This is a genomic window from Pseudoxanthomonas fibrivorans, from assembly GCF_041464125.1.
In the GTDB taxonomy this organism is placed as follows: Bacteria; Pseudomonadota; Gammaproteobacteria; order Xanthomonadales; family Xanthomonadaceae; genus Pseudoxanthomonas.
Window position 1 is genome coordinate 109,414 of the sequence record NZ_JBGNUG010000001.1, and the last position, 113,409, is coordinate 222,822.

Consider the following 113,409-nt stretch of genomic DNA (forward strand, 5'->3'; position numbering starts at 1 on the left):
GGCCCCGACCGGCAACGGCCGCCGCGAATCGTTCGCGCACCTGGTGATGCCGCGCATGACCAATACCTACATGCTGGCCGGTATGCACGACCCGCAGGAGATGATCCGCTCGGTGAAGAAGGGCCTGTACGCGGTCAACTTCGGCGGCGGCCAGGTCGACATCACCAGCGGCAAGTACGTGTTCTCGGCCACCGAGGCCTACCTGATCGAGGACGGCAGGGTCACCGCGCCGGTGAAGGGCGCCACGCTCATCGGCAACGGCCCGGAGACGATGCAGAAGGTGCGCATGGTCGGCCACGACCTGGCCCTGGACGAGGGCGTGGGCGTGTGCGGCAAGGACGGGCAGAGCGTGCCGGTGGGCGTGGGCCAGCCGTCGCTGCTGATCGACGGGCTGACCGTGGGCGGGACGAGGGCGTGAGGCGCGGCGCGTGAGCCGCGCAGGCTCAGTCCTCGCGCGCGTCGGCCTCGTCGTCGTCGGCGTCCACCGCGTCGTCGCCGGCGTCGGCATCGCTGCCGGCGAGCAGCAGCGTGCGCAGTTCGCGGAACAGTTCGCGGTAGGCGCGCGGCGGCTTGTTGCGCAGTTTCTCCTCGTGCGCGTTGCGCACCAGCTGGCGCAGGTGCTGGCGGTCGGCGGCCGGATGCTCCTCGAGCAGTTCGGCCAGCGCCGCGTCCCCCTCGGCGACCAGGCGCTCGCGCCAGTCCTCGACCCGGTGCATCGCGGCCACTTCGCGGCGCGCGGCCTTGCCGTCCTCGTCCAGCGCGTCGCGGATCGCCTCCAGCGCCTCGTCGTCCTCCCGCCGCATCTGCTTGGCCAGGAACGCCAGCTGGCGCTTGCGGGCGATGTGCGCGGTGATCTTGCGGGTGTGCTCCAGGTGCGGCAGCAGGTCCCCGGGGATCGGCAGCTTCGCCAGCTGCGTCGGCGTCAGGCTGGCGAGCTTCTCGGCCAGCTCCAGCACTTCCAGCGCCTCGCGGCGCTGCTGGCTGCGGCTGGGGGAAAGGAACTCGCCGGTGTCTTCGTCGCGTCCGCGCATGGGGCTGGGGCTCTGTCGGGTCGCGCGGATTCTACCCGGGGCGGGCTGAATCGCCTTGTCCGGCCGTGGCCGGCGTCCGGCCGCCCGGGGCGACGCCGCCGCACGCCCGGGCCGTATCAACCGTTATCGCAGAGGTGCAAGCCGTGAACGACATCGCCCCGACCGACGACAGCCACGTCCGCCTGGACCGGCTGGCCGACATCTCGCAACGGCTGCTGGCCCGTGCCCGCGCGCTCGGCGCCAGCCAGGCCGAGGTGAGCTGCAGCGAGGAGCACGGGTTGAACGTGTCCGTGCGCATGGGCGAGGTGGAGACGGTCGAGTCCACCCGCGACCGGGGCGTGGCGGTGACCGTGTACTTCGGCCAGCGCAAGGGCAGCGCCAGCACCGCCGACCTGCACGAGCGCAGCCTCGAGGCCACGGTCGAGCAGGCCTGCGCGATCGCGCGGTACACCGAGGACGATCCCGCCGCCGGCCTGGCCGATGCGGCGCTGATGGCCGATGGCACGTTCCACGACCTGGAGACCTGGCATCCGTGGCGGCTGGACGCGGACGAGGCGATCGACATGGCCCTGGCCTGCGAGGCGGCCGGGCGCGAGGCCGACGCGCGGGTGAGCAATTCCGACGGCGCCTCCTTCGGCAGCGGCGGCAGCCTGTCGGTATACGCCAACAGCCACGGCTTCGTCGGCCGCGAGCGCGAGACCCAGCATTCGCTCGGGGTGGCGCTGATCGCCGGGCAGGGCGAGGGCATGCAGCGCGACGGCTGGTACAGCATCGGCCTGGCCCGCGGCGACCTCGAGGCGCCCGCGGCGATCGGACGCCGTGCCGCCGAGCGCACCGCCGCACGACTGGATCCGCGCACCGCGCCGACCGGCCAGTACCCGGTGCTGTTCGCCGCCGAGGTCGCCCGTTCGCTGGTCGGGCACCTGCTCAACGCGGTCTCCGGCGGCGCCCTGTACCGGCGCGCCAGCTTCCTGCTCGACAGCGCCGGCACCCGGCTGTTCCCGGACTGGTTCGGGATCGACGAGCGGCCGCTGCTGCGGCGCGGCCTGCGCTCGACCGCGTTCGACGCCGACGGCGTGGCCACCCGCGACAGCGCGCTGGTCGCCGGCGGCGTCCTGCAACGCTACGTGCTCGGCAGCTACTCGGCGCGCAAGCTGGGGCTGCAGACCACCGCCAATGCCGGCGGCGTGCACAACCTGCAGCTGTCCTCCAACGCCGGGTCGCTGGACGACCTGGTGCGCGGCATGGGCACCGGCCTGCTGGTGACCGAGCTGATGGGGCAGGGCGTCAACGGCGTCACCGGCGACTACTCGCGCGGCGCGGCCGGGTTCTGGATCGAAGGCGGCGCGGTCGCCTACCCGGTCGACGAACTGACCATCGCCGGCAACCTGCGCGACATGTTCGCCGCGATCGAGGCGGTCGGCGCCGAGTACGACCCGCGTTCGCACATCCGCACCGGTCCGATCCTGGTCGGGCGCATGACCGTTGCCGGGGGCGAATGACGTATCCTCGGGGGTGTGCGCCGCCGCGGGGACGCGGCGCCGTCTTCCGGACACCACCACCAGCAAGGGGACCATGATGAGCGAGTTCGAAACCTACACCGCACCGCCGCCGCCGCCGTCGTCGACCGGCCCGGTCAGCGCCGAAGAGAAGCAGTGGGCGATGTTCGGCCACCTGTCCACTTTGCTGGGGCTGTTCACCGGCGGCATCGGCAACATCGTCGGGCCGCTGGTCATCTGGCTGGTCAAGAAGGACACCATGCCCTTCGCCGGCGACCAGGCCAAGGAGGCGCTCAACTTCAACATCACCCTGCTGCTCATCGGCGTGGTGCTGCTGGTGCTGACCCTGGTCACCTTCGGCATCGGTGCGATCGTGACCATGCCGCTCGGCCTGCTGCTGTGCGTGGCCTGGCTGGTGCTGACCATCATCGCCGCGATGAAGGCGAACGAAGGCGTGGCCTACCGCTACCCGTTCACGCTGCGGCTGGTCAAGTAAACCGGCGCGCGGCGCGTATGAGGAAAAGGCCCGGTTGCCCGGGCCTTTTTTTTTGGGGGCCGGGGCCGGCGCGCTCAGTGGGTCCGGCGGACCGCCATGTCGCCCAGCGCGGCGAGCGCGGCCGCGCCGGCGCCGAGCGGACCCAGCGCGGTGCGCATGTCGTCCGCCAGTTCCTCCAGCTTCGTGCGCGCCCCGGCGATGCCCAGCAGCGCCGGATAGGTCGACTTGGCCTGGGCCACGTCCTTGCCCGCGGTCTTGCCGAGCTGCTCGGAACTGGCCTCGATGTCGAGCAGGTCGTCGCGCACCTGGAAGGCCAGGCCCAGCGACGTGGCGAAGGCGTCCAGCTGCGCCAGCGTGGCGGCATCGGCGCCACCGCCGAGGGCGCCCATGCGCACCGCGGCGCGGATCAGGGCGCCGGTCTTGAGCGCGTGCATGCGCTGCAGCTGCGCCAGCGACTGGGCCCGGCCGGTGGCGTCGATGTCCAGCGCCTGCCCGCCGCACATGCCGGCCACGCCGGAGGCATCGGCCAGCGTGCGCACCCAGTCGATGCGCAGGGCGGCCGGTGCATCGGCCGCGGCCAGGGTCGAGAACGCCAGGGTCTGCAACGCGTCGCCGGCGAGGATCGCGGTGGCTTCGTCGAAGGCCACGTGCACGGTCGGCTGGCCGCGGCGCAGGTCGTCGTCGTCCATCGCCGGCAGGTCGTCGTGGACCAGCGAATAGGCGTGGACCAGTTCCACCGCCGCGGCCGGCGCGTCGAGCGCCTGTTCGCCGGCGCCCAGCGCGGTGCCGGCCGCGTAGACCAGCAGCGGGCGCATGCGCTTGCCGCCGCCCAGGGTGGCGTGGCGCATGGCCGCGTGCAGGCGCGAGGGCGCGTCGGCCGGGTCGGGCAGCAGGCGTTCGAGCGTGGCTTCCGTGCGCGCCGCCCAGCGCGCGAACCGCTCACTCGCCATCGTGGCCGGCGAAGGGCTGCGCGTCGTCGGGGCGCTCGGGATCGGTGAGCAGGCGCACGCGCAGTTCGGCCTGTTCCAGCGCCGACTGGCAGCGCCGGTAGAGGCCGACGCCGCGCTCGTAGGCGGCCAGCGAATCCTCCAGGCTCATCTCGCCGTGTTCCATCTTCTCGACCAGCTGCTCCAGTTCGTCCAGCGACTGTTCGAACTGGGCGACCGGCGAGGCGTCGGGGGTGGCTTTCTTGGGCATGCGGGAAGTGTGCGCGGAGCGGTCGGGAGGGTCAACGCGCGCCGGGCTTCACGCAGGCGGTTGCCAGGCCAGGTGCCAGCCGCGGGCATGCAGCCAGCGGGCCAGGCCGTCGGCCCACGCGATGTCGCCGGCGGCGAGCAGCCGGCCATCGGCGCCGGAAAGCAGCGGCAGCTGCGCGCGCCGCCACGGGGGCACGCCGCGCGCCTGCAGTACGTGCTTGAGCAGGTGCGAATGCGCGCGGCCTGGCAGGACGATGCGCTCGCCACCCCGGCGCGCATGGACGCGCACGGGCGCATCGAAGCCGCACGCGGAGCGGCCGTCGTCCGCGCGCAGGCGCAGCGTGCCGCCGTCGGGCAGGGCGAGCGGGGCGCTGCCGTCCCAGTCGACCTGCCAGTCCGGCGGCAGGGGCGCGCGCAGGGTGTCGGCGTGGAGGAAATCGCGCCAGCGCAGGACCCGCGCGCCGGCCCAGGCGAAGCGGGCTTCGGCATCGGCCCGCGCGTGCAGGAGGGCCTCCTCGATCCGCTCCACGCCCCGTGCCGGCAGCGGTGGCAGGTCGAGCGTGCGGATCCAGTGCCGCAGCACGCGCGCGCGCCGCGCGGCCGGCAGCGCGAGCAGGGCCGGCACCCGCAGGGTGCGCGGGTCGTCGCCGGCGTGCGTGCGCAGCAGCGACGCGTCCTCCTCGGCCAGCAACGCACCGGTCTGCGCGCACAGTGCGGCGCTGCGCGCCAGCGAGGTGGCGGCGTGCGGCCAGCGCTGGCGCAGCAGCGGCAGCAGCTGGAGGCGCAGGAAGTTGCGGTCGGCATCGCTGCGGGCGTTGCTCGGGTCCTCGATCCAGTCCAGCCCGTGGGCCTGCGCATAGCCCTGCAGCGCCTCGCGCGGCATCTGCAGCAGCGGGCGCCACTGCCAGGCCCCGCCCAGGCGCCGCAGCGGCCGCATCGCCCCGAGTCCGTCGAGTCCGGAGGCACGCAGCGCGCGCAGCAGGAAGGTCTCGGCCTGGTCGTCGAGGTGGTGCGCGGTGGCCAGCAGGTCGCCTGTCGCCAGCGTCGACGACAGCGCCGCATAGCGGGCCGCGCGCGCGGCGGCTTCCGGCCCCTCGCCGCTGGCGCGCGGCACCTGTACGCGCAGCACCTGCAGCGGGACGTGCAGCACGGCCGCCTGCCGCTGGCAGTGCGTGGCCCACGCGTCCGCGTCCTGCTGCAGTCCGTGGTGCACGTGGACCGCGCGCAGGCCGCGCGCGCGCAGCGCGGGCTCGGTGGCCAGGCGATGCAGCAGCACGGTCGAGTCCAGGCCGCCGCTGTAACCGACCACGAGCGCACCGGTCGCCGCTCCGGGGATCTCCGGCAGGGCGAGGTCGTGCATGGACGATGGCGGGTGCGCGGCCATGCGCCTATCGTAGCTGGCCGTGGCGGCGGGCCGCGGCGGCGATGCGCCGGGTCGGCTCAGCGCACCTGGCGCAGGATCACGACCAGGGCGAAGACCCAGCAGACGGTGACGAACCAAGCCAGCACCCAGATCGAGGCGATGCCGCTGCGCTTGTGGAACAGGCGGTTGACCACCAGCGCCACCAGCAGCGGGACCAGGAACAGCGCCAGCGGCAGGACCCAGCCGGGCAGCGCGTCCATCGTCACGCGCCGTGCCGGGTGGAGGCGCCGCGGCGGGGCGCCGGCCGGTCCTGCGCGGACCGGCCGGCGACACGGTGGCCGGGCCTATGCGGCCTCGTAGGCGCCATAGCCGTGCAGGCGCGCGTAGCGCCGCTGGACCAGTTCGTCGTGCGGGATCTTCTCCAGCGCGTCGAGTTCGTTGAGCAGCACCGCCTTGAGCCGCCTGGCCATCTGCCGCGGGTTGCGGTGGGCGCCGCCGGTCGGCTCGCGCACGACCTTGTCGACCAGGCCCAGGCCGTGCAGGCGCTTGGCGGTCAGGCCCAGCTGCTCGGCCGCGTCCTTGGCCTTGCCCGCGTCCTTCCACAGGATCGAGGCGCAGCCTTCGGGCGAGATCACCGAGTAGGTGCTGTACTCCAGCATCAGCGTGCAGTCGCCGACACCTATGGCCAGCGCGCCGCCGGAGCCGCCTTCGCCGATGACGGTGCAGATGATCGGCACCTTCAGCTCGGCCATCTCCAGCAGGTTGCGGGCGATGGCCTCGGACTGGCCGCGTTCCTCTGCGTCGATGCCGGGCCACGCGCCGGGGGTGTCGATGAAGGTCAGGATCGGCAGGCCGAAGCGCTCGGCCAGCTTCATCAGGCGCAGCGCCTTGCGGTAGCCCTCGGGCTTGGGCATGCCGAAGTTGCGGCGGATCTTTTCCTTGGTGTCGCGGCCCTTCTGGTGGCCGATCACCACGACCGGGCGGCCGTCGATGCGGGCCAGGCCGCCGACGATGGCCTTGTCGTCGGCGAAGGCGCGGTCGCCGGCCAGCTCCTGGAACTCGTCGCAGAGCACGCGCACGTAGTCCAGGGTGTAGGGGCGGGCCGGATGGCGGGCCATCTGCGACACCTGCCAGGGGCTGAGGTCGCGGAAGATCTGTGCGGTGCGCTTGCGCAGCTTGTCCTGCAGCGCGTGCACCTCGGCGTCGACGTTGACGGCCGGGCCGGTGCTGGCGCTGCGCAGTTCCTGGATCTTGGCTTCCAGGTCGGCGATGGGCTGCTCGAAATCGAGGTAGTTCGGGTTCATCCGTAAGCCGGCGGGGCCGGAAGGTGCATGAGGCGGGCAGTGTAGCCGAAGGTCCGTGGAGCGACCGGACCGTACGGTACGGAGGGTGGTGGGTGAAGCCACTCGGGGCGTGGGCTTCGGATGGGACCGCCGTGCCCCGGGCAGAGGGCGCATCCCCCGGGACGGCGTCCTGCCTTTACCCGGGACCTCTGCACATCCATCCATGTGCCGCTTGCGCCCTCTGCCGAACGCGGGGGCCACGGCGGCTCTTGGGGCGTGGCTTTGGAGAAGCGAGCGGGGGAAGACGAAGCAGAGCAAGGTCACCCCTTCCTGACCTTCTCCTTGCGACCGTGGTCGAAGGTGCGGGGAGGGGCGCGAGGCGCGCTTCAGTGCACCCAGGGGCGGCCGATGGCGACCTTCACCGCACGGACTCCGGGCTGCGCGCGCAGCGCATCGAGCAGGGGCGGCGCCACCCGGACCGCGTTGGCGCCATTGAGGTCGAGCACGCCGCTGGCGCCGTCGTGGCCCGCGCGGCCCACCTGCAGGTGCAGGCGCAGCGGCGTCGGGCCGGGGCGATGGCGGGCCAGCACCGCGTCGATCCGCGGCCACAGGCCGGGGTCGCGCAGGTCCACCCGCAGCGACAGCCGCTGCGCGTGCTGCGCGCACAGCTGTTCGTAGTCCCAGGCGGCCTTCAGGCGCAGGCTGTAGCCGCCGTTGAATTCGTCCTCGCGCAGGCCGCCCTGCACGACCAGCACGCGGTCGCGCACCAGCAGGCTGGACAGGTCGGCGGCGGCCTCGGCGAACACGCCGCATTCCAGCCGGCCGCGGCCGTCCTCCAGCTGCACGAACACCTGGCTGTCGCCCTTGCGGCGCAGGCCCACGACCAGGCCGGCGACGACCACCTGCACCTCCGGCCGCCAGCCGCGCTTCTCGCCGCCGGTGCCGGCGGCCCACAGCTTGTCCAGTTCGCCCAGGTCGTTGCCGACCAGGCCGCGGACTTCCTCGCGGAAGGGATCGAACGGATGGCCGCTGAGGTAGTGGCCGAGGGTGTCGCGTTCGCCGTCGAGCAGCTGCCGCAGCGGCCATTCGCCGGCCTCCGGCAGGTCCAGCGCCAGCGCCGGTCCGGTGTCGGCCGAGGGCATGCCGAACAGCGACACCTGGCCGGCCGCCGCTTCCCTGGCCATCTGGTCGGTGGCCTTGAGCACCTCGGGCAGCTGCAGCATCAGGGTGGCGCGGTTGCGGCCGAGCGCGTCCAGCGCGCCGGCATTGACCATCGCCTCCAGCGCGCGCCGGTTGAGCTTGGTCGAATCCACCCGACGGCAGAAATCGAGCAGGTCGCGGTAGTCGCCGCCGCGCTCGCGCTCGGCCACGATCGCCTCGCACAGGCCGCGGCCGACGCCCTTGATCGCCCCCAGCCCGTAGCGGATGGTGTCGGCGGCGACCGCCTCGAACATGTACGGCGAATCGTTCACCCGCGGCGGCAGCACGGTCAGGCCCAGCCCGCGCGCCTCGTTGAGGAAGCCGACCACCTTGTCGGTGTTGTCCATGTCCGAGGACAGGGTGGCGGCCATGAACTCGGCCGGGTAGTGCTTCTTCAGCCACGCGGTCTGGTAGGCCACCAGCGAGTAGGCGGCGGCGTGCGACTTGTTGAAGCCGTAGCCGGCGAACTTCTCCATCAGGTCGAAGATCTCGTCGGCCTTGCGTTCGTCGACGCCGCCTTTCGCCGCGCCCTCGCGGAAGATCTCGCGGTGCTTGGCCATCTCGGCCGGCACCTTCTTGCCCATCGCGCGGCGCAGCAGGTCGGCGCCGCCGAGCGAGTAGCCGCCGACGATCTGCGCCATCTGCATGACCTGCTCCTGGTAGACCATGATCCCGTAGGTCTCCTCGAGCATCGGCTGCGTGCGCGGGTCCGGATAGGAGAATTCCTCCTGCCCGTGCTTGCGCGCGACGAACGACGGGATCATCTCCATCGGGCCGGGACGGTACAGCGCGTTCAGCGCGATCAGGTCCTCGAAGCGGTCCGGCCGCGCGTCCTTCAGCGCGCGGCGCATGCCGGAGGATTCGAACTGGAACACCGAGCCGGTGTTGCCGTTGGCGAAGATGTCGCGGTACACGCTGGCGTCGTCCAGCGGCAGGGTGGCGATGTCCAGCGGCGGGATGCCGGCGCGCTCGTGCCGGACATTGATCGCCTTCACCGCCCAGTCGATGATCGTCAGCGTGCGCAGGCCGAGGAAGTCGAACTTGACCAGGCCGATCGCCTCGACGTCGTCCTTGTCGAACTGGGTGACCGGATTGCGGCCCAGGCCGTCCTGGTCGTGTTCGGCGAACAGCGGGCAGAAGGTGTGCAGCGGTTCGGGCGCGATCACCACGCCGCCGGCGTGCTTGCCGGCGTTGCGGGTCAGGTCCTCGAGCTGGCGGGCCAGGTCGATCAGGTCGCGGACGTCGTCCTCGCTGCCGTAGCGCTGGATCAGCTCGGCCGAGGCCATCTCGCTGTCCTTGCCTTCGCCCATCGCGTCCTTGAGCGAGATGCCCAGGATGTTGGGGATCAGCTTGGCCACGCCGTCGACGAAGCCGTAGGGGAAGCCGAGCACGCGGCCGGAGTCGCGCACCACCGCCTTGGCGGCCATGGTGCCGTAGGTGATGATCTGGCTGACCCGCTCGCGCCCGTACTTGCGGGCGACGTAGTCGATCACCTCGTCGCGCCGGTCCATGCAGAAGTCGATGTCGAAGTCGGGCATCGACACGCGTTCCGGGTTGAGGAAGCGCTCGAACAGCAGGTTGTAGGGGATCGGGTCCAGGTCGGTGATCTGCAGCGCCCAGGCCACCAGCGAGCCGGCGCCGGAGCCGCGGCCCGGGCCGATCGGGATGCCGTGGTTCTTTCCCCACTGGATGAAGTCGGCCACGATCAGGAAGTAGCCGGGGAAACCCATCTTGATGATGGTGTCCAGCTCGAAGTCCAGGCGCTCGACGTAGTCCTGGCGGGTCTTGCCCTCGGCCAGCGGGTTCTTCGCCAGGCGCGCCTCGAGGCCGTCGTGCGACTGCTTGCGGATCCAGCTGTCCAGGGTCTCGTCCGACGGCACCGGATAGGCCGGCAGCGCGTACTTGCCCAGGGTCAGCTCGAGGTTGCAGCGGCGCGCCAGCTCGACCGTGTTGGCGATCGCGTCGGGGGCGTCGGCGAACAGCGCGGCCATCTCGTCGGCCGACTTCAGGTACTGCTCGGCGCTGTAGTCGCGCGGGCGCTTGGGGTCGTCGAGCACCCGGCCGGACGCGATGCACACGCGCGCCTCGTGCGCCTCGAAGCCGTCGGCGCCGAGGAAGCGCACGTCATTGGAGGCGACCACCGGGATCCCGCGCGCGGCCGAGGCGTGCAGGGCGAAGGCGTTGAACGCCTCCTCGCCCTCGCGCCCGGTGCGGACCAGTTCCAGGCACAGGTTGCCGCCGAACGCGCGCTGCCAGTCGGCCAGCTGCTGCTCGGCCAGGTCGTGGCGGTGCTCGGCGGCCAGGCGCCCGGCCAGGCTTTCGCGCCCGGCCAGCAGGATCAGGCCGTCGCCGCATTCGCGCACCCAGTCCGGGGCGACGGCGACGCCGCCTTCGGCGCGGTGGCCTTCCATCCAGGCGCGCGTGAGCAGGTGCGACAGGTTGAGGTAGCCGCGGTGGTCGCGGCACAGCGCGGTCAGCCGCCACGGCGCCTCGCCGGGGCCGGCGGCCACGGCCAGGTCGGCGCCGGCGATGGGCTTGATGCCGACCGCCTCGGCCGCCTTGTAGAACTTGATCAGGGCGAACAGGTTGTTGAGGTCGGTGACCGCCAGCGCCGGCAGGCCCAGTTCCACCGCGCGGCTGAGCAGGTTGGCCTGCTTGGCCTTGGCCGGGTCGGCCTGCTCCGGTTTTTCGGGCACGCGGATGGTCGAGTCCGCAAGCGAAAACTCGGTATGGACGTGGAGGTGGACGAAGCCGGACATGCCCCGGGGAGGGTACCGGCCGGGGTAGGGGGGAACAAGGCTTGACGGATCGCCCGGCGCGGCCGCGGCGCGGCCGGTGGCGGCACCGCGGCGGCATTTCGTTCATCATCGCCCGACCCTGCCGATGGAGATCCCGGTGAGCCCCCCGCACTTCGAACCCGTCGCCAGCGGCGAGCGCATCGCCTCCCTCGACGTGCTGCGCGGCTTCGCGCTGGCCGGCATCCTGCTGATGAACATGGAGGCCTTCGTCGGCCCGGTGATGGGCTCCTACACCGGCCTCGACCGCGGGCTTTCCGGCGCGGACCTGTTCGCCGACGGCCTGGTCTATTTCTTCGTGCAGGGCAAGTTCTTCACCCTGTTCTCGCTGCTGTTCGGCATGGGCTTCGCGATGATGGTCCAGCGCGCCGACGCGGCGCGGCGGCCGTTCGCTGGCTTGTACTGGCGCCGCAGCCTGGGCCTGCTCGGCATCGGCCTGGCCCATGCGCTGCTGCTGTGGTCCGGCGACGTGCTGGTGACCTACGCGCTGCTGTCCTTCCTGTTGCTGGCCTTCCGTGACGTACCTGCCACCGTGCTGGCCTGGCTGGGCGTGGCCTGCTACCTGGCCGCGCCGGCGCTGGTGATGGGGCTGGGGCTGCTCTCGGGCTGGATGCCCGGCTGGGACGAGGTCATGGCCGCGCAGGGCAGGGAGATGGACGCGATGCTGGAATCGCAGCGCCAGGCCTACGGCGCCGGCAGCTACGCGATGACCGTGGCGCAGCGGGTCCGCGATTTCGGCATGACCCTCTCCAACCTGATGGTGATGGGGGCGATGGTGTTCGGCATGTTCCTGCTCGGCGCCGCGTTCCTGCGCAGCGGGGCGATCCAGCAGCCGCAGCTGCATCCCCGGCTGTACGCATGGCTGCGCCGGGCGGTATTGCCGCTGGGCCTGCTGGTGATGCTGGCCTCGTTCCTGCTCGAGCCGAGCATGTCGTTCAGCGTGTTCGACCTGCGGCTGGCGCTGGCGCAGTCGCTGGCGCTGGTGGCGGGGGCGATGATGTGCCTGGGCTACCTGGCCTGGGTGATGCGCGGGCTGGAGGTTCCCGGCATCGCGCGCTGGCTGGAGCTGCTGGCCCCGGCCGGGCGCATGGCCCTGACCAACTACCTGGTCCAGTCGATCGCCTGCACGCTGCTGTTCTACGGCTACGGACTGGGCTTCTTCGAGCAGTTGCCGCGGTTCTGGCAGGTGCCGTTCGCGCTGGGCCTGTTCTCGGTCCAGGTGCTCTACAGCCGCTGGTGGCTGGAGCGCTTCCGCTTCGGCCCGGCGGAGTGGCTGTGGCGTTCGCTCACCTACTGGCAGCTGCAGCCGATGCGGCGCGCCGGAGCGGGCGTCGCGCCGGCCTGACAGGCGCGTCGCCGGCCGCCGCCGACGGCCCGGCCGGCCGCGTCGGCCGCCGCGGATGACGCCGCGGCCCCGGCGGAGTATGGTCGGCCCATCCGGTCAGACGGTGGATGGACATGGACGTTGCCGCTTCCCTGTTCAGGCATTTCCGGTTCCGCTCCGCGCCCTCGCGCCCCAGGCGCCGGCCGGGCCGGTCCGGCTGCGCATGGCTGCTGGCGGTGCTGCTGGCCCTGCCATCCGCGGGCATGGCCGCCGACGCCGACGCCGACGCCGACGAGCTGGCCAGGCAGTTGTCCAATCCGGTCGCCAGCCTGGTCAGCGTGCCGCTGCAGTTCAACTATGACGAACTGGACAGCGGGGGCAGCCGCGCCTGGGTCAACGTGCAGCCGGTGGTGCCGGTGTCGATCGGCGAGCACTGGAACATGATCTCGCGCACCATCCTGCCGATCACCTACCAGGAAGACCTCTTCCCGGGCGCCGGCAGCCAGTTCGGCACCGGCGACATCACCCAGAGCCTGTTCTTTTCGCCCAAGCAACCTACCGCGGGCGGCTGGATCGTCGGATTCGGGCCGGCCGTGCTGGTGCCGACCGCCAGCGACGACCTGCTCGGGACCGGCAAGTGGGGCGCCGGGCCGACCGCGGTCGTGCTCAGGCAGACCCAAGCGGGCTGGACCTATGGCGCGCTGGTGAACCACCTGTGGTCGTTCGCCGGCGACAGCGACCGCAACGACGTGAGCTCCACCTTCCTGCAGCCGTTCCTCACCAGGGGAATGGGGCAGGGCCGGACGTTATCGCTCAACCTGGAGTCCTCCTACAACTGGGAGACCCGGCAATGGACCGTGCCGGTCAACATCGGCTACAGCAAGGTGTCCAGGATCGGCGCGCAGATGGTCAGTTACCAGGGCGGAGTGCGCTATTACGCCGAGTCGCCCGCCGGCGGACCCGACTGGGGCCTGCGCTTCGCCTTCACCCTGCTGTTCCCGGAAAGCTGACGCCACCGGCGTGGTGCGCCGGCTCCCGGCGCGGATGAGCGGTTCCTTTCCTGGAGCAGGGCGGCACGCGGACCGCGGCAGGCCTCCGCGGCCGTCCCACGCGGGGATGTCGACCGATGACCCGCCATGGCGAACTGCCTGACGCGGCGCCGGCCATCGTGTATCCGCACCCGCACCCGCACCCGCACCCGCACCCGCACCCGCACCCGCACCCGCATCGTCCCGACTGATGTCCTGACTTCCAGCCCACCCGCCCTCAGGAGCCATCGATGAACACCCAGCCCGGCAAGGCGAAGACCCTGTTTTCCGACGTGTCCTCCGAACTCGCCTCGCGGCGCACCGGCATGGCGTTCCAGCGCACCCGGCTGGCCGCCGACCGCACGCTGATGGCGGTGATCCGGACCTCGCTGTCGCTGATCAGCTTCGGCTTCACGATCCACAAGGTGTTCGAGGGCCTGAAGGAGAGCGGGGCGATCATCCACGCCGCATCGGGGCGCAATTTCGGCGTGTCGCTGGTGCTGCTGGGCGTGGTCATGCTGGTGATCGGCATCGGCTACCACGCCTGGTTCATGCTCGCCCTGCGCCGGCAGCGCACCGGCATGGCCGGGGACCGGCTGGTCCATGCCGAGAGCCCGTTCCCGCCTTCGATGACCCTGATCACCGCGGTCCTGCTGCTGGTGCTGGGCGTGGTGGCCATGGCCAGCATGGTCCTGCACACCGGGCCGTTCGAATGAGCCGTGGTGCCGGCGACCGCGGCCCCGGTCCTCCCGTCCGGATGGGCCGGGCCTGGGCGGCACGCCGGGCGGCCCGGATGGCCCTTCGGGCCAATGTCGCCGCCGCGGCATCCGCGGCAGCATGGGCGCGGGGATCCGTCCGGCCACCGGTGACGCGTCCACCGGACTCCTTGGAGGCAGCCATGCATCGATCCACCCGCTCCAACGCCGCCCGCCTGGGGGCGCTGCTCGGCGGCCTGTCCGCCGCCGCGACCGCGTCCGCCCAGCCCTCGTCCGACTGGGAATGGATGGTCGAACCCTACATCTGGGCGGCGAGCATCGGCACCGACATGCGCACGATCAGCCCGCCGACCGAGGCCGACAGCGATTCCTCGTTCTCCGACGTGATCGACAAGCTCGACGGCGTGTTCATGGGCCGGGTCGAAGGCCGCACCGACCGCTACGGCATGTTCGCCGACTTCATCTACCTCGGCCTGGCCGACGGCACCCAGCGCCGCGTCCTGCGCACCGAGACCGACCTGGACGCGCGCCTGCTCGACCTGGCCTTCTCGGTGCGCATCGGCGGCGCGCGCGACAGCGGGCTGGACCTGTACGGCGGCGCCCGCTACATCGACGTGGACCTGACCACCCGGTTCGTGCCCGACAACCCGGCCTTCGCGCCGCGCTCCCTCGACGCCGGACAGAGCTACCTCGATTTCCTCGCCGGTGCCCGCTACACCTGGCCGCTGGCCGAGCGCTGGAGCCTGGCCCTGCGCGGCGACGCCTCGTTCGGCGAGACCGACGGCACCTGGTCGGCCTCGGCGATGGGCGGCTACCGCACCGGCAACGGCGCGTGGCTGTTCGGCTACCGCTACATGCAGGCCGAGTTCGGCAACGGCAACGCCGACGTCACCCTCGACCTGAGCGGACCGGTGGTCGGCTACGGCTTCCGCTTCTGACGTGCGCCGCGGCCCAGGCCGCGGACGCCATCCCGCTGACCCCTCGATCCGCCACCCAGGAGATTCCGATGCGACCTTCCTTCCTTCCGCTGCGCCGCATGGCGTGGATGCGGGCGACCACGCTGCTGCTCGCCCTGCTGGCGGCCTCGACCGCCCTGGCTTCGCCGTCGAACAAGTGGCGCGTGCAGCTGGGCGGCAGCGCCAAGGTCGACGGCGAGGTCGAACTGTCGTTCACGCCCAAGGGCGGCACCGCACGCAGCGTGGTCGTGGCCATCCCCAAGGGCACGCATGAGAACACCGCCGCCCGGCTGGTGCGCGACGCGGTGAAGGCCACGTTCGGCAAGGACGTCTACAAGGTCGAGACCGACGACGGCGAGGACGTACTGGTCAAGAAGCGCGGCAGCACGCCGGACTTCGAGATCATCGTGGTGCGCAACACCGCCGACGGCCTGCGGATCAGCCTCGACAGGGAATAGGCGGGCGCCGGGCGGGACGCGCCGCGACCCGCCACGGCCTGGTTGCGGCGAAGGATGCAGCTGCAACGGTTCGTGCCGCGATGCGTCCGGCCGGCGACGTCCAGCGCGTGCGGCGCCGCGGTTAAACTCGCCGGGTGAATCCATCCCGCGACGACGTCCTCATCCTCGGTGGCGGTGCCATCGGCCTGGCCACCGCCCTGTCCCTGCTCGACGCCGGCCGCGGCGTGCGCCTCCTGGAGGCGGCCACCGTCGGCGGCGCCACCTCGCACGGCAACTGCGGCACGATCACCCCGAGCCACGCACCGCCGCTGGCCGCGCCCGGCGTGCCGCTGCGCGCATTGAAGTGGATGTTCACCCCGGACGCGCCGCTGTACCTCAAGCCGCGGGTCGATCCTGCGCTGTGGCAGTGGCTGGCGCGCTTCACCGCGCGCTGCAACCCGCGCGACTGGATGTCCAGCGCCCGCGCCCGCGCCGCGCTGCTGGACGATTCTCGCGCGCGGCTGGTGCAGTGGATCGGCCGCTACGGGCTGGACTGCGAGTTCGGCGAGACCGGGCTGGACTACGTGTTCCGCGACCCGCGCAACTTCGCCCACTACGTCGCCGAGTGCGCGCCGCTCAACGCCATGGGCATCCGCACCGACGTCATCGACGGCGCCGACTACCTGCGCCAGGAGCCGTCGCTGCGGGACGGCATCGTCGGCGCGGTGCGCTTCCCCGACGACGCCCACCTGCGCCCCGACCGCTACGTCGCCGAGCTGGCGCGCGCGGTGCGCGAACGCGGCGGGGTGATCGAGGAAGGCTGCCGGGTCGAGGCGATCGAGCCCGAGGCCGACGGCGTGCGCGTGCGGATCGCCGGTGGTGGCGAGCGCCGCGGACGCGATGTCGTCGTGGCGATGGCGGCCTGGACGCCGGAGATCATCCGCCCGCTCGGCCTGCGCCTGCCGATCCAGCCGGGCAAGGGCTACTCGATCACCTATTCGAAGCTGGCGCTGGCGCCGCGCCGGCCGATCGTGCTCAAGGACCGCTCGGTCTGCATCACCGCCTGGGGCAGCGGCTTCCGCCTCGGCAGCACGATGGAATTCTCCGGCCACGACAGCACGCTCAACGAAGTGCGGCTGTCGGCGCTGGAGCGGGCCGCACGCGAATACCTGAAGCAGCCGCCGGATGCGTCCATGATCCAGGAGAAGTGGTACGGCTGGCGGCCGATGACCTGGGACGACCTGCCGGCGCTGGGCCGTTCGCCGGCCCATCCTCACGTCTGGTTGGCGGCCGGCCACGGCATGCTCGGCATCAGCATGAGCACCGCCAGCGGCCAGCTGGTGGCCGACCTGATGACCGGGCGCGCCCCGGCCATCGACCCGGCGCCGTACCGCGTCGAACGCTTCCAGTAGCCCGCACCACAGGAGATCCCGCATGGCCCGCAACGACGCGACCCCGCAGGTGGAATACGACCTGGTCGTGCTCGGCGGCGGTTCGGGCGGGCTGGCCGGTGCGTTGCGCGCGGCCGCGCACGGCGCGCGGGTGGCGCTGCTGGAGCCGCACGAGTTCGGCGGCACCTGCGTCAACCGCGGCTGCGTGCCGAAGAAGGCGATGTGGCTGGCCGCCGGCCTGGCCTCGAAGATCGCGCTGGCGGCGGACCTGGGGTTCGACACCCGCCCGCCGTCATTGGACTGGAAGGAGCTGGTCGCCCAGCGCCAGCGCTACATCGGCAACATCCACGGCATCTACCGCGGCCTGCTGGAAAAGGCCGGCGTGGCCTGGATGCCGTGCCGCGGCCGCCTCGTCGCCGCCGACACGGTCGAGACCGACACCGGCGTGCGGATCAAGGCCGGCCACGTGCTGGTCGCCACCGGCGGGCGCCCGCTGCGCCCGGACATCCCCGGCGCGGAACTGGGCGGCCTGTCGGACGACTTCTTCCGGCTGTGCGGCGCGCCGGCGCGGGTGGCGATCGTCGGCGGCGGCTACGTCGCGGTGGAGCTGGCCGGCGTGCTGCAGGCGCTGGGCAGCCGGGTCGAAGTGTTCGCGCGCGGGCCGCGCCTGCTCGGCGACATGGACGGCGAGGTCGTGCAGCAGCTGCAGGAGGACATCCGCCAGCACGGCGTACACCTGCACCTGCAGGCGCCGGTGCATGCCCTGGAAGAAGAAGGCGAACGCGTGCGCGTGCTGCACAAGGGGCCGGGCGAGGACGCGTCCGCGCCGGAGGCCTTCGACCGCGTGCTGTTCGCCACCGGACGCCGCCCCAACAGCGACGGCATCGGCCTGGAAGCCCTCGGCGTGGAACTGGGCGAGGACGGCGCGATCGTGGTCGACGACCATGAGGACACCTCCGTGCCCGGCATCCACGCCGTCGGCGACGTCACCGCGAAGCTGCAGCTCACCCCCGTGGCGATCGCCGCCGCGCGCCGGCTGATGGACCGCCTGTTCGGCGGCCGAACCGATGCCAAGCTCGACTACCGCAACGTGCCGACGGTGGTGTTCTCGCATCCGCCGCTGGGCACGGTCGGCCTGAGCGAGGAGCGCGCCCGCGAAGAACACGGCGATGCGGTCAGGGTCTACACCTCGCGCTTCCGGCCGATGCTCACCGCGCTGGTCGACTCGCCGCAGCGCAGCCTGTTCAAGCTGGTCTGCGTGGGCGAGGAGGAGCGGGTGGTCGGCATCCACCTGCTCGGCGAGAGCGCCGACGAGATCCTGCAGGGCTTCGCCGTCGCGTTGAAGCTGGGCGTGACCAAGCGCCAGCTCGACGACACCGTCGCCATCCATCCGACCTCGGCCGAGGAAGTGGTGCTGATGCGATGAGCGGCCGCGCCGGCGCCGGCGCGACCGCGGCACGTGTCCCGGCTACTGCCGGGTCAGGGCGAAGCGGAACCGCTCTTCCGCGCCGACGAGGTGGTCGGCATCGGCGGCGGCCGCGTCGATGTCGATCTGGACCCAGTTGACCTGGCCGTCGAACGCGTTGTCGCGCGCGCCGTAGTCGTCCGAGACCGGCTCGCCGAGGTCGCAGCCGACCTCCAGGGTCTCGTCCAGGGCGAAGGCGAACGAGTGGGTGCGCTCGACCCGCCCGGTGCCGATGGGCTGGCCATCGCAGTAGAGCGTGATGCCCGCGCCCTTGCCCAGCCCGCCGCCGTCGTAGGCGAACTCCATGCGCAGCTGGTGCGCGCCGGCGGGCAGGACCGCGTCCGATTCGACCGTGGCCCGCTTCACCCCGAGCAGGTTGTAGTGGTAGCGCAGGCGGCCGGCGTGCGCGTACAGCGCCCAGCCGCCCTGCGCGCCGCCCTGGGCCACGATCACCCCGCGCGCGCCGGCCCCCGGCACGACCACGTCGGCGGTGACCGCGTGGTTCTTGTTCTTGGTGTTGATCACGGTGTTCTCCTGCACGCGGCGCATGCCCGGGAAGAACAACTGGGTCGAGCCGTGTACCACGGTCGGGCGGCCGGCCAGGTCCGGGTTGGCGCGCTCGGCCTTGCGGTCGTCGAGCGGGAACACGTTGTACTTGCCGGCTTCCAGTTCGAACAGGCGCTGCAGGTCGCGCAGCCGCTGCGGTTCCTGCGCGGCGAGGTCGTGCGCCTGGCTCCAGTCGGTGCGGGTGTCGTACAGCTCCCAGACGTCGTCCCCGATCGGCGGCTGCGGCCCGGTCATCTGCCAGGGCACGCTGCCGTGGCGTGTCACCGCGGTCCAGCCGTCGTGGTAGATGCCGCGGTTGCAGAACATCTCGAAGTACTGGGTCGGGCGCCGCTCCGGCGCGTCGGCGCCGTCGAAGGAGTAGGCCATGCTGACCCCGTGCAGCGGCTCCTGCAGCACGCCGTTGACCATCGTCGGCTCGGGCAGGCCGGCGGCCTCGAGCACGGTGGCGGCCACGTCGATGACGTGGTGGAACTGGTGGCGCAGTTCGTTGCGCGCGGCGAAGCCGCGCGGCCAGTGCACGATGGTGCCGTTGCGGGTGCCGCCCCAGTGCGAGGCGATCTGCTTGGTCCACTGGTACGGGGTGTTCATCGCGTGCGCCCAGCCCACCGCGTAGTGGTTGTAGGCCGTGGGGCCGCCGAGTTCGTCCATGCGTTCGATCAGCAGCTCGGGGGTGTTGAGGTCCGGGCCCTCGTTGACCATCCATTCGCTGAAGCAGCCGGTCGGCGTGCCTTCGGCCGACGCGCCGTTGTCGCCAATGATGTAGTAGACCAGCGTGTCTTCGAGCACGCCCAGGTCGGCGAGCGCGTCGACCAGCCGGCCGGCGTGGTGGTCGGCGTGCTCGAGGAAGGCCGCGTAGATTTCCATCTGCCGCGCCAGCACCGGGTGCAGGCGGGGCTCCATCGCGTCCCATGCGGGGATCTCGTCCGGGCGCCGGGTCAGCTCGCAGTCGGACGGGATCACCCCCAGTGCCTTCTGCCGGGCGAAGGTCTCCTCGCGCACGCGGTCCCAGCCCTGGTCGAAGCGGCCCCGGTAGCGTTCGATCCATTCCTTCGGCACGTGGTGCGGCGCATGCGTGGCGCCGGGCGCGAAGTAGACGAAGAACGGCTTGTCCGGCGCGACCGCCTTCTGCTGGCGCACGTATTCGATCGCCCTGTCGGCCAGGTCCTCGGTCAGGTGGTAGCCCTCCTCGGCGGTTTTCGGCGCCTGTACCGGGGTGGTGCCGTCGTACAGCGGCGGCGCGTACTGGCTGGTCTCGCCGCCGATGAAGCCGTAGAAGCGCTCGAAGCCGGAGCCGGTCGGCCAGCGGTCGAACGGGCCCACCGGCGTGGCCTCGAACACCGGCACCTCGTGGCACTTGCCGAACTGCGCGGTCGAGTAGCCGTTGAGCCGCAGCGTCTCGGTCAACGGCGCGCAGGTGTTCGGGCGCAGCGAGTTGTAGCCGGGGGCGGAGGTCGCGATCTCGGTGATCCCGCCCATGCCCACCGCGTGGTGGTTGCGCCCGGACAGCAGCGCCGCGCGGGTGGGCGAGCACAGCGCGGTGGTGTGGAAACGGGTGTAGCGCAGGCCTTCGCCGGCCAGGCGCTCGGCGGTGGGCGTGCGGCAGGGCCCGCCGAAGGCACTGGACGCCCCGAAGCCGGCATCGTCGATCAGGATCACCAGCACGTTCGGCGCGCCGGCCGGCGGGCGCAGCTGGCGGATCGGCGGGAAGCGGGTATCCGGGTCCTGCGTGGTGTAGGTGGTGAGGGTGACCGGCTTGCGGTCGGGGATCGGCAGGATCGTGCGCGACAGGTCGGGGGACGGGCGGTGCTCGGAGGCCATCGGAAGCTCCTGGAGGCAACGGAACGCGGGGATTTCGACCGGACTTCGGCGGGATGTCGACGGACTGCGCGGACCGGGACGCCGGCGCAGGTGGAGCGCAGCGGGGACTTCAGCGGACCGGGCGTACGCGCCGGCCACGGCGCAGGCCGGGCACGATCGAGACTCGTCGGCGCTGTCGCGCACGGCCGTGGCGTGGCGCGCCGGCGCACATCGGGGGATCGGGGATCGTCCATGAAGCCATCGCATCACCTTCGGGCGGACCGGAACGGGGACGGCGGATCGAACGCAAGCACGGAGCCGCGCAGGCCGGTGCATGCGCACCCGGCCGCGACCGCGGGTTCGGGCACCCGCGGAACCGCAGTCTCCGCCCGCCGTCGCGTGAAATACAAGTGACCACCGCGGTGGCGGTGGTCGCGCGGCGCTGCGCGGACGGACGCGCTGGCGGCCTCGACTACAATGCCGCGATGGACATCTACACCCTGCACCAGGGCACCGCGCCGCTGCTGGTCAGCCTGCCGCACGACGGCACCGCGGTGCCGGACGCCATCGCCGCGCGCCTGACCGACAGCGCCCGCCGCGTGCCCGATACCGACTGGCATGTCAGCCGCCTGTACGAGGTCGCCCGCGAGCTCGGTGCGTCGATCCTGGTGCCGCACCATTCGCGCTATGTGGTCGACCTCAACCGGCCGCCGGACGACACCTCGCTGTACCCGGGCCAGAACACCACCGGGCTGTGCCCGGTGGTGCAGTTCAGCGGCGAGCCGGTGTACATGGCCGGTGCCGAACCGGACGCGGCCGAGATCGCCGCGCGCGTGGACACCTGGTGGCGCCCGTACCACGACACCCTCGACGCCGAGCTGCAGCGCATCCGCGGCGAGCACGGCCGCGCGGTGCTGTGGGAGGGCCACTCGATCCGCGGCACGCTGCCGTTCCTGTTCGACGGCGCGCTGCCGGAGCTCAACCTGGGCACCGCCGCCGGCGCCAGCTGCACCCCGGCGCTGCAGCAGCGGCTGGCCGCCGTGCTCGAGGCGCAGGGCGATTACAGCCACGTGGTCAACGGCCGCTTCAAGGGCGGCTACATCACCCGCCACTACGGCGACCCGCAGATCGGGGTGGAGGCGGTGCAGCTGGAGATCGCCCAGCACGCCTACATGGACGAGGACCGCTTCGAATACCTGCCGGCGAAGGCCGAACGGCTGCAGCGGGTGATCCGCGCGCTGCTGGTCGCCGCGCTGGCGTGAGCACGGGCGGTCGCGAGGTGCCGGCGGGCCGGCCGGCCGGCGAGGGCACGGTGACCCACGGCGACGCCGCCACCGAAATGGCGGCCGCCGCGCTGGACCCGGAAGCGGCGGCGCTCGACGACAGCGATGGCCGGCACGCACCGGCGTCGGCGGTCGCGCCGGCGCCAGTGCTGGCCGATCACGGCGAAGCGGGCCTCGCGCCGGCCACCGGACCGACGACCTCCGTCGCCGCACCGGTCGCCGACGCCGCCCGCGACGCCGCGCTGGCCCGCCGTCGCCTCACCGGCATCGCCTTCGCCGCCGTCGGCGCGATCCTGTTCTCCGGCAAGGCGATCATCGTCAAGCTCGGCTACCGCTACGGCGCCGACGCGGTCACGCTGCTGGCGCTGCGCATGCTGGTCGCGTTCCCGCTGTTCCTGCTGATGGGATGGTGGGCGGCGCGGCGCGCCCCGCGGCCGCTCACGCGCGGGGAGCGCTGGCGCATCGTCGGGCTCGGGGTGCTCGGCTACTACCTGGCCAGCTTCCTCGACTTCGCCGGGCTGGCGTACATCAGCGCCACGCTCGAGCGGCTGATCCTGTACCTGACCCCGACCCTGGTCCTGCTGATCGGCTGGGCCGCGTTCGGGCGCCGCCCGCGTCGCGCGCAGTGGCTCGCGCTGGGCGTCAGCTACTTCGGCGTGGCGCTCGCCTTCGGCCACGACCTGCAGGCCGGCGGCGACGGCATCCTGGTCGGCGCGGCGCTGGTGTTCGGCAGCGCGCTGTCCTACGCGCTGTACCTGGTTGGCAGCGGCGAGCTGGTGGCCCGGGTCGGGGCGGTGCGGCTGACCGCCTACGCCAGCAGCGTGGCCAGCGTGCTGTGCATCGGCCAGTTCCTGCTGTTGCGGCCGCTGTCGGCGCTGGCCTTGCCGCGCGAGGTGTACTGGCTGTCGCTGGTGAACGGCACCCTGTGCACGGTGGCGCCGGTGCTGCTGGTGATGCTCGGCATCGCCCGCCTGGGCTCGGGCCCGGCCTCGCAGATCGGCATGCTCGGTCCGGTCTCCACCATTGTCCTGAGCATGCTGGTGCTGGACGAGCCGATGGGGCCGTGGCAGGTGGCCGGCACGCTGCTGGTGCTGGGCGGGGTGCTGCTGGTCAGCCGCGCGCCGGCGAAGGCGGCCTGACCGGCCGCACGCGGCGGGCGCGCCGGCAGGCAGGGGCCTGCGGAATGCAGGAGCCGGGCAGCGCCCGGCTCCACGTCGGCGCATGAAGCCGGGCAGGGCCCCGGCTCGCGCTCAGTCCTCCTCGTGTTTCGGCTTGTACGCCTCGACCAGCTTCTGCTGCACCGGCGGCGGCACCGGTTCGTAGTGGCTGAAGTCCAGCGCGTAGCGGCCCTTGCCGGCGGTCAGCGATTTCAGTTCGGCAGCGAAGCCCTCGAGCTCCGACATCGGCACCTGCGCCTTGACCACGATCTCGCCGCGCGCGCTGTCGGTCCCGGTGATCCGCGCGCGCCGTGCTGCCAGGCTGCCGGTGACATCGCCCAGCTGCGCCTCCGGCGCGCCGACCTCCAGGTCGACGATCGGTTCGAGCACCTGCGGCCGCGCCTTGCCGATCGCGTCGAGGAAGGCCTTGCGCCCGGCGGTGACGAACGCGATCTCCTTGCTGTCCACCGGATGGTGCTTGCCGTCGTAGACGATCACGCGCACGTCCTGCAGCGGATGCCCGGAGACCGCGCCGCCCTGCAGCACCTGGCGCACGCCTTTCTCCACCGCCGGCAGGAACTGCCCCGGGATCGTCCCGCCCTTGACCTCGTCGACGAACTCGAAGCCGGTCCCGCGCGGCAGCGGCTCGATCCGCAGGCTGACCTCGCCGAACTGGCCGGCGCCGCCGGTCTGCTTCTTGTGCCGGTGGTGGCCATCGGCCCTGGTCGACACGGTCTCGCGGTAGGCAATGCGCGGCGGCCGGGTGGCCACGTCCACGCTGAAGCGGTCCTTGAGCCGGTCCAGCATCACCCGCAGGTGCAGGTCCGACAGGCCGCGGATCACGGTCTCGTTGAGCTCGACGTTGTGCTCGACCAGGAACGCCGGGTCCTCCTCGGTCAGCTTCTGCAACGCCTGCGACAGCTTCTGCTCCTGGCCGCGGCTGGCCGCCTGCACCGCCAGGCCGAACATCGGCCTGGGGAACATGGTCGGCGCCAGGCGCACGCCGTCCTCGTCGTGGCTGTCGTGCAGCATCGCGTCGAAGTGCAGGTCGTCGATCTTGGCCACCGCGGCGATGTCGCCGGGGATGGCCTCGTCGATCTCCGCGTGCTCGCGCCCGCGCAGCTTGAACAGGTGGCCGACCTTGAACGGCTTGCGGCCGTCGTCGACGAACAGCTGGGTGTCGCGCCGTACCGTGCCCTGGTAGACGCGGAACACGCCGAGCTTGCCGACGAAGGGATCGTTGACGATCTTGAACACGTCGGCGATCACGTGGCCGCCGGCACTGCCTTCCACCGCGAGCGGCTCGTCGCCGTGGCCGTTGCGCCTGAACAGCGGCGGCGGGTTGGCCTCGGTCGGGTCGGGGAACAGCCGCTCGGCCACCTGCAGCAGCTCCGGCACGCCGACGCCGCTGCGCGCGGAGACGAAGCACACCGGCACCAGGTGGTCCTCGCGCAGCGCCTTCTCGAAGGCGTCGTGCAATTCCTGCGGCGGGATGCCCGCCTCGCCGCTGTCCAGGTAATGCTCCATCGCCGCCTCGTCCACCTCCACCACCTGGTCGAGGATGCGCTGGTGCCATTCGGCGACCGGGCCCAGGTCGGAATGGCCCTCGGCATTGCCGAAGCAGTCGACCACGCGGCGGCCGCCGTCGGCGGGCAGGTTCAGCGGCAGCACCGCGTTGCCGAAGGCCTCGCGCAGCTGCTCCATCACCCGCACGCAGTCGGCATGCTCGTGGTCGATCTTGTTGACGATGATCGCCCGGCACAGGCCGCGTTCGCGCGCGCGCTCCATCAGCCGCAGGGTGCCGTGCTCCACGCCGGTGTCGGCGTCGACGACGATCGCCGCGGTTTCCACCGCCGCCAGCGCGGCCAGCGCCGGGCCGCGGAATTCCGGGTAGCCGGGCGTGTCGATGAAGTTGAGGTGGTAGCTGCGGTCGCTGTCCGGCGCGTGGTCGATGCTGGCGATGGCGATGTCCATCGAGTGGCCGCGCGCCTTTTCCATCGGATCGAAGTCCGACACCGTGGTGCCGCGTTCGATCGTGCCTGCCGTGGTCAGGGCGCCGCCGGCATGCAGCAGGGCTTCGAACAGCGTTGTTTTGCCGGCGCCGGGGTGGCCTGCCAGGGCCACGTTGCGGATGTCATGGGTTGCGTAGGGCATGAGGCCGTTCCTCCCAGGGTTGGGGTTCGAAGGGCCGTCATGGCTGTCCGGGCCGGGCGTGCATGCCTGGAGTGCCGCATCGATGAGGCAGGCCGGGGCAGGCACCCGGCGGGCGGTCATGGCGGACGGGTACCTTAGCGCGTTCGCCGCGGGTGGGGCGTTGCGGCGCACAACGCCAGATATCGGGGAGGTGGCGGCGGCACGCCGATGCGAGGCCTGCCCACGGGAGTGTCCCCCGGCATCGGCCTGCGGCCGCTGCCTCCTCCTTTACCTCCCGCCGGCAGGCCTCGCATCGGCGTGCTTCGGGGTCCGCGGACCGGCTGGGGTTCGCAACGAGCATGCGCGGCGGGCCGCCGGGCGTGTTCCCCGCGATCGGCCTGCGGCCGCGTCTTCTCCCTTGCCTCCCGTCGGCAGGCCTCGCATCGGCGTGCGTCGAGGTCCGCGGCGCCGCCAGGGGCCGGAACAGGCCTGCGCGGTGTGGCGCACGCGAGCCGGGCAACCCGGTACAAGCCGCGCCGCGCCGGGCCCGCTACAACGGACCGCTAACGTCGGCGCCGCTACGCTGGCGCTCCCCTCCACCCACCAAGGAACGACCATGGGCATCTCCCGCAACGCGACCGCGCACTGGGAAGGCGACCTCAAGTCCGGCAAGGGCAAGCTCAGCACCCCGCAGAGCGGCCTGCTGGCCGACACGCCGTACGGCTTCAACTCGCGCTTCGGCGACGTCAAGGGCACCAACCCGGAGGAGCTGATCGCCGCGGCGCATGCCGGCTGCTTCACCATGGCGTTCTCGGCCAAGCTCGGCGAAGCCGGCTTCACCCCCGAGGCGATCGACACCCGCGCCGAGGTCGACCTGTCGCTGGAAGGCGGCCCGACCCTGTCGCACATCCGCCTGAAGATGAAGGCGAAGATCCCGGGCATCGACGAGGCCAGGTTCCGCGCGATCGCCGATGACGCCAAGCAGAACTGCCCGGTGTCCAAGGCGCTGTCGGCGGTGCCGATCTCGCTGGAAGCCGAACTGCTCGGCTGAGCCCCCCGGCACCCCCCGCAACACCGACGGCCGCGGCGATCCCGCGGCCGTTTCCATGTGCGGCGTCGTGCGGTCGGATCCGCGTGACGACGGCCAAGGCGACGACCGCGTCCGCCCGGAGGCGGGGGGCCTCAAGTGGGCCGCAACCGGCCGCGCGGCCATCGACGGCGGCAGGTCGCGACGGGCGGCCGGCAGGAGCCACCTGCAGCCGCGAGCGCCACGACATCCGACCGGCGTTCGCCAGGTCCTCGCGGCGATTCCGGTCACGGATGCCGCGCCGCAGCGTTGCCGCCGCGGCCGCCGGGCCGGCATAGTCCGGCCCTGATCGTTTGCCGGAGACACCGATGCGCCTGCGCGCCGCACTCGCCCTGACCCTGGCCCCGGCCTTGGCCGCCACGCCTGCCATCGCCCAGGACACGGCGCCCGCCGCGCCCTCCGCCGACCAGGTCACCGTCCTCACCGCCGCGCGCATCCACACCGAAGACCGGGCCGCCCCGACCGTGACCGCCATCGCCTGGGACGGGCAGGGCCGGATCCTGGCCACCGGCAGCGCGCAGGCGCTGCGCAAGCGCTACCCGAAGGCCAAACGCGTCGATGCCGGCGCCGCCACCGTCGTCCCCGGCCTGATCGACGCCCACGCCCACGTGATGGAACTCGGCTACGCGCTGATGCGCGCCGACCTCAGTGGCGCGAACAGCAAGGACGAAGTGATCGCGCGGCTGAAGGCCTTCGCCGCCACCGCGCCGGCCGACGCCTGGATCGTCGGCTGGGGCTGGGACCAGAACCGCTGGCCCGGCCAGCAGTTCCCGACCGCCGCCGACCTCGACGCGGCCTTCCCCGACCGCCCGGTCTGGCTGAGCCGGATCGACGGCCACGCCGGCTGGGCCAACAGCGCCGCGCTGCGCGCCGCCGAAGCGCTCGATGGCGCGCGGCCGCTGGCCGGCGACTGGCAGCCCGACGGGGGCCGCATCGTCCGCGATGGCGACAAGGCCACCGGCGTGTTCGTCGACGCCGCCATGCGCCTGGTCGAGAAGGCCATGCCTGCGCCGACCGATGCCTACCGCGAGCAGGCGCTCACCCGCGCGGTCGAGGCCGCCGTGCGCAACGGCCTGACCGGCGTGCACGACATGGGGGTCTCGCGCGAGGACCTGGCGCTGATGCGCCGCTTCGCCGACGAAGGCCGCCTCCCGCTGCGCATCGACGCCTACGCCGACGGCAACCGCGAGGCGCTGGCCGACCTCTGCGCGCACGGCCTGTACCGCCACCCCGGCGGCCGCCTGCAGATGGAAGGGGTGAAGCTGTACATGGACGGCGCGCTCGGCAGCCGCGGCGCCGCGCTGCTGGCCGACTACAGCGACGAGCTCGGCAACCGCGGCCTGCTGGTCACCGACCCCGCCGCGTTCGCGCTGGCCGTGGTCAAGGCGCGCGACTGCGGGGTGCAGGTCGCCACCCATGCCATCGGCGACCGCGGCAACCGGCTGGTGCTGGACACCTACGCCCAGGCGCTGGGCGGCAGCGGCGTGCGCCCGGACCCGCGCTGGCGGGTCGAGCACGCCCAGGTGGTCGACCCGGAGGACATCCCGCGCTTCGCCCAGCTGCGCCTGGTCGCCTCGATGCAGCCGACCCACGCCACCTCGGACATGCCCTGGGCCGAGGACCGCCTCGGCCACGACCGGCTCGAAGGCGCCTACGCCTGGCGCCGCTTCCTCGACCTGGGCGTGCCGCTGGCGCTGGGCTCGGACTTCCCGGTCGAACAGGTCGACCCGCGCCTGGGCCTGCATGCCGCGGTCACCCGCCAGGACCGCGACGGCCAGCCGGCCGGCGGCTGGCTGCCCGGCCAGCGCCTGACCGCGGCCGAGGCCCTGCGCGGCTTCACCGCCACCGCCGCCTGGGCGGGCCACGACGAGGCCGACGTCGGCCGCCTGGCCCCCGGCCTGCGCGCCGACTTCGTGGTCCTGGACCGCGACCCGCTGGCGGTCCCGGCCGCCGAGCTGGACGCGCTGGAGGTCAAGGCCACCTGGGTCGACGGCCAGCCGGTGTACGAGGCGAAGTAGGGCGCCCGCCCCGTCGGAGACGCGGCCCCACGAGGCAGCCCCCGGGCCATCTCCCGTTCACCCGGCGGGTGGCCGCCGCCCTCCAAAACCCGGATAATCCGCAAAAGCCGGTCGGAGCCGCTTCGCACGAAGCCACCCGCCCGGCTTTTTCCGTGTCTGGGTTCCCGCATAGCCCGATCCGCCCCGATGGCGGCTCACGAAGGGCAGGGCGGCAGGCCCCGGCACGGTCCATCCCGCGGCCCCGATGGCCGCCCGATACAAAGGAGCCAGGCCATGGGCCAGTCAGTCGTCGTCATCGGTGCCCAGTGGGGCGATGAAGGCAAGGGCAAGATCGTCGATCTGCTCACCGAAGAGATCGGCGCCGTCGTGCGCTTCCAGGGCGGCCACAACGCCGGCCACACCCTGGTCATCAACGGCAAGAAGACCGTCCTGCACCTGATCCCGTCCGGCATCCTGCGCGAGGACGCGCTGTGCCTGATCGGTAATGGGGTCGTGATCTCCCCGGCCGCCCTGATCAAGGAAATCGCCGAACTCGAAACGGCCGGCGTGGAAGTGCGCAGCCGCCTGAAGATCAGCCCGGCCGCCCCGCTGATCATGCCGTACCACATCGCCCTGGATCAGGCCCGCGAGAAGGCCGCCGGCGGCAAGGCCATCGGCACCACCGGCCGCGGCATCGGCCCGGCGTACGAGGACAAGGTCGCCCGTCGCGGCATCCGCATCGCCGACCTGCATTACCCCAAGCAGCTGGAAGAGCTGCTGCGCACCGCGCTGGACTACCACAACTTCGTCCTGACCAAGTACCTGGGCGTGGACGCGGTGGACTTCCAGCAGACCTACGACGAGGCCCTGGCCTTCGGCGAGTACGTGCAGCCGATGAAGTCCGACGTCGCCGGCATCCTCCATGACCTGCGCAAGCAGGGCAAGCGCGTGTTGTTCGAAGGCGCGCAGGGCGCGCTGCTGGACATCGACCACGGCACCTACCCGTACGTCACCAGCTCCAACACCACCGTCGGCGGCGCGCTGGCCGGCACCGGCGTGGGCGCGCAGAACATCGACTACGTGCTCGGCATCGCCAAGGCCTACGCCACCCGCGTCGGCGGCGGCCCGTTCCCGACCGAACTGGACGACGAGATCGGCCAGGGCATCCGCGACCGCGGCGCCGAGTACGGCGCCTCCACCGGCCGCCCGCGCCGCTGCGGCTGGATGGACATCGTCGCCCTCAAGCGCGCGGTGGCCATCAACGGCATCTCCGGCCTGTGCATCACCAAGCTCGACGTGCTCGACGGCATGGAGAAGCTGAAGATCTGCATCGCCTACGAATACCGCGGCAAGCGCACCGAGTACGCCCCGCTGGACGCCCAGGGCTGGGAAGAGTGCACCCCCGTGTACCTGGAGTTCCCCGGCTGGAGCGAGAACACCCACGGCGTGACCAACTGGGACGAACTGCCCCCCGCCGCCCGCGCCTACCTGCGCGCGCTGGAGGAGCTGGCGGGCTGCCCGATCAGCATCGTCTCGACCGGCCCGGACCGGGATCACACGATGGTGTTGCAGGATCCGTTTGCTTGAGCCTAGGCGGCTTGAACATAAAGGCCCCGCGTTGGCGGGGCTTTTTTTACGCTAAGCGATAACTTAAGCCCGAATCTCAGCTAAGTTTCTGGTGGCTCATGGTCGCCATCGCTTTCCCGCGTCCTCGACAACTTGCTGCGTTCATGAAATTAGAGGTTGCTGCGGACTGGTTGGGGTGTCCTTTAGTCTAGCGTTGTATTCATCTTTCACAGGAAGGATCGCCTCATACAGTCGGTGGTAGGCATGTCCCACTGATCCGCTGAACAGTCTAAGGGAGGGGCGCTTGTCTTCGCTCCCTGATCTCAGTACGTGCGTAAGAGAAATTCCGGGATATGGGTCGACGTAGATGACCTCAGTGATGCCAAGCTGAAATGCCTTCTTTGAGCACAGCTCACATGGGCTCGCAGTGGTGTAAAGAACGCCGCCGTTGATCCCGCTACTACCGTGTTTGGCCAACTGAAGAAACGCGTTCTCTTCTGCATGAAGCGCGCGCGTGTGCACCTGATTTTCAGTGTCTGTTATTGTGTTGTAGGCGTCCTTGAAGCAAAACGGGCAAGGCATTCCGAGCTTCTTTAGACTTTCATTCCTGGTCTTGTAGTGCTTGTCGATCTGCGCCTTAAACTTTGCCTCAGTGTTTTCATAAGAACTGAAGGCGGAGGCGTCTCCCCCGCGCACAAGTTGGTCGGCATCTCGAAGAAGGCACGGCACTTGGCCGGCGGGCACATCGTTCCATCCAATGGACTTAACTGAGTAGTTGGCGTCCGCCACGGCGGCGCCGACCTGTCTGGAAATGCATCCGCTATTGAGTTTAGCCGCGAAAGCCAGTTGCATGCAGCGCTCATCCCTTGTCGGCGTGATCAATCCCGGCCTCAGCATGAGAGCAACATATCGCACTATCTGAGCATTGAGCTTGCGGATACTTACGGCGAAATCTTCGGGATTCCCCGGGTTTGTTAAGAAGATGTCCGACTTCTGGATGCATTCTTGAATATTCTGTGAGACGAGATTCGCGTATGTCTTTAATGACTTGCCGGCCTCGTACTCCTTCTTGTCGAGACTCTCTATGTCCCGCTTTTCGAGGCCAATCTGCTCAAGTCTAGCTCTGCGTTGGCCGTCATCTGCGGTAATGGCAATGGCGAAGAAGGCGGCGAACTGATCCCTCAAGTACACAAGTTCAAATGGATTTCGTATTGCATCTATCACGACTCGCGTGCTCTTCTTGCCGCGACTCTGGTTGCTATAGAACGCTGCTTTCGCAAGAATTTTCACCCTTCTTATCAAGCTAAATATTTTCGATGGATCAGTGGATTTGCTTATCACTGACCCGCTGGATCGAATGTTGTCTCCCATAGACTGAAAGAGCGGGGCATAGCTTGTTCCGAGGGTATGGCGTGCTTCATCAGCAAGTGGCGATAGCATCCCTTCAAAAAAATCCCATCCATCTGGATTTTTCGAGTATTCATTCTCATGGATGCACTTTTGGTAAGCCTTGAACTTCTGTGCTCTCTTTATGAGTTCGATCTTGCTAGAGAGATCGATGGCGACGCCTTCCTCTATTCCGCTTGAGGTTAAGAAGTGGGTGATCTTTTCCTCATCATGATCAAGCAGAAAGCTGAAGATTACCGTGGACGCGGTGATTTTTTTGAACGGAATCCATTGTTTCTTTAAAAGATCGTCTGCAATCCGTATCTTTCTTTTTTCTGGTTCGATCTGCTCGTCAACGGAGAATGCAATTTCGGCGTACGGTTTGCAAAGTGTGTTTGCCGTAGTTGTGCAGCCGCTTCCCGTTCTGCCGGTTAGGGCGACCACAAGGAAGTCGGTTCGTTCTTCGTAGGCTCTATCTATTCCTGCGGTGAGGTCGCCAGACATAATGTTCTCCGGGCAGACAGCCTGTTTTTGACGCGGTTAAGAGCGTAGATCTGTTCCGATGATGTGGACATGTGGCTGCCTGGTTTCCCGGGTCGCCATGGTCCTGCGCCTATCAGGCGAGACCAACTCCAGGATTTTGGTGCGTAGTGGTCCAGTGGTGGGCACTCACCGGGCGCAAACACCGACCTCATCCGAAGCGATGTGAAAGGTGAGCGTGCGCTTCCTAAGGCTTCCCACCCATTGCCTTCCATGCTTGGTAGACCTCAAGCAGCCTGGCTTGTTGTTCCTTAGGCAGGGTGAAGTCGTCGTAGTACTGGTCGCCATTGAATCGGACCACGACGCGCTCCGCGTTCATCCACTGATTAAGCATGGCGTGGTCCTTCACTGGAATATCTACCCATTCCCACACTGTTCCGGACGAATGATCGCGCTCAAAATCCAGCGCGCCTAGGTTGTAGACCTTGTCGTCGGCCTTCACGGTGACCGAGCGGACAAAGAGCCAGTCATCGCCGTAATACTGGATCCTTAGCCGGAGAGGGTAGTTCGCTGCACTACCTGATTTTGATCCGAAGTACGTGGAAACGTACTTGCCCAATGTCGGCGCCTTCCGATGGGTGACCCAGGTTGTCCCCTCGATCTCATCCGTGTTCATCTTCATGTTGCCGGTCGCTCGCGCGCGAGCCTGCCGCTCCTCGGCGGCCTTTCGCTCCTCCTCCTGCTTGCGATTCGTGTCGTCGTCGGCGATTCGGCGATCGACCTGGGCAAGGAGTGCAGACGCCTCCGTGCTCTCGGACGAGGATGGGTGCCGCTTCTGTAGTTCGACAAGGAGCTTTCTGGCCTCGGCGTCGTTCCTTGCGGCATAGGCAGATTCAGCCTGTGCAAGCAGTCGATTAGCGCCGAACTTAATCTCGTCAAGTTCTTCCGTGAGGCTCTTAACTTGCGCCTCCAGCTCCATGACCCGCTTGTGTTCCTGCTCATATGCCTTCTGTGACGAGCCGCAGCCGCTAAGAAGGGCGATAACGGTGGCGAGTAAGAAGATTCGCTTCATTCGGTGTTCCTTGGGTTTTTTTCTGTGTTTTGACAGCCAACTTTTCTTCAGGCGATGTGAGTTGCCCATTGGCGTCCTGCGATAGGTCGAGGGGCTCACTTCGGTCTATCGACAATGTGTACGTAGCAGCCCTTCATCCCCCGGCTCATCAGTGTCTTGTACGTATTCCGCACGATCAGCTCCAGCCGCTCGCGCGTGGCGTCCGGGTCTTCCTTCATCGCCGTCTTCCAGCCGCGCACCGAGCGGTCCATGCGCGAGCGTGATTCGGGGAATACCGTCGGCTTGCCGTCGATCCAGCGCAGGTCGGGGCCGATGATCACGCCGACGTAGTCCAGCTCCAGGCCTTGGCAGGTGTGGATGCAGCCGACCTGCTCGACCGATTCGGGGGCGATGATCCAGAGGCTGCCGTCCTGGCTCAGGTTCCACTGCGCCTTGTAGCCGTGCTGCGGGAGTTCGATGTCCCAGGCGTCCGGGTTGGCCTTGCTCTTCCAGTCCCAGCAGTAGCCGGCGACGACGCGCGCCTTGTTGTTGAGTTTGTTCTTCTCGCGGATCAGGTCGTGCAGCTCGACCGGGGAATCGACGATGCGGAAGTCGAAGCTGTCGCGGTCGAAGTCCGCGTTGGCGCTTTCGCGGATACCGAGGAAGTTGTCCAGCCAGGTGATGTAGCCGTCCGAGCCGGCGCAGCGGAACTGGGAGGCCAGTTCGAGCTTCGTGACTTCCGCGCCCATCGCGTGAGCCCAGCGTTCCAGTTCCCCGGTGCGGCCGATGTCGGACAGGGTGACGATCTGGTCGTCGTCGGAGAAGAACACGGTGCAGCGGGCACTGCGGATCAGTTCCATGATCTGGTTCTGGCCGCGGTTCAACATGAAGCCACTCTTCTCGTTGAGGCGGTGAGCCTCGTCCACCACCAGCGTGTCGAACACGTTGGGCTGGCTCTCGTAGAAGCTGCCCGAGCTCGAGAAGAGGTTTCCGATTTCGACCCTGCGCAGGTGCCCCGCCAGCCTCTGCTTGTAAACCTCGCGCGGGGCGGCGTTCTTTGAGACGTACTTGGTCAGCTGCCCACGCTTGGTCAGCTCGACCAGCAGGTTCACCGCCACCACCGACTTGCCGGTTCCCGGGCCACCCTTGACGATCACCACCTGCTTGCGGGCGTCGCTGGCCTGGGCGGCCTTGGCCAGGCAGGTCTCGTAGACCACCTTCTGGTCGTCCACCAGCACGAACTCGCGGTTGCCCTTGAGCATCTTCGCCAGGCTGTCGGCCAGCATCTTCGACGGGCGGATGCGACCGTTGGCGATCTCGTACAGCAGCGCGGCGTTGTCGCCCTTGCGCACGTGCTGCTTGATGAAGTCCCGCAGCTTGGCCAGTTCCGCCTCGCCGTCGAGGAAGACCGGTGCCTTTTCCAGGTACGCCGCGTAGTGGGCGTTGCGGATGATCCCGTCGTCCCGGTAGTTGTGCAGGTAGGCGCAGGGACGCAGCCGGGTGCCCGCGTCGTAGACGGCCTCGTTGAAGCCCTCCAGCAGGGCGGCGTAGGACCACGCCTGGTAGCTGGGGTGGGGGCCTTCGATCTCGGCCTTGCCGCCGCGGTTGGCGACGATGATCCCGTCCTTCTCGCTGATGCGGGAGGTCGACCACTGCTTGAGTTCGACGATCACCACGTGCGGGGTGTCGTCCTCCGCCTTGCCCGACAGGATGAAGTCGATCCGCTTGGCGGTCTGCGGGATGCCGAATTCGATGCCCACGCCCATGTCGCCGGGGATGTCGCCGTCGCGGAGGACGCGCGCCATCTCGCCCAGCGAGTTGTGCCAGGCTTTGAACTCCGCGTGCGAGGCATATCGCCCCGTCTTCTGCACGTAGGCGGATGACACGACATCGGCGATCCGCTTGTTGTCGCAGTCGTGCAGGAACGTCGCTTTGGTCGCCTGGTAAACGATCACGCCAGCCTTTCCCCTTCGGCTTGCCGGATTCAGAGTTCGGTGTATTTCCTGCTGCTGCCGCGGGCCTTGTCCGCCGGGTACTTGGCGGCGTTGATCGCCAGCTTCTCGCGGGCCGCCTCCAGCGGGTCGATGCCCAGCCTGTCGGACAGCTGCAGCAGGTAGAGCAGCACGTCGGCGATTTCGTGGCCGACGGCTTGCCGCTGTTCGTCGTTGAGCTGCCGGCTCTGCTCGTCGGTCAGCCACTGGAAGTGCTCGAGCACCTCGGCCGCCTCGATGGACAGGGACGCGGCGAGGTTCTTAGGCGTGTGGAACTGGCCCCAGTCACGCTCCTCGGCGAACCGGCGCAGGGCGGCCTGAAGCTCCTCGATCTCGCGGCTCACGCGCATTCCCTCCCCGGGACTGTGACGCCGGTCGAGTATAGGGGAGCCGCACACGAACCTGAACGAGCCCGGCCGTCGGCGTCCCCGGGGCCGGCCGCAAGGCTCGGAGCTCCGTGCGCAAGGCTCGGAACCTTGCGCGCAAGCCTCCGAGCCTTGCGAACGCAAAGCTTTCTGCCTTGCGCGCAACGCTCCAGCCCCGGTCGCAAGGCTTTTTGCTTTGCGCGCGAGCCTCGGAGTCTTGCGCGCGAGGTTTTTTGCCTTGCGGCCGCAATGCTCCAGGCCTTGCGCGCAAGCCTGGAGCCTTGCGCGCAAGGCAAAACGGGCGGCGGTCGGGGCTTTTTGCCTTGCGCGCAGGGCTCCCGGCCTTGCCCGCAAGCCTTTTTGCCTTGCACGCAAGCCTCGAAGCCTTGCGCGCAACGTTCCGGGCCTTGCGCGCAGGGCTCGGTGCCTTGCGAACGGTGCGGATGAAACCAATGGCGGGGTCGGAAAGCCCGGATGTCGGTCGTGCGGGGCGGGAAGGGCGCCCGCCGGGCCGCGCCGGCGTCGAGGCCGGTCCTGCGGGCGGTTCGCGCCTGCGGCGGCCGCTTCCGATGGCCTTCCTGTCGGCCTTCCGAGCCGCATCGGCCGGCTTTCCGACCCGCCCTGAAGGTTTTTCCTACACGGGCTGGCCGGTTTTCCTACCCCACCTGCGGCTTTTCCTACCCCACGCCTAGGCGTTTTCCTACACGGCCCCGGGAGGCGGCCCGATGGCGGGGGCAGGGCGTCCGGAGGACCGTGTGCGCGCCGGCCAATCGGGCCGGCCCCACTGACAAGGAAGCCTCATCCATGACCCAGAACCTGATCGACCTGGAGCTGTCCGCCGAGTCCCTGGCCGCGATCGACGCGGCGCTGGCCACGCTGGAGACCCATCTGACCCCGCTGCTCGGGCTGGACCCGGAGTCGCGCCGCGGCCTGACCAAGATGGGCGACAAGTCCGAGGCCTTCTGCCGCCAGGCGGTAGTGGCCTTCAGCCAGAACGCCGAGGTGCTGCCGCGCAACTTCGACCTGGCCGCCTACCGGCGCGACCTGGCCACGCTCGACGCGCTGCGTCCGCGCCGCCAGCGCATGGGCCGGCTGCAGGAGCTGCTGGAGGACACCGAGATGGCGGTGGGCAGCGACCTGATGACCGCCTCGCTGGAGGGCTATGCGGTGCTCAAGGTCGCCGGCAAGGGCACCGGCCTGGACGGCCTGCGGCAGATGCTGTCGGCGCGCTTCAACCGCGGCCGACGCGCTGAGACGGTGGTGGTGGAGGCGACGCCGGCCTGAGGCCCACCGCCCCCACGGCGGGATGACAGGACGCCCCGGCACGCCGGGGCGTCTTTCTTTTGGGCGGCCGGGCGGGCGGCGTTCCTATCCCGGGTCCAGCGGATGCGCGTTGCGGTTTTCCCAGCCCGGGAAGCAGCTGGCGACGGGCAGGCCACGGGTGCCGGCGATGGCGGCGGCGCGGGCCGCGTCATCGGCTTCCTTGGCGCTGGCCTTGCCCTCCACCACGAAGTAGCGGGTGGGGCCGCCCTTGGGTCGCGCGCAGTACGCCCGGCCCCAGCCGGTCCGGGTGCTGGCGAGCAGTTCGGTCCATCCCCCGGCATGTTGCCGCTGGGCGCGTTCCCGGGCCTTGAGCCGGGCGCCCTGCTGGTTGGCGACAACGACGTAACTGCCGCTCTCGGGGTGCGCCATCACCACGACCTGCGCGGCGGCCTCGCCGATGCCGGCGGCGGCGAGCAGCATCAGCACGATCACTCCGGCGGTCTTCGTCATTCGGTTCCTCGTGCGCCGGGTCGGCGTCGGTCATGGAGGCGCACCTGCCGGGCAGGTGTGCGCGTGGGCGGCAATGCGGGCACCGGTTGCATGCAGGTGCCGTGCATCGCCATTGCGTGGCGAGTATCGCCAGCGCGACGAGGTCCGGCGACTCCCGCGCGGGGCTTGACAGCGGGGTGCGGTGGCGACGTCGAGCAGGGCGACGCGGCGCCGATGGACACGGCCAGCGCGTCGAGTCACGCAGACCCGCCTCGCGTCGCCGCGCGGGACGTCCGCGCGCAGGATCACGACCACGCCGCCGTGAATGCATCGCCCGCCTGGCGCGTCACGAGGCGGGCACGCGGCATGTGCGAGCGTGGCCGCGTGATATCCGACGCTGAACTCGCGATGCCCTACACCGACCGCTACCTGGAAACCGAGCCGTCCCGCGCGGATGTGGAGGCGCACGAAGGCCTGCAGCTGCTGGAATTCGGCGCGCCGTGGTGCCCGCACTGCCAGCGCGCGCAGGCGGCGATCGAGGCCCTGGTGTCCGAGCATCCGCTGCTGGAGCACCGGAAGATCGAGGACGGCCGCGGCAAGCCACTGGGCCGCTCGTTCAAGGTCAAGCTGTGGCCGACGCTGGTACTGTTGCACGACGGACAGGAACTGGCGCGCGTGGTGCGGCCGGTATCGGGCGAGGACCTGGCGCCGCTGCGCGAGGGGCTGGTCGGGGGTTGAGCGGAGTGGTGATGACGCAGAAGGACAAGATGCTGGGCCAGGGCTGGTACATCAGCTGGGATGCGGCACTGGTGGAGGAGCGGGAACGGGCGAAGGACCTGCTGTTCGAGTTCAACGCGATGCGGCCGTCGATGCGCGGCGAGCGCAACGCGGTCCTGCAGCGGCTGTTCGGCGCGATGGGCGGCAACGCCTGGGTCGAATCCCCGTTCAACTGCGACTACGGCTACAACATCCGCGTGGGCGAGAACTTCTACGCCAACAGCCACTGCACGATCCTGGACTGCGCGCCGGTGACCATCGGCGACGACGTGCTGCTGGGGCCCAACGTCAGCCTGTACACGCCCAACCACGCCGTCGATGCGCAGGAGCGCAAGCTCGGCTACGAGCGCGCGCTGCCGATCACCATCGGCGACCGGGTCTGGATCGGCGGGTCGGTCACGATCGTGCCCGGGGTGAGCATCGGCGAGAACTCGATCATCGCGGCCGGCAGCGTGGTGACCCGGGATATCCCGGCCAACGTCATCGCCGCCGGCGTGCCGTGCCGGGTCATGCGGGCCATTACCGACGCCGACCGGCTCGGACTGTCGCCGGACGCGGCGGGCGCTGCGTCACCGGCAGGCACGCCGCCCGGCTGACAGCCGCCCGGACGGCGACACGCCGCCGCGCCATGTCGACATTGGACGCGCGACAGCCGCCTCGGACTGGCGACGGACGCGGTGGGCGCTGCGTCAGCGGCGGGCACGCCACCCGGCTGACAGCCGAACGGCGAGCCGACGCCGCCGTGTCGACATTGGACGCGCGGCAGCCGCCTCGGACTGGCACCGGACGCGGTGGGCGCTGCGTCACAGGCGGGCATGCTGCTGGGCTGACAGCGGCCGAATGGCGAGCCGCCGCCGCACCATGTCGGCATTGGACGCGCCACAGTCGCGTGGGCAGCCACGCCCGACGGACTCAACGCTCCGGCGGCGCGGCCACCACCAGCGACACGTCGACCTGGTCCAGGCGCCAGTCCTCGTCGCGGGCGACGGCGCGCACTTCGGCGATCTGCGCCGCGTCCAGGCGCGGGTTGTCGAGCAGCACGATGCCCGACAGGTGCATGCCTTCCTCGTGCAGGCGCACCGCGCAGCCCTCGACCCAGGGCAGGGCGGCGATGCGCTGGCACAGGCGGTCGGGCAGCGCGTCGGGACTGTCGCGGTCCAGCGCCTGCGGGCGCGCGTCGTGCAGGTCGCGCACCGCGCCGCGCAGGTTGGCCACGCCATCGCGCAGCACGCTGCCGGCGATCACCAGCGCGGCGGCGGCGTCGGCCCACCACCAGCCCAGGCCGATCCCGGCGACGCCGACGATGCCGGCCGCGGCGGTCATCCAGTCGGCCTTGCTGACGTCGGCGTCGGTGTGCAGCGGCTTGAGCGAGAGCGTGCGGGCCAGCGCCAGCTTGCGGCGGCCCAGGATCACCGGCGGCACCGCCGACACCGCCAGCGCGGCCATCATGATCCAGCCCTGCCAGACCACGTGGCCGGCGATGACGGTGGTGCCGACCACCGGCCGGGTCGCGGTGAGCAGGGTATGCAGGCCGTCCCACACCAGCGCCAGGCCGACGCCGGTGAGGGCCACCGCCGAGATCAGGAAGTTGATGTCGAACGCGCGCTCGCGGCCGGTGATGTACTCGGCGTCCACGCCCTTGCGGCGGAAGCGGCTGGCGACCAGGAACGCGGCCGCCGGCAGCAGGCTCAGCACGTCCTCGGCCAGCGCGGTCTTCATCGCCTGCGAGCCGCCCATCGCGGCGAACATCAGCGCCGACACCAGCGACATCCAGAACAGCGTCCACCAACACAGCCGTTCGGCGCGGCGCAGCGCGTCGCGCTGTTCGGGCGGCAGCTCGCGCGAGGGCGGGCGGCGCTGGGTGCTCATCGCGCGGGTTCCCGGGGCACGGACTGCTGTGTGGCGCGGCGGAAAACGTCCGGCCGTGACGTGGAGGCTGCGCGCGGTCGCGGGTGCTGCACGCTCATCGCATGGGGTCGTGGGGCAGGTTCTGCCGGAGGGTGTCCGGCCGTGCCGGCGAGGGGGGGAGCGGGCACGGGGGCTGCGCACTCATCGCGCGGGCGCTTGCGCGGGGTGCTGCGGTCCGGTGCGGCGGACGGCGTCCTGCCGTGCAGGCGGTGCTGCGCGTGGGACGCGGGCGCGGGTTGCGGCGCTGGGCTCATCGTGCGGCCTCCTGCGCCAGGTGCCGGTCCAGCGCCAGGTGCCAGGCCGACTGCCCGGGCGGCAGGGCGATGCGGCGTTCGGGCATGGGGCCGTCGCCGTCCTGGGCGCGCAGCCGCAGCGGCTGCGACCAGCCCACCTTCGGCTTCCACGGCGTGTCGGCGTGGTGGCCGCCGATGACCGCGTGCAGCTGCGCGTCCTCGAGCTGGCGCATCAGCGTGTCGTGGCCGCCGGGAATCCAGTGCACGCGATAGCCGCGCGCGGCCGCGTAGCGCTGCACCAGCTCGGCCTCCGGGCCGCTGACGCGGCCGTCGGCGTCCACGTGCACCCACGGCGGGTCGGCGCTGGCGCCCACGCGCATGCCGTAGGCGGCGGCGTGTTCGCTCATCCGGTCGGCATCGCGCGGATAGCCGCCGCACCCCTGGAGCAGGAGCATCGCCGCGCACAGCCAGGCGGGGGATGGAGTCGTCTTGCGCATGCCCCGCTTATGGCGGCGATGCCGTGAACGGTGCGTCGAGCGGTGGGCACCATGCGCGCGCCGCGGTGGTGGTCGTGCCATGCACGATGCGCACCGGGCGCGACGTCGGGAGGACGTCATGGCCATTGGCGGTTCGCGTTCGTAAAGCCGCGTTCACGCCACGTACGCCGGCGCGCTAACGCGCCGTCGGTGATGGTCGCAGGGCGCGCACACCGTCGCGCTTACGAGGAACGCACGATGGCCAACGACCATGGCACCCCCGGCGGCCGGAACGCGACGCCGGGCGCCGAATCCGACCGCAACGGCGAACAGGCGCGGCAGGAAACCGCCGAACAGCGCCAGGACGCGGACATGGAGCAGCACCGCGCCGATCCCTCGCCCGAGGAAACCCGGGTGCGGCGCGAACAGGGCGGCCACGACCGCCCGGTCGGCGCGGACGGCCGGCCGCACCCGCGGCCGGAGCCGGAGCCGGAGCCGAAGGGCGGGAAATAGGGCGTGACGCAGACGCGCCCCGGGAGACCGGGGCGCGTGCTTGCGGTGTCCAGCGGAGCGCGGGGTGGCGGCCGGCAACCGCCGCGCCGGCACCGGTCTTCGACCGGATCCGCCGGCTTGGTGCGGACCGCACGCTCCGCCACGCAGCGATGACCGGTTTGCCGGGCCTGTGCGACGGAGACGGGCGGGTGCTGGTGCCGGGTGCCTTGCCGCTGGGCGAGGTGCGGGTGCTTCGGGCCTCCTCGCGGGATGTGGTGCGGGTGCAGCACCCAAGGCCCGGCCACCCGCGGATTCCTCACCGTCACCCTCGGCGAGGAGCACTCCGGCGTCGACATCCCCAAGGCCCAAGAGATCCGCGCCCCGCTGGCAGGGCAGTTGTGGATGCTGACGGGCGGGCGCGGCCTGCGTTCGGTTACCGCACCACGATGACCCGGCTGGGCGGCGACGGCCGCTGGAGGTTGCGGCGCATGGTCCATCGCGAACCGGCGTTTCCGACGCGACGCGGCATTCCGATGGGGCGTTCGCGCGGGAACGCGGACCGACCGGTGGCCACGCCGGCAGCGACACCACGACGCGGATGACGGAAACCGGCGAGGGCGGGGATCGAACCCCGTCCTGGTACGCCCCGGTGCGCCCGGCGCCCCGGCGGCATCGCCGACATCCCCGCCTCGCCGGCGGATAGGGCCAAGGGCCAATTCGCGCGCGTCGCGTGCGGCACTAGGTTCGCGGACGACGAGGCCCGGCCGGCACGCATGCCGGCGGGCCTTCCCGGCACCGCGGAGACCGCCCATGACCCCCGACCAGGCCGCGCTGCGCAGGTTGGTGACCGCCGACCTGACCGAGATGCTGGTCCGCGTCGCGGTGGTCGCGTTCCTGCTGTTCCTGTGCGTGCGGGTGTTCATGCCCTTCGCCGGGCTGGTCGGGCTGGCGATGATCCTGGCCATCGCGCTGTATCCGGCGTACGAGCGGCTGGTGCGCGCGCTCGGCGGGCGCCGGCGCCTGGCCGGGGTGGTGTTCGTGCTCGCCGCGCTGCTGCTGGTGGGGATCCCGATGGTGCTGCTGGGCAGCGCGCTGGCCACCCAGCTCGGGCAGCTGTACGACGCCTTCGAGCACAACACCCTGGCCATTCCGCCGCCGGACCCGCGGGTGGCGGGCTGGCCGGTGATCGGCGAGCGCCTGTCCGCGCTGTGGACCGAAGCGGCGGGCAACCTGCCGGTGTTCGTGGAGAAGCACGGCGCGCCGCTGAAGGCGCACGTGGGCACGGTGCTGCTGTGGCTGGCCGACGGCGCCGCGGCGACGCTGGTGTTCTTCGCCGCGATCGTCGTGGCCGGGGCGATGATGGCCTACGCCCGCACCGGCGGCCGCGCGCTGGCGCGGATCGTGGTGCGCCTGGCCGGGCCCGAGCGCGGGCCGCGGCTGGTCCGGCTGATCGTGGCGACGGTGCGCTCGGTGGCCACCGGCGTGGTCGGCGTGGCGATGATCCAGGCGATCCTGCTGGGCATGGGCTTCCTGCTGGCCGGCATCCCCGGCGCCGGCGTGCTGGCGGTGGTGGTGATGCTGCTGGCGATCCTGCAGCTGCCGGTGGTGCTGGTGTCGCTGCCGGCCGCGGCCTGGATGTGGTGGGCCGACGACGACATGTCCACGGTGCTCAAGGTCGTGTTCACCGTCTGGTTCGTGCTGGCCGGCACCGTGGACAACATCCTCAAGCCACTGCTGCTCGGCCGCGGCGTGGACGCGCCGATGCTGGTGATCCTGATCGGCGCGATCGGCGGCATGGCCACCGCCGGCATCCCCGGCCTGTTCATCGGCGCGGTACTGCTCGCGGTGGGCTACACGGTCTTCTCCGACTGGGTGGACGGCGGCGAAGCCACGACGGCACCGCACCCCGCACCCGTGGTGCCCCCCGCGGAGCTGCCGGACCGCGGGCCCCCCTAGGCGTGGCGTGCCGGCGAGTGCCATTGCGCTCCGGGGCCCGCGATGGCGGCCGGCAACCGGCTTCGGCCACCCCGCCGCGCCGCCATACCGCGACAGCCCGCCAGCACGCGGCGGCAGGACGCGCGCGCACGCGATCCGCACGCGGGCCGTGCGATGGTTGCCTTCCGCCAACGGGGGACGCCCCATGCACCTGGTCCAGCTGTTCCTGCCGCTGCACGACAATGCCGGAGCCCCGTTTCCGAAGGCGATGTTCGATACCGTCCGCGCGGAACTCACCGAACGCTTCGGCGGAGTGACGGCGTTCGTGCGCTCGCCGGCCGCCGGCGCCTGGCAGGACGACGGCGGCGGCGTGCAGCGCGACCAGGTGGTGCTGGTGGAAGTGATGGCCGCCCAGCTCGAGCACGGCTGGTGGAGCGGCTACCGCGAAACGCTGCAGCAGCGCTTCGCGCAGGACGAGGTGCTGGTCCGTGCCAGCGTGGTGACGCGGCTGTAGCAGGACGCGAGCCCGGATCACGCGGACGGAGGCGAGGCGGCGGCATGTCCACCCCCGGCGCATTCATCATCATCGGCGGGGCCGCATGCGCTCGTCCCGGGCCTGCACGCAGGCTTCATCCGCGCTGGACGGCACGCAGACATCGCCGGGCGTAGCGTCGCAATGGTCCCGCGTGGACAAGCCCAATGTCGCCGCCACGGGATGGCGGGCTCCGCTTCCACCACCGCATCGCAGGCGGCACGTCGCGACCGACACGCCGCCGACACAGGAGATCCCCCATGAACCGCAAGCTGCTGATCGCTGTCGCCATCGCCGCCGGTCTTGCCACGCTGACCGCGTGCGGACGCCGCGATGAAGCCGACGTTCCCGACACTGCCGCAGCCGATGCCGCCGGCCCGGTTGATCCGGCGGCGCCTCCGGCCACCCCGGCCACGACCGGCACCGGCGAGGCCGCGGCCGAGGCGATGCCCGGCATGGCCCAGGAACGCGCCGCGCTCGGCGTGCTCAACGCGATCAACGCGCACGAGATCGCCGCCGGCCAGCAGGCGCTGGGCAAGAGCGTGGGCGGCGACGTGGCCGCCTATGCGCAGATGATGATCGACCAGCATACCGAGAACCGTGACAAGACCTCGGCGTTCGGTCCTGACGGGAACGCGCCCGACGCGCAGGCGCAGAAGGCCAAGGGCGAGCAGGAACTGGCCGCGCTCGGCGGCCTGGAAGGCGACGCGTATGCCAAGGCCTACGTCGACGCGATGGTGAAGGGCCATACCGAGGCGCTGGCCGCGCTGGACGGCACGATCATCCCGGCCGCGACCCGGCCCGAGGTCAAGGCGCACCTGGCCACCACCCGCGAGCACGTCGCCCAGCACCTGGACCGCGCCAAGGCGCTGCAGGGCCAACGCTGACGACTTGCGGCGGGGGGAACAAAAAAGCCCGGCATTCGCCGGGCTTTTCCGTCAACCGCCGGAGGCGGCTGTCAGAGCGCCTGGACCTGGTCGGCCTGCATGCCCTTCTGGCCCTGCACGGCGACGAACTGCACGCGCTGGCCTTCCTGCAGGCTGCGGAAGCCCGAGGACTGGATGGAATTGTGGTGGACGAACAGGTCCGGGCCGCTTTCCGGGGTGATGAAGCCGAAGCCCTTGGCGTCGTTGAACCACTTCACGGTGCCGGTCTGGGTCTGGGACATGGTGTATCTCCTTGGAGCAACTGTAGGAAGCCGCGAATGCGGCGGACGCTGGCTGCAAGGAGGGAAGCGGATGCAACGGTGTAGTGGATCTCGATCTACAGCATCGGGCCACGACTCGGTGACCCTTGTAACTCAGCACGGCCACAGTAGGCCGATGCGCGGGGAATAGCAAACCGGCCACCGGACATCATTCACGTTGCTGGCGTGCGGTGGAGCCGCGGCTGGACTTCCCCCGCATGGTCGCACGCTTCACCGCGCTGCCGGATCCAGGTCCCGCCTGTTCGCAGGTCCGGGTGTCCGGGGGCCGCGGGTCACCGCGATGATCGCGCCGAGGCCGGCGAGGGCGCAGACGACCGACGCGACCAGCACGCCCGCCTTCGCCGAGTCCAGCCTGTCGGCATCGAACGCCAGCTCGGCGACGAACAGGGCCATGGTGAAGCCGATGCCGGTGAGCAGGCTGCCGGCGGCCAGCAGCTTCCACGGCAGCGATGCGGGCCGCACGGCCAGGCGCAGGCGCACCGCCAGCACGCTCGCCAACACGATGCCGGTCGGCTTGCCGATCACGAAGGCCGCGGCTGTCGCCAGCACCAGGCCGGTGTCCACCGTCGCGCGGCCGAATGGAACGCCGGCATTGGCCAGCGCGAACAGCGGCAGTACGCCGAAGGCGACCCAGGGATGCAGCGCCATTTCCAGGCGTTCGAGCGGGGAGAGCACTTCGCGGGTGGCCGTGCCGGCGCGGCTGAGGGCCTGGCGTGCGAGCCTGTCATCGCCCCAGCGCTGATCCAGCGGATGGGAGGCCACCCGGTCCAGGATGGCGCGCAGGCGCGTGCCGCTGACCCACCGCCCCGATGGCGTCATCAGGCCGAGGACCACCCCGCTGACGGTGGCGTGCACGCCGGACAGGTCCAGTGCCACCCACAGTGCCAGCCCCAGCGCGACGTATACGGGCATGGCGCGAACGCCGAGCCGGCGTACCGCGACGATGGTCAGCACCACCGCCCCGGCGGCCGCCAGCGCACCCCAGTCCAGCGGGCCGCCGTACCCGATGGCGACCACGAGGATCGCACCGACATCGTCGAAGATCGCCAGCGACAGCAGGAACAGGCGCAGGCTTCCGGGGATGCGCGAACCCAGGACCGCCAGGCAGCCGACGACGAAGGCGGTGTCGGTGGACATGACCGTGCCCCAGCCGTGCATCGCCGGGCCTGGCTCCACCAGCAGCAGGAACACGATGACCGGTACGGCCATGCCACCCAGCGCCGCAGCGGCCGGCAGCATCGCTGCGCGCACGGTGCGCAGTTCTCCCAGGACCAGTTCGCGCTTGAGTTCCAGCGAGACGACGAAGAAGAACAGCGCCATCAGCCCGTCGTTGATCCAGTGCCGGATGGAGCGGGTGGTGTCGAACGTGCCGATGGCGATGCCGGCCGGCATTTCCCACAGGGCGAGGAAGGCCGTTGCCCATGGGCCGTTGGCCAGCGCCAGGGCCAGCATGGTGGCGGCCAGCAACGCGGCGCCGGCCATCGCGGCGACGCGGATGAAGTAGAGGAACGGGCGTGCGAGGTGGGCGGAGATTTCCGGTGGCAACTGCGACAGATCCTCGCCGGGGTGGGCGCGGCGGACGGGCGGGGCCTGGTGCCGGGACATGCGCGCGGCCTGAAACGAGGGGAGGCGCAGTGTACGGCCCGCCCCCGGGCGTCGCTGCGGCAACTGTCCATGCGGGTGGGCGCGCCTTCGAGCGGTTGCGATCGCATTCTTCCGGCGGCGCCTGCCGCTCGCGCCGTTCTGGTGCTGCGCGGCAGGATCGCGCGCGGATCGCCGCCGGGGGGCGGCCACGGATGGCCGGGGCGTGCATCGCTGCGCCATCGCCAAGGCACCTTCGCTGGGCCATCGAGGGTGGAGATGGCAGGCATGGGCGCCTGGACCGCGGGACGCGTGGGCCATGGAATCGCGAAGCGTCTGGCCCGGTGCTCGCCGGTATTCACGCGCGGCCACCGCCTGCAGTGCAAGGATGGGCTCCGAGGCAGATGCCTGGCCCCCACCGGACACCACATGCCCCAGGCAAGACGGATCTTCGGCCGATGGCTGCGCCTGCGCCGCCGCCTCTGGCGCCGCTGGCGCGCACGCGCGGCCGCCGGGCGCCTCGCGCGACCCCTCGCGCGACCCGATGACGCGCCGCTGCGCGCGCAGCTGCTCAACGTCGAGCAGATGGAAGTACAGGGGCGGGTGCTTGCGCGGTCGCACCAGGTGCTCGCGCAACCGGGTCCCGAGCGGCTGCTGCAACGCCTGCACGACAACGAGCGCCTGCTCGACGACGCCTCGGACCTGCTCACGGCGATGGTCCAGGACGAGATGCGGCTCGCACCAGCCGGCGAGTGGCTGCTCGACAACTTCTACCTGCTCGAGGAACAGATCCACACCGCGCGCCGGCACCTGCCGCGCGGATACAGCCGCGAGCTGCCGTCCCTCTCCCAGGGGCCCTCGCGCGGCCTGCCCCGGGTCTACGACCTGTCGGTGCAGGCGATCGCCCACGGCGACGGCCGCATCGAGGCCGAGGCCCTGCGCCGCTTCGTCGCCGCCTACCAGGAGGTGACGCCGCTGAAGCTCGGCGAGCTGTGGGCGGTGCCGATCATGCTCAGGCTGGCGCTGATCGACAACCTGCGGCGCATGGCGGTGCGGGTGATGCGCAACGGCGCCGACCGGCGGCTGGCCGCGGTGTGGGCCGATGCGCTCAACCAGACGGCCGTGCAGAACCCGAAGGACGTGGTCCTGGTGGTGGCCGACATGGCGCGCTCGCAGCCGCCGCTCAGCGGTGCGTTCGTGGCCGAGCTGACCCGCGCGCTGCAGGGCCAGGGGTCGGTGCTGGCGATGCCGCTGGTGTGGCTGGAGCAGTGGGCTGCCGACGGCGGCCAGCGGATCGAGGAGCTGATCCACCTGGAAAGCCAGCAGCAGGCGGCCGATCAGGTTTCCATCGGCAACAGCATCGGCAGCCTGCGCTTCCTGGCGACCATGGACTGGCGCGAGTTCGTCGAGGAAATGAGCGTGGTGGAGCACCGCCTGCGCGAGGATCCGTCCGGCACCTACGCGTGGATGGATTTCGGCACCCGCGACGCCTACCGGCACGTGGTCGAGAAGATCGCCCGGCGCAGCGGCGCGCGGGAGGAAGAGGTCGCCCGGGTGGCGCTGGACCTGGCCCGCGCCGCCGCCGCGGACGATCCGCAGGCGCGCGAGGCGCACGTTGGCTATTACCTGGTGGACCGCGGCGTGGACCGCACGCAGGCCGGCGTCGCGTCGCTGGCCCCTGGCTACCGCGCCGCGGGGCTGCCGCCGCGGCAGGTGCCGCTGTGGGCCTACCTGGGCCCGATCGCCCTGATTGTCGCGCTGTGCGGCTGGGGCCTGCTCGCCACCGGCACGGGCACGCTGGCGGCCTGGCTGCCAGCGGCGCTGGCGGTAGTGGTGTTCAGCGAGCTGGGGATCGTCCTGGTCAACTGGACGGCGACCCTTCGCGTCGCGCCGCGGCCGTTGCCGCGCATGGACTTCTCGCGCGGCATCCCCGACGGGTTCCGCACCCTGGTGGTGGTGCCGAGCATGCTCACCGGTCGCGGCGCGGTGGACGCCCTGGTCGAGGGGCTCGAGGTACGCTTCCTCGCCAACCGCGATGCCCAGCTGCATTTCGCCCTGCTCACCGACTTCCTCGACGCCGACCGCGAGGCGATGCCGGGCGACGAGGCGCTGCTTGCCCACGCCGCCGCGCAGGTCGACCGGCTCAACGGCCGCTACGCGGCGGAAACGGGCGACCGCTTCTTCCTGTTCCACCGCGCACGCGAGTGGAACCCCTCCGAACGGCGGTGGATGGGCCACGAGCGCAAGCGCGGCAAGCTCGCCGCGCTCAACTGCCTGCTGCGCGGCCGCGCGGACGACGGGTTCATGCGCGTGGTCGGGCAGACCGCGGTGCTGGCCCAGGTGCGGTACGTGATCACCCTGGACACCGACACCCGCCTGCCGCGCGACGCGGCGCGCGAGTTCGTCGCCACCCTGGCCCACCCGCTCAACCAGCCGCGCTTCGACCCGCGGCGGCGCACGGTGGTGGACGGCTACGGGATCCTCCAGCCCGGCGTCGGCACCAGCCTGGGCGGGCGCCGCAGCTCGCGCTACGCGCGCCTGTTCGGGAGCGAGCCGGGGATCGATCCGTACACGCGCACCGTGTCGGACGTGTACCAGGACCTGTTCGGCGAGGGCTCCTTCGTCGGCAAGGGCATCTACGACGTGGACGCGTTCGAATACGCGTTGGCCGACCGCTTCCCGGACAACCGCATCCTCAGCCACGACCTGCTCGAGGGATGCTATGCGCGCGCCGGCCTGGTCAGCGACGTGCGCCTGTTCGAGGACTATCCGGAACGTTACGCGGCCGACATCAGGCGCCGCCATCGCTGGATCCGCGGCGACTGGCAGCTGCTGCCCTGGCTGCTGCCATGGGTGCCGCGCCGCGGCGGCGGCGTGGAGCGCAATCCGCTGAGCTGGCTCTCGCGCGGCAAGCTGCTGGACAACCTGCGCCGCAGCCTGGTCGCGCCGGCGGCCACGGCGCTGCTGCTGCTGGGCTGGACCGGATCGCCGCGGCCGCTGGCCTGGACGGCCTGGGTGCTGGCGCTGTGGTTCCTGCCGGTGGTGCTGCCGGCGCTGCGCAACGCGCTGGCGGTCCCGGCGGACATGCCGCTGGAAGCGCACCTGGCGCAGGTGGGCAAGGCCACCGCGCGCCAGCTCCTGCGCGCCTCGGTGAACCTGGCGTGCCTGCCTTACGAGGCCCTGGTGAGCCTGGGCGCGATCCTGCGCACGCTCTGGCGGTTGCTGGCCAGCCGCCGCCACCTGCTGCAGTGGGATCCGTCCAGCGAAGTGGAGCGCAGCCTCGGCGCCGACCGAGGCGCGGAATGGCGCGCGATGGCGCCGGCGCCGCTGTTCGCACTCGGCGTGGCCGTGCTGCTGTCCACGCTGCGGCCGGCGGGGCTGGCGGTGGCCGCGCCGGTGCTGCTGCTCTGGGTCCTGTCGCCCGCGCTGATGGCCTGGCTGGGCCGGCCGGAGGCGCGCCGCGCGGACCTGTCGGCGACGCAACGCGCGTTCCTGGGGCGGCTGGCGCGACGCACCTGGGGGTTCTTCGAGACCTGGGTGCGCGCCGAGGACCACTGGCTGCCGCCGGACAACATCCAGGAGCACCCCGCGCTGGTGGTCGCGCGACGCACCTCGCCGACGAACATCGGCCTGTCGCTGCTGGCCAACCTGTCGGCATGGGACTTCGGCTACCTGCAGATGGACGGGGTGATGGAGCGGACCCGCCGGGTGTTCGACACGCTGGAAGGGCTGCCCCGCCACCGCGGCCACTTCTACAACTGGTACGACACCGAGACGTTGAGGCCGCTGCCGCCGCACTACGTGTCGACGGTGGATAGCGGCAACCTGGCCGGGCACCTGCTGACCCTGCGCCAGGGATTGCTGGCGCTGGCCGACGCCCCGGTCCTGGCGCCGCACACGTTCGACGGGCTGGCCGATACGCTGGCCGTGCTGGAGGAGGCGCTGGAAACCGGCGCGCCCGTCGCGCCGCCGGCGGACGCCGCGCGGGCCGACGCGGTGGCCGCGTTCCGCGCCGCGCTCGCGCCGCGGTTGGCGCAGCCCCCCTCGACCCCCGCCAAGGCCGGGGAGGCACTGGCTGGACTGGCCGCCCATGCGGCGGCGATCCTCGCCTGCTGGCCCGCCCCGGAGCCGGGGGGCGCGCCGCACTGGCCCGACAGGCTTCACCAGGCCTGCCTCGATGCCATCGCCGAGCTGGCCGCGTTCTTCCCCGACGATCCGGCTGCGCCCGCCGCGGGCATGGCCGACGCGACGATCCCGACCCTGCGCGAGCTCCAGGCCGGCGCGCCGCATGCACCGGGCGGGGCGCGGGCGCGCGCACGCATCCACCAGCTGGAGCGGCTGGCGCACGTCGCCGGCCAGCTCTCGCTGATGGACTACGGCTTCCTCTACGACCGTGCCCGGCACCTGCTGGCGATCGGCTACAACCTGGAAGAGCACCGCCTGGACAGCGGCTATTACGACCTGCTGGCATCGGAGGCGCGGCTTTGCACGTTCGTGGCCATCGCCCAGGGGCAGCTGCCGCAGGAAAGCTGGTTCGCGCTGGGCCGGCTGCTGACCGAGGTCAACGGCTACGCCACGCTGCTGTCGTGGAGCGGATCGATGTTCGAGTACCTGATGCCGCAGCTGGTGATGCCCAGCTACCCGGACACGCTGCTGGACCAGACTTCCCGCCATGCCGTCGAGGCGCAGATCCTGCACGGCCGCAGCCTGGCGGTTCCCTGGGGCATTTCCGAATCCGGCTACAACGCCGTGGATGCGCGGATGAACTACCAGTACCGCGCGTTCGGCGTGCCCGGGCTGGGGCTCAAGCGCGGCCTGGGCCAGGACGTGGTTATCGCGCCCTACGCCAGCATGATGGCGCTGATGGTCGCGCCGGAGGCGGCCTGCCACAACCTGCAGCGGCTGGCGGCGCTCGGCTTCGCCGGGCACTACGGGATGTACGAGGCGATCGACTACACCCCGTCGCGGGTACCGCCGGGGCAGGACTGCGTGGTGATCCGTTCGTTCATGGCCCATCACCAGGGCATGGGCTTGCTGGCGCTGGACCACCTGTTGCGTGGCCAGCCGATGCAGCGGCGCTTCGTCGCCGATGCCGAGTTCCAGGCCACGTTGCTGCTGCTGCAGGAACGCATCCCGCAGACCGGGGTGTTCCATCCGCACGAGGCGGAGGTGCTGGGCGCGCGGGTCGCCTCGTCGGAAACCGAGACCCAGCTGCGGGTCCAGCGCAATCCCGCCGCCGCGCGCCCGGAGGTGCAGCTGCTCTCCAACGGCCGGTACCACGGCATGCTCACCCACGCCGGCGGCGGCTACAGCCGACACCGCGAGATGGCCACCACGCGCTGGCGCGAGGACGGGACCCGCGACCACTGGGGCACGTTCTGCTACCTGCGCGACGTGGAGAGCGGCGAGTTCTGGTCGGCGGCGCTGCAGCCCACCGGCGTGGCACTGGAGCAGTACGAGGCGATCTTCTCCGATGCCAAGGCCGAGTTCCGCGGCACGCGCCGCGGATTCGACAGCCACCTGGAAATCGCGATCTCGGCCGAGGACGACATCGAGCTGCGCCGGCTGCGCCTGAGCAACCGCAGCCGGCGCGCGCGCACCATCGAAATCACCACCTACGCCGAGGTGGTGCTGGCGCCGGCGATCGCCGACGAGGCGCACCCGGCCTTCAGCAACCTGTTCGTGCGGACCGAGATCGTGCGCCCCAAGCAGGCGCTGCTGTGCACCCGCCGGCCGCGCGCCAGCGACGAGGTGCCGCCGTGGATGTTCCACCTGATCGCGGTGCACGATGGCGACATCAGCGCGATCTCCTACGAGACCGACCGGGCGCGCTTCCTCGGGCGGGGCAACACGCCGCGGGCCCCGCGCGCGTTGACCGGGGACGAGGCCCTTTCCGATTCGGAAGGCTCGGTGCTGGATCCGGTGGTGGCGATCCGCTGCCGGATCGAGCTGGCGCCGGAACAGACCGTGATGGTCGACATGGTCTACGGCGTGGGCGCGGACCGCGAGGCCTGCGCCGGCCTGGTCGACAAGTACCGCGACCGGCGCCTGGCGGACCGCGTGTTCGACCTGGCGTGGACCCACAGCCAGGTGGTGCGCCGCCAGATCAATGCCACCCAGGCCGAGGCCCAGCTCTACGAGCGGCTGGCCGGACTGGTGCTGTACGCCAATCCCCTGCTGCGCGCCGATGCCGAGGTGCTGCTGCAGAACCAGCGTGGGCAGTCGGGCCTGTGGGGCCACGCCATCTCCGGCGACCTGCCGATCGTGCTGCTGAAGGTCACCGACTCGGAGAACATCGAGCTGGTGCGGCAGATGGTGCAGGCGCACGCGTACTGGCGCCTGAAGGGCCTGCGCGCGGATCTGGTGATCTGGAACGAGAGCAAGGACGGTTACCGGCAGCAGCTTCAGGACCAGATCCTGGGCATGGTGGCGGCCGACCCGGAGTCGAACATCCTCGATCGGCCGGGCGGCATATTCGTGCGTCCGGCGCAGCTGATGTCGCAGGAGGACCGCATCCTGCTGCAGGCGGTGGCGCGGGCCATCATCAGCGACGAGCACGGCACGCTGGCAGCGCAGGTCGGCCGCCATGCGCCGGCCGAGCGGCCCATCGCCGCGCTGCTGCCCGAGGGCGCGCCGCTGACGAAGCCCGACCCGGCTTCGCCGGTGCCGCCCGACGGGCTGCCCCCGGCGCGCGCGGACGATCCCGGCGACGAGGACCCCTGGCCGTTCCTGCCGCTGGCCGAAGGGCGCCTGTTCGACAACGGCTTCGGCGCCTTCACCGCCGACGGCCGCGAGTACCTGGTGGTGTCGCGCGAAGGCATGCCCGCCCCCGCACCATGGTCGAACGTGATGGCCAATGCACGGCTGGGCACGGTGGTCAGCGAAAGCTCGCCCGGCTATACCTGGTTCGAGAACGCGCACGAGTTCCGCCTGACGCCCTGGCACAACGATCCGGTCTCCGATACCGGCGGCGAGGCGTTCTACCTGCGCGACGAGGAGAGCGGCCGGGTCTGGTCGCCGATGCCGCTCCCGTGCCGCGGCCATGGCGACTACCGCACCCGGCACGGCTTCGGCTATACGGTCTACGAGCACCTCGAGGACGGCATCGCCAGCGAGCTGTGGGTGTACGTGGCGGTCGAGGACGCGGTGAAGTTCTCGGTGCTGCGGCTGCGCAACCTGTCGGGACGGCCGCGGCGGCTTTCCGTCACGGGCTACGTGGAGTGGGTCCTGGGCGACCTGCGGGCGAAGTCGCAGATGCACGTGGTCAGCGAGCGCGAGACCGCAACCGGGGGGATGTTCGCGCGCAATCCCTACAACACCGAATTCGGTGGCCGGGTCGCGTTCTTCGACACGGATGCCGTGGGCTGCACCCACACCGCCGACCGCACCGAGTTCCTCGGCCGGAACGGCAGCCTGAACGACCCGGCAGCGCTGCGCCGCGAACGCCTGTCGGGCAGGACCGGCGCCGGGCTGGACCCCTGCGCGGCGATCCAGGTGCCGCTGGCCCTGGCCGAAGCGCAGGAGCAGGAGGTCGTGTTCCGCCTGGGCGTGGGCAAGGACCACGAAGAGGCCCTGGCGCTGGCGCGCCGGACCGCCGGGGCGCAACGTGCGCACGATGCGCTGGACGCAGTGCGCGTGCACTGGCGCGGGCTGCTCTCGGCGGTGCAGGTGAGCACGCCCGATCCGGCGGTCGACGCGCTGGCCAACGGCTGGCTGATCTACCAGACGCTGGCCTGCCGGTACCTGGCGCGCAGCGGCTACTACCAGTCGGGCGGGGCGTTCGGCTTCCGCGACCAGCTCCAGGACAGCATGGCCACGGTGCACGCCGATCCGGCGCTGATGCGCGAGCACCTGCTGCTGTGCGCGGCCCACCAGTTCCCGCAGGGCGACGTGATGCACTGGTGGCACCCGCCGCAGGGGCGCGGCGTGCGCACCCGCTGCTCGGACGATTACCTGTGGTTGCCGCAGGCGGCATGCCGCTACCTGGACACCACCGGCGACGCGAGCGTACTGGACGAGGTCGTTGGATTCGTCGATGGCAGGCCGGTGAGCCCCCACGAGGAGGGTTACTACGACATGCCGCTGCCCTCGCACCTGCGCGAGACGCTCTACCGGCATTGCGTGCTGGCGCTGCAGCGGGGCTGCAGCCTGCTCGGCGAGCGTGGCCTGCCACTGATCGGCACCGGCGACTGGAACGACGGCATGAACCGCGTGGGCGAGGCCGGTCGCGGCGAGAGCGTGTGGCTTGGATTCTTCCTGTACGACGCGCTTCGGCGCTTCGGCGGGCTGGCCGGCGATCGCGGCGATGCAGCCTTCGCCGCCTGGTGCGACGACCAGGCCGGACGGTTGCGCGACAGCCTGGAGGCCCATGCCTGGGATGGCGCGTGGTACCGGCGCGCGTGGTTCGACGACGGCACCCCGCTGGGTTCGGCCCAGGGCGACGAGTGCCGGATCGACTCGATCTCGCAAAGCTGGTCGGTGCTGTCCGGCGCGGCGGATCCGGAGCGCGCGCGGCGCGCGCTGGATTCGCTGTACGCGCACCTGGTGCGGCCGGATGCGGGCCTCGTCCAGCTGCTGGACCCGCCGTTCGACCGCACCTCCAACGACCCTGGCTACATCCGCGGCTATGTTCCCGGCGTGCGGGAGAACGGCGGACAGTACACCCACGCGGCGGTTTGGGCGGCGATGGCCTTCGCCCAACATGGCGATGCGGCGCGCGCGTGGGAGCTGGCCCGGATGATCAACCCCGTCAACCATGCGCGCGACGCGCAGGCCGCCGCGGTCTACCGGGTGGAACCGTACGTGCTGGCAGCCGACGTGTACGCGGTGGCGCCCCACGTCGGCCGCGGCGGCTGGACCTGGTACACCGGCTCGGCGGGCTGGATGTACCGGCTGCTGCTCGAATCGCTGCTCGGGCTGAAGCGCACGGGCGATCGCCTCGCGCTCGATCCCTGCCTGCCGCCCGACTGGGACCGTTACGAACTGCGCTACCGCCACGGGCGCAGCACCTACCTCATCGAGGTGATGCAGAGTGATGCCCGCATGCCGGGGCTGCGGCTGGACGGCTGCGACCAGCCGGGGCTGGATTTCCCGCTCGTGGACGACGGGGCGGTCCACCGGGTCCAGGTGTGCTGGCCGCGTGGCGTGGCATGAGCGCGGGAAGTTCCCTGGACGAGGCGATCGGCCGTTTGGCCTGCATGCTGCCGCCGTGGCTGGCCCGACTGCGCCATCCGGCGCAGTTCTGGCCGCAGTTCGACGCCCTCGCGGGTGAAATCCTGGTTCAGGCCGACGCCGCGCAGCGTCCGTACGTGCGCCAGCGGCTGCAGGAGATGCTTGACGCGAATGCGGCGGCCTTGCCCCCGGGCGGCACAGGCTTCCTTCCGGGGCGCGAAGGCGTGCACATGGAGTAGCATGCCGGTGCAGGCACGTCCTGCGCCGCGCGTCCCGCACGGCCATGCCCCAGGCATGGTCCTCCGCTTCGCTCCCATCCATGCGTGAGCCGCCCGTCGTCGCGGGCGGCGCCTGACGGGAGCCCCCCAATGCCCGGTTATTCCACGCGCCAGCAGTGCGTCTCCGTCGGCGGCCACGTATGGCGCCTGCGCGTGCTCAGCGACAAGCAGCAGTTCTCGGATCCGGACGGGCATGGCGCGCGGCTGGGCATTTCATCGGCTCAATGGAGCCTGTTCGGCCAGCTGTGGCCGTCCGGGCGGCTGCTGGCGCAGGCGATGCAGCGCTTCGAGGTGGCCGGCAAGCGCGTGCTGGAACTGGGCTGCGGGATCGGCCTGGCCAGCCTTGTGCTGCAACAGCGCGGCGTGGACGTGGTCGCCTCCGACGTGCATCCGCTGGCCGAACCGTTCCTGGCCTACAACGCCGCGCTCAATGCGCTGCCGGCCGTCCACTACCGCCAGCTGCGCTGGGACGTGCCGCTGCCTGCACTGGGGCACTTCGACCTGATCATCGCCAGCGATGTGCTCTACGAGGTCGGCCACAGCGGACTGCTGGCCGGGGTCATCGACCGGCATGCGTATCCGGCGGCCGAGGTGCTGGTGACAGACCCGGGCCGTGGCAACAGCAGCCGCTTCAGCCGGCTGCTGGGCGAGCGCGGCTTCAGCCTGGTGGAGGAGTGCTGCCCGATGGACGATCGCGACCAGCCCCCCTACCGCGGGCGGTTGCTGCACTACAGCCGCACCGCGCCGGATGCGCCATGGACGGCGTAATGGCGCTGGCCGCGCCCGCCATCCGTTGCGATCGGTGCGCGGCCCTGTGCTGCCGGCTGACCGCAGTGCTGCAGCCGGGGGACGAGGTCCCGCTGGAGCTGACCGCGGGGCTGGCCGATGGATCCCGGGCCATGGCGCAGGATGCCGATGGCTGGTGCCTGGCGCTGGATCACGCACGGATGGGTTGCGGGATCTACGAGCGCCGCCCCCAGGCGTGCCGGCGTTTCGCCATGGATGGCCCGCATTGCCGCGCATTGCGCATCGACCGCCGCCGCGATCGCGCGCGGCGCATTCCAGCGCGGGTGGAGTGACCCGCGCTGGAGACGTTGCCACCCAGGTCCTTCGTGCACCCGCCCGCGGCATCGGCCCGTCCGGCGCGCGATCGGCGCGCCATGCTTCCTTCACGCCGACCGGTTCACAGTGCGGCACGTCGGGGCGGGGCGGCGCTCCCGTTCGGGCGATGCGCACCGCCATGGGCGCGCTCGACGCGAGTGCCGGACGCGGCCGCCCGATGCGGCGGCGGCGCCACCGCACCGCGCACGCCCACACGAGGAGAAGGAGCCAGCATGCAAAGCCGTTCCCGTCCCACCGGCGCCGCCGACCCTGCTGGAACGCGGATCTCCTCCGGCAACAGGGGGCTGGACGACATCCTCGGCGGCGGGCTCGACGCCGACCGCATGTACCTCTACGAGGGCCGGCCCGGTACCGGCAAGACCACACTGGCACTGGAATTCCTGCTCGAGGGCGCCCGTCACGGCGAGCGGGTCCTGTACATCACCCTGTCCGAGACCGAGAGCGAGCTGCAACTGGTCGCCGGCCGCCACGGCTGGGATCTGTCGGGCGTGGACGTGTTCGAGCTGGTGCCGCCGGAGACCACGCTCGACCCGGGCCGGGAGATTACCGTGCTGCACCCGGCCGAGATCGAGCTGGCCGAGACGACCCGGCTGATCCTGGACAGGATCGCCGACGCCTCGCCGAGCCGGGTGGTGATCGACAGCCTGTCCGAGCTGCGGCTGCTGGCGCAGAACTCGCTCCGCTACCGCCGCCAGGTGCTCGCGCTCAAGCACTTCTTCGCCAGCCGCCAGTGCACGGTAGTGCTGCTGGACGACATGAGCGCGCAGGAGAACGACCTGCAACTGCACTCGATCTGCCACGGCGTGGTCCTGCTGGAGCAGCTTGCGATCGACTACGGCGCCGAGCGCCGCCGGCTGCGGGTGGTGAAGATGCGCGGCATCGGCTTCCGCGGCGGCTTCCACGACATGAAGATCACCACCGGCGGGCTGGAGATCTACCCGCGCCTGGTCGCGGCCGAGCACCACGCCAGCTTCGCCGGCGACTGCACGCCCAGCGGCAACCCCGAACTGGACAAGCTGCTGGGCGGGGGCCTGGAACGCGGCACCAACGCGCTGCTGATCGGCACCGCCGGCGTCGGCAAGTCTTCGCTGGCGCTGACTTACGCCATCGCCGCGGCCGAACGCGGCGAAGTCGCCGCGATCTTCGCCTTCGACGAGGGGCGCGGCACGCTCCAGGCGCGCGCCCGAACGCTGGGGCTGCCGTTGCAGCCCGCGCTGGACAGCGGCCGCATCCTGTTCCAGCAGATCGACCCGGCGGAGATGTCGCCGGGCGAGTTCGCCGCCATCGTCCGCGCGCGGGTCGAGGAAGACCGGGCACGGCTGGTGATCATCGACAGCCTCAATGGCTACCTCAATGCGATGCCGGACGGCCGCTTCCTCATCCTGCAGATGCACGAACTGCTCAGCTACCTGGGCCAGCAGGGCGTGCTGAGCATCATGATCCTGGCCCAGCACGGACTGGTCGGACCGGCCGAAACGCCGGTGGACATCAGCTACCTCAGCGACACGGTGCTGATGCTGCGCTACTTCGAACATGGCGGCGTCGTCCGGCGCGCGCTGTCGGTGGTGAAGAAGCGCAGCGGCGACCATGAGCACAGCATCCGCGAGTTCCGCCTGGGTGCCGGCGGCCTGGTGTTGGGACCCCCGCTGCGCGAGTTCAGCGGCATCTTCTCGGGGACGCCGACCTACCTGGGCAATGCCGACCCGCTGCTGCAGGCGGGCCCCGATGCTGAGGAATGAGGCCAGCGCGCTGAGGGTACTGGTACTGGCGCCGATCGGCCGGGACGCAACCACCGTGTCCGGCCTGCTCGAACGCGCCGGCATCGCCGCCTGTGTCTGCAAGGATTACGACGCGCTGGTCGAGTGCCTGCACGAGGGCGCCGGCGCCGCGTTCCTGGCCGAGGAGGGGCTGTTCGGACAGGACCTGGACCGGCTGGCGGACTGGGTCGCCACGCAGCCGCCATGGTCGGACCTGCCGCTGGCCATGCTCACCAGCCACCACCTGCATCCGAAGGTCGCGGCGTGGCGGGGCGAGCAGGTGCGGCGGCTGGGCAACGTCTCGCTGATCGAGAGGCCGGTCGAGCCGATCACCCTGGTCAGCGTGATGCAGGCGGCGTTGCGCGCGCGGCGGCGCCAGCTGGAGATCTGTGAGCTGATCGATGCCCGACAGGCCGCGGCGGCCAACCTGGAGGCGCTGGTGGACCAGCGCACCACCCAGCTGCGCGCGCTCAACGCGCAGCTGCGCGAGGAGATGGCCGAGCGGGCGCGGGTGGAGGAGTCGCTGCGGCGCACGCAGAAGCTCGAGTCGCTGGGCCAGCTCACCGGCGGCGTGGCCCACGACTTCAACAACATCCTGATGGTGGTGACCGCCGGGCTGGAGATGCTCGAGCGCAACGACACCCCCGAGCGCCGCGCCCGGCTGGTCCAGGGCATGCGCCAGGCCGCCCAGCGCGGCGCCGGGCTGACCCGGCAGCTGCTGGCGTTCTCGCGCAACCGCGCCCTGCGGCCGGAGACCGTGCGCCTGCCGCGGCTGGTCGGGGACATGGCCGACCTGCTGCACGGCAGCCTGCGTGGCGACATCCAGCTGCAGGTGGAACTGCCGGCGGAGCTGTGGCCGGTGGTGGTCGACCCCGGCGAGCTGGAACTGGCCCTGCTCAACCTGGCGGTCAACGCGCGCGATGCCATGGCCGGCAGCGGCACCCTGTCCATCTCCGGCCGCAACCTCGCCGCCGAGGGGGACGGGAGGCGCGACTTCGTCGAGCTCGCGGTGCGCGACACCGGCGCCGGCATGACCGAAGCGGTCAAGGCGCGCGTGTTCGAGCCGTTCTTCACCACCAAGGACATCGGCAAGGGTTCGGGCCTGGGGCTGGCGCAGGTGTACGGCTTCGCGCGCCAGTCCGGTGGCTCGGTGGCGATCGAGTCGGCGCCGGGGCAGGGCACCACGGTGATCCTGCGCCTGCCGCGATCGCGCCAGGCCATGGCCGAGGAGGCCGTCGCCAGCGGGGACGCGCCCGTCGCCGAGGCCGGGCCCGGCGCCTGCGTGCTGCTGGTGGAGGACGATGCCGAGGTCGCCGCCTTCGTCGGCGAGATGCTGCGCAACCTCGGCTACGGCGTGGTCCACGCGGCCAGCGCGAAGGCCGCGCTGGGGGCGCTGGCCGACAGCCGGCCGGTCGAACTGGTGTTCTCCGACATCATGATGCCTGGCGGCACCAGCGGCATCGAACTGGCGCGCGAGCTCCGCCAGCGCCATCCCGCGCTGCCGGTGCTGCTGACCAGCGGCTACGCCGGGGCCACCGGCGCGGAGGCCGAGGCGATGGGGATCGAGATCCTGCGCAAGCCGTACGGCGTCGCCGACCTGCGCGAAGCGCTGGCGCGGGTGCTGGGGACGCGGGAGCACCGCCGCGCGGAGGGGTGAGTGCGCGCGTGGGTGGACTGAGTCCGCGCGCCACACTGTGCGCCCGCGCCGCCGCGCCCCGGACCCGCTCGCCCCGGACCCGCACGCCCAGGACCCGTGAAACCGCAACGCCTGCTCCCGCTCATCGTCGCCACCGCCCTGTTCATCGAGAACATGGACTCGACGGCGATCGCGACCTCGCTGCCGCAGATCGCCGCGGACCTGGGCACCGAGCCGATCGCGCTGAAGCTGGCGCTGACCACCTACCTGCTGGCGTTGGCGGTGTTCATCCCGGTCAGCGGCTGGATCGCCGACCGCTTCGGCGCGCGCCGCACCTTCGTCGCCGCGATCGCGGTGTTCCTGCTCGGCTCGCTCGGCTGCGCGGCCAGCGAGGGACTGGGCACGCTGGTGGCCGGGCGTTTCGTGCAGGGCGTGGGCGGGGCGATGATGGTGCCCGTCGGGCGGCTGGTGCTGCTGCGCACGATCGACAAGGCCGAGCTGGTGCGCGCGCTGAGCTGGCTCACCGTGCCGGCGATGCTGGGGCCGATGCTCGGGCCGGTGCTGGGCGGGGCGATCACCACCTACGCGCACTGGCGTTTCATCTTCCTGATCAACCTGCCGATGGGCGCGCTGGGCATGTGGCTGGCGTGGCGGCACATCCCCGAACTTCGCCAGGTGGTCGGGCCGCTGGACCTGCGCGGCTTCGGCCTGTCGGCCGGCGGGCTGGCGCTGGCGATGTTCGGGTTGTCGGCGGTCGGGCGCGGGCTGGTGCCGGCGCCGGTGGTGGCCGGCTGCGTGATCGTCGGCGTGCTGATGCTGCTGGGCTACGTGCAGCACGCGCGCCACCATCCGCATCCGCTGCTGCGGCTGGACCTGTTCCGGATCCCGACCTTCCGTGCCGGCGTGCTCGGCGGCTCGCTGTTCCGGATCGGCATCGGCGCCACGCCGTTCCTGCTGCCGCTGATGCTGCAGCTGGGCTTCGGCCTCAACCCGCTGCAGTCGGGCCTGGTCACCTTCACCTCGACCGCCGGGGCGATGCTGATGAAGACGCTCGCGCCGCGGATCCTGCATGCGACCGGCTTCCGCCCGGTGCTGGTCTGGAACGGGCTGGTGGCGGCGCTGGCGATGTGCGTGTTCGGGCTGTTCCGCGCCGACACGCCGTACGTGGTGATGGTCGCGGTGCTGCTGTGCAGCGGCCTGCTGCGCTCGCTGCAGTTCACCAGCATCAATGCCATCGCCTATGCCGACATCGACCAGGCGTCGATGAGCCAGGCCAGCAGCCTGGCGGCGATGGCCCAGCAGGTGGCGCTGGCGCTGGGCGTGACCATCGGCGGCTATGCGCTGAGCCTGGCCGGCACGCTGACCGGGCGCCCGGGCGAGGACCCGGTCAACTTCACCTTCGCCTTCCTCGGCGTGGGCCTGCTGTCGGCGCTGTCGGTGCTGGAGATGCGGCGCCTGCCGCGCGATGCCGGCGCGGCGATGGCCGGGCACGCGCAGGCCGGGCAGGAGGTGGCCGAGCCCAAGGTGGAGGCGCGGCCGCAGGCGTGAGCGCCGGACCCCCGGGAGCGGCGCCGTGCGGCGGCGACCCGGGACCCGTCCCGGGCCGCTAGCGCGGCGGCGGCACCGAGACGCCCGCCTCGGTCTGGACCACCGGCTTCATCGTGCCGTCGGCGTTGTACTGCAGGTGTTCGACGGTGACCGCGCGGCGTCCGATCGAGCCGTTCTGGTCGCCGATGGTGAGCGCGGCATTGTGCAGGAACAGGTACCAGTCGCCCTTGAACTCGGCGATGCCGGCATGGATGGTGAAGCTGTACTTGCCCGAGCCGGTCAGCTCGCCGCGGTACGTCCACGGCCCCTGGATCGAGGGCGCGGTGGCGTAGGAGATCTTCTCGTCGCGATGGGTGGCGCGGTCGAGCGAGGCATAGGTCAGGTAGTACAGGTCGCCGCGCTTGTGCAGCCAGGGCCCTTCCTCGAAATGCGGCGGGGTGATCTCGGTGATCGGCCCGTCGATCTCGACCATGTTCGGCTTGAGCCGGGCGATGTAGGCCTGGCGGTTGCCCCAGGCGATCCAGGTGGTGCCGTCGTCGTCGGTGAACACCGTCGGGTCGATGTCCTCCCAGCTGTGGGTGCCCTTGGGCGTCATCTGGTTGGTGACGAGCGCCGCGCCCTTCGCATCGACGAACGGGCCGGTCGGCGAATCGGACACGGCCACGGCAATGGCCTTGCCCGGATGGGTGTCGTCGTGCTCGACCGCCGCGTAGAACCAGAACTTCCCGTCCTTCTCGATCGCCTGCGAAGCCCAGGCGTCGGCCTTGGCCCACGTGAAGTCGGCCACCTTCATGATCGGGCCGTGGTCGGTCCAGGTCTTCATGTCGGTGGTCGAATAGACCAGCCATTCGCGCATGTTGAACATCTCGTCGCGCTGGGCCTGGTCGTGGCCGACATAGAGGTAGAGCGTGTCGCCGACCACCAGCGGGGCGGGGTCGGCGGTGAACTTGTCGCGGAACAGCGGGTTGGAGCCGGGGGCCGTGCCGGGCGCGGCATCGGATCGGGCCTGTGCGGCGAGCGGCCAGGCCATCAGCACGCACAGGGCGGCCGGCAGGAGTCGCGCCAGGCTCATCGCGCGGCCTCCCGCGCCTGCGCGACCGCCGGCTGGCGTTCCAGCCAGCCATGCATCTTCATCCAGGCGGCGAACGCATCGAACCAGCCGGTGCTGGTGGTCGTCTTCGGATACATGCCGAAGCCGTGGCCGCCCTGCTCGTAGAAGTGGAATTCGACCGGGCGCCCGGCCGCGCGCCAGCTCTCTATGAGTCCGAATCCGCTGTTGGCGAACAGGCCGTCGTCGGCGGCCAGCGCGACGAACAGCGGCGGCGCGTCGGCCGGCACCTGCAGCGGCGCCAGCGGGCCGTAGATGTCGCCGATGAAGGCCGGCTTCGCATCCTCGCCGGCGATCGTGGTGGCGATGGTCAGCATGGCGCCGGCGGAGAAGCCGACCATGCCGATCCGGTCGGGGTCCACGTTCCATTCGGCCGCGCGGCGGCGGACCAGCGCGAACGCGGCGCGCGCATCGGCGATCTGTGGGCCGAGGGTGGCGATGGACGACATCGGGTCCACCCGGTGCGCCGGCACCGGCCCGGAGAGCATCTGCCGGATCGATTCGGCGAAGCCGTCCAGGTCGTCCGGCGTCTGGTTGAGTCGGTACTTGAGCACGAACGCGGCCACGCCGCGGTCGGCCAGGGCGCGGGCCACGTCCCAGCCCTCGTTCTGCATCGACAGCGAGCGGAAGCCGCCGCCGGGCGCGACGATCACCGCGGTGCCGGTGGCCGTGGCCGGGTCGGGCAGGAACGGGGTCAGGGTGGCGACGGTGACGTTGCGGGCGAACACGCTGCCGTACTGCCGGTGCCAGGCCTCCGGATTCTTCGCGTCGGCCAGCGGACCGGTGCCCAGCTCGATGGCGTCGGGCTGCGCGGGGATGGCGATGGGGGTCATCGCGTCGTCCTGCGCGAGGGCAGGCGTGGCGAACGTGCACAGCCACGCGGCGGCGAGCGCGGCGATGGCCGTGGCGAGGAAGCGGAACGTCAGCGGCATGGTGTCCTCCGGCATGCGGCATGGGATGGCCCGTGGGGCCCGCGGGCGCAGCCGAGTGTAGGAGCCGCCGGGCGCGTTTCGTGGCGCGATTCGAAATCCATGCGGCGCGATATCGCTTCGGATATCGGTCGCCGTCGCGTGCGGAGGCAGGTGCGGCATCGCACCACGCACGCCTCAACGATCGCGCCGGCCTGCGTTGTCGCGCGCGCGCGCACGCCGGGTCAGCCACTGGCCGACCACCGCGGTCAGCAGCAGGCAGCTGTTGGTCACGATGAACACGACGTTGTCGAGCAGGATCGAGTAGACGACGAACAGCGCCGAGGCGGTGGCCTGGCCGAGGAACAGCCACACCGATACGCCGCCGTCGCCGGGCTCGCGGTACTGCTTGACGATCTGGCGCACCAGGGTCGCCAGCAGCACGGCGGAGGCGGCCCAGCCGATCCAGTCCGGGCTCACGCGCAGCCGCTCCGCAGGCATGCCGGCGCCGCGCGCCACGCGATGGCGCGCCGCATTACGGGGTCAGGACGACCTTGCGGCATTCGTCCTCGCGGCCGTTGAAGATCTCATAGCCCTTGGCGGCATCGGCCAGCTTCATCCGGTGCGAGATCACCACCTCGGGGGCGAGGCGGCCTTCGCCGATCGCCTCGAGCAGTTCGGGCATCACCGCCTGCACGTGGGTCTGCCCCATCTTGAAGGTCAGGCCCTTGTCGAAGGCGTCACCGAACAGGAAACCGTGGATGAAGCCGGCGTACACGCCCGGCACGCTGACGGTGCCGCCGCGGCGCGTCGCCGCGATGCACTGGCGCAGCGCGTGGCCGCTGGAGCCTTCGAGCTTGAGCGTGGTCAGCACGGTCTCGGTGGTGCTGCCTTTGGCTTCGAAGCCCACCGCTTCGATGGTGGCGTCCACGCCGCGGCCGGCGGTGGCCTCGATGATGGTCGCCGCCGGGTCATCGTCATCGTCGAAGTTGATCGGGATCACGCCGTAGGTGCGCGTGGCGAATTCGAGCCGGTAGTCGTTGTGGTCGACCATGAAGATGGTCTCCACCCCGAGCATGCGCGCGCAGGCGGCGGCCATGCAGCCCACCGGGCCGGCGCCGAAGATCGCCAGGGTCGAACCCTGGCCGATGCCCGCGTTGACCACGGCCTGGTAGCCGGTCGGCAGGATGTCGGACAGGAAGAGCACCTGTTCGTCGGACAGCGCATCGGGCACCACCAGCGGCCCGACGTTGGCCTTGGGCACCCGCACCAGTTCGGCCTGGCCGCCGGGCACGCCGCCGTACAGGCGGCTGTAGCCGAACAGGGCGGCCGGCGGCCGGATCTTCTTGGCGTTCATGATCGCGCCGCGGCCGGGGTTGGTGGTTTCGCAGGCGGAGAACTCGTCGAGCATGCAGTGGAAGCACTGGCCGCAGGCGATCACGAACGGGATGACCACGCGGTCTCCGACCTTGACCCGGCTCACTTCGCGCCCGGCGTCCTCGACCACGCCCATGAATTCGTGGCCGAGGATGTCGCCATCCTCCATGCCCGGGATCTTGCCGCGGTAGATGTGCAGGTCCGAACCACAGATCGCGGTAGCGGTAACGCGCACGATGATGTCGTCCGGGGCGACGAGCGACGGATCGGGAACGGTTTCGACGCGCACGTCCCGCGCGCCCTGGTAGGTGAGGGCCTGCATGGATCTCTCCTCGAGAAAGAAACCGGCGACGGCCTGGCCTGTCGCCGGTCGTAACGCGGGAATCAGGCCGCCTTGCTCTGCTGCGCGGCCTTCTGGTTGCCGCCCTGTTCGGCCAGCATGGTCAGCTTCTCGTCCGTGGCCTTTTCCTCTTCCAGCGTCTCCAGCAGCAGCTTGAGCGCGTCCTTGTAGCCGAGCTGCTTGGCCAGCGCGGCCAGGGTGCCGTAGGCGGCGATCTCGTAATGCTCGACCTTCTGCGCGCCGCCGATCAGGGCGGCATCGCGCAGCGGGCCGGCGGCGATCGAATCGATGACCTCCTTGCCTTCCTCGACCAGGCCTTCCATCGCGGCGCACTTGATGCGCTTGAGGCGGATGTCGAGCATCTCGACGATGCGGTCGATGCGCTCGATCTGGCCCTGGGTTTCCTCGAGGTGGGTGCGGAAGCCGTCGGCCAGCGCCGGGTTCTCCGCGGCGCGGGCCAGGCGCGGCAGCGCCTTGGTCAGCTGCTTCTCCGCGCTGTAGATGTCGGACAGTTCATGGATGAAGAGTTCTTCGATGTTCTTGACGCTCATGGGCGGGCTCCGTGGTGGGGAAAGGGAAGGGGTCAGCCGCCTGCGGCGTGCCCGACGGGGTCGTCGATGCGATGGCTGGCAGGGCGCGGCTCGTCCGGCACGCGAAGCGGCTCGGGAAGGTACTGCTGCAGCAGTTCGGGCAGGTAGCGCGCCAGGCGGGCGCGTTGCGGGTCGGGGAAGGTGGAGTCGGGCATGGTGCTGGCCGTGTCGGAGGTGGAAGGTGTGGCCCGCGGCTGCGTGAATGGCTGCGTGGACGGTGAGCCCGACGGGCCGTCGCGGCCCGCCGGGCTCGCACGACTCAACGCTGCTGGCGGTTGCGGTCCTGGTCCTGCTGCTCGCGGCGACCCTGGTTCTGGTCCTGCTGCTGCTGGCGGTTCTGGTCCTGGCCCTGCTGGCGGTCCTGCTGACCCTGCTGGCCCTGGCGGTTCTGGTCCTGCTGGCCCTGCTGGTTCTGCTGGCCCTGACGGTTCTGGTCCTGCTGACCCTGCTGGTTCTGCTGGCGGTTCTGGTTCTGGTCCTGCTGGCCCTGCTGGTTCTGCTGGCCCTGGTTCTGGTCGCGGTTCTGGTTGTTGGCCATGTCGGCGTTTCCTTGTCGGTGGGCCAAGGCGGTCGCCCTGGTTGCAGGCAGGATGCGCGGAGCGGCGTTAGCGACATCTCCAGTTGAGTGTGAAGAATTGCTTCAGGCGGCAACGGTTCATGCAAGTAGCAACAGCCCTTGCGCGGCATCCCAATGCACAGGCGCATGCCTTCCGCGGAACTTCATCTGCAGCACTCACGCGCGGTGAACATGGAGTTCACCTCCGCCTGCGGGTGGTGCGGGTTGGATGCGATTGCCGTGGCGTGTGCCACGCAGCCCGTACAACGGAGATCAAGCCATGCGAACCATCCTCCTTGCCGTCGCCATCACGCTTGCCGCCGTCGCCTGCGACCGCCGCAACGATCCGGAGGTCGATCGGGACAGCACGGCGGTCAGCACGCCGCCCGGCGAAGCCGTCGTCCCGTCCACCACGCCCTCGGCCACGCTGCCGCCACCGGCGGTGCCGGCCGATTGCGTGGGGCGCGAGGGCAGCGAGGGCTGCCCGCCGGCCGCGGACGAGCGCGTGCCGACCGAGCCGCAGCCCGCGCAGACGCCGCCCGAGCCGCGTTGACCGCTGTACGCACAGGCCCGCGTCGCGGGCATGCATCCGGCCGCGCACCTGCGCACGCCGCGCGCCGTCCATTGTCGACGCCCGACGTCGGGTGTCGACCCGCGCCGCCGTGCGTCAAGCCGCCCGTTTTCACGCGGGCAAACACACCGGACGCGTGCGCTGAAGGCTTCAGGCCGCATTCCCCGTGCATCCACCATGCTGGTACACCGCTTGCATGGTCCCGTCGCCGGCATCCCGCGCCGGCGCAGGCCCTCGCTGTCCGTAGTGGAGTTCCCCCCGATGTACCGCGATCCAACCCGCCCGGCCGCGCCGGCCGACGAGGGCATTCCCGATCCGGCTAAGCCCGCCCCCGCGCGTGCCGCCCGTGAACGGCGCAAGGCGTCGAGCGTCGATCCGCAGGCGCTGCGCGACGGACTGACGCCGCCGCAGCTGGTCACGCTCGAGGCGCTGCAGATCTTCCAGTGGGAGCTCGCGTTCGTGCGGCGGCCGCTGTTCCAGGCGCCGGTGCCGGTGCTGTTCGACCGCGCGCGTTCCCGCCACGTGGTGATCCAGGAAGACGGCACGCTCGACGAGCATCCGAGCCTGCGCCTGCGCGATTGAATGACCGCGGCCGTACGGCGGCCGCGTCCAGGCGTTCCGTTGCGTCCCGCGCGCGGTTCAGCGCGGGGCGGGCGCTGCCTGCAGGCAGGCGTGGACCGCGTCCCAGTCGCCGTCCGCCACCGCCTCCACCAACGTGCGCCCGTCCAGGCGTCGCACCGCGCGGTGCGCGGCCCAGAACGCGCTGCCCGCTTCGTGCGGGCGGGCGGTGCGCAGCAGCGAGAACAGTTCGACCAGGTCGCGCAGCAGCGCCTGCAGCCGCGGATGCCAGGGCTCGTCGTCGGCGGTGTCGCGGGCAAGGCCCGCAAGCAGGGCCAGCTCGGCCGCGGACAGGCCGCAGGAGGTGCCTACCGTATCCGGCGACAGGAACAACAGCGCCTCGCCGCCCTGGCGCAGCGCGGTGGTGACGGGGCGGGCGGTCGGGGTCATGGCGTCCTCCGGGGCGCCGCGCCGGGCGCGGCGGCATGGTCGGGCTCCTCGCGCAGGCGGCGCGAGTCCGGCTGGCCCTCGCGGGCGCCGGGCTCGACCGCGGGGTCGTTGCGTTCGTCGCTGGACCGCTTGCCGGTCTGTTCGCCGCGCGGGGCGGTGCGGGTGTCGTCGGATGGCACGGACGGGTTCATGGGGACTCCCGGGGGGCGAGGAGGCCCCCACCTTCGCGTCCCGGAGGTGGAGGGCGCGTGAGCCGGCCGCCTGCGATTCCGCAACGGCTGCAGGGCTGCGCCGGGTCGAGGCAGGCGGGGAGCGCGCGGATGGGAAACCGCGATCGGGTGCACATTCCACGTCGCCGCGCACCGGCCCGCCGGCGCGTGCCGGCGGGCCAAGGGCGAGGATGCGGCTCCACGCACGGGGCAACGCGATGCTCCGTGCGCCCTTGGTCCGATGGGCAGGCATGCCGTCTTCACGCAGGCTAGGCGTCACGGCGCGACGCACGGCCCCCGCAGGGATCCATCGCGCCTGACCACCCGACGGAGCCCTCCAGGATGCAGCACCGCACCAGGCACGACTGCGCCAGCGAACCCGCCCCCGCAGGGCACCGCGCCCGGCCGACCCGGCTCACGTGGATCGCAGGCCTCGGCCTGCTGCTGGCGGCCGGTTCGGCCATCGCGCAGCACCTTCCGGCGCCCGCGCCGGCCGAGGCGCGGCCCGCGGGCCAGTCCTGCGCGCAGCGCGACGGCGACACCTCGCGGCCGCGCATCGGCCTGGCGCTCGGCGGTGGCGGCGCGCGCGGCGTGGCCCACATCAGCGTGCTGCGAAAGCTGGAAGAGATGAAGATCCCGGTGGACTGCATCGCCGGCACCAGCATGGGGTCGCTGGTCGGCGGCCTGTATGCCGCCGGCGTGCCGATCGAGGACATGGAAGCGCTGGTCATGGAGACCGACTGGAAGCGCCTGTTCGACGATTCGATCCCGCGCGAAGAGCGTTCCTACCGGCGCAAGCAGGACGACCGCGACGGGGTCGCGACCCTGGGCGTGGGCATCAACCGCGGCAAGGTCAACGTGTCGCCGGGCATGCTGCAGGGCGAGCGGATCCTGTCGATGTTCGAGCGCAAGACGCTGGCGGTCAGCACGATCACCGATTTCGACCGGCTGCCGATCCCGTTCCGCGCCACCGGTACCGACCTCAACACCGGCGAGTCGGTCGAGCTGGGCCGCGGCAGCCTGGCCGAGGCGATGCGCGCGTCGATGTCGCTGCCGGGCATCTTCCAGCCGGTGGTGATCGACGGCCGCGTGCTGATCGACGGCGGCATCGCCGAGCAGGTGCCGGTGGACACCGTGCGCCGGATGGGCGCGGACATCGTGATCGCGGTGGACGTGGGCACGCCGCTCACCGAACTGGACGCCGATGCCAGCATGCTGCAGGTGATCTCGCAGCTCACCGGCATGCTCACCGTGGGCAACACCCGCACCTCGACCGCGAAGCTGGCCGAGCACGACGTGCTGATCGTGCCGGAGCTGGGCACCGAGGTGACCACGGCCGACTTCGCCAAGGCCAAGGAGGCGCTGGCCATCGGCGACAAGGCCGCGATGGCGGCGGAGCCACGGCTGGCCGGGTTGCCGCGCTACCGGGGCGCGCCGCCGGCGCCGTTCAAGGCGCCGCCGACCCCGGTGGTGGAGTTCGTGCGCCTGGAAAACAACAGCCGCTACAGCGACGAGGTGCTCACCGCGATCATCGACGTGCCGGTCGGGCGCCCGGTCGATCCGGAGGAACTGGAGCAGGCGACGCTGCGCGCCTACGCGCAGGGCACGTTCGCCAGCGTGACCTACGAAGTCGTCGAGGAGGACGGCCGCACCGGCGTGGTGGTCAAGGCGCGCGAGAAGCCCCAGGGCCCCAACTACGTGCAGGCCGGCTTCCTGCTGCAGACCGATTTCAGCGGCACCTACGAGTCCAGCCTGCGGGTGGCGCTGCTGCGTTCGCCGGTCACCGAGTACGGCGCCGAGGCGCGGCTGCTGGCGGCCCTGGGCAGCGAGGCGGGGCTGTGGGCCGAGTACTACCACCCGTTCGACCCGCAGGCGCGCTGGTACTTCTACGGGCGCATGGGCGCGCAGAACCGGACCACGCCGCTGTTCAACAACGACGGCGACCGCATCGCCACCTACGACACCCTGGTCGGCGACGCGCGCTTCAGCCTCGGCCGGACCTTCGGCCTGTTCGGCGCGGCCGAGCTCGGCGTGCAGCGTTCCGAGTCCCGCTCGGACCTGGAAGTCGGCAACCCCGTGCTTCCGGACCTGGAGGTCGGCACCGGCGCATGGTTCGGCTTCGTCTCGATCGACCGCCTCGACAGCCTGTACTTCCCGCGCAGCGGTTACTCGGCGCGGCTGGACTACCGCGCCACCGCCGGCTGGCTGGGCGGCGAGGCCGACTTCGAGGAGGCCGGCCTGGACGTGCTCGGCGCGGTGCCGTTCGGGCGCCACGCGATCCAGTACGGGGCGAGCTACCAGACCACCCTGTCCGGCGTGCTGCCGCTGTACGAGCGCTACAGCATGGGCGGGCGCGGGCGCCTGGTCGGCTTCCATTACAACGAGCTGACCGGGCAGAACTACGCGGTGGTGACGCTGGGCTACAGCTACCAGCTGGCCGAGGTGTTCGGCCGCTCGGCGGTGGTCGGCTCGACCCTGGAGTACGGCAACGCCTGGAACCTGCGCCGCGACATGGACTGGGGCGACGGCATCTTCAACGGCAGCGCCTACATCGGCTTCGACTCGTGGATCGGGCCGATGCTGTTCGGCTACGGCATGCGCGAAGGCGGCGAGGGCGTGCTGTTCCTGGAGATCGGCAAGCCGTTCTGAGCGGCGCACCGGCCGTCGCGTGCGGGGCGGCGGCGGGCCGGTCGGGCTCTTCGGACAGGGTTGGCGGGGCGGGAAGGCCGCGCTTCCGCCATGGATGCCGCGCAAGGCCGGGCCCGCCTTGGACCATCCGCTACCCCCATTCCCGCCGGCCCGGTTAGGCTTGTCCCTCACGGACAACGGAGGGAAGGGCGTGAAATCGATTCTGATGACAGCGCTGGTCATGCTGGCGCTGCCGGCCCACGCGGCCGAGGGGGGCAAGGGCGTGACCGTCTACACGACCGCGCAGGGCGCCAAGCAGCAGATGGTCCGCAGCCAGGTCGCCGCACCCCGGCCGGGGCATCCGCTCACGGAGGCGGAAAACTCGATCTTCGTGGAGCCGCAGCGGCGCTTCCAGCCGTTCCTCGGCATCGGCGGCGCGATCACCGACGCCACCGCCGAGACCTTCGCCAAGCTCGATCCGGCGCGCCAGGCCGAACTGCTGCGCGCCTACTACGACGGCGAGGCGGGCATTGGCTACACCCTGGCGCGGACCACGATCCACAGTTCGGATTTCGCCAGCGGCAGCTATACCTACATCGAGGAGGGCGACAAGGCGCTCGACACCTTCTCCATCGAGCACGACCGCCGCTACCGGATCCCGATGATCAAGCGCGCGATCCAGGCCGCCGGCGGCACGCTGCCGATGATGGCCAGCCCGTGGAGCGCGCCGGCGTTCATGAAGGACACCAACCACATGCTCCAGGGCGGCAAGCTGTTGCCGGAGTACGCCGCGGCCTGGGCGAAGTACTACACGAAGTTCATCGACGCCTATACCGCCGAGGGCATCCCGATCTGGTCGATCAGCCTGCAGAACGAGCCGATGGCCAAGCAGACCTGGGAGTCGATGCTGTACACCGCCGAGGAGGAGCGCGACTTCCTCAAGAACCACCTCGGCCCGGCGATCAGGGCCAGCGCGCACCCGGACACGAAGATCGTGGTCTGGGACCACAACCGCGACATGATGGTCCACCGCGCCAACGTGATCTTCGGCGACCCGGAGGCGGCGCAGTACGCGTGGGGCATGGGCTTCCACTGGTACGAGACCTGGGCCGGCTTCGACCCGATGTTCGAGAACGTGCGCCGCGTGCACGAGTCGTACCCGGACAAGGTGCTGCTGCTGACCGAGGCGACGGTGGAGAAGTTCGACTGGGCCCAGGTGCAACGCTGGTCCAACGGCGAGCGCTACGGCACCTCGATCATCAACGACCTCAATAACGGCGCCTCGGCCTGGATCGACTGGAACATGCTGCTGGACGAGACCGGCGGCCCCAACCACGTCGGCAACTACTGCTTCTCGCCGATCCACGCCGACACCCGCACCGGCGAGCTGGTCTACACCCCCAGCTACTGGTACATCGGCCACTTCTCGAAGTTCCTGCGCCCCGGCGCGCACCGGGTGAGCGCGGCCAGCAGCCGCAGCAACCTGCTGGCCACCTCGTTCGTCAACGAGGACGGCAGCCTGGCCACGGTGGTGATGAACCCGACCGGCAAGGACATCACCTACAACTACTACGTCGGCACCGCCTCGACCCGGGTCACGATCCCGGCGCACGCGATCCAGACGCTGGTGCAGTAACCGGCCGCGCGGCCCGGCGTGCGCCGGGCCGCGTCGCCTTCGGGCCGGGCGAGGCGCGATGCCGGTGCGCGACGGCCGCGATGCGATCGCGACGGCACCGCCGGCGTCGCGCATCGGCGACCGCCGCCGTCGCTTGCGCGCCGACGGACCGTCCCGTCGCATGGGCTGAGACGCACGGCGGGTAGAACGGCCGATCCCGACCCGAGTCGCCGTGCCCGCCATGTCCGCCCTGACCGCATTCGATCGACCCGCGCTGCCGGCGCCGCCCGCCGACGGCGCCAGCTTCGCCCTGCGCCTGGCCGGCAAGTACGAGGGCCGGGTCACCGGCCATTTCGTCCAGCCCGGGCGCGAAGGCCGTTACGCGCCATTGCCCGCCGGCCTGCCCGAACGGCTGGCGGCCGCGTTGCGCAGCCGCGGCGTCGAGCAGCTGTACGCGCACCAGGCCGAGGCGTGGGACGCGGTCCAGCGCGGCGGCCACGTGGTGCTGGCCACGCCGACCGCCTCGGGCAAGTCGCTGTGCTACACGCTGCCGGTGCTGGACGGGGTGATGGGCCGCCAGGCCAAGGCGCTGTACCTGTTCCCGACCAAGGCGCTGGCCCAGGACCAGGTCGCCGAGCTGCTCGAGCTCAACCGCGCCGGCGAGCTCGGCATCCGCCCGGCGACCTTCGATGGCGACACCCCCGGCGACCAGCGCCAGGCGATCCGGCTCAACGGCGACATCGTCGTCTCCAACCCGGACATGCTCCACCAGGGGATCCTGCCGCACCACACCAAGTGGGCGCAGTTCTTCGAAGGCCTGCAGTACGTGGTGATCGACGAGATCCACAGCTACCGCGGCGTGTTCGGCTCGCACCTGGCCAACGTGCTGCGGCGGCTGAAGCGCGTGTGCGCGTTCTACGGCGCCAGCCCGCAGTTCATCCTCTGCTCGGCCACCATCGGCAACCCGAAGGCGCATGCCGAGGCGCTGCTGGAGGCCGAGGTCCACGCGATCACCGAGTCCGGCGCGCCCACCGGCGACCGCCACGTGCTGCTGTGGAACCCGCCGGTGGTCAATCCCGACCTGGGCCTGCGCGCCTCGGCGCGCTCGCAGTCCAACCGGATCGCGCGCGCCGCGCTCAAGGCCGGGCTGAAGACGCTGGTGTTCGCGCAGTCGCGGACCATGGTGGAGGTGCTGACCAAATACCTGAAGGACGTGTTCGACAGCGACCCGCGCAAGCCGGCGCGGATCCGCGCCTACCGCGGCGGCTACCTGCCGACCGAGCGCCGCGAGGCGGAGAAGGCGATGCGCGCCGGCCGCATCGACTGCATCGTCTCGACCTCGGCGCTGGAGCTGGGCGTGGACATCGGCAGCCTGGACCTGGTCGTGCTCAACGGCTACCCCGGTTCGGTCGCCGCGACCTGGCAGCGCTTCGGCCGCGCCGGCCGCCGCCAGCAGGCCTCGCTGGGGGTGATGGTCGCCAGCTCCGACCCGCTGGACCAGTACATGGTCCGCCACCCGGAATTCTTCAGCGCCGCGCCGCCCGAGCACGCGCGCATCGCGCCGGACCAGCCGGTGATCCTGCTCGACCATATCCGCTGCGCCGCGTTCGAGCTGCCGTTCCTGCAGGGCGAATGCTTCGGCCAGGTCGAGCCGGAGGTGTACCTGCAGCTGCTGGCCGAGGACGGCGTCGTGCATCCGGAAGGCGGGCGCTGGGAATGGATCGCCGACAGCTACCCCGCCAACGCGGTCAGCCTGCGCTCGGTGGCCGACGGCAACTTCGTGGTGGTCGACCGCACCGATGGCCGCCAGGTGATCATCGCCGAAGTGGATTTCAGCTCCGCGCCGCTGATGCTCTACGAAGGCGCGATCCACATGGTCCAGTCGGTGCCCTACCAGGTCGAGAAGCTGGACTGGGACGGGCGCAAGGCCTATGTCACCCGTACCCACGTCGACTACTACACCGACGCGATCGACTACACCAGGCTGAAGGTGCTCGAGCGCTTCGACGGCGGCATCGCCGGCGCCGGCACCTGCCACCACGGCGAGGTCCACGTGGTCCGGCGCGTGGCCGGCTACAAGAAGATCCGCTACTACACCCACGAGAACATCGGCTACGGCCCGGTCAACCTGCCCGACCAGGAAATGCACACCTCGGCGCTGTGGTGGCAGTTGCCGCAGGCCGAGCTGGAACAGCGCTTCGGCTCGCGCCAGGACGCGCTCGACGGCTTCCTCGGCGCCGGCTACGCGCTGCACGTGGTCGCCAAGGTCGCGGTGATGGCCGATTCGGCCGACCTGCAGAAGGCGGTGGGCAGCGGCGACGGCGCCTGGTTCGCCAGCGCCGACGGCCGCGGGCGCGGCCAGCTGCGCGGCCTCGACGGCAGCGCGGTGGACGTGGACCGGCACGACCGGTTCGTGCCGACGGTCTACCTCTACGACAACCATCCCGGTGGCATGGGCCAGAGCGAGCCGCTGTGGCACCGCCAGCGCGAACTGGTCACGCGTGCGCGCGAGCTGGTGGCGGCCTGCGACTGCAGCGCCGGCTGCCCGGCCTGCGTCGGGCCGGTGCTGGCGGCGCACGAGGCCGCGCAGGCCGCCGCCGATGCCACGCCGCGGGCGCTGGCGTTGAAGGTGCTGGCCGCGCTGGAGGCCGCATGAGCCTGACCCTGGCGCGGCTGCAGCAGCTCAAGCGGCAGGCCGGCGGCGCCGCGCCACGGGTGCCGCCGCCGGCGGCCACGAACGGGCCGGACATCGACCAGCTGCGTGGCCTGCTGCGGCTGCGCATGCGCGCGCCGCTGGCGGTCGGCGAGGGCGACCGCCAGCTGCCCGGCGAGGAAATCGCGCCGGGCCTGCACCTGGTCGAGGAGTTCCTCGACGACCCGGTGCCGGCGTCGTTCGACGGCGCGTTCGACCGCGGCGAGGCGATCGCCGCCGAGGACCTGCTGTTCTTCGACACCGAGACCACCGGCCTGGCCGGCGGCACCGGCACGCGCGCGTTCATGGTCGGCGCGGCGGACTGGTGCGGCGGTCGCCTGCGCATCCGCCAGCTGCTGATCGCCCGCACCGCCGCGGAGACGGCGATGCTGGACGTGCTCGCCGGCTGGGTGCATCCGCGCACCGTGCTGTGCAGCTACAACGGCAAGTGCTACGACGCGCCACTGCTGGCCACCCGCTACCGGCTGGCGCGGCGCGCGCATCCGCTGGCCGGGCTGCGCCATGTCGACCTGCTGTACCCGGCGCGGCGGCGCTACCGCGGCGTCTACGAGAACTGCCGGCTGGCCACGATCGAGCGGCGCGTGCTGCAGGTGGTGCGCGAGGACGACCTGCCGGGCTCGGAGGCGCCGGCCGCCTGGCTCGGCTACCTCCGCGGCGGCGACGCGCGGCTGCTGCGGCGGGTGCTGGCGCACAACCGCCAGGACGTGATCTCGCTGTCGCGGCTGCTGCGGCACCTGTCGGTCCTGGTGGAGCCGGTGGAGGCCGGCTGACGGCGGCGTTCAGCTTGCTGGCCGCCACGCGTCTCGCCTGGCGCGACCGGAAGGTGTACAAATGTACACCATGAGCCCCGCCGACGTTCCCGCCGTCCTCCCGCCCCAGCGTGCCGCCGTGCTGGCCTTCCTGCGCGCCGAACTGGCCGCCGGGCGCGCGCCCAGCCTGGCCGAGATCGCCGACGCCTTCGGCTTCGCCTCGCGCAACGCCGCGCAGAAGCACGTGCAGGCGCTGGTCGCCGACGGCCTGCTGGAGCAGGCCCCGGGCCAGAAGCGCGGCCTGCGCCTGCCCGGCGGTGGCGCCGACCTGCTGCCGCTGCCGGTGCTGGGACGGGTCGCGGCCGGTACGCCGGTCAGCGCCGAAGGCGTGGCCCGGCTCGGCCTGCACGCCGACGCCAGCTTCATCGACCCTGAAAGCCGGCTGTGGCTGGACCGGCGCCTGTTCTCGCCGCGGCCCGATTACCTGCTCAAGGTGCAGGGCGACTCGATGATCGAGGACGGCATCCTCGACGGCGACCTGGTCGGCGTGCACCGCACGCCGGAAGCCCGCGACGGCCAGACCGTGGTCGCGCGCGTGGACGGCGAACTGACCATCAAGCGGCTGCAGCGCCTGCGGCGGACGATCCGCCTGCTGCCGCGCAACCCGGCGCATGCGCCGATCGAAGTGGAGCCGGGCCAGGACTTCGCCATCGAAGGCGTGTACTGCGGCCTGGTGCGGAAGGGCTGAGATGGCAGCGGCCGTCGCCCTCGAATCGCTGCTGGCCGCACGCACGCTGTGGCACGCCGGGCGCAGCGCGGCGATCGCCGCCGACGGCGAGCCCACCGGCCATGCCGCACTCGATGCGCTGCTGCCGCAGGGCGGCTGGCCGCGCCGCGCGCTGACCGAACTGCTGCTGCCCGCCGACGGCGTGGGCGAGCTGTCGTTGCTGCTGCCGACGCTGGCGCGCATCACCGGCGAGGGCGGCACCGTGGCCCTGGTCGCGCCGCCGTACATCCCCTATGCGCCGGCATGGCAGGCCGCAGGCGTGGACCTGGCCGCGCTGCAGGTGGTCGAGGCGTCACCGCGCGATGCGCTGTGGGCGTTCGAGCAGTGCCTGCGCAGCGGCGCGTGCGGGGCGGTGCTGGGCTGGCCGCTGCAGGCAGACGCGGCCGCGCTGCGGCGGCTGCAGGTGGCGGCCGACAGCGGCGCCTGCCTGGGCTTCGCCCTGCGCGACCGGAAGCATGCGGTCAACGCCTCGCCGGCGGCGCTGCGGCTGGAGTGCGTGCGCGACCCGCGCGGCGCCAGCGCGTGGCACGTGCGCAAGTGCCGCGGCGGGCCGGCGCCGGCGCAGGCCTTCCTGCCAGGCGCGGCGTGAGGCGGCGCCATGCTCTGGGCCTGTGTACTGCTGCCGCAGCTGGCGCTCGACGCCGTCCTCCGCCGCCGGCCTGACCCGGACGCGCCGCTGGCGCTGGTCGGCGGCCCGGCGCAGCTGCGCACGCTGCATGCGGTGAACGCCTCCGCCGCCGCCGCGGGCCTGGCACCGGGCATGCGCCTGGTCGCCGCGCACGCGCTGCTGCGCGACTTCGCCATGGTCGAGTACGAGGAGGCGGCCGAAGCGCGGGTCCAGCGCTTCCTGGCTGCCTGGGCCTACCGGCACAGCTCGCTGGTCAGCCTGCAGTGGCCGGGCTGCCTGCTGCTGGAGGTACGCGGCAGTTTCGGCCTGCTCGGGCCGTGGCCGCGGATCGAGGCGCGGCTGCGCGGCGAACTCGACGCGCTCGGCTTCCGCCACCGCATCGCGCTGGCGCCGACGCCGCGCGCGGCGCGGGTGTTCGCCGGCCTGCGCGATGGCCTGGCGATCCCGCACGCCGCGACCATGGCCACGCAGCTGGAGCGGGTGCCGGTGCGCCGCGCCTGCCTGCCGGACGGGCTGGGCACGCGCCTGCAGCGCATGGGGATTGCGGATCTGCGTACCTTGCGCGCGCTGCCGCGCGATGCGCTGCGCCGGCGCTTCGGCCTGCCGCTGCTGGAGCACCTGGACCGGCTCTACGGCCAGGCCGACGATCCGCTCGAGCTCTACCAGCCGCCGGACCATTTCGACGCGCGGGTCGAGCTGGGCTACGAGGTGGAAAGCCACACCGCGCTGCTGTTCCCGCTGCGACGCCTGGTCGGCGACCTGTGCACCTTCCTGTCGATCCGCGACGGCGGCGTGCAGCGCTTCGTGCTGCGGCTGGAGCACGAGCGGGTGTCGTCGCCGGGAGCGGGGCAGGGGACGACAGGCCATGCGGACACGCATACCGACGTCGACGTCGGCCTGCTCGCCGCCGAGCGCGAGCCGGCGATGCTGTTCGAACTGGCGCGCAGCCGGCTCGAACGCGTGGAGATCCCCGCGCCGGTGGTCGGCATGCGCCTGCTGGCGCGCCACCTGCCGCCGTTCGTGCCGGCCAGCCGCGACCTGTTCGACACCCGCCAACAGCAGCAGCTGCCGTGGCCGCAGCTGCGCGAACGCCTGCGCGCGCGGCTCGGCGACGAGGCGGTGTACCGGGTCGCGCCGGATGGCGATCCGCGGCCGGAGCGCGCGTGGCGCCGGGTGCAGGGCGACGAGGCGAAGATCGCCCCGGCGCCGTCGCGACCGCCGCGGCCTTCATGGCTGCTGCCACGACCGATGCCGCTGCGCGGCACGGCACGGATCCTCTCCGGGCCGGAGCGGCTGGAGAGCGGCTGGTGGGACGATGCCGACGCGCGCCGCGACTATTACGTGCTGGAGACCGCGCAGGGCCAGCGTGCGTGGGCGTTCGCACCGCCGGGCGAGCAGGGCGGCTGGATGCTGCACGGGTGGTTCGGATGAGCTGGGACGAGGCCGTCGACGGCGTCGACCGCGACACCCCCGGCGGGCGTCCGCCGCGTGCGTGGGAAGTGGCGCAGCGGCTGGGCCTGCGCGCGGCCAACGACGACCCGGCCATCGGTGACGACGGCCTGCCGGCGTACGCCGAGCTGCACTGCGTCTCGGATTTCTCGTTCCTGCGCGGGGCCAGCGATGCGGCCTCGCTGTTCGAGCGGGCCCGGCGCTGCGGCTACAGCGCGCTGGCGATCACCGACGAATGCTCGCTGGCGGGGATCGTGCGCGCGCTGGAAGCCTCCGAGGCGACCGGCGTGCCACTGGTGGTCGGCAGCGAGTTCGTGCTGGCCGATGGCCTGAAGTGCGTGCTGCTGGTGGAGAACCATGCCGGCTACACCCGGCTGTGCGAGCTGATCACCGTTGCCCGGCGCAGCGTGGAGAAGAAGGGCTACCGGTTGACCCGCGGGGACGTGGAGCGGGTGATCGCCGCAGGCGCGCACGGCAGCGGGGCAAGCCCCGCTCGACGGGAAGCGGACGGGGCCGTCGTGGAGCCGGGCCTGCCCGGCTGCGCCGACCACTGCGGCCTGTTCGCGTTGTGGATCCCCGGGGCGCAGCCTGATCCGGCGCAGGGACGCTGGCTGCGGCAGGTGTTCGGCGACCGCGCCTTCCTCGGCGTGGAACTGCATCGCGAGACCGACGACGCGGCGAAGCTGTCGAACCTGCTTGCCCTGGCAGCCGAACTGCAACTGCCGGCGCTGGCCTGCGGCGACGTGCACATGGCCCATCGCCGCGAACGCGTGCTGCAGGACACGCTGACCGCGATCCGTCACAACGTCACGCTGGCCGAGGCCGGCGCCTTGCTGTTCCGCAACGGCGAGCGCCACCTGCGCAGCCGCCGCGCGCTGGGGAATATCCATCCCGCCCACCTGCTCGAAGCGGCCGCGGCGCTGGCGCGGCGCTGCACTTTCGACATGCGCAAGCTGGAGTACCGGTATCCGAAGGAACTGGTGCCCGAAGGCCACACCCCAGCCAGTCATCTGCGCGCGCTGACCGAGGCTGGCATGCGCGAGCGCTGGCCGGAAGGCGTGCCGGAGAAGGTCCGTGCGCAGATCGAGGAAGAACTGGCCCTGATCGCCTTCAAGAAGTACGAAGCGTTCTTCCTGACCGTGCAGGACATCGTCCGCTTCGCCAGATCGCAGGGAATCCTTTGCCAGGGCCGCGGCTCCTCGGCCAACTCCGCGGTGTGCTACGCACTGGGCATTACCGCCGTGAATCCGGTCGAGATCAGGCTCCTGATCGCCCGGTTTCTTTCGGAAAAACGCGACGAGCCACCCGACATCGATGTGGACTTCGAGCACGAGCGTCGCGAAGAAGTGATGCAGTACGTGTACGGAAAGTACGGGCGCCAGCGCGCCGCGCTGGCGGCCACGGTGATCAGCTACCGTGGCAAGAGCGCGGTACGCGACGTGGCCAAGGCATTCGGCCTGCCGCCGGACCAGGTGGGCCTGCTCGCCGAGTGCTTCGGCTGGGGCAACGGCGAGACCCCGATGGAGCAGCGCCTGCGCGAGGCCGGCTTCGATCCCGGCAACCCCATGGTCCGCAAGGTGCTGGCGCTGGCGGGGATGATCGAGGGCCGGCCGCGGCACCTGTCGCAGCACGTGGGCGGTTTCGTCATCTCCGACACGCCGCTGTCGGCGCTGGTGCCGGTGGAGAACGCGGCCATGGTCGACCGCACCATCATCCAGTGGGACAAGGACGACCTGGAAACCTTGAAGTTGCTCAAGGTCGACTGCCTGGCGCTGGGCATGCTGACCTGCATCCGCAAGGCCTTCGACCTGGTGGAGCGGCACCGCGGGCTGACGCTGGAGATGGCCACCGTTCCGGTTGATGACGAAGACACGTACGCGATGATGCAGATCGCCGACACCGTCGGCGTGTTCCAGATCGAATCTCGTGCGCAGATGAGCATGCTGCCGCGGCTCAAGCCGGCGCGCTTCTACGACATCGTGGTGCAGGTGGCGATCGTGCGTCCTGGTCCGATCCAGGGTGGCATGGTCCATCCCTACCTGCGCCGGCGCATGGGCAAGGAGAAGGTCACCTATCCATCGGAGGGGGTGCGGGAAATCCTCGGCGAAACGCTGGGCATCCCGTTGTTTCAGGAGCAGGTGATGGAGCTCGTGATCCATGCCGGCTATAGCCCGGCTGAGGCCGACGGCCTACGTCGATCGATGGCGGCGTGGAAACGCGGCGGCGACATGGAGCCGCACCGCGTGCGCATCCGCGAGTTGATGGAAGGCAAAGGCTACGCCTCCGAGTTCATCGACCAGATCTTCGAGCAGATCAAGGGCTTCGGCTCCTACGGCTTCCCGCAGAGCCACGCCGCCTCGTTCGCCAAGCTGGTCTACATCAGCTGCTGGCTGAAGCGGCACGAGCCGGCGGCCTTCGCCTGCGCGCTGCTCAACGCGCAGCCGATGGGCTTCTATTCGGCCAGCCAGATCGTGCAGGACGCGCGGCGCGGCCGTGGCGCGCGCCGCGGCATCGAGGTGCGGCCGGTGGACGTGGTCCACAGCGACTGGGACAACACCCTGGAAGGCGGGCACGCGCGCCGCGGCCGGGACGACGGCGGGCAGCCGGCGCTGAGGCTGGGGATGCGCCAGGTGGCGGGGATCCCGGAGAAGGCGGCGCAGGCGATCATGGCTGCGCGCGCGCAACGCCCGTTCGCCGACGTGCGCGACCTGTGCCAACGCGCCGGCCTGGATGCGAAGGCACGCGACGCATTGGCCGAGGCCGGCGCGCTGGATGCGCTGGCCGGCCACCGCAATGCCGCGCGCTGGGCGGTGGCCGGCGTCGAGCAGCGCCGGCCGCTGCTGCCCGGCAGCCCGGACGAAGCGCGGATCGAACTGCCGGTGCCGCGCCTGGGCGAGGAGCTGGCGGCCGACTACCGCAGCACCGGGCTGAGCCTGCGCACCCATCCGATGGCCTTGCTGCGCCAACAGATGGTGCAGCGGCGGATCCTGGGCTCGCGCGAACTGCGTGGCCGGCCGCACGGCAGCGGGGTGCACGTGGCCGGGCTGGTCACCCAGCGCCAGCGCCCGGCCACGGCCAAGGGCACGATCTTCGTCACCCTCGAGGACGAGCACGGCATGGTCAACGTGATCGTCTGGCCGCACCTGGCCATCCGCCAGCGCAAGCCGCTGCTGCAGTCGCGGCTGCTGGCCGTACGCGGGCGCTGGGAGCGCGTGGACGGCGTGGAGCACCTCGTCGCCGGGCGGATGGAGGACCTCAGCGGCCTGCTCGGCGGCCTGCCGGTCGATTCGAGGGATTTCCATTGAGCGCACCGGCCACCACCGCGGAACGGCGGCATCCGCGCGCGACACGCCGATGGTGCGCGATGCGGCGCCCCCGTCCCCGCGCGTGTCCGTGCGATCCCGACGGGGCGGCACGGCTGCGGGGAGCACGAGCATGAGCATGGACCTGTTCGCCGCAACGCCCATCCAGCTGGTCGACGATGCCGAGGGCGGGATCCGCTACTGGCCCGCGTTCGTCGGCGAAGACCTGGCCGGGGCGTGGTTCACGCAGCTGTGCGACGGCTGCGACTGGCAGCACCAGCGGCGGCCGATGTACGACCGCGTGGTCGACGTGCCGCGCCTGCAGGCCTGGTATCCGTTCGACCCGGGCGCGCATGGCGGCCTGCCCGACGGGCTGCCGCTGCCGGCGATGCTGTCGCAGGTGCAGGCCATCGTCCCCGGTGCCTACAACTCGGCGGGCCTGAACCTGTACCGCGACGGCCAGGACAGCGTGGCCATGCACAACGACAAGCTGCACATGCTCGTGCCGGGCGAGCCGATCGCGCTGGTGTCGCTCGGCGCGCCGCGCAGGATGAACATCCGCGCCAAAGCCGGCGGCCGCGCGCTCGGCATCGACCTGGAACCGGGCAGCCTGCTGGTGATGAGCCACGCCAGCCAGGTCACGCACGAGCACGGCATTCCCAAGACCGCCCGCGCCGTGCCGCCGCGGATGAGCGTGGTGTTCCGCGCCCGCCCGGACGTGCCGCGGCCACTGCCACGCCCGGCTGGCAACGATGACCGGCGCCGCACGTTCACCCCGGCGCAGGGATTGCAGCGTCCGTCGCTCCGGCCGGACGCGGCGATGCCGATGCCGGCGCATGCGGAAGGGAGGCAGGCCTCCCGCGTGCCCCGTGTGCCCGCCGCGCCGGATGCTCCGGTGGCCACGGTCGACCGATGAACACGGGTCGCGCCGGTCCCGCCCTGGGTGCCGCCGCGCAGGCCACCAGCGTGCCGGTCGACGGGCGCTGCTACGCCTATGTCTTCCCGTGCCTGTGGGAAGACCACTGCAAGATCGGCTTTTCCAACGATCCGCTGTCGCGCATCGCGGCGCTGCATCCGCGCTGGTTCGAGTTCTTCGACCTGGCGCGCGGCGTGCTGGTGGAGGCCGAATCGGTCCGCGACGCCCGCGACCTAGAACTCGAGCTGCGCGCCGGCCTGGGCGAGTACAACGCCCCGGCGCCACTCGCGATCCACGTCCCCGCCGGCGGCCATACCGAGTGGTTCCGCGGTGCGGGAAGCCTGCTGCAGGGCCGGATCGCGGCGCTCGAGCAGCGCGGCTACCGCGTGCTTCCGCTGCACGGCTGGATGCGGGCCGTGCTGGAGCGTCGCGCCGACCGCCTGCACGAATGGACCCTGGCCCAGCTCTCGCCCGACGAGCTGGACGGGCTGTGCGGTGCGACGCCGGCCCAGCGGCGCGTCCGCGACGTGCTCGATGGCTACGCCACGGTGGGCCTGGACACCGCCGCATGGCTGGCGCCGGCGGTGCTCGGGTGGTACGGCCGGCACGCTTGAGCCAGTCGCCTGCCTGGCAAAGGGATGGGCGGGCAGGGGTCGCGGCCGGCGGTGGTCAACCTCGGCCTACTACGCCTTCGCGCCACCGGTCCTGCGCGCAGCCCGCTTGCCGGCCGCCTTCTTCGTCGTCTTCTTGCGCGCCGTCGCCCGGGTCGTTTCGCTGCCCCGGCTACTGGAACGCTTGGCCCCGTTTCCGGCCGCAGAGCGCGCGGAATTCTTCGCGGCTTTCCGCGGCGTCTTCCGCGCCGCCTTCTTGGCGGTCTTCTTCGTCGCCTTGCGGGCCGGTGCCTTGCTGGCCTTCTTAGCGGCCTTCGTCGACGTCTTCGCCGTCTTTCTCGCCGCCGACTTCTTCGTCGCCGACTTCTTCGTCGCGGCCTTCTTCGCCGCCGCTTCGGTGGACTTCTTCGCCGCTTTCTTCGTCGCTCCGCCGGTGGCCTTCTTCGCCGTCTTCCGCGTCGCCTTCTTCGCGGCCTTCTTGGTGGCCTTCCTTGCGCCGCCGCGCGCGCCGGACGTGGTCTTCCGGCCCGATCCGGACTGCTTGCCGCCGCCGTCCTGCTTGTTGACGGTGGCCCAGGCGATGCGCTCGGCATCCTCCTGGCTGCGGCCCTCTTCCTTCTCGCTGTCCTCGATATGCTCGGCCTGCCGCTTCTGCTTGTCGGTGTAGCTGGACTTGTCGCCGCGTGGCATGGGGAAACTCCTGCGATGCACCCGTCGTGCAGGCCCAGCTAAAGCACTGCGCGGTCACGCGACCGTGAAAAGCGGATGCACGGTTGCAGCCGGGTTCGCAGCCCTTGCCATTGCCTCCGCGCCTCACCCGACAGGGCCCTCACGGGCGATCCGGCCTGCGCCGGTGGCCTGGACACGCAGGCAGGCGAGGGAAGGCCGCGCGCCGACGCAGTGCGTTCCGCGGCCGACCCGGCGGAGTTAAGGGGCGGCGTGGGCACTGCAGCGGGCGCCGGCCGACCTGTATCGTGACGCCCCTCGTTCCCCAGGATTCCGCCCCATGCCCGTCGACCTGCCCGCCACGCCCGCGGCGGCTCCGCGCCCGGCGCATACCCTCAAGCCGCGGCAGCTGGTCATGATGGGCCTGGGCAGCGCGATCGGCGCCGGCCTGTTCCTCGGCTCCGGCGTCGGCGTGCAGCTGGCCGGGCCGGCGGTGCTGCTGTCCTACCTGGTGGCCGGCGCGCTGGTGATCATCGTGATGCACGCGCTGGGCGAAATGGCCGCCGCGCGCCCGTCGCGCGGCGCGTTCTCGGTCTACGCGGCCGATGCGCTGGGCGCCACCGCGGGGGCGACGGTGGGCTGGCTGTGGTGGGTGCAGGTGGTGATCGTGATCGCGGCCGAGGCGGTCGGCGCGGCCGGCCTGCTGGCGGGGCTGTGGCCAGGCCTCTCGGTGCCGGCACTGGCCCTGCTGTTCATGGCCGGCTTCACCGCGGTCAACCTGATGGGTGTGCGCAACTTCGGCGAGTTCGAGTTCTGGTTCGCGATCATCAAGGTCGCCGCGATCGCCGCGTTCATCCTCGTCGGCGTGGCGCTGCTGCTGGGCTGGCTGCCGGACGTGGCTTCGCCGGGACTGGCCAACTTCACCGCGCATGGCGGCTTCGCCCCGAACGGACTGGCCGGCGTCGGCGCGGCGCTGCTGGTGGTGGTGTTCGCCTTCGGCGGCACCGAGATCGTGGCGGTGGCCGCGGCCGAGACCGAGGATCCGGAACGCAGCGTGGCGCGCGCCATCCGCAGCGTGGCCTGGCGCATCCTCGTGTTCTACATGGGCTCGCTGGCGGTGATCATCGCCGTGGTGCCGTGGACCAGCCCGGCGCTGAAGTCGCCGTTCGCCGCCGTGCTGCAGGCGGCCAACATCCCCGGCGCGGCCACCGCGATCACCCTGGTCGCGGTGATCGCGCTGCTCTCGGCGCTCAACGCCAACCTCTACGGGGCCTCGCGCATGATCCAGTCGCTGGGCCAGCGCGGCGAGGCGCCGGCGCTGCTCGGCCGCACCGACCGGCGCCTGGTACCGGTGGCGGCGGTGCTGGCCAGCGTGCTGTTCGGCTTCGTCGCCGCGGGCCTCGAGCTGCTGTTCCCCGAGCGCGTGCTGCCGACGCTGCTCAACATCGTCGGCTCGACCTGCCTGCTGGTGTGGGCGCTGGCGCTGCTGTCGCAGCTGGTCCTGCGTCGCCGGGCCGACCGCGCCGGGACCCGGCTGCCGTTCCGCATGGCCGGGTTCCCGTTCCTGACCGTGCTGGCGCTGGCGATCCTGGGCGTGGTGTTCGTGCTGCTGGTCGCCGGCGCCGAAACGCGCGCGCAGTTCCTGTCGATGGCCGTGCTGGCGGCGGTCATCGCCGCCGGCAGCGCGCTGGCCCGGCGCCGCCGCTGACCGTCGCCGTCCCGGCCGCGCGGCATTGCAGCGCGGCTACGGCACGATCCGCAGGCGCAGCGAATGCAGCTGTTCGTAGGGGCCGCGGCACTCGGCGGCGACCCGCGCGGCTTCGCCCTCCAGCTCGACCTGCCGGTGCTCCGGCGGTTCGAAGCCGGTCGATTCCCACACGTGCGCGTACCAGTGCGGCGCCCAGATGCCGTCGCTGGCACGCGGGCCCTTCGGCCAGGCCAGCATGCGTGCGCTGAAGCCGATCCCGAGCCAGTCGCATAGCGCCCGCAGGTGCGCCTCGGGCGCATGCAGGAAGTCACCGGCGTCGATCACCGGCGGCGGCCGGCCCTGCGCGGACAGCTCCTCGTACAGGGCGACCTGCTGGGGAAGGCCGATGTCCGCGGCGGTGACCGTGGCGCGCGACTTCACGTAGGACGCCACCACCTGGCGCGGGTCGCGGATCAGCAGCACGTTGCGCAGGCCGGCGATCCAGCCGTGGTCGACGTGCGGCAGCAGGTGGTGGGCCATGTGCTTCTGGTACCAGACCGGCGCGCCGCCCGGCGCCGGGCCGAGCAGGGCGTCGACCACCGCCCGCCAGTCGGTCTGGCCGTCGGCGATGACCGCCTCGCGCGCCGGATGGTCCAGCCCGGTGTGGGCGAGGTAGTGGGCGTACAGCGGTTCGTCGCTGACCGCGCAGTCGCCGCGGTTCTCCCAGGCGCGCATCATCGCGGTGGAGATGTTGCGCGGACCGGACCACATCGCCACGCGGATGGGACCGACCGGCGCGTTCACGGGCGCGCCCCGCGCGCGGCGACGTCGGCGGCGACCAGGGCTTGGTACAGCGACTGCAGGCGCCTGACCATCGGCCCGCGTGCGTCTTCGCCGCGCTCTTCCCAGCCGATGACGCGATGGTCGACCGTGCGCACCGGCACCACCCCGGCGAAGGTGCCGGTGACGAAGGCCTCGTCGGCGCCGTACACGTCGGTCAGGCTGAAGGACTTCTCGAACACCGGGATGCCGTTGTCGCGGCACAGCCGTATGACGTTGGCGCGGGTGATCCCGCCCAGGCAGTACTGGCCGGTCGAGGTCCACACCTCGCCCTTGCGCACGATGAAGAAGTGGGTGGAGTTGCAGGTGGCGACGAAGCCGTGCGGGTCGAGCATCAGCGCCTCGTCGGCGCCGGCGCCGTAGGCCTGGATGCAGGCGGTGATGCAGTTGAGCTTGCTGTGCGAGTTGAGCTTGGGGTCCTGCACGTCCGGTGGCCCGCGGCGCACGCTCACGGTGTACAGCGACAGCCCGCGCGTGCTGCCGGCGGCCGAAGCGGCCTTGTATTCCGGAATGATGACGACCGTCGCCGGGCCGACGGTCACGCGCGGGTCCTGGTACGGCGTGCTCTTCACCCCGCGGGTGACCATCAGCCGCACGTGCACGCCATCGCCGTGCATGCCGTTGGCGTCGAGCGCGGCGTAGAGCGCGCGCGTCAGCGCCGCGCGGTCCAGGCCGATGTCGAGCAGGATCGCCTTGGCGCCTTCGTACAGCCGGTCCAGGTGCGCGTCCAGGAACACCGGGTGGCCGCCGACCACGCGGAAGCCTTCCCACACGCCGTCGCCCAGGACGAAGCCGCTGTCGAACACCGACACCATCGCCTCGCCGCGCGGCTTCATCGCGCCATTGATCGAGACGAGGATGTCCGCGTTGCGCGGGTCGTCGGCCGAATGCTGGGTGCCCTGGGTCATGCCTGGTGCCTGCGGCGGGGGTGGTCCGATGGTAAACCAGCCCGGCGAAGCGTTTCGCCACCCCCGGAAACGACGAAGCCCCGCGGGGCGGGGCTTCGTCGCGGCGCAGCGCCGGGCTCAGGCCTCGGCGGCTTCGTCCTTGTAGGCATCCACCGGGATGCAGGCGCAGAACACGTTCTTGTCGCCGTAGACGTTGTCCACGCGCGCCACCGGCGGCCAGTACTTCTGCAGCTTCAGCGAGGGCAGCGGGAAGGCGGCCAGTTCGCGCGGGTAGGCGTGGGTCCACTCGCTGCCCGACACCTGCACCGCCGTGTGCGGGGCGTGCCTGAGCGGGTTGTCCTCGCGGTCCAGGCGGCCGTCCTCGATCGCGCGGATCTCCTCGCGGATCTCGATCATCGCGTCGATGAAGCGATCGAGTTCATGCAGCGACTCGCTCTCGGTCGGCTCGACCATCAGCGTGCCCGGCACCGGGAAGCTCAGGGTCGGGGCGTGGAAGCCGAAGTCGATCAGGCGCTTGGCCACGTCCTCGGCGGAGATGCCGGTGGCCTTCTCGAGCGGGCGGATGTCGAGGATGCACTCGTGCGCGACCAGGCCGTTGCGGCCGGTGTAGAGGGTCTTGTAATGCGGTGCCAGCTTCCTGGAGACGTAGTTGGCGTTGAGCAGCGCGACCTGGGTCGCCTTGCGCAGGCCGCCGGCCCCCATCATCGCCACGTACATCCAGCTGATCGGCAGGATCGAGGCGCTGCCGAAGCTGGCCGCGCTGACCATGCCCACGCTGCCTTCGCCGCCCAGCGTGCGCGGCAGGAACGGGGCCAGGTGCGACTTGACCGCGCACGGTCCCACGCCCGGGCCGCCGCCGCCGTGCGGGATGCAGAAGGTCTTGTGCAGGTTCAGGTGCGAGACGTCCGAACCCCACTTGCCCGGCTTGGCGAGGCCGACCAGCGCGTTCATGTTGGCGCCGTCGGTGTACACCTGGCCGCCGTGCTCGTGGACGATGCGGCAGATCTCGACCACGTCCTCCTCGAACACGCCGTGGGTGGACGGGTAAGTCATCATGATCGCGGCCAGGTTCGCCGAGTGCTTCTCGGCGGCGCGGCGGATGTCCTCGACATCGACGTTGCCATTGGCGTCGCACTTGGTGACCACGACCTTCATCCCGCACATCTGCGCCGAGGCCGGGTTGGTGCCGTGCGCCGATTCGGGGATCAGGCAGATGTCGCGGTGGGTCTCGCCGCGCGAGGCGTGGTATGCACGGATCGCCAGCAGCCCGGCGTACTCGCCCTGCGCGCCGGAATTGGGCTGCAGGCTGACCGCGTCGTAGCCGGTGCACTCGGCCAGCATCGCCTCCAGCTCGGAGACCAGCTGGTGGTAGCCCTGGACCTGGTCGGCCGGGGCCAGCGGATGGATCGCGCCGAACTCCGGCCAGGTCACCGGGATCATCTCGGCGGTGGCATTGAGCTTCATGGTGCACGAGCCCAGCGGGATCATCGTGCGGTCCATCGCCAGGTCCTTGTCGGCCAGCGAGCGCATGTAGCGCAGCAGTTCGTGCTCGCTGTGGTGGGTGTTGAACACCGGGTGGGCCAGGAACGGGCTGGTGCGGCGCAGCTCCGCCGGGATCAGCGCGGGCGCATCGGCATCGAGCGCCTCGACCGAGGGCAGGGTGGCGCCGTCGGCGGCGAACACCGACCACAGCGCTTCCACGTCGGCGCGGGTGGTGGTTTCGTCCAGCGAGATGCACAGCGAACCGTTGCCGCGCACGCGCAGGTTGATCCGCGCCTGGCGCGCGCGCTCGAGGATGCCGGGGCCATGGCCGGCCGGATCGATGCACAGCGTGTCGAAGGCGGTGGCATGCACGCCGGCATGGCCCAGCCGGCGCAGGCCTTCGGCGAGGATCGCGGTCAGGCGCGCGACCCGCGAGGCGATCCGGGCCAGGCCCTCAGGGCCGTGGTAGACCGCGTACATCGAGGCCATCACCGCCAGCAGCACCTGCGCGGTGCAGATGTTGGAGGTGGCCTTCTCGCGGCGGATGTGCTGCTCGCGGGTCTGCAGGGTGAGCCGGTAGGCGGGGTTGCCGGCCGCGTCCACCGATACGCCGATCAGGCGGCCGGGCATGGAGCGCTTGTAGGCGTCGCGGCAGGCCATGAACGCCGCATGCGGGCCGCCGAAGCCGAACGGCACGCCGAAGCGCTGGCTGTTGCCGACCACGATGTCCGCGCCCATCTCGCCCGGCGGCTTGAGCAGGGTCAGCGCGAGCAGGTCGGTGGCGACCACGAACAGCGCGTGGTGGCCGTGGATGACCTCGGCGTCGGCGGTCCAGTCGGCGATCCAGCCGCTGGACGCCGGGTACTGCACGAGGACGCCGAAGTAGTCGCCGGCGGCGAGCTTTTCATGGAACGCATCGGTCGAACGCACCACGTCCACGGTGATGCCCAGGGGCTCGGCGCGGGTGGCCAGCACTTCCAGGGTCTGCGGGTGGGTGTCGCCGGCGACCAGGAAGGTGTTGGACTTCGACTTGGCCGAGCGCTTGGCCAGGGTCATGGCCTCGGCGGCGGCGGTGGCCTCGTCCAGCAGCGAGGCGTTGGCGATCTCCATGCCGGTCAGGTCGGCGCACATCGTCTGGAAGTTGATCAGCGCTTCCATGCGGCCCTGCGAGATCTCCGCCTGGTACGGGGTGTAGGCGGTGTACCAGGCCGGGTTCTCGAGGATGTTGCGCAGGATCACCTTGGGCGTGTGGGTGCCGTAGTAGCCCTGGCCGATGAAGCTGCGGAACACCTGGTTCTTCTGCGCGATGGCGCGGATCTTCGCCAGCGCCTCCTCCTCGGTGAGGCTGTCCGGCAAGGCCAGCGGCGCGGGCGACTTGATGCTCGCCGGCACGATCGCGTCGGTCATCGCCTCCAGCGAAGCGTGGCCGACCACGGCGAGCATGGCCTCGACCTCGGCGTCGTTGGGCCCGATGTGGCGGCCGACGAAGGCGTCGTGCTGTTCGAGGTCGCGCAGGCTGGAGTCGCGCAGGGAAGCGGGGTGCTGGGACATGGCTGGGGTCCGGACAGGGGCAGGAAGGCGCCGCGCGGTCGCGCGGCAGGGTGCCCCTCTGTCCTTTTGCCTGAGAGTTTGGAAGCTGCGCGGACGAGGTCGCGGCTTCGTGCCCCTTCGGCGCCGGCGCGGCCCTGGCGGGCGGCCGGTCTCTCCAGAGTGTGTGTTCGGCGCGGTGGTATGGGAGCCTGAGCGATTACGGGCGTTTGCGCCTTCGGCAGCGGGTCGCCCCGCTTCTCCCACCGCACGCGGTGTGGGCGGAATTATACGCGCGGCCCGGTCCGCCGGAGGCGGGTGGATGGCTTAACATGGCGACGTATTCAGCGCCGCACCCGCCCCCGGGCGACCACGGCGCCGGCCCGCCCCGGTGGCGGAATCGGCCGAGGGACCGCATGCAGGACAGCACCGCCACGCCCCCGCAGGCTCCGGACCGACGGCCCGGGGCCGTCGGCGCCATGGCCGCGCGTGGCCGGCCGGCGCGGATGGAGGCCCCGCGGTGAGCGCGGTCCCGGCGCCGTCCACCCGCCGCCTGGCCCTGCTGCTGGGCGGGCTGGCGATGTTCGGTCCGTTCTCGATCGACACCATCTTCCCGGCCTTCCCGCAGATGGCCGCGCAGTTCGGTGCCGACAAGCTGGCCATGCAGCAGACCATCAGCGTCTACCTGGCCGCCTATGCGCTGATGAGCATCGTCCACGGGCCGCTGTCGGACACGATCGGCCGGCGGCGGGTCATTCTGGCCGGGCTGTCGGTGTTCATCGTGGCCTCGGTCGGCTGCGCGCTGGCGCGCGACCTGCCCACGTTGCTGGCCTTCCGTGCGTTGCAGGGCCTGTCGGCGGGCGTGGGCCTGATCGTCGGCCGCGCGGTGATCCGCGACGTGCTGCACGGCAGCGACGCGCAGCGGCTGATGAGCCAGGTGTCGATGATCTTCGGCATCGCCCCGGCGATCGCGCCGATCATCGGCGGCTGGATGCTGGGCGCCGGGCGCTGGCCGCTGATCTTCTGGTTCCTGGCCGCCTTCTCGGTGCTGCTGCTGCTCTCCACCAGCCTGTGGCTGCCGGAGACCCACCCGCGCGAGGCGCGGATGCCGTTGCGGCCGGGCCGGCTCGCGCGCGACTACGTCGCCATCGCCCTGAATCCCCGCTTCCAGCGCCTGGCCGCGGCGGGCGCGTTCGGTTTCGCCGGGCTGTTCCTGTACATCGCATCGGCACCGGCGTTCGTGATGGACCTGCTCGGCCTGGGCGAGCAGGAATTCGCCTGGCTGTTCTTCCCGACCATCGGCGGCATGACCCTCGGCGCGTTCCTGTCCGGGCGCGTGGCCGGGCGCTGGAAGCCGCCGTACCAGGTCGGTGTCGGCTATGCCTGCATGGGCGCGGCGGCGCTGGGCAACGTGCTCTACAGCGCCCTGGCCCCGCAGCTCGCGCTGCCCTGGGCGGTGCTGCCGATGAGCCTGGCCGCGTTCGGCGTGGCCCTGGTATTCCCGGTGCTGACCCTGGCGATCCTGGACATGTACCCGCGCCAGCGCGGCTCGGCGTCCTCGCTGCAGGCGTTCACCCAGCTGGTGCTCAACGCGGCGGTGGCCGGCGTGCTCTCGCCGCTGCTCAGCCAGCACGGCCTGCCCCTGGCGCTGGGCATGGCCGGCTTCATTGCGCTGGGCTGGGTGTTCTGGCGCTGGGAAGCCGGCGTGTCGCGCCGCTTCCCGCCGCCGCCGTCCGCGCCCACGCTGGAGCCGGGCGAACAGCTCTGATTCCCGTCCTTCCGGAGTACCCTCATGTCGATCCAGTCCAAGGCCCGCCGCGACGCCCGCAAGCGCAAGGCGCAGCGTGACCGCAACCAGGCACGCGCCGGCGCCGCGCCGATCGAGCCGCATGCCGAGCTGCGCGACCGCGACGACAACCTGCTGGCCGGCATCGTCCGCCAGTCCGGCGTGTGGGTGCTGGGGATGGACGGACGCATCGTCGGCAGCAGCGACAGCGCCGCGCAGGTGCTGATGCTGATCCGCCGCGCGCAACGCCTGCACGACCAGCAGGGAGTGCCGGTCAAGCTGGTCTATTCGGACGCGCTGCGCGACGAGGCCGAACTCGAGGCCGCCACCCACGGCAAGTCGCTGGCCGACTACGAGCAGCAGCTGGAAGAAGAGATGGCGGCCGTCCAGCCCGTCGCCGGGGACGAGCCCTCCGCGCCCGCGCATTGAGGCGCGCCGCGGCAGCGTGCCGGGAAGCCGCCCCGCGCAGGCCGGACCCGGGCCGGCCGCGCCCCTGATGCGACGAGGCCGGCGTGCGCCGGCCTCGTCTTCCTTCATCGAGGCCGGACTCAGCCGCGAGTGGCCGGCGCCTGCGGCGCGGCCGGGGCCTGGGGCGCCGCAGGTGCGGCCGCCGACGTGCCTTGCCAGCCGCACTGCTTGCCCTGGTTCTGCTGCTTGAGCCATTCCTGCAGCGGGGCGAAGTATTCCAGCACCGCGCCGCCGTCGATCTGCTCGCTGCCGGTCAGTTCCTTGAGCGTGGCCTGCCAGGGCTGGCTGGCGCCGCGGGCCAGCATCGCCTGGAACTTGCGGCCCGCTTCCGGGTTGCCGTAGAAGCTGCATTCGTACAGCGGCCCGGTGTGGCCCGCGGCCTCGCACAGCGACTTGTAGAACTGGAACTGCAGCACGTGCGAGAGGAAGTAGCGCGTGTACGGGGTGTTGCCCGGGACGTGGTACTTGGCACCCGGGTCGAAGAACTCCTCGCCGCGCGCGCCGACCGGGGCCACGCCCTGGTATTTCGCCTTCAGGTCCCACCACGCCTGGTTGTAGTGGTCCGGGGTGATGGAGCCGTCGAACACGCCCCAGCGCCAGCGGTCGATCATCAGGCCGAACGGCAGGAACGCGACCTTGGCCAGGGCCATCCGCATCTGGTTGTTGATCACCGCCTCGTGGCTTTCCTGCGGCGCGTCCACCAGCCCGATCGAATTGAGGTACTTCGGGGTCATCGCCAGCACGATGGTGTCGCCGATGGCCTCGTGGAAGCCGTCGTTGGCGCCGTTCTGGAACAGCGGCGGCTGCACGTTGTAGGCCAGGTCGTAATAGATGTGGCCCAGCTCGTGGTAGATGGTGGTGAAGTCTTCCTCGTTCGGCTTGATGCACATCTTGGTGCGCACGTCGCCGGCCATGTCCAGGTCCCAGGCGCTGGCGTGGCAGACCACGTCGCGGTCCAGCGGCTTGATGAACTGGGTCTTGGCCCAGTAGCTCTCCGGGAGCTTGGGCATGCCCAGCGAGACGTAGAAATCCTGCGCCCGCTCGGTCATCTGCCGGGCGACCTGCAGCTGCGCCTCGCGCTCGGCCTCGAAGCGCGCCTTCGCATCGGCGCCCGCGCCGCGCTTGGCCAGCGCCGCGGCGAGGTCCTGCTGGTACTGCTTCTCCAGCGCGGCGGTGATGTCCAGGCTGCCCGCGCCCGGGTAAGGCTGGAGGATGTCCCACAGGTTGCCCCAGTCCTGCTGCCACATGTTGCCGGTCAGGTGGGCGGGAATCGTGCCGCCGGCGGCCTGGCCCTTCTCCACGCCGTAGGTCTGCTGCAGGCGGTCGCGGGTGAAGCAGTGCAGCTGTTCGTACAGCGGGCGGACCTGGTCCCACAGGCGGTCGGTTTCGGCGGCGAACTGCTCGGCCGGCATGTCGTACCCGGCCCGCCACATCGCGCCCGCGTCGGCGTAGCCCTGTTCCTTCGCGCCCTCGTTGACCAGCTCCACGAAGCGCACGTAATCGTTGCGGCTGTCCGTGGCGGTGGAGTGCCAGCCCTGCCAGGCGTCGAGCTGTGCGTCGTAGTCGCGGCTGGAGCGCAGCACGTCCTCCAGTTCGCCGAGCTGGCGGCACGTCTTCGCCTCGCCCTCGCCGGTGCAGTAGCTGCCCGCGCCGTACGCGCCTTCCATCTTGGTGGCGATGGCGGTGAGCTCGGCCAGCTTGGCCGGGTCCCGCGGCGCCGGCATCGGGCTCATCAGCTTGAGCAGGGCCAGGGTGCGCTTGCTGTCCTCCGACATCGGCTGGCCCTCGAACTTCTTCGCCTCCTCGATCCAGGCGTTGAGCTGGGTCAGGGCGCGCTCGTTGGCCTTGGCCGCCACGCGCTGGCTGTCCTCGCTGATGTAGGTCTGCGACAGCCATTGCGCCGAGGTGATCTCGGGCAGGGCGGCCTTGTACTCGGCGTTGATGCGGGCGACGAACTGGTCGGCCGTTTCACCCGGCTTGGCCGCGGAGGCCGCGGCGGTGGCGTCGCCTTCCGGCGAGGCTTCCTTCTTGCAGGCGGACAGGGAAAGCACGCTCGCGGCGATGGCGAGCGGGAGCAGCAGGTGGCGGTGCTTCACTGGGTTCCCCGGTGGGATTGCGGTGTCGGCAGGCTAGTGGCTCGCGCCCAGCGCCGCAAGACGGCTCGCGCCGGCGCTCCGGTCCGGGCGCCGCCCGCTCGGCGCGCAGCCGGCGAACAGGTCGCGCCGCGGGTCGTAGAGCGCGGTGCGGACCTGCATCAGGCCCAGCACCGAGGAGAACAGCAGGTCCTGGTCGGCGGGCCGGGCGGCGCGTTCGCGCAGGCAGGCCAGGTCGAGCCCGCGGTCGGCGGCGAAGCCGGCCGAGAACCACATGGCCATCGGCACCCGGGTCTGTTGCTCGGGCGCGATCGCCCATGGCACGCCATGCAGGTACAGGCCCTTCTCGCCGAGCGATTCGCCGTGGTCGGACAGGTACACCATGGCGGTGTCGTAATCGTCCATGCGCCCGAGCGTGTCGATCGTCCGGGCCAGGACGTGGTCGGCGTACAGCACCGCGTTGTCGTAGCTGTTGACGACCTGCTGGCGACTGCAGCCGCCCAGGTCGGGGGTGTCGCAGGTCGGCGTGTAGCGGCGGAAGGAGGCGGGATAGCGCTCGAAGTAGCTGGGGCCGTGGTTGCCCAGCGGATGCAGCACCACGACCTGGTCCCCCGGCCGTGCCCGCACGCGCTCGGGCAGGCGCTCGAGCAGGATTTCGTCCAGGCAGCGGCCGTTCGCGCACAGGGCCGGATCGGTGGCATCGCCGAGGCGGTCGACGGCCAGGCCCTCGCACACGCCCTTGCAGCCGGACTGGTTGTCCCGCCACAGGGTGGCGATGCCGGCGTGCTCGAGCACGTGCAGCAGCGACTGGTGGCTGCGGATGCGCGCTTCGTCGTAGTCGTGGCGACCCCACGGCGAGAACATGCAGGGCAGGGACACTTCCGTCGCGGTGCCGCAGGCATGCATGTCGGGGAAGTTGACCACGCCGATCCGCTCCAGCTCCGGCGTGGTCTGGCGGACGTAGCCGTTCAGTCCCCAGTTCGCGGCACGGACGGTCTCGCCCACCACGATCACCAGCAGGCGCGGCCGGCTGCCGGGCGCCCGCGGCAGCTTGCGCGCATCCTGGCCGATCGCCAGCTTGGGTGCATGCCGCACCGGATTGTCGCCGCGCAGCGCCCGCGGCAGGCCGACAAGGATGTTGGCGGGGGTGGCGAGGTAGCGCACTTCACGGTGGCCGCGCAGCAGCGAGGAGACGTCCTGGGAGGCGAGCAGCGCGCCGCCGCCAGCCATGGCCAGGGCGCCCAGCAGGAAGGCGCCCCGGCGCAGCAGCGCGCGGGCCGCTCCGTGGCGTACGAGCCTGACCCGCCATGTCGCGAGCACCGGCACGATCGCCGCGGCCAGCGGCCACAGCAGCGACGGCGTCACCAGTTCGCCCGACTCCTTGTGGTCGGTGGCCAGCACGTTGCGCAGCATGTCGGCGTCGAGGTAGAGGTGGTAGCGCCCCATGTAGTGCGCCGCGGCCAGCGAAAGCGGCAGCAGCATGGTCAGCAGGACACGCACGTTCCAGCGCCAGGCCAGCAGGCCCAGCAGCAGCGCGTGGACGCCCGCAAGCAGCAGGAAGAGCGAGGCCGCCAGCCGCAGGCTGCCGGGATGCACCGCCAGCGCGCTGCGCCAGAACAGGCCGTTGCAGGCGACAGTGAAGAACAGCGACGCGCATGCGACCAGCGCTTCGGTCGACAGTCCGGGGCGCCAGTGCCGCCAGGCGCCTAGCGCGGGCAGCGGGTGCCGGCGCAGGATCCAGGTGCTCATGCCCGTCGCGCCCCCGCGGACCTGGCCGGCTTGCGTGCCGCGAACAGGCCGAACAGTCCGAGCGATACCAGCCAGCACACGGCCAGCGCGGCGATGTCGTGCGAAAGGAAGTGGGCGCCGCGCAGCTGCTGTCCCAGGCCGAACAGCACGCCGGCGCCGATGCCGAGGCCCAGCCCGCGCCAGCGCAGGCGCGGCCGCCACATCCGCGCGGCGAAGTAGAGCGCTACCCAGGCATAGCCGGCGCTGGCGTGGCCGGCCGGGTAGCACCTGCCGGGAGGCACGCCGGCCGGCGGCGGGGCGAACGGCGCGGCCTGCGCCCGGTGGCCACCGTAGCGGGCCAGGTCCCAGGGGCAGTCGACGTGCGTCACCGACTTCAACACCGACACGGTAGTGCTGCCCAGGGCCGTGGCCAGCAGCAGGTAGAGCAGCGGCCGGCGCAGGGCCTGCCGTCCGCGGCCGCGCAGCGAGCGCAGGTACAGGCCCAGCACCGCCACGCCCGCCAGCACGCTGGCCCACTTGCCGCCGCGGTGGATGAGGCCGGCGGTCGCCCAGTGGTCACGCAACGCCCAGCGGTCGCCCTCGAGGTGGAAGAAGGCGTCCGCCAGCCAGCGATCGCCGCCGTGCACGAGCCATGCACTCACGAGCGCGGCCGCCGCCAGCGGCCATGCGAGATGGTCGAGAAGGAAGCGCGTGGACCGCGCCGCAACGGGAGGGCCAAGGCGGAACGGCACGGACAACAGGGGGCTCATGGGAGCGGCGACGGGGATGGCGGGGCCATGCTGTCGATGCCGCTGTCGGAGCGCGGTCGGAGTCGCGTTGCCCCGCGGTTAACGGCCGGGCCGGCGTTCAGCCCGCGCGTTCGCGGACGACCGGGATTCCGACCGGATTCCGACGGCACGGGGCTTAAGATGGTCCATCGCCAAGCGGGGCATCCGGCCATGCGGTTGCTGGTCATCGAGGACAACCGTCAGCTGGTCGCCAACCTGTTCGACTATTTCGAAGCGCGCGGCCACGTGGTCGATGCCGCGCCCGACGGCGTGACCGGCCTGCACCTGGCCACCAGCCAGGCCTATGACGCGCTGGTGGTGGACTGGATGCTGCCGCGCATGGACGGTCCCGAGCTGTTGCGGCGGCTGCGCGAACAGCACCATTCCGAGACGCCGGCGATCATGCTCACCGCGCGCGACGAGCTGCCCGACAAGATCGCCGGCTTCCGCGCCGGCGCCGACGACTACCTGACCAAGCCGTTCGCCCTGCCCGAACTGGAGGTCCGCCTGGAGGCGCTGCTGCTGCGCGCCCGCGGCCGCCAGCAGAAGAAAGTGCTCGAAGTCGAGGGCCTGGTGCTGGACCTGGCCACCTTGGAGGCGCGCCGCGACGGCCGCCTGCTGCACCTGTACCCGGCCTGCCGCAAGGTGCTCGAGGCGCTGATGCGCGCCAGTCCGGCGGCGGTCAGCCGCGGCGAGCTGGAGTTCGCGTTGTGGGGCGACCAGCCGCCCGAGGGCGACCTGCTGCGCTCGCACGTGTACGAGCTGCGCCGCGTCGTCGACGGACCCTTCGAGCGCAAGCTGATCCATACCCTGCCTCGGGTCGGCTACCGGCTGGCGGCGATGCCCGCGGAGGAGGTCGCCGATGGCTGAGCGTGCGCGCCGGCCGGCATCGCTGCGCCGTCGCCTGGTCCTGTGGCTGCTGGCGTTCGCCGGGCTGGTCTCGCTGCTGGTGTTCGCCACCGGCATCCACGTGCACGAGCACGCCGAGCATGCCGCCTGGCGCTCGCTGCTGAACTCCGAACTGGCCGCGCTCGAGCGGCACAGCGCGCGCGATCCGTCCTACCGCTGGCAGGATTCGGACACCTTGCGCCTGTACCGCCTGGACGCCGGCGACGCGGTGCCCGCCGTCCTCGGCGGGTTGCACGACGGCCTGCACGACGACATCCGGATCGACGGCCGGCTGAGCGTGGCCATGGTCCGCAGCAGCGCGACGCTCGGGCGGCTGGCGCTGGTGCTGGACATCGAGGATTTCCACGAGATGGAATCCTTCGCCGAGCGCTCGGCGCTGCTGGGCGGGCTGGTCCTGATCGTGGTGACCGGACTGGCCGCGTGGCTCGGCGTCGGGCGCCTGGTCCGGCCGCTGGCGACGCTGGCGGGCGACATCGGCCGGCTGCGGCCGGGCGCGCCGGCGCAGCGCATCGAAGTGGCGCCCGGCGGCAGCTCGGAGCTGTACGTGATCGCCGACGCGCTCAACGACTACCTGGAGCGGAACGCGCAGTTCGTCGAGCGCGAGCGGGTGTTCATCACGACGGCCAGCCACGAGCTGCGCACGCCGATGGCGGTGATCGGCGGCGCGACCGAGCTGGTGCTGGAGCATCCGGACCTGCCGGCGCGTGTGCGCCCGCAGATGCAGCGCGTGCTGCGCACCGCGCAGGGCGTGGAACAGCTTATCCAGCTGCTGCTGGTGCTGGCGCGCGATCCGGCGCGCCTGGCCGCGCTCTCCGAGCCGATCGAGCTGGACCGCGTCATCCGCCACGTCCTCGACGACCACGCCCACCTGCTCGGCGACAAGCAGCTGCACATCGAGTACGGCGAACTCGCGCCGTGCACGATCATCGCGCCGCCGGGCGTGGTCCAGGCCACGATCGGCAACCTGCTGCGCAACGCGGTCGAGAGCAGCGACAGCGGCGTGGTGCGCGTGTCGCTGTCGGCCGACGCGGTGGCGACGATCGACGATCCGGGCCACGGCATGGCGCCGGAGGAGATCAGCGCGATCCATGCGCGCCTGGCGCGCGGTTCCGGCGGCGAATACGCGGACGGGATCGGCCTGGAGCTGGTCGCGCGGCTGTGCGAACACCTGGGCTGGCGGCTGGCCTTCACCTCGCGCCAGCCGCAGGGCACGCGCGCGGTCCTGGACCTGGGGGCGTCGCTGGGGCGCTGAGCGGGCAGCGGGGATCGCGCTTCGCGGCCCGGAACGGGCGATGCCCAGGCCCAAGAGGGCCCCCGGGGCGCCGCCTTCGAGGGGGGGGTCAGGCCGGCAGCAGGCCGCGTTCGAGCAGCCAGTGCCGCGCATCGTCGGCGTCGTGTTCGAACCAGGCCCTGGTCGACCCCAGCCGGTAGGTGTAGCCCCAGGCGTCCATGTCGGCCATCAGCCGGGCGCCGCCGACCCCGGGCAGGGCGTCGGCCAGCACGATCTGCAGGTAGCAGGTGGCGTCCTCTTCGGCGACCGAGTCGGTGGCGTCGGTGTGCACCGAGGCGCGGCGCTCCGCCGGCAGCACGATCAGGTGGCAGGCCTCGTGCAGCATCGAATGCACCGGCGTGTCACCGCGCGCGTAGACCGTGCTGCCGATGATGCCGGCCTCGGGTTCGCCCCAGTAGCTGCCGGGGATCGGTGCACCGTCGGCAACCGCCTCCAGCGCCAGGCCATGGCGCGCCAGCAACGCGGAGGCATCGGCCAGCGCGATGTCGCGCAGGCAGAGGATCTCGGAAGGGGGCGTGGGATCCATCGTGGTCCGGTGGCGGTGGCCTGCCGCAGCGGCCACCGCGCGTATTCCCGCGGAAGGATCGGGCCGGGGCCGGGCCCCGGCCCGCGATCAGCTGTTGCCTTCCGGCAGCGCGACCGAGATGTCGAGCACGTCGTGGTCGCCATCCTTGATCACGTCGACCTTGACCGCATCGACGTCGACGTTGACGTATTTCTTGATCACCTCGAGCAGTTCGCGGCGCAGCAGCGGCAGGTAGTCGGGCGCGCCGCGGCTGCTGCGCTCCTGCGCGATGATGATCTGCAGCCGGTTCTTGGCCGTGGCCGCGGTGTCCTTCTTCGCCTTCAGGAAATCGAACAGGCCCATGCTCAACCTCCGAACAGCTTGCTGAAGAAGCCTTTCTTTTCCAGCGTGGTGAAGCGCATCGGCCGCTCCTCGCCGAGCAGGCGGGCGACCGCATCGTCGTAGGCCTGGCCTGCCTCCGACTCCCCTTCGAGGATCACCGGTTCGCCCTTGTTGGACGCGTTGAGCACGTCGGTCGATTCGGGGATCACGCCCAGTGCCTTCAGGCCCAGCACCTCCTCCACGTCGGTGATGCTGAGCATCTCGCCGCTGGCCACGCGGCCCGGGCTGTAGCGGGTCAGCAGCAGGTGGGCGGGCAGCGGCTCGCCGGCCTCGGCGTGGCGGGTCTTGGAATCGAGCAGGCCGATGATGCGGTCGGAGTCGCGCACCGAGGACACTTCCGGGTTGACCACCACCACCGCCTTGTCGGCGTAGTACATGGCCAGGAACGCGCCCTTCTCGATGCCGGCCGGCGAGTCGCACACGATGTAGTCGAAGCCGTCGGCGGCCAGGTCCTTGAGCACCTTCTCCACGCCTTCCTTGGTCAGCGCGTCCTTGTCGCGGGTCTGCGAGGCGGCCAGCACGTAGAGGTTGTCGAAGCGCTTGTCCTTGATCAGCGCCTGCTTGAGCGTGGCCTCGCCGTGGACGACGTTGACGAAGTCGTACACCACGCGCCGCTCGCAGCCCATGATCAGGTCCAGGTTGCGCAGGCCGACGTCGAAGTCGATCACCGCGACCTTGTGCCCGCGCTTGGCCAGGCCGATGGCGATGCTGGCGCTGGAAGTGGTCTTGCCGACGCCGCCCTTGCCGGACGTGACTACGATGATTTCAGCCAATGGATGTCTCCTGGGTACTGCAAGCGGTGGGTACGCGCGCCTGGCGGGGCAGCCGGCGCGCCGGGGTCAGTCGAGCGCGGCCAGCTTGAGCTGGTCGTTTTCCAGCCAGACCTGCACGGGCTTGCCGCGCAGTTTTTCGGGGATGTCGTCGAGCACCTTGTAGTGGCCGGCGATGGCCACCAGTTCGGCGTGGAAGTCGCGGCAGAAAATGCGCGCGTCGGTGTTGCCCTGGGCGCCGGCGAGCGCGCGGCCGCGCAGGGTGCCGTAGATGTGGATCGAACCGTCGGAGATCACCTCGGCGCCGGCGCCGACCGTGGACAGGACGGTCAGGTCGCAGCCTTCGGCATACAGCTGCTGGCCCGAACGCACCGGGGTCTTCTGCATCCGCCCCGGCGCGCGCGGCGTTTCCGCCGGGGCGGGCCTGGCGGCGCGGGACGCGGCGGGCGCCGGGGCCGGATCGCGCGGCGGCGGTGGCGCGGCCTGCGCCTCGGCGTGTTCGTACTGGGCCCGGAACTTGGCCAGTACCGGCAGGCCGAGCGCCTCGGCCAGCGCGTCGTTGTCGCGGGTGCCGTAGGCCAGCGCCACCGGCAGCACGCCGGCCTCGCGCAGCCCGTCGATCAGGGCACGGGCGGTGGCTTCGTCCGGGGTGCGGGCCAGGCCGCCGAAATCGACGATCACCGCCGCACGGCCGAACAGCTTGGGCGCGCGCTGGACCCGTTCGCGCATCTCGCGCACCAGCTGGTCCACGTCGAGGGTGCGGATGCGCAGGTTGGCGATGCCGACCTGGCCGATCTTCAGTTCGCCCGCCTGTTCGTAGTCGTTCGCCGCCAACGCCACGTCAGGTACCCGTCGCACGGCTGTCGCGCGGCTGGCGCTGGCGGGGGCGGCCGACCCAGGGCAGGTCCGGCAGGGCGTCGCCGTAGGTCTCGCGGACCCAGGGGTAGCTGCACAGCGACTTGGTCATCATGCTGGCGCGCACCTCCACGTCCGGCATCACGTTCTGGCCGGCTTCATGGAAGCCGAAGCTGCCGTGGAACAGCAGCGCCGGGTCGGCGCCGTGGTCGAGGAAGACCTCGCAGCACAGCTGGGGGTAGCGCAGCTCGGCGTAGCTCTGCACGTCGGCGTAGAACGCCCGGCCGACGCCGCCGCCGCGGCGGCGGCTGGCGACCACGATCCGGTCGATGTAGAAGAAGTCCGGGTAGCGCGCCTTGAACCAGGCGAAGTTGCTGCTGTCGTGCTCGCTGCCGCTGCCGAAGCCGACCAGGAAGCCCGCCAGGTTGCCGTCGCGCTCGGCGACGCGGAAATACTCGGCGTTCCCGTAGAAGCCGTGCAGCTTGGCCGAGTCCAGCGGCAGGATCGCCGAGCCGGCGTTGTTGTTGAGCGCCAGGACCGAATCCAGCTCGTGTTCGCGCACGTCGCGGATGACGATGGACATGGGGTGAAGCCGACTCCGTGAGGGCGTTGATGCTGTCGCAGGGGCCGCTGGCGCGGCCGCCCGGGATTATCGCACGGGGGGCAGGGCGGGGGGAGGCCATGACTTCCGTCCACGGCGGTACGGCGCGGGGCCCCGTAAGATGCGGCCATGTTCGGTCGCCTCAGCCACACCCGCCTGCTGCGCTACGCCGGCCTGTTCACCTGGGCGATGGTCGGCGTGCCGCTGGTCTATTCCCAGTACGTGCCCGCGTACGGCAGCGAGGACCTCGCGGCCCAGGGCGACCGTACCGTCTGGCTGTTCGCCTGCTACCTCGGGTTCGGCGCCTGCTACTGGTGGCTGACCCGGGGCCTGGGCCACGCGGCCGGTACCTGGGTGGACCGGCTGTTGCTGCTGGTGCTCACCGTGCTCGCGCTGGCGGTGAGCTACTTCAATGAATCCGGCCTCGGCAGCATCCTGCTGATGGTGGCGGCCGGGGTCATCCCCTGGCTGCTGCCGGCGGCCGCGGGCGTGGTGCTGCTGCTGCTCAGCCAGCTGGCGGTGCTGCCGATCTACTACAACGTGTTCCAGATGCCGCTGTTCGAGGCACTGATGCAGTCGCTGCTGTACGGCGGCTTCTCGATGTTCATCTACGTGACCAGCCTGGTGGCCAAGCAGCAGGCGCAGGCGCGCGACGAACAGCGGCGGCTCAATGCGGAGTTGCGGGCCACCCGCGCGCTGCTGGCCGAAAGCGCCCGGGTCAACGAGCGCACCCGGATCTCGCGCGAACTGCACGACCTGCTCGGCCACCACCTGACCGCGCTCAGCCTGAATCTGGAAGTGGCCAGCCACATGACCGAGGGGCGGGCCCAGGAGCACGTGCGCCAGGCCAACACCCTGGCGCGGCTGCTGCTGACCGACGTGCGCGAGGCGGTGAGCCAGCTGCGCGACGCCAGCGGCGGCATCGACCTGGCCGCCGCGCTGCGCCCGCTGGCCGACCATGTGCCGGCGCTGGACATCTCGCTGGAGGTCGAATCGCCGCTGGCGATCGACGATCCCGAGCGCGCCCACGTGATGCTGCGCTGTACCCAGGAGATCATCACCAACGCCGTGCGCCACGCCGGCGCGCGCCGCCTCCGCATCCGCGTCTGGCGCGAGGCCGGGGCGCTGCTGCTGGAGGCCGACGACGACGGCCAGGGCGCCGACGGCGTGGTCCCCGGCAACGGCCTGCGCGGCATGCGCGAACGGCTCCAGCAGTGCGGCGGTTCGCTCGATATCCAGACCCGGCGCGGCGCCGGTTTCCGGCTGCGCCTGTCCATCCCCGTCTCCACCCCGGCCCTGCCGGCCATCGAAGGAGCGCTTCCATGATCCGAGTCTGCCTGGTCGACGACCAGACCCTGGTGCGCCAGGGCATCCGTTCCCTGCTGGCGCTCGACGGCGGCATCGAGGTGGTCGCCGAGGCCGGCGACGGCCGGCAGGCGGTCGAGCTGATCCCCCAGGTCCGGCCGGACGTGGTGCTGATGGACATGCGGATGCCGGCCATGTCCGGGCTGGAGGCGCTGCAGGTCCTGTCGCGCCTGGACCAGCTGCCGCCGACGATCATCCTGACCACCTTCGACGACGACCAGCTGGTCCTGGCCGGGCTCAAGGCCGGGGCCAAGGGGTACCTGCTCAAGGACGTGTCGCTGGAACAGCTGGTGGGGGCCATCCGCACGGTGGCCGAAGGCGGCTCCCTGGTCCAGCCGGCGGTGACCCAGCGCCTGCTCTCGGGACTGGAGCACATGCGCAACGACTTCGTCAGCCTGGACCGCCCCGACCCGTTGACCGACCGCGAGACCGAGATCCTGCGGCTGATGGCCTCGGGCTTCTCCAACAAGGAGATCGCCAACTCGCTCGGCGTGGCCGAGGGCACGATCAAGAACCACGTGTCCAACATATTGAGCAAGCTGGGCGTGCGCGACCGCACCCGCGCCGTGCTGAAGGCCTTCGAGTTGCAGCTGGTGTGACACGCGCGAGCCGCGGCCCGCCCTCCGCCGCGGCTGCCGGCGCGGCCCGTTCAGCCGGCGTCCGGGACTGCCCGGAACTTCACGCCGGGACGCCTGTCCATGGGGGACATCGGGCGGTCCCGGTGTAAGAATTCCGTTTATCTAGCCATCGCCCGTCCCGCCGGCTGCGCGCGGACGGCGAAGCCTGCTACGATTCGCGGCTCGCATTGCCAACTTGCCGTGGATCGGCCCCGGAGACTGCTGAATGACCCGCCTTATCGAGTTCCTGATCGCCTTGGGCATCGTGGCTGTTCTGGCCCTGGTGGTCGGCCTGGTCCTTCCGTCGCACCGACACATTTCGGAGAGCGTCGAGACCAACCGCAAGATGACCATCGCCTATGACACGGTGAACAACCTTCGCCGCTTCAAGGACTGGAACCCGCTGGTGCTCCGCGATCCGAAGATGCAGCTCAACGTCACCGGTGCCGAGTCCGGCGTCGGCTCGCGCCTGGAATACGCCTCGGACGAGGCCCATGTCGGCAAGGGCAGCTGGGAGATCGTCGAGAGCGTCCCGAACGAGAAGGTCGTGATCAAGGTCGAGGACGAGCGCCGCGGCCATGACAAGACCGTGCAGTTCCTGCTCGAGCCGACCGGCAAGAACAACCGCAACGTCAAGATCACCCAGACCTACGACGTCGACTACGGCTGGAACCTGCTGGGCCGCTACGCCGGCCTGTACGTCAGCCGCCACGTCGGCGACGACGTCAAGCTGGGCCTGAGCCGCATGGCCAACATGCTGGCCACCGTGCCGAACTTCGACTACCGCGCCGAGGGCGTGCCGCTGACCGGCCTGAAGATCGTCGACGTGCCGGCGCTGGACCTGCTGGTCGTCAACGCCGGCAACATCGAGCGCAACAACGAGGCGATCAAGCAGTCGATCAAGAACAACCAGGAGTGGATCAAGCGCACCCTGGAAGCCAACCCGGGGCTCGAGGCCGCCGGCCCGGTGCGCATCGTCACCACCGACTTCGGCGCCGAGAAGTACGCGTTCGACGTGGCCGTTCCGGTCCGCCGCAAGGTTCCGGAAGCCCCGCAGGCGCCGCTGGCCGGCGAGGTCAAGGACGAGCCGGTGGACACCGCCGCCGAGAACGTCGCCGTGCAGCAGGCCGCCGAAGGCGAGCCGCTGAAGGTCACCGTGCCGTCGGGCGCCCCGGTCGAGTACATCCGCACCGAGCCGCGTCGTGCCGCCTTCGCCGGCTACACCGGCTACATGGCCGAGCTCGATGCCGCCCGCAACTCGCTGCGTGCCTGGGCGCTGACCCATGGCTACGAAGTCACCGATCGTCCGTACGAGATCTGGAAGGGCGGCGTGGAGAAGTCGTTCACCGCCGAAGGCACCTACGACATCTACTGGGCGATCAAGTAACCGTCGCCCGCGACGGACACGGATCCCCGCGAAAAGCGCCGCGCAAGCGGCGCTTTTTCGTTTAGGCTCGCCGCAGGCACGGAGCGGCGGACGGACGATGCGGCAGGTTGCACGACGGGGAGGCTGGCTGGCGGCGGCGGGTGCGGTGATGGCCGCGCTGGGCATCGGCGCATCGGCGTATGCCGCCCACGGCGTCGCCGACCTCCACGCGCGCGGGAACCTGCAGACCGCCAGCCTCTATGCATTCGCCCACGGCGCGCTGCTGGTCGCACTGGCGCCGGCGCCGCGCGGCCGGATGCGGGGCGTGGCGCTGGCGGGGTTGCTGGCGGGAACGCTGCTGTTCGCCGGCAGCCTGGCGGCCGGGGCGCTGCTGGGCTGGCCGACGCGGCTGGCACCGGCAGGCGGCATGCTGCTGATGGCCAGCTGGCTGCTGCTGGCCATCGATGCGCTGAGGCGCTGACCATGCCGCGCCACGCCCGCGGCTTCGATGTCGCCGCCGCCTACGAACACCTGTCGCGGCGCGACCGCAGGCTCGGGGCGTGGATGAAGCGGCTGGGGCCGCTGCCGGCCGAGCCGCGCTGGCGCAAGACCTTCGACCCGGTCGACGCGCTGGCCCGCGCGATCCTGTTCCAGCAGCTTTCCGGCAAGGCCGCCTCCACGATCGTCGGACGGGTGGAGGCGGCCATCGGCAGCCCCCGCCTGCACCACGACACGCTCGGACGGATCGACGATGCCGCGCTGCGCGCCTGCGGCGTCTCCGGCAACAAGACCCTGGCCCTGCGCGACCTGGCCGCGCGCGAGGCGCGGGGCGAGATCCCCGACCTGCGGCGCATGTCGGCCATGCACCAGGACGAGATCGTCGCCGCGCTGGTGCCGGTGCGCGGCATCGGCCGCTGGACGGTGGAGATGATGCTGATGTTCCGCCTCGGCCGGCCGGACGTGCTGCCGGTCGACGACCTCGGCATCCGCAAGGGTGCGCAGAAGGTCGACCGCCGGGAAGCGATGCCGACGCCGAAGGAGCTGCTGGCCCGGGGCGAGCGGTGGGGTCCGTACCGGACCTACGCCAGCCTGTACCTGTGGCGCATCGCCGATTTCGCCGCCGAGGCCAAGGCGCCGGTCAACCGTTCCCAGGACTGACCGCGTCGGCGGATCCAGGCGTCCGCCCGCAACCGGGCGCGGCCGCCCGGCTCAGCCCCGCCAGCGCCAGTGCCAGGGCTCGTACACGATGCCGTGCCGGTTGCCGCGCGGATAGCTCATCGAGAACCCGTGCCGGGCGGCATGCCGGGCCAGCCAGGCGAAGGCTGCGGTGGCCTCGAACGATTCTTCGGCCGGCGGTTCGCCTGGCGCGCCGATGTCGAGCGCGTCGCCGGCATGGTGCTCGCTGTAGCCCGGGGCGGCGTTGACCTCGAGGATCTGCGCGAGGCCCTGCCCGCGGGCGAGCTTCCGCTCGAAGATGCCGAGCTGGTAGTCGTGGCTGCGGTAGCCGGACACGGCCTCGAGCACGACCCCGTCGGACGCCGCCGCGCGTCGCATCGCCTGCCAGGCGCGGGCCGCGCCGGGGACCAGCCACAGCGGACGCCGATAGCGGTCGAAGCCGGCCAGCAGCAGCCAGTCCGGTTCGGCGACCAGTTCCAGGCCTGTGCGCTGCGCGTAACGCCCGTCGATCCCCAGCATTCCGAGCCGCTCGTGCAAGCCGTGCAGGGCCAGCGGGCGCGGTGCGAGCGCAGGACCGCGGGTCGCGCCGGCATCGAGCAGGTCGAGCGCCGCGTCGATGCCCGGTTCCCGTGCCAGGCGCGGGACCAGCGGCAACACCCCTTCCTGCAGCACGGCGGCCAGGTAGCGGCCGTCACGCTTGCGCCGCAGCACGGCGCCGGCGCGCGAAAGCGCGCGGGCATCCGCGTTGCTGCGGGCGCGCAACAGGCCGCTGGGCCAGACCTCGATCTCGGCGGTGTTCAGCAGGCGGGCGTGCAGCGGAGCGGGGCGGGAGCGCATCGGTCCAGCTTAGCCACGGCTCCGGCCATCCGCCAGATCGCGCAGGCGCGTGAGCAGGGCGGTGGCGTCGACGACGTCGAGCAGCATGTCGCTGCGTCCGTTCCCGGGCAGCCACAGCTTGCGCCGGCCGTCGCCGGTGGCGACGAACGTGCGCCGCCGGTTGCGCAGCAGGAACCATCCGCTGCGGAAGCCGGGGATGGAGAATCCGTTGGTTTTCAGGGTCGGCTGGAGTTCGGTGTGTTCGTCCAGGTCGACGACCCGTGCCTGGTCGAGCTTCATCTCCGCTACCGGCATGCGGTGGCGATAGAAGCTGGAGCGCACGTCCAGCGCGTCGCCCGCCACGGTGAGCGACTGGCGGCGCATGGCCCACGACAGCCCGCCCCACAGCGCGGCACACGCCACAGCCACGCCCGCGATTACCGCGGCGACGGTCAGCGGGGCGCTGCCGCCGAGCAGCGCCATCGAGGAGCCGCCCAGCAAGGATGCTCCCATCGCCACCACGGTGGTGGCCACCGGCAACGCGAACGCCAGCGCGAACAGCCAGAAGCGGGTACGGCTGGCGGGCGGGGTGAGGCGGAGGCCGGCATCCGAGGTGCGTGGCTCCATCACGGAACTCCGTTGGGTGCAGGTGTGCGGGGGCATTCGCGCGTCGCGGGCCTTGGCGCCGGCTCAGCGCAGCGCCAGGGCCAAGCCTGCGAACAGCGCGCACGCCGAGCCGATCGCGAGGGCCCTGGCGACGGTACGGCCGCGGGCGCCGGAACGGCGTTCGAGCAGATGGACGATGTGCAGCATGGCGGCCTCCTCAGGCTTCGCGCTTGAAGACCGCCAGCAGGGCGGCCATCGGCGACGGCGACACGATCTGGACCAGTTCCCAGCCCAGCTGGCCCTGGCGCACGAGCGCTTCCTGCAGCACGTCCTGCTTGAACGAGCCCATCAGGCTCGGTTTGATCTCGACCACCTGGTACTGCCAGCGAGTGCTCATTCTTCCGTCTCCGCTGCGTCGCCGGGCCTGGGCAGCCGGCCTGCCTTGCGCAGTGCGTCGCGCAGCACGTATTCGATCTGCGCGTTGAGGCTGCGCAATTCGTCGTCGGCCCAGCGCTGCGCCGCCGCCAGCACGTCGGCGTTGATCCGCAGCGGATAGGCCTTCTTCTCCGCCATCGCTACCGCTCCCGGCCGCCGCGCCGCAGGTGCAGGACCATCGACACCACCAGCGCATTGACCGCCAGCACCATCGCCACGACCACCGCGGTCCCGGCGGCCCGGTCGCCGCCGGTGAAGTACAGCCCGGTCGCGCCGGCCAGGATGGACAGGGCGATCAGCGCCCAGCGCAGGGCGGTGCCGCGGGCGTGCGCGTCGTCGGCGCGGGCGTACCACGCGGCGATGACCAGCGCGGGCATGCCCGTCAGCGCGATGACCAGTGGCACGAGCGCCTCCATCCGCGGCCTCAGTACAGCGAGCCGGCGTTGAGCACGGGCTGCATGCCGCGCTCGCCGCAGAGCACCACCAGCAGGTTGCTGACCATCTGCGCCTTGCGCTCTTCGTCCAGGGATACGACCTGGTTCTTCTGCAGCTCGGCCAGCGCCATCTCGACCATCCCCACCGCGCCGGCCACGATCCGCGTGCGCGCGGCGATCACCGCGTTGGCCTGCTGCCGCTGCAGCATCACCTGGGCGATTTCCGGGGCGTAGGCGAGGTGGCTGATCCGAGCCTCGATCACCTCCACGCCGGCCGTGCCCAGCCGCTCGGCGATCTGCGCCTGCAGGTGGTCGGAGATCTCCTGGGGATGGCTGCGCAACGCGGTCTGGCCGTCGTCGTGCTGGTCGTACGGGTAGCTGGACGCCATCGCCCGCAGCGCCGACTCGGACTGGATGTGGACGAAGCTCTCGTAGTCGTCGACGTTGAACACCGCCTCCGACGCGTCCACCACCTGCCACACGATCACCGCGGCGATCTCGATCGGGCTGCCGTCCAGGTCGTTGACCTTGAGCTTGCCGCTCTCGAAGTTGCGCACGCGCTGGCTGACCTTGCGCTTGGAATAGAAGGGGTTGTTCCAGCGCAGGCCGGCTTCCTTGACCGTGCCGACGTACTTGCCGAACAGGCTCAGCACCGCGGCCTGGTTGGGCTGGATCGAATACAGGCCGCTGAGCAGCAGCAGGACGGCCACGCCCAGCGCGAACGAGCCGAGCAGGGCAAGCGGCCCGCCGTCGGCTTTGACCGCGACGATGCCGGTGAAGAACAGCCAAGCGGTCGCCACGCTGGCGAGCAGGGCCGCGATGAGGACGGGAATGCCGGGAAGGGAACGGATCGGAAGCTCTTTCATGGCGGGGTCTCCAGGTTCGCCGCCAGTAGATATCAATTTGATATCAGATGTCAAACGGCTGGCCGGCGCGCCTCACCGGGCGGTCCGGGCGCCGCCGCTACACTGTGCGCCCCCAAACTGGTGCGCCCCTCGACATGGTCCGGATCGGAACCCCCAACTCCCCCCACGCCACCCGGGTCCTGCTGCTGGGGTCCGGTGAACTGGGCAAGGAGGTGGCCATCGAGCTGCAGCGGCTGGGCGTGGAGGTGATCGCCGCCGACCGCTACGCCGACGCGCCGGCCATGCAGGTCGCCCACCGCAGCCACGTGCTGGACATGCTGGACACGTTCGCCCTGCGCGAGCTGATCGCGCACGAGAAACCGGACCTGATCGTCCCGGAGATCGAGGCGATCCACACCGAGACCCTCGTCCAGCTGGAGAACGACCACGGGCAGAAGGTGATCCCGACCGCCCGCGCCGCGCGCCTGACCATGGACCGCGAGGGCATCCGCCGGCTGGCGGCCGAAGCGCTGGGCCTGCCGACCTCGCCGTACCGGTTCGTCGACACCTACGAGGAGTACCGCGCCGCGATCGCGCTGGTCGGCCTGCCGTGCGTGGTCAAGCCGGTGATGTCGTCCTCGGGCAAGGGCCAGAGCACGGTGCGCGCGGATACCGAGATCGACGCGGCCTGGGAATACGCGCAGACCGGCGGCCGCGCCGGCGCCGGCCGCTGCATCGTCGAGGGCTTCGTCGATTTCGACTACGAGATCACCCTGCTCACCGTGCGCCATGCCGGCGGCACTTCGTTCTGCGAGCCGATCGGCCACCTGCAGCGCGACGGCGACTACCGCGAGAGCTGGCAGCCGCAACCGATGTCGCCGCTGGCATTGCAGCGCTCGCAGGCCATCGCCCGCGCGATCACCGACGACCTGGGCGGCTGGGGCGTGTTCGGCGTGGAGCTGTTCGTCAAGGGCGACGAGGTCTGGTTCTCGGAGGTCTCCCCGCGGCCGCACGACACCGGCCTGGTCACGCTGGTCTCGCAGGAGCTGAGCGAGTTCGCCCTGCATGCGCGCGCCATCCTCGGCCTTCCGGTCGGTGCGGCCGAGGGCGGGACGATCCGCCAGAACGGTCCGTCGGCGTCGTGCGCGTTGCTCGCGCATGGCCACGGGGTGCCGGTGTTCTCGAACATCGAAGCCACGCTGCAGGCGCCGGACACCGCGCTGCGGCTGTTCGGCAAGCCGCGCGTGGAGGGCCATCGCCGGGTCGGCGTGACCCTGGCGCGGAGTGGCGATATCGACGGCGCCCGCGCGGTCGCTCGCCAAGCGGCCGAAGCGATCGGGATCGAACTGCGGGTCGACTGACCCGCACGCCGCGCGCGTTACAGCGCCAGGTCGACCCAGACCAGGTGGTGGTCGCTGCCGTCGGCGATGGCGGCGGCGGGGTCGTTCGAGGCGGGCCAGAACACGCCGCTGCCGCGCAGCTCGAAGCCGGTCGACGGCAGCACGTAGTCCAGGCGCATGGCGCCGGCCCGGGGGCCGAAATCGCCGGTGACGTGCTCCGGCGCGCCGCGCCGCAGCAGGCCCTTGGCCGCATAGGCGCGCGCGGTTTCCGCGCCGCCTTCGGAGCGGGGCGTGGCCATGCGCAGCACGCGCGGATGCTCGAGCAGCCCGAGGATCGCCTCGTGGCGGCCATCGCCATCGACCGGGTCGTTGTTGAGGTCGCCGGCGATGACGAAGCGCGCGCTGGCCGGCAGGCCGCCGCAGCGGCCCGCGTCGTCGCACAGCCACGCCTGCGCTTCCGGCGACAGGTACGCCTCCCATAGCCGGATCTCGTCCGCATTGCGCGCACCGTTGCGGTCCTCCGGCCCGTCGAAGACCGGCGGGGTCGGATGCGATCCAAGGAAATGCACGGTGCCGCCGGGCGTGCGCACGGGCACGTCCCAGTGCGACTTGGACGACAGGCGCAGCTGCGCCCAGGTCGCGTCGTCGTGCCAGGGCTGGCCGGTCTTCGGGTCGAGCGGGCGCCTCGCCCCGGGCATCGACGCCCAGCGCAACAGGCGGAAGCTGCGCACCGCGCCGGTATCGATCGGGTGCTTCGACAGCACCAGCATCCCGTACTGGCCAGGGTGCAAGCCGTAGCCCCAGGCGTCGTTGCCGCGGTCGCGATCCGTGCCCGCGTTGCCGGCGGCCGCGGCACCCGCGGCGCCGACGGTGCCGTTGCGGTCCAGGTCCAGGCCGCTGGGCACGCCGGTGTTCACCTCGGCGAAATAGCGGTACGGATAGTGCAGCGCCGCGCCGCCGCCGGGCTGCGGTTGTTCGAGGTAGCGGCGCTGGAACAGGTCGGCGGCCCGGCCGCCGGCGTCGTAGTCGAACTCGTTGAGCAGCACCAGGTCCGGGCGCACCTGCTGCAGCACCGCGGCGATCTTGCGTGCGCCGGGGTCGCCGGCCTCGAGCCGGCGCACCAGCCCGCCGGCGGTATCGTCGTAGAGCGAGGTGTTGTACGTGGCCACGCGCAGCGTGGTGGGCGTGGGCGCGCGCGCGCCGTCAGCGGAGGTGCCGGCGCAGGCGGAAAGCATCAGGACGAGCCCGGGGAGGGGGAGGCGGAAGAAGGCATGCATGCGCGGATTCTGGCACGCGCCGGTGACATCGCCGCGTCCGGGCCGGTCGTGGCATGGCCGGGTTCAGGCGGTGAACGGGCGCCAGCGGCGGCCGTCGAACGCCTCCAGCGGCCGGAAGCGGCGCTTGTAGTCCATCTTGCCGTGGCCTTCGATCCAGTAGCCCAGGTAGAGGTGCTCGAGGCCCTCGCGCTGCGCCCATTCGACCTGGCGCAGGATCGCCAGCGTTCCCGGGCTGCGTGCCGCCAGGTCGGGGTCGTAGAACGTGTACACCGCCGACAGTCCGCGGCCGACGCGATCGGTGACCGCCACCGCCAGC

The 113,409-nt window shown here is 71.3% G+C and carries 96 protein-coding genes, 5 pseudogenes and 1 riboswitch (2 of these 102 cut by a window edge); of the genes and pseudogenes, 53 read left to right on the plus strand and 48 right to left on the minus strand.

All coding sequences use genetic code 11. From position 1 onward, the window contains the following. Positions 1-418, plus strand: the final stretch of a protein-coding gene (gene tldD, locus ACA089_RS00575; protein ID WP_372012414.1) for a metalloprotease TldD. It extends 1,028 nt beyond the left edge of the window; only the last 418 of its 1,446 coding nucleotides appear in the window; its start codon lies off the left edge, out of view; the stop codon is at positions 416-418. 25 nt (positions 419-443) lie between these two features. Here tldD and yjgA read toward each other — a convergent pair whose 3' ends face one another. Beyond that, complete coding sequence (gene yjgA, locus ACA089_RS00580) at positions 444-1,031, minus strand: ribosome biogenesis factor YjgA (protein ID WP_372012416.1); 588 nt, start codon at positions 1,029-1,031, stop codon at positions 444-446. Positions 1,032-1,174: 143 nt separating this feature from the next. On the opposite strand from yjgA, the gene pmbA reads away from it, so the two are divergent. Next, entirely contained in the window at positions 1,175-2,533 is a 1,359-nt protein-coding gene (pmbA, locus tag ACA089_RS00585; protein ID WP_372012419.1) for a metalloprotease PmbA, read from the plus strand. A gap of 73 nt (positions 2,534-2,606) precedes the next feature. Next, positions 2,607-3,026: a DUF4870 domain-containing protein gene (locus ACA089_RS00590; protein WP_372012422.1), complete on the plus strand. Its 420-nt coding sequence runs from the start codon at positions 2,607-2,609 to the stop codon at positions 3,024-3,026. A 74-nt stretch (positions 3,027-3,100) separates the two neighbouring features. On the opposite strand, the gene ACA089_RS00595 is transcribed toward ACA089_RS00590, so the two are convergent. From ACA089_RS00595 to dnaE, 6 genes are all read right to left on the minus strand, one after another. Further along, a complete protein-coding gene (locus ACA089_RS00595) occupies positions 3,101-3,976 on the minus strand; it encodes a polyprenyl synthetase family protein (protein WP_372012424.1) in 876 nt (291 codons plus the stop codon). Beyond that, positions 3,966-4,223 (minus strand): exodeoxyribonuclease VII small subunit, encoded by a 258-nt coding sequence (locus ACA089_RS00600; RefSeq protein WP_372012426.1) that lies wholly within the window; start codon positions 4,221-4,223, stop codon positions 3,966-3,968. The genes ACA089_RS00595 and ACA089_RS00600 overlap by 11 nt, the downstream gene beginning before the upstream one ends. A 48-nt stretch (positions 4,224-4,271) precedes the next feature. Then, positions 4,272-5,606, minus strand: a complete 1,335-nt coding sequence (tilS, locus tag ACA089_RS00605; RefSeq protein WP_372012429.1) for a tRNA lysidine(34) synthetase TilS — start codon at positions 5,604-5,606, stop codon at positions 4,272-4,274. 56 nt (positions 5,607-5,662) lie between these two features. Further along, the gene (locus ACA089_RS00610; protein ID WP_372012431.1) at positions 5,663-5,845 is read right to left on the minus strand and encodes a hypothetical protein; all 183 of its coding nucleotides are present in this window, start codon (positions 5,843-5,845) and stop codon (positions 5,663-5,665) included. An 84-nt stretch (positions 5,846-5,929) separates the two neighbouring features. Then, a complete protein-coding gene (locus tag ACA089_RS00615; protein ID WP_372012433.1) occupies positions 5,930-6,889 on the minus strand; it encodes an acetyl-CoA carboxylase carboxyltransferase subunit alpha in 960 nt (319 codons plus the stop codon). A gap of 365 nt (positions 6,890-7,254) precedes the next feature. Next, a complete protein-coding gene (gene dnaE, locus ACA089_RS00620) occupies positions 7,255-10,827 on the minus strand; it encodes a DNA polymerase III subunit alpha (RefSeq protein ID WP_372012435.1) in 3,573 nt (1,190 codons plus the stop codon). A 124-nt stretch (positions 10,828-10,951) separates the two neighbouring features. Between dnaE and ACA089_RS00625 the strand changes: the two genes are divergently transcribed. From ACA089_RS00625 to gorA, 7 genes are all read left to right on the plus strand, one after another. Then, positions 10,952-12,208, plus strand: a complete 1,257-nt coding sequence (locus tag ACA089_RS00625; protein ID WP_372012437.1) for a DUF418 domain-containing protein — start codon at positions 10,952-10,954, stop codon at positions 12,206-12,208. A 113-nt stretch (positions 12,209-12,321) separates the two neighbouring features. Beyond that, positions 12,322-13,197, plus strand: a complete 876-nt coding sequence (locus ACA089_RS00630; protein WP_372012438.1) for a transporter — start codon at positions 12,322-12,324, stop codon at positions 13,195-13,197. A gap of 269 nt (positions 13,198-13,466) precedes the next feature. After that, positions 13,467-13,931, plus strand: coding sequence for a YidH family protein (locus tag ACA089_RS00635; RefSeq protein ID WP_372012440.1), 465 nt, complete (start codon positions 13,467-13,469; stop codon positions 13,929-13,931). Between the two features lie 182 nt (positions 13,932-14,113). Next, positions 14,114-14,869 carry a hypothetical protein gene (locus ACA089_RS00640; protein WP_372012442.1) on the plus strand — a complete coding sequence of 252 codons (756 nt, stop codon included), beginning with the start codon at positions 14,114-14,116 and terminating at the stop codon, positions 14,867-14,869. A gap of 68 nt (positions 14,870-14,937) precedes the next feature. Continuing rightward, complete coding sequence (locus tag ACA089_RS00645; RefSeq protein ID WP_372012444.1) at positions 14,938-15,345, plus strand: hypothetical protein; 408 nt, start codon at positions 14,938-14,940, stop codon at positions 15,343-15,345. Between the two features lie 134 nt (positions 15,346-15,479). Next, the gene (locus ACA089_RS00650; RefSeq protein ID WP_372012447.1) at positions 15,480-16,736 is read left to right on the plus strand and encodes an NAD(P)/FAD-dependent oxidoreductase; all 1,257 of its coding nucleotides are present in this window, start codon (positions 15,480-15,482) and stop codon (positions 16,734-16,736) included. Positions 16,737-16,758: 22 nt separating this feature from the next. Further along, on the plus strand, positions 16,759-18,141 hold the full coding sequence (gene gorA / locus ACA089_RS00655) for a glutathione-disulfide reductase (protein ID WP_372012449.1): 1,383 nt from the start codon (positions 16,759-16,761) through the stop codon (positions 18,139-18,141). Between the two features lie 42 nt (positions 18,142-18,183). Here the strand turns inward: gorA and ACA089_RS00660 are convergent, their stop codons facing one another. Then, positions 18,184-20,565: an arylsulfatase gene (locus tag ACA089_RS00660; RefSeq protein ID WP_372012452.1), complete on the minus strand. Its 2,382-nt coding sequence runs from the start codon at positions 20,563-20,565 to the stop codon at positions 18,184-18,186. A 464-nt stretch (positions 20,566-21,029) separates the two neighbouring features. On the opposite strand from ACA089_RS00660, the gene hutG reads away from it, so the two are divergent. Both hutG and ACA089_RS00670 read left to right on the plus strand, forming a co-directional pair. Then, entirely contained in the window at positions 21,030-21,806 is a 777-nt protein-coding gene (gene hutG, locus ACA089_RS00665; RefSeq protein ID WP_372017573.1) for an N-formylglutamate deformylase, read from the plus strand. Continuing rightward, positions 21,803-22,966 (plus strand): DMT family transporter, encoded by a 1,164-nt coding sequence (locus ACA089_RS00670; protein WP_372012454.1) that lies wholly within the window; start codon positions 21,803-21,805, stop codon positions 22,964-22,966. The genes hutG and ACA089_RS00670 overlap by 4 nt, the downstream gene beginning before the upstream one ends. Positions 22,967-23,077: 111 nt before the next feature. On the opposite strand, the gene fusA is transcribed toward ACA089_RS00670, so the two are convergent. Continuing rightward, a complete protein-coding gene (gene fusA, locus ACA089_RS00675; protein WP_372012456.1) occupies positions 23,078-25,138 on the minus strand; it encodes an elongation factor G in 2,061 nt (686 codons plus the stop codon). A gap of 595 nt (positions 25,139-25,733) precedes the next feature. Here fusA and ACA089_RS00680 point away from each other — a divergent pair. The 3 genes from ACA089_RS00680 to ACA089_RS00690 all read left to right on the plus strand — a co-directional run bounded on the left by ACA089_RS00680 (position 25,734) and on the right by ACA089_RS00690 (position 29,788). Beyond that, positions 25,734-26,168 carry an OsmC family protein gene (locus tag ACA089_RS00680; RefSeq protein WP_372012459.1) on the plus strand — a complete coding sequence of 145 codons (435 nt, stop codon included), beginning with the start codon at positions 25,734-25,736 and terminating at the stop codon, positions 26,166-26,168. 344 nt (positions 26,169-26,512) lie between these two features. Further along, positions 26,513-28,222: an amidohydrolase gene (locus ACA089_RS00685; RefSeq protein ID WP_372012461.1), complete on the plus strand. Its 1,710-nt coding sequence runs from the start codon at positions 26,513-26,515 to the stop codon at positions 28,220-28,222. 273 nt (positions 28,223-28,495) lie between these two features. Further along, positions 28,496-29,788: an adenylosuccinate synthase gene (locus ACA089_RS00690; protein ID WP_372012463.1), complete on the plus strand. Its 1,293-nt coding sequence runs from the start codon at positions 28,496-28,498 to the stop codon at positions 29,786-29,788. A gap of 141 nt (positions 29,789-29,929) precedes the next feature. Here the strand turns inward: ACA089_RS00690 and ACA089_RS00695 are convergent, their stop codons facing one another. From ACA089_RS00695 to ACA089_RS00710, 4 genes are all read right to left on the minus strand, one after another. Then, positions 29,930-31,657, minus strand: coding sequence for a hypothetical protein (locus ACA089_RS00695; RefSeq protein WP_372012466.1), 1,728 nt, complete (start codon positions 31,655-31,657; stop codon positions 29,930-29,932). A 223-nt stretch (positions 31,658-31,880) separates the two neighbouring features. Continuing rightward, the gene (locus ACA089_RS00700; protein WP_372012468.1) at positions 31,881-32,705 is read right to left on the minus strand and encodes an outer membrane protein assembly factor BamD; all 825 of its coding nucleotides are present in this window, start codon (positions 32,703-32,705) and stop codon (positions 31,881-31,883) included. Positions 32,706-32,800: 95 nt separating this feature from the next. Beyond that, on the minus strand, positions 32,801-34,639 hold the full coding sequence (locus ACA089_RS00705; protein WP_372012471.1) for a DNA/RNA helicase domain-containing protein: 1,839 nt from the start codon (positions 34,637-34,639) through the stop codon (positions 32,801-32,803). A 29-nt stretch (positions 34,640-34,668) separates the two neighbouring features. Further along, positions 34,669-35,019 carry a nucleotide pyrophosphohydrolase gene (locus tag ACA089_RS00710; RefSeq protein WP_372012473.1) on the minus strand — a complete coding sequence of 117 codons (351 nt, stop codon included), beginning with the start codon at positions 35,017-35,019 and terminating at the stop codon, positions 34,669-34,671. An 825-nt stretch (positions 35,020-35,844) separates the two neighbouring features. Between ACA089_RS00710 and ACA089_RS00715 the strand changes: the two genes are divergently transcribed. After that, positions 35,845-36,324, plus strand: coding sequence for a hypothetical protein (locus tag ACA089_RS00715; RefSeq protein ID WP_372012476.1), 480 nt, complete (start codon positions 35,845-35,847; stop codon positions 36,322-36,324). An 84-nt stretch (positions 36,325-36,408) separates the two neighbouring features. On the opposite strand, the gene ACA089_RS00720 is transcribed toward ACA089_RS00715, so the two are convergent. After that, on the minus strand, positions 36,409-36,813 hold the full coding sequence (locus ACA089_RS00720; protein WP_372012478.1) for a hypothetical protein: 405 nt from the start codon (positions 36,811-36,813) through the stop codon (positions 36,409-36,411). A gap of 387 nt (positions 36,814-37,200) precedes the next feature. On the opposite strand from ACA089_RS00720, the gene ACA089_RS00725 reads away from it, so the two are divergent. The 3 genes and pseudogenes from ACA089_RS00725 to ACA089_RS16380 form a co-directional block, all read left to right on the plus strand. Beyond that, positions 37,201-37,530 (plus strand): thioredoxin family protein, encoded by a 330-nt coding sequence (locus tag ACA089_RS00725; protein WP_372017575.1) that lies wholly within the window; start codon positions 37,201-37,203, stop codon positions 37,528-37,530. A gap of 29 nt (positions 37,531-37,559) precedes the next feature. Next, a pseudogene (locus ACA089_RS16375) lies at positions 37,560-37,700 on the plus strand (maltose acetyltransferase domain-containing protein); the annotation flags it as partial. Between the two features lie 234 nt (positions 37,701-37,934). Further along, positions 37,935-38,034: pseudogene (locus tag ACA089_RS16380) on the plus strand (DapH/DapD/GlmU-related protein); the annotation flags it as partial. A gap of 447 nt (positions 38,035-38,481) precedes the next feature. Here the strand turns inward: ACA089_RS16380 and ACA089_RS00735 are convergent. Then, complete coding sequence (locus tag ACA089_RS00735) at positions 38,482-39,438, minus strand: cation transporter (RefSeq protein WP_372012483.1); 957 nt, start codon at positions 39,436-39,438, stop codon at positions 38,482-38,484. Positions 39,439-39,727: 289 nt separating this feature from the next. Then, positions 39,728-40,207, minus strand: coding sequence for a transporter substrate-binding domain-containing protein (locus ACA089_RS00740; protein ID WP_372012485.1), 480 nt, complete (start codon positions 40,205-40,207; stop codon positions 39,728-39,730). Between the two features lie 237 nt (positions 40,208-40,444). On the opposite strand from ACA089_RS00740, the gene ACA089_RS00745 reads away from it, so the two are divergent. The 4 genes from ACA089_RS00745 (at position 40,445) to ACA089_RS00760 (ending at position 44,032) form a co-directional block, all read left to right on the plus strand. Beyond that, complete coding sequence (locus ACA089_RS00745) at positions 40,445-40,699, plus strand: hypothetical protein (protein WP_372012488.1); 255 nt, start codon at positions 40,445-40,447, stop codon at positions 40,697-40,699. A 789-nt stretch (positions 40,700-41,488) separates the two neighbouring features. Next, positions 41,489-42,634, plus strand: coding sequence for an AI-2E family transporter (locus ACA089_RS00750; RefSeq protein ID WP_372012491.1), 1,146 nt, complete (start codon positions 41,489-41,491; stop codon positions 42,632-42,634). Between the two features lie 184 nt (positions 42,635-42,818). Then, positions 42,819-43,127 carry a hypothetical protein gene (locus ACA089_RS00755; RefSeq protein WP_372012492.1) on the plus strand — a complete coding sequence of 103 codons (309 nt, stop codon included), beginning with the start codon at positions 42,819-42,821 and terminating at the stop codon, positions 43,125-43,127. Positions 43,128-43,405: 278 nt separating this feature from the next. Beyond that, positions 43,406-44,032: a DUF4142 domain-containing protein gene (locus ACA089_RS00760; RefSeq protein WP_372012495.1), complete on the plus strand. Its 627-nt coding sequence runs from the start codon at positions 43,406-43,408 to the stop codon at positions 44,030-44,032. Positions 44,033-44,103: 71 nt separating this feature from the next. On the opposite strand, the gene ACA089_RS00765 is transcribed toward ACA089_RS00760, so the two are convergent. Further along, positions 44,104-44,313: a cold-shock protein gene (locus ACA089_RS00765; RefSeq protein WP_353688498.1), complete on the minus strand. Its 210-nt coding sequence runs from the start codon at positions 44,311-44,313 to the stop codon at positions 44,104-44,106. A gap of 249 nt (positions 44,314-44,562) precedes the next feature. Then, positions 44,563-45,957 (minus strand): Na+/H+ antiporter NhaA, encoded by a 1,395-nt coding sequence (nhaA, locus tag ACA089_RS00770; protein ID WP_372012497.1) that lies wholly within the window; start codon positions 45,955-45,957, stop codon positions 44,563-44,565. A gap of 405 nt (positions 45,958-46,362) precedes the next feature. On the opposite strand from nhaA, the gene ACA089_RS00775 reads away from it, so the two are divergent. The 7 genes from ACA089_RS00775 (at position 46,363) to ACA089_RS00805 (ending at position 61,445) form a co-directional block, all read left to right on the plus strand. Next, complete coding sequence (locus ACA089_RS00775) at positions 46,363-55,086, plus strand: GH36-type glycosyl hydrolase domain-containing protein (RefSeq protein ID WP_372012499.1); 8,724 nt, start codon at positions 46,363-46,365, stop codon at positions 55,084-55,086. Beyond that, positions 55,083-55,343, plus strand: a complete 261-nt coding sequence (locus ACA089_RS00780; protein WP_372012502.1) for a hypothetical protein — start codon at positions 55,083-55,085, stop codon at positions 55,341-55,343. Before ACA089_RS00775 ends, ACA089_RS00780 begins: the two co-directional genes overlap by 4 nt. Before the next feature lie 129 nt (positions 55,344-55,472). Beyond that, positions 55,473-56,150: a class I SAM-dependent methyltransferase gene (locus ACA089_RS00785; protein ID WP_372012505.1), complete on the plus strand. Its 678-nt coding sequence runs from the start codon at positions 55,473-55,475 to the stop codon at positions 56,148-56,150. Then, complete coding sequence (locus tag ACA089_RS00790; RefSeq protein ID WP_372012507.1) at positions 56,138-56,461, plus strand: YkgJ family cysteine cluster protein; 324 nt, start codon at positions 56,138-56,140, stop codon at positions 56,459-56,461. Before ACA089_RS00785 ends, ACA089_RS00790 begins: the two co-directional genes overlap by 13 nt. Positions 56,462-56,716: 255 nt before the next feature. After that, a complete protein-coding gene (locus tag ACA089_RS00795) occupies positions 56,717-58,243 on the plus strand; it encodes an ATPase domain-containing protein (protein ID WP_372012509.1) in 1,527 nt (508 codons plus the stop codon). Next, positions 58,230-59,918: an ATP-binding protein gene (locus ACA089_RS00800; RefSeq protein ID WP_372012511.1), complete on the plus strand. Its 1,689-nt coding sequence runs from the start codon at positions 58,230-58,232 to the stop codon at positions 59,916-59,918. The genes ACA089_RS00795 and ACA089_RS00800 overlap by 14 nt, the downstream gene beginning before the upstream one ends. A gap of 96 nt (positions 59,919-60,014) precedes the next feature. Further along, positions 60,015-61,445, plus strand: a complete 1,431-nt coding sequence (locus ACA089_RS00805) for an MFS transporter (RefSeq protein ID WP_372012513.1) — start codon at positions 60,015-60,017, stop codon at positions 61,443-61,445. Positions 61,446-61,503: 58 nt separating this feature from the next. Here ACA089_RS00805 and ACA089_RS00810 read toward each other — a convergent pair whose 3' ends face one another. The 7 genes from ACA089_RS00810 to ACA089_RS00840 all read right to left on the minus strand — a co-directional run bounded on the left by ACA089_RS00810 (position 61,504) and on the right by ACA089_RS00840 (position 66,306). Beyond that, the gene (locus ACA089_RS00810) at positions 61,504-62,517 is read right to left on the minus strand and encodes a glycoside hydrolase family 43 protein (RefSeq protein ID WP_372012515.1); all 1,014 of its coding nucleotides are present in this window, start codon (positions 62,515-62,517) and stop codon (positions 61,504-61,506) included. Next, positions 62,514-63,485, minus strand: coding sequence for an alpha/beta hydrolase (locus ACA089_RS00815; RefSeq protein ID WP_372012517.1), 972 nt, complete (start codon positions 63,483-63,485; stop codon positions 62,514-62,516). Before ACA089_RS00815 ends, ACA089_RS00810 begins: the two co-directional genes overlap by 4 nt. A gap of 174 nt (positions 63,486-63,659) precedes the next feature. Then, complete coding sequence (locus ACA089_RS00820) at positions 63,660-63,941, minus strand: hypothetical protein (protein WP_372012519.1); 282 nt, start codon at positions 63,939-63,941, stop codon at positions 63,660-63,662. Positions 63,942-63,996: 55 nt separating this feature from the next. Continuing rightward, positions 63,997-65,160 carry a zinc-dependent alcohol dehydrogenase gene (locus tag ACA089_RS00825; RefSeq protein ID WP_372012521.1) on the minus strand — a complete coding sequence of 388 codons (1,164 nt, stop codon included), beginning with the start codon at positions 65,158-65,160 and terminating at the stop codon, positions 63,997-63,999. A gap of 62 nt (positions 65,161-65,222) precedes the next feature. Next, complete coding sequence (locus ACA089_RS00830; protein ID WP_372012523.1) at positions 65,223-65,729, minus strand: YciE/YciF ferroxidase family protein; 507 nt, start codon at positions 65,727-65,729, stop codon at positions 65,223-65,225. Positions 65,730-65,761: 32 nt separating this feature from the next. Further along, positions 65,762-65,923, minus strand: coding sequence for a hypothetical protein (locus ACA089_RS00835; RefSeq protein ID WP_372012525.1), 162 nt, complete (start codon positions 65,921-65,923; stop codon positions 65,762-65,764). A gap of 104 nt (positions 65,924-66,027) precedes the next feature. Next, positions 66,028-66,306, minus strand: coding sequence for a hypothetical protein (locus tag ACA089_RS00840; protein ID WP_372012527.1), 279 nt, complete (start codon positions 66,304-66,306; stop codon positions 66,028-66,030). A gap of 298 nt (positions 66,307-66,604) precedes the next feature. On the opposite strand from ACA089_RS00840, the gene ACA089_RS00845 reads away from it, so the two are divergent. Next, positions 66,605-66,877, plus strand: a complete 273-nt coding sequence (locus tag ACA089_RS00845) for a hypothetical protein (protein WP_372012529.1) — start codon at positions 66,605-66,607, stop codon at positions 66,875-66,877. 279 nt (positions 66,878-67,156) lie between these two features. Continuing rightward, on the plus strand, positions 67,157-67,477 hold the full coding sequence (locus tag ACA089_RS00850; protein ID WP_372012530.1) for a hypothetical protein: 321 nt from the start codon (positions 67,157-67,159) through the stop codon (positions 67,475-67,477). 57 nt (positions 67,478-67,534) lie between these two features. On the opposite strand, the gene ACA089_RS00855 is transcribed toward ACA089_RS00850, so the two are convergent. Together ACA089_RS00855 and ACA089_RS00860 are read right to left on the minus strand one after the other, a co-directional pair. Beyond that, positions 67,535-67,903, minus strand: a complete 369-nt coding sequence (locus ACA089_RS00855) for a hypothetical protein (protein WP_372012532.1) — start codon at positions 67,901-67,903, stop codon at positions 67,535-67,537. Continuing rightward, complete coding sequence (locus ACA089_RS00860) at positions 67,900-68,094, minus strand: hypothetical protein (RefSeq protein ID WP_372012534.1); 195 nt, start codon at positions 68,092-68,094, stop codon at positions 67,900-67,902. Before ACA089_RS00860 ends, ACA089_RS00855 begins: the two co-directional genes overlap by 4 nt. 360 nt (positions 68,095-68,454) lie before the next feature. Here ACA089_RS00860 and ACA089_RS00865 point away from each other — a divergent pair, with 360 nt between their 5' ends. The 10 genes and pseudogenes from ACA089_RS00865 (at position 68,455) to ACA089_RS00910 (ending at position 83,513) form a co-directional block, all read left to right on the plus strand. Continuing rightward, positions 68,455-70,761, plus strand: a complete 2,307-nt coding sequence (locus ACA089_RS00865; RefSeq protein ID WP_372012536.1) for a patatin-like phospholipase family protein — start codon at positions 68,455-68,457, stop codon at positions 70,759-70,761. A gap of 220 nt (positions 70,762-70,981) precedes the next feature. After that, positions 70,982-72,376, plus strand: coding sequence for a glycoside hydrolase family 30 protein (locus tag ACA089_RS00870; RefSeq protein WP_372017577.1), 1,395 nt, complete (start codon positions 70,982-70,984; stop codon positions 72,374-72,376). A gap of 220 nt (positions 72,377-72,596) precedes the next feature. Next, positions 72,597-75,011, plus strand: coding sequence for a DEAD/DEAH box helicase (locus ACA089_RS00875; protein WP_372012538.1), 2,415 nt, complete (start codon positions 72,597-72,599; stop codon positions 75,009-75,011). A gap of 38 nt (positions 75,012-75,049) precedes the next feature. Next, positions 75,050-75,838 (plus strand): annotated as a pseudogene (locus ACA089_RS00880) (ribonuclease H-like domain-containing protein); the annotation flags it as partial. Positions 75,839-75,908: 70 nt separating this feature from the next. After that, positions 75,909-76,565, plus strand: coding sequence for a transcriptional repressor LexA (gene lexA, locus ACA089_RS00885; protein WP_372012541.1), 657 nt, complete (start codon positions 75,909-75,911; stop codon positions 76,563-76,565). Position 76,566: 1 nt separating this feature from the next. Further along, positions 76,567-77,193 carry a translesion DNA synthesis-associated protein ImuA gene (imuA, locus tag ACA089_RS00890; protein ID WP_372012543.1) on the plus strand — a complete coding sequence of 209 codons (627 nt, stop codon included), beginning with the start codon at positions 76,567-76,569 and terminating at the stop codon, positions 77,191-77,193. Between the two features lie 9 nt (positions 77,194-77,202). Next, a complete protein-coding gene (locus tag ACA089_RS00895) occupies positions 77,203-78,663 on the plus strand; it encodes a Y-family DNA polymerase (protein ID WP_372012545.1) in 1,461 nt (486 codons plus the stop codon). Further along, positions 78,660-81,986, plus strand: coding sequence for an error-prone DNA polymerase (locus ACA089_RS00900; protein WP_372012547.1), 3,327 nt, complete (start codon positions 78,660-78,662; stop codon positions 81,984-81,986). Before ACA089_RS00895 ends, ACA089_RS00900 begins: the two co-directional genes overlap by 4 nt. 136 nt (positions 81,987-82,122) lie before the next feature. Then, a pseudogene (locus tag ACA089_RS00905) lies at positions 82,123-82,698 on the plus strand (alpha-ketoglutarate-dependent dioxygenase AlkB family protein); the annotation flags it as partial. Positions 82,699-82,895: 197 nt separating this feature from the next. Then, positions 82,896-83,513, plus strand: coding sequence for a GIY-YIG nuclease family protein (locus ACA089_RS00910; RefSeq protein ID WP_372012549.1), 618 nt, complete (start codon positions 82,896-82,898; stop codon positions 83,511-83,513). A gap of 201 nt (positions 83,514-83,714) precedes the next feature. On the opposite strand, the pseudogene ACA089_RS00915 reads toward ACA089_RS00910, so the two are convergent. Next, positions 83,715-84,200 (minus strand): annotated as a pseudogene (locus tag ACA089_RS00915) (HupB); the annotation flags it as partial. Positions 84,201-84,516: 316 nt separating this feature from the next. On the opposite strand from ACA089_RS00915, the gene ACA089_RS00920 reads away from it, so the two are divergent. Continuing rightward, complete coding sequence (locus ACA089_RS00920) at positions 84,517-85,884, plus strand: amino acid permease (protein ID WP_372012553.1); 1,368 nt, start codon at positions 84,517-84,519, stop codon at positions 85,882-85,884. Positions 85,885-85,920: 36 nt separating this feature from the next. Here the strand turns inward: ACA089_RS00920 and ACA089_RS00925 are convergent, their stop codons facing one another. From ACA089_RS00925 to gcvP, 3 genes are all read right to left on the minus strand, one after another. After that, entirely contained in the window at positions 85,921-86,667 is a 747-nt protein-coding gene (locus tag ACA089_RS00925; RefSeq protein ID WP_372012554.1) for a sulfotransferase-like domain-containing protein, read from the minus strand. After that, entirely contained in the window at positions 86,664-87,611 is a 948-nt protein-coding gene (locus ACA089_RS00930) for an aminotransferase class IV (protein ID WP_372012556.1), read from the minus strand. The genes ACA089_RS00925 and ACA089_RS00930 overlap by 4 nt, the downstream gene beginning before the upstream one ends. A 117-nt stretch (positions 87,612-87,728) precedes the next feature. After that, positions 87,729-90,644: an aminomethyl-transferring glycine dehydrogenase gene (gene gcvP, locus ACA089_RS00935; RefSeq protein ID WP_372012558.1), complete on the minus strand. Its 2,916-nt coding sequence runs from the start codon at positions 90,642-90,644 to the stop codon at positions 87,729-87,731. Between the two features lie 48 nt (positions 90,645-90,692). After that, a riboswitch (glycine riboswitch) is annotated at positions 90,693-90,812 on the minus strand. Positions 90,813-91,173: 361 nt separating this feature from the next. On the opposite strand from gcvP, the gene ACA089_RS00940 reads away from it, so the two are divergent. Both ACA089_RS00940 and ACA089_RS00945 read left to right on the plus strand, forming a co-directional pair. Beyond that, complete coding sequence (locus ACA089_RS00940; RefSeq protein ID WP_372017579.1) at positions 91,174-92,388, plus strand: multidrug effflux MFS transporter; 1,215 nt, start codon at positions 91,174-91,176, stop codon at positions 92,386-92,388. A 24-nt stretch (positions 92,389-92,412) separates the two neighbouring features. Next, a complete protein-coding gene (locus ACA089_RS00945) occupies positions 92,413-92,835 on the plus strand; it encodes a hypothetical protein (protein ID WP_372012559.1) in 423 nt (140 codons plus the stop codon). 119 nt (positions 92,836-92,954) lie between these two features. Here ACA089_RS00945 and ACA089_RS00950 read toward each other — a convergent pair whose 3' ends face one another. Genes ACA089_RS00950 through ACA089_RS00960 form a run of 3 tightly spaced genes read right to left on the minus strand, consistent with a single transcriptional unit; the run spans position 92,955 to position 97,357 of the window. Further along, the gene (locus tag ACA089_RS00950; RefSeq protein ID WP_372012561.1) at positions 92,955-94,970 is read right to left on the minus strand and encodes a M2 family metallopeptidase; all 2,016 of its coding nucleotides are present in this window, start codon (positions 94,968-94,970) and stop codon (positions 92,955-92,957) included. Between the two features lie 33 nt (positions 94,971-95,003). Next, a complete protein-coding gene (locus tag ACA089_RS00955; RefSeq protein ID WP_372012563.1) occupies positions 95,004-96,716 on the minus strand; it encodes a phosphoethanolamine transferase in 1,713 nt (570 codons plus the stop codon). Further along, positions 96,713-97,357 (minus strand): phosphatase PAP2 family protein, encoded by a 645-nt coding sequence (locus tag ACA089_RS00960; RefSeq protein WP_372012564.1) that lies wholly within the window; start codon positions 97,355-97,357, stop codon positions 96,713-96,715. Before ACA089_RS00960 ends, ACA089_RS00955 begins: the two co-directional genes overlap by 4 nt. A gap of 297 nt (positions 97,358-97,654) precedes the next feature. Here ACA089_RS00960 and ACA089_RS00965 point away from each other — a divergent pair, with 297 nt between their 5' ends. Further along, the gene (locus tag ACA089_RS00965; RefSeq protein ID WP_372012566.1) at positions 97,655-98,353 is read left to right on the plus strand and encodes a response regulator transcription factor; all 699 of its coding nucleotides are present in this window, start codon (positions 97,655-97,657) and stop codon (positions 98,351-98,353) included. Next, positions 98,346-99,644: a sensor histidine kinase gene (locus ACA089_RS00970; RefSeq protein ID WP_372012568.1), complete on the plus strand. Its 1,299-nt coding sequence runs from the start codon at positions 98,346-98,348 to the stop codon at positions 99,642-99,644. The genes ACA089_RS00965 and ACA089_RS00970 overlap by 8 nt, the downstream gene beginning before the upstream one ends. Before the next feature lie 88 nt (positions 99,645-99,732). Here the strand turns inward: ACA089_RS00970 and ACA089_RS00975 are convergent, their stop codons facing one another. The 5 genes from ACA089_RS00975 to ACA089_RS00995 all read right to left on the minus strand — a co-directional run bounded on the left by ACA089_RS00975 (position 99,733) and on the right by ACA089_RS00995 (position 102,798). After that, positions 99,733-100,209, minus strand: a complete 477-nt coding sequence (locus ACA089_RS00975; protein ID WP_372012570.1) for a hypothetical protein — start codon at positions 100,207-100,209, stop codon at positions 99,733-99,735. Positions 100,210-100,296: 87 nt separating this feature from the next. Then, the gene (gene minE / locus ACA089_RS00980) at positions 100,297-100,551 is read right to left on the minus strand and encodes a cell division topological specificity factor MinE (RefSeq protein WP_372012571.1); all 255 of its coding nucleotides are present in this window, start codon (positions 100,549-100,551) and stop codon (positions 100,297-100,299) included. Positions 100,552-100,553: 2 nt separating this feature from the next. Next, positions 100,554-101,363: a septum site-determining protein MinD gene (minD, locus tag ACA089_RS00985; protein WP_372012573.1), complete on the minus strand. Its 810-nt coding sequence runs from the start codon at positions 101,361-101,363 to the stop codon at positions 100,554-100,556. Between the two features lie 66 nt (positions 101,364-101,429). Further along, positions 101,430-102,194 carry a septum site-determining protein MinC gene (minC, locus tag ACA089_RS00990; protein ID WP_372017581.1) on the minus strand — a complete coding sequence of 255 codons (765 nt, stop codon included), beginning with the start codon at positions 102,192-102,194 and terminating at the stop codon, positions 101,430-101,432. A gap of 7 nt (positions 102,195-102,201) precedes the next feature. Next, complete coding sequence (locus tag ACA089_RS00995) at positions 102,202-102,798, minus strand: GNAT family N-acetyltransferase (protein WP_372012574.1); 597 nt, start codon at positions 102,796-102,798, stop codon at positions 102,202-102,204. A 147-nt stretch (positions 102,799-102,945) separates the two neighbouring features. On the opposite strand from ACA089_RS00995, the gene ACA089_RS01000 reads away from it, so the two are divergent. The 5 genes from ACA089_RS01000 to ACA089_RS01020 all read left to right on the plus strand — a co-directional run bounded on the left by ACA089_RS01000 (position 102,946) and on the right by ACA089_RS01020 (position 107,322). Further along, complete coding sequence (locus ACA089_RS01000; protein ID WP_372012576.1) at positions 102,946-104,142, plus strand: sensor histidine kinase; 1,197 nt, start codon at positions 102,946-102,948, stop codon at positions 104,140-104,142. Continuing rightward, positions 104,139-104,780: a response regulator gene (locus ACA089_RS01005; protein ID WP_372012578.1), complete on the plus strand. Its 642-nt coding sequence runs from the start codon at positions 104,139-104,141 to the stop codon at positions 104,778-104,780. Before ACA089_RS01000 ends, ACA089_RS01005 begins: the two co-directional genes overlap by 4 nt. Before the next feature lie 244 nt (positions 104,781-105,024). Next, complete coding sequence (locus ACA089_RS01010) at positions 105,025-106,185, plus strand: polyketide cyclase (protein WP_372012580.1); 1,161 nt, start codon at positions 105,025-105,027, stop codon at positions 106,183-106,185. Positions 106,186-106,282: 97 nt separating this feature from the next. Beyond that, positions 106,283-106,645 carry a DUF423 domain-containing protein gene (locus tag ACA089_RS01015; protein WP_372012581.1) on the plus strand — a complete coding sequence of 121 codons (363 nt, stop codon included), beginning with the start codon at positions 106,283-106,285 and terminating at the stop codon, positions 106,643-106,645. Positions 106,646-106,647: 2 nt separating this feature from the next. Then, complete coding sequence (locus ACA089_RS01020) at positions 106,648-107,322, plus strand: DNA-3-methyladenine glycosylase family protein (RefSeq protein ID WP_372012583.1); 675 nt, start codon at positions 106,648-106,650, stop codon at positions 107,320-107,322. 51 nt (positions 107,323-107,373) lie between these two features. On the opposite strand, the gene ACA089_RS01025 is transcribed toward ACA089_RS01020, so the two are convergent. The 7 genes from ACA089_RS01025 to ACA089_RS01055 form a co-directional block, all read right to left on the minus strand. After that, the gene (locus ACA089_RS01025) at positions 107,374-108,177 is read right to left on the minus strand and encodes a M15 family metallopeptidase (RefSeq protein ID WP_372012584.1); all 804 of its coding nucleotides are present in this window, start codon (positions 108,175-108,177) and stop codon (positions 107,374-107,376) included. A 9-nt stretch (positions 108,178-108,186) separates the two neighbouring features. Next, positions 108,187-108,783: a hypothetical protein gene (locus tag ACA089_RS01030; RefSeq protein WP_372012585.1), complete on the minus strand. Its 597-nt coding sequence runs from the start codon at positions 108,781-108,783 to the stop codon at positions 108,187-108,189. A gap of 63 nt (positions 108,784-108,846) precedes the next feature. Then, complete coding sequence (locus ACA089_RS01035; RefSeq protein WP_372012586.1) at positions 108,847-108,969, minus strand: hypothetical protein; 123 nt, start codon at positions 108,967-108,969, stop codon at positions 108,847-108,849. A gap of 10 nt (positions 108,970-108,979) precedes the next feature. Next, a complete protein-coding gene (locus ACA089_RS01040; protein WP_372012588.1) occupies positions 108,980-109,159 on the minus strand; it encodes a DUF4177 domain-containing protein in 180 nt (59 codons plus the stop codon). Further along, a complete protein-coding gene (locus ACA089_RS01045) occupies positions 109,156-109,335 on the minus strand; it encodes a type II toxin-antitoxin system antitoxin (protein WP_372012590.1) in 180 nt (59 codons plus the stop codon). Before ACA089_RS01045 ends, ACA089_RS01040 begins: the two co-directional genes overlap by 4 nt. A 2-nt stretch (positions 109,336-109,337) precedes the next feature. After that, positions 109,338-109,613: a hypothetical protein gene (locus ACA089_RS01050; protein WP_372012591.1), complete on the minus strand. Its 276-nt coding sequence runs from the start codon at positions 109,611-109,613 to the stop codon at positions 109,338-109,340. Positions 109,614-109,621: 8 nt separating this feature from the next. Continuing rightward, positions 109,622-110,497 carry an SPFH domain-containing protein gene (locus ACA089_RS01055; RefSeq protein WP_372012593.1) on the minus strand — a complete coding sequence of 292 codons (876 nt, stop codon included), beginning with the start codon at positions 110,495-110,497 and terminating at the stop codon, positions 109,622-109,624. A gap of 134 nt (positions 110,498-110,631) precedes the next feature. Between ACA089_RS01055 and purT the strand changes: the two genes are divergently transcribed. Further along, a complete protein-coding gene (gene purT / locus ACA089_RS01060; protein ID WP_372012594.1) occupies positions 110,632-111,837 on the plus strand; it encodes a formate-dependent phosphoribosylglycinamide formyltransferase in 1,206 nt (401 codons plus the stop codon). A gap of 17 nt (positions 111,838-111,854) precedes the next feature. On the opposite strand, the gene ACA089_RS01065 is transcribed toward purT, so the two are convergent. Together ACA089_RS01065 and ACA089_RS01070 are read right to left on the minus strand one after the other, a co-directional pair. After that, entirely contained in the window at positions 111,855-113,093 is a 1,239-nt protein-coding gene (locus ACA089_RS01065; RefSeq protein ID WP_372012596.1) for an endonuclease/exonuclease/phosphatase family protein, read from the minus strand. Between the two features lie 63 nt (positions 113,094-113,156). Beyond that, positions 113,157-113,409: the 3' portion of an arginyltransferase gene (locus ACA089_RS01070; RefSeq protein WP_372017583.1), read on the minus strand. It continues 485 nt past the right edge of the window; only the last 253 of its 738 coding nucleotides appear in the window; its start codon lies off the right edge, out of view; it ends in the stop codon at positions 113,157-113,159.

Bases quoted from the DNA above. Each gene is read 5' to 3' on its own strand.
- ACA089_RS00700 (WP_372012468.1), bottom strand. From the start codon at position 32,705: ATGAAGCGAATCTTCTTACTCGCCACCGTTATCGCCCTTCTTAGCGGC.
- ACA089_RS01005 (WP_372012578.1), top strand. From the start codon at position 104,139: ATGATCCGAGTCTGCCTGGTCGACGACCAGACCCTGGTGCGCCAGGGC.
- ACA089_RS00630 (WP_372012438.1), top strand. From the start codon at position 12,322: ATGGACGTTGCCGCTTCCCTGTTCAGGCATTTCCGGTTCCGCTCCGCG.
- ACA089_RS00755 (WP_372012492.1), top strand. From the start codon at position 42,819: ATGCACCTGGTCCAGCTGTTCCTGCCGCTGCACGACAATGCCGGAGCC.
- ACA089_RS00715 (WP_372012476.1), top strand. From the start codon at position 35,845: ATGACCCAGAACCTGATCGACCTGGAGCTGTCCGCCGAGTCCCTGGCC.
- ACA089_RS00695 (WP_372012466.1), bottom strand. From the start codon at position 31,657: ATGTCTGGCGACCTCACCGCAGGAATAGATAGAGCCTACGAAGAACGA.
- ACA089_RS01040 (WP_372012588.1), bottom strand. From the start codon at position 109,159: ATGAGCACTCGCTGGCAGTACCAGGTGGTCGAGATCAAACCGAGCCTG.
- hutG (WP_372017573.1), top strand. From the start codon at position 21,030: ATGGACATCTACACCCTGCACCAGGGCACCGCGCCGCTGCTGGTCAGC.
- tilS (WP_372012429.1), bottom strand. From the start codon at position 5,606: ATGGCCGCGCACCCGCCATCGTCCATGCACGACCTCGCCCTGCCGGAG.
- ACA089_RS01020 (WP_372012583.1), top strand. From the start codon at position 106,648: ATGCCGCGCCACGCCCGCGGCTTCGATGTCGCCGCCGCCTACGAACAC.
- gorA (WP_372012449.1), top strand. From the start codon at position 16,759: ATGGCCCGCAACGACGCGACCCCGCAGGTGGAATACGACCTGGTCGTG.
- ACA089_RS00840 (WP_372012527.1), bottom strand. From the start codon at position 66,306: ATGGCCAACAACCAGAACCGCGACCAGAACCAGGGCCAGCAGAACCAG.
- ACA089_RS00785 (WP_372012505.1), top strand. From the start codon at position 55,473: ATGCCCGGTTATTCCACGCGCCAGCAGTGCGTCTCCGTCGGCGGCCAC.
- ACA089_RS00625 (WP_372012437.1), top strand. From the start codon at position 10,952: ATGGAGATCCCGGTGAGCCCCCCGCACTTCGAACCCGTCGCCAGCGGC.
- minE (WP_372012571.1), bottom strand. From the start codon at position 100,551: ATGGGCCTGTTCGATTTCCTGAAGGCGAAGAAGGACACCGCGGCCACG.
- ACA089_RS01010 (WP_372012580.1), top strand. From the start codon at position 105,025: ATGACCCGCCTTATCGAGTTCCTGATCGCCTTGGGCATCGTGGCTGTT.
- ACA089_RS00790 (WP_372012507.1), top strand. From the start codon at position 56,138: ATGGACGGCGTAATGGCGCTGGCCGCGCCCGCCATCCGTTGCGATCGG.
- gcvP (WP_372012558.1), bottom strand. From the start codon at position 90,644: ATGTCCCAGCACCCCGCTTCCCTGCGCGACTCCAGCCTGCGCGACCTC.
- ACA089_RS00945 (WP_372012559.1), top strand. From the start codon at position 92,413: ATGTCGATCCAGTCCAAGGCCCGCCGCGACGCCCGCAAGCGCAAGGCG.
- ACA089_RS00875 (WP_372012538.1), top strand. From the start codon at position 72,597: ATGTCCGCCCTGACCGCATTCGATCGACCCGCGCTGCCGGCGCCGCCC.
- ACA089_RS00900 (WP_372012547.1), top strand. From the start codon at position 78,660: ATGAGCTGGGACGAGGCCGTCGACGGCGTCGACCGCGACACCCCCGGC.
- ACA089_RS00760 (WP_372012495.1), top strand. From the start codon at position 43,406: ATGAACCGCAAGCTGCTGATCGCTGTCGCCATCGCCGCCGGTCTTGCC.
- ACA089_RS00595 (WP_372012424.1), bottom strand. From the start codon at position 3,976: ATGGCGAGTGAGCGGTTCGCGCGCTGGGCGGCGCGCACGGAAGCCACG.
- purT (WP_372012594.1), top strand. From the start codon at position 110,632: ATGGTCCGGATCGGAACCCCCAACTCCCCCCACGCCACCCGGGTCCTG.
- ACA089_RS00685 (WP_372012461.1), top strand. From the start codon at position 26,513: ATGCGCCTGCGCGCCGCACTCGCCCTGACCCTGGCCCCGGCCTTGGCC.
- ACA089_RS00955 (WP_372012563.1), bottom strand. From the start codon at position 96,716: ATGAGCACCTGGATCCTGCGCCGGCACCCGCTGCCCGCGCTAGGCGCC.
- ACA089_RS00635 (WP_372012440.1), top strand. From the start codon at position 13,467: ATGAACACCCAGCCCGGCAAGGCGAAGACCCTGTTTTCCGACGTGTCC.
- yjgA (WP_372012416.1), bottom strand. From the start codon at position 1,031: ATGCGCGGACGCGACGAAGACACCGGCGAGTTCCTTTCCCCCAGCCGC.
- ACA089_RS01065 (WP_372012596.1), bottom strand. From the start codon at position 113,093: ATGCATGCCTTCTTCCGCCTCCCCCTCCCCGGGCTCGTCCTGATGCTT.
- ACA089_RS00720 (WP_372012478.1), bottom strand. From the start codon at position 36,813: ATGACGAAGACCGCCGGAGTGATCGTGCTGATGCTGCTCGCCGCCGCC.
- ACA089_RS01015 (WP_372012581.1), top strand. From the start codon at position 106,283: ATGCGGCAGGTTGCACGACGGGGAGGCTGGCTGGCGGCGGCGGGTGCG.
- ACA089_RS00895 (WP_372012545.1), top strand. From the start codon at position 77,203: ATGCTCTGGGCCTGTGTACTGCTGCCGCAGCTGGCGCTCGACGCCGTC.
- ACA089_RS00735 (WP_372012483.1), bottom strand. From the start codon at position 39,438: ATGAGCACCCAGCGCCGCCCGCCCTCGCGCGAGCTGCCGCCCGAACAG.
- ACA089_RS00865 (WP_372012536.1), top strand. From the start codon at position 68,455: ATGCAGCACCGCACCAGGCACGACTGCGCCAGCGAACCCGCCCCCGCA.
- ACA089_RS00825 (WP_372012521.1), bottom strand. From the start codon at position 65,160: ATGCAGGCCCTCACCTACCAGGGCGCGCGGGACGTGCGCGTCGAAACC.
- ACA089_RS01050 (WP_372012591.1), bottom strand. From the start codon at position 109,613: ATGGAGGCGCTCGTGCCACTGGTCATCGCGCTGACGGGCATGCCCGCG.
- ACA089_RS00660 (WP_372012452.1), bottom strand. From the start codon at position 20,565: ATGGCCTCCGAGCACCGCCCGTCCCCCGACCTGTCGCGCACGATCCTG.
- ACA089_RS01055 (WP_372012593.1), bottom strand. From the start codon at position 110,497: ATGAAAGAGCTTCCGATCCGTTCCCTTCCCGGCATTCCCGTCCTCATC.
- ACA089_RS00600 (WP_372012426.1), bottom strand. From the start codon at position 4,223: ATGCCCAAGAAAGCCACCCCCGACGCCTCGCCGGTCGCCCAGTTCGAA.
- ACA089_RS01000 (WP_372012576.1), top strand. From the start codon at position 102,946: ATGTTCGGTCGCCTCAGCCACACCCGCCTGCTGCGCTACGCCGGCCTG.
- ACA089_RS00590 (WP_372012422.1), top strand. From the start codon at position 2,607: ATGATGAGCGAGTTCGAAACCTACACCGCACCGCCGCCGCCGCCGTCG.
- ACA089_RS00830 (WP_372012523.1), bottom strand. From the start codon at position 65,729: ATGAGCGTCAAGAACATCGAAGAACTCTTCATCCATGAACTGTCCGAC.
- ACA089_RS00965 (WP_372012566.1), top strand. From the start codon at position 97,655: ATGCGGTTGCTGGTCATCGAGGACAACCGTCAGCTGGTCGCCAACCTG.
- ACA089_RS00870 (WP_372017577.1), top strand. From the start codon at position 70,982: ATGCTGGCGCTGCCGGCCCACGCGGCCGAGGGGGGCAAGGGCGTGACC.
- ACA089_RS00750 (WP_372012491.1), top strand. From the start codon at position 41,489: ATGACCCCCGACCAGGCCGCGCTGCGCAGGTTGGTGACCGCCGACCTG.
- ACA089_RS00640 (WP_372012442.1), top strand. From the start codon at position 14,114: ATGCATCGATCCACCCGCTCCAACGCCGCCCGCCTGGGGGCGCTGCTC.
- ACA089_RS01045 (WP_372012590.1), bottom strand. From the start codon at position 109,335: ATGGCGGAGAAGAAGGCCTATCCGCTGCGGATCAACGCCGACGTGCTG.
- dnaE (WP_372012435.1), bottom strand. From the start codon at position 10,827: ATGTCCGGCTTCGTCCACCTCCACGTCCATACCGAGTTTTCGCTTGCG.
- ACA089_RS00610 (WP_372012431.1), bottom strand. From the start codon at position 5,845: ATGGACGCGCTGCCCGGCTGGGTCCTGCCGCTGGCGCTGTTCCTGGTC.
- ACA089_RS00850 (WP_372012530.1), top strand. From the start codon at position 67,157: ATGTACCGCGATCCAACCCGCCCGGCCGCGCCGGCCGACGAGGGCATT.
- ACA089_RS00860 (WP_372012534.1), bottom strand. From the start codon at position 68,094: ATGAACCCGTCCGTGCCATCCGACGACACCCGCACCGCCCCGCGCGGC.
- ACA089_RS00910 (WP_372012549.1), top strand. From the start codon at position 82,896: ATGAACACGGGTCGCGCCGGTCCCGCCCTGGGTGCCGCCGCGCAGGCC.
- ACA089_RS00995 (WP_372012574.1), bottom strand. From the start codon at position 102,798: ATGTCCATCGTCATCCGCGACGTGCGCGAACACGAGCTGGATTCGGTC.
- ACA089_RS00725 (WP_372017575.1), top strand. From the start codon at position 37,201: ATGCCCTACACCGACCGCTACCTGGAAACCGAGCCGTCCCGCGCGGAT.
- ACA089_RS00975 (WP_372012570.1), bottom strand. From the start codon at position 100,209: ATGGATCCCACGCCCCCTTCCGAGATCCTCTGCCTGCGCGACATCGCG.
- ACA089_RS01025 (WP_372012584.1), bottom strand. From the start codon at position 108,177: ATGCGCTCCCGCCCCGCTCCGCTGCACGCCCGCCTGCTGAACACCGCC.
- ACA089_RS00930 (WP_372012556.1), bottom strand. From the start codon at position 87,611: ATGACCCAGGGCACCCAGCATTCGGCCGACGACCCGCGCAACGCGGAC.
- ACA089_RS00780 (WP_372012502.1), top strand. From the start codon at position 55,083: ATGAGCGCGGGAAGTTCCCTGGACGAGGCGATCGGCCGTTTGGCCTGC.
- lexA (WP_372012541.1), top strand. From the start codon at position 75,909: ATGAGCCCCGCCGACGTTCCCGCCGTCCTCCCGCCCCAGCGTGCCGCC.
- ACA089_RS00775 (WP_372012499.1), top strand. From the start codon at position 46,363: ATGCCCCAGGCAAGACGGATCTTCGGCCGATGGCTGCGCCTGCGCCGC.
- ACA089_RS00920 (WP_372012553.1), top strand. From the start codon at position 84,517: ATGCCCGTCGACCTGCCCGCCACGCCCGCGGCGGCTCCGCGCCCGGCG.
- imuA (WP_372012543.1), top strand. From the start codon at position 76,567: ATGGCAGCGGCCGTCGCCCTCGAATCGCTGCTGGCCGCACGCACGCTG.
- ACA089_RS00765 (WP_353688498.1), bottom strand. From the start codon at position 44,313: ATGTCCCAGACCCAGACCGGCACCGTGAAGTGGTTCAACGACGCCAAG.
- ACA089_RS00855 (WP_372012532.1), bottom strand. From the start codon at position 67,903: ATGACCCCGACCGCCCGCCCCGTCACCACCGCGCTGCGCCAGGGCGGC.
- ACA089_RS00795 (WP_372012509.1), top strand. From the start codon at position 56,717: ATGCAAAGCCGTTCCCGTCCCACCGGCGCCGCCGACCCTGCTGGAACG.
- ACA089_RS00835 (WP_372012525.1), bottom strand. From the start codon at position 65,923: ATGCCCGACTCCACCTTCCCCGACCCGCAACGCGCCCGCCTGGCGCGC.
- ACA089_RS00740 (WP_372012485.1), bottom strand. From the start codon at position 40,207: ATGCGCAAGACGACTCCATCCCCCGCCTGGCTGTGCGCGGCGATGCTC.
- ACA089_RS00680 (WP_372012459.1), top strand. From the start codon at position 25,734: ATGGGCATCTCCCGCAACGCGACCGCGCACTGGGAAGGCGACCTCAAG.
- ACA089_RS01035 (WP_372012586.1), bottom strand. From the start codon at position 108,969: ATGCTGCACATCGTCCATCTGCTCGAACGCCGTTCCGGCGCCCGCGGC.
- ACA089_RS00745 (WP_372012488.1), top strand. From the start codon at position 40,445: ATGGCCAACGACCATGGCACCCCCGGCGGCCGGAACGCGACGCCGGGC.
- fusA (WP_372012456.1), bottom strand. From the start codon at position 25,138: ATGCCCTACGCAACCCATGACATCCGCAACGTGGCCCTGGCAGGCCAC.
- ACA089_RS00815 (WP_372012517.1), bottom strand. From the start codon at position 63,485: ATGCCGCTGACGTTCCGCTTCCTCGCCACGGCCATCGCCGCGCTCGCC.
- ACA089_RS00645 (WP_372012444.1), top strand. From the start codon at position 14,938: ATGCGACCTTCCTTCCTTCCGCTGCGCCGCATGGCGTGGATGCGGGCG.
- ACA089_RS00845 (WP_372012529.1), top strand. From the start codon at position 66,605: ATGCGAACCATCCTCCTTGCCGTCGCCATCACGCTTGCCGCCGTCGCC.
- ACA089_RS00615 (WP_372012433.1), bottom strand. From the start codon at position 6,889: ATGAACCCGAACTACCTCGATTTCGAGCAGCCCATCGCCGACCTGGAA.
- ACA089_RS00810 (WP_372012515.1), bottom strand. From the start codon at position 62,517: ATGAGCCTGGCGCGACTCCTGCCGGCCGCCCTGTGCGTGCTGATGGCC.
- ACA089_RS01030 (WP_372012585.1), bottom strand. From the start codon at position 108,783: ATGGAGCCACGCACCTCGGATGCCGGCCTCCGCCTCACCCCGCCCGCC.
- ACA089_RS00800 (WP_372012511.1), top strand. From the start codon at position 58,230: ATGCTGAGGAATGAGGCCAGCGCGCTGAGGGTACTGGTACTGGCGCCG.
- ACA089_RS00690 (WP_372012463.1), top strand. From the start codon at position 28,496: ATGGGCCAGTCAGTCGTCGTCATCGGTGCCCAGTGGGGCGATGAAGGC.
- nhaA (WP_372012497.1), bottom strand. From the start codon at position 45,957: ATGTCCCGGCACCAGGCCCCGCCCGTCCGCCGCGCCCACCCCGGCGAG.
- ACA089_RS00970 (WP_372012568.1), top strand. From the start codon at position 98,346: ATGGCTGAGCGTGCGCGCCGGCCGGCATCGCTGCGCCGTCGCCTGGTC.